The organism is Streptomyces sp. NPDC015242 (assembly GCF_043079125.1).
Lineage (GTDB): Bacteria > Actinomycetota > Actinomycetes > Streptomycetales > Streptomycetaceae > Streptomyces.
Genome location: NZ_JBIBUF010000001.1, coordinates 758,477 through 872,460 on the forward strand (window position 1 = coordinate 758,477; position 113,984 = coordinate 872,460).

Here is a 113,984-nt window from a genome sequence, read left to right on the forward strand (position 1 = left end):
GACCGAGGCCGGCCGCGCCGTCACCCTCGCCGCCCGCACCCCGCCGCCCGCCGGCGTCCAGGCCCGGCTCCAGGAACTGACCCGCAAGGCACTGCCGGTGACCTTCACCGGCGGCGCCGCCGTGACCGGCCTGTCCCTGCTGCGCGGCAGCCCCGTCCGGCGCGCCGTCAGCGGCGGGGTCGCCGTCGCCGTGGCCGCCGTGCCCGAAGGCCTTCCGCTCGTCGCGACCGTCGCGCAGATGGCGGCCGCCCGCCGCCTGTCCCGGCGCGGTGTCCTGGTCCGCACCCCGCGTACCCTGGAGGCGCTCGGCCGCGTCGACACCGTCTGCTTCGACAAGACCGGCACCCTCACCGAGAACAAGCTGCGCCTGGTCCGCGTGGCCACCGCCGACGGCACGGTCCTCGCCACGGACGCCGAACAGGCCACCCCCGTCGTCCGCCTGGCCGCACGCGCCTGTCCCCAGGAGGAGACCGGGCAGGGCCGCCGCATCGCGCACGCCACCGACGAGGCCGTCCTCGACGTCGCCCCGCCCGACGAGGACTGGACCCCGGCCGGCGAACTGCCCTTCGAGACCCGGCGCGGCTACGCCGCCGCGGTCGGCCGCGACGGCGACCCCGGCCTCGGGGACATCCTCGTCGTCAAGGGCGCGCCCGAGACGATCCTGCCCGCCTGCCGGGATCTGCCCGCGCACGCCACCGACACCGCCCACGAACTGGCCGGCAAGGGCCTGCGCGTGCTCGCCGTCGCCCGCCGCCCGTGCCGGGCCGGCGACGCCGAGGCGGAACTCGAAGAGCCCCTCGCCGACCTGGAGTTCAGCGGCCTGATCGCCCTCGCCGACGTGCCCCGCGACACCTCCCACGGCCTGCTCGTGGAGCTGCGCCGCTCGGGCATCGTGCCCGTCATGCTCACCGGCGACCACCCGGAGACGGCCCGCGCGATCGCCCTGCAACTGGGCTGGCCGGAGGAGACCGAGGTGGTCACCGGTGACGAACTGGTGGCCATGGAACGCCGTCAGCGCGTCCGGGTCCTGCATGACGCGGGCGTGATCGCCCGGGTGGCGCCCGAGCAGAAGCTGCACGTCGTCGAGGCCCTGCAGCAGGCGGGCCGGGTGGTGGCGATGGCGGGCGACGGCGCCAACGACGCCGCGGCCATCCGCGCCGCCGACGTCGGAGTGGGGGTGGAGTCCCGCGGCTCCGCCGCCGCCCGCAACGCCGCCGACCTGGTGCTCACCACCGGGGACCTGTCCGTCCTGGTCGACGCCGTCGTCGAGGGCCGGGCCCTGTGGCGCAGCGTCGCCGACGCCGTCAGCATCCTCATCGGCGGCAACGCCGGCGAGGTCGGCTTCAGCGTCCTCGGCACCCTCCTCGCCGGCGCCTCCCCCCTGTCGACCCGTCAGCTGCTACTGGTCAACCTGCTGACCGACATGTTCCCGGCCATGGCCGTCGCGGTGACCCCCAGCGACGATCCCTCGACCGCGCAGCACGCCGCGACCGGGCCGATGGGCCTGAACGTGCTCGGCGCGCCCCTGCTGCGCTCCATCCGCCGCCGCGGCATCACCACCTGCCTCGGGGCGGTCACGGCGTACCTCATCGGCCGGCTGACGCCCGGCACCGAGCGCCGGTCCACGACCATGGCCCTGTGCGGTGTGGTCGGTGCGCAGCTCGTGCAGACCCTGTCCGGGCGGCGGCACAGCCCGCTGGTGTGGGGCACCGCGCTCGGCTCGGCCGCCGTGCTCGCCGCGCTCGTCCAGACGCCCGGCGTCAGCCACTTCTTCGGCTGCACCCCGCTCGGACCCGTCGCCTGGGCCGGCGTGGCCCTCGCCATCGCCCTGTCGGCGCTGGCGCCGCGCCTGGAACGCCTCCCGGCCGTCCACGCGCTCTACGACGGCGCGGCGCGGCTCGCCCTGCGCCTGAACGACCTGCTCCGGCAGGGGCGGCAGGTGCTGCAGAGCGGCATCGCCGGTCCGGTGGCCTGACCGGTGGCGCGAAGCGGACGGGCGATGCGGCGAACACACGAGGCGGCGGCCGCCCCGGGAAGGGGCGGCCGCCGCCTCGTGCGGGGACCGGACGGCTCACACCTCGCCGCGCCAGGCCCCCGTCTCCGCACCGCGGGACTCCATGAACTCCTTGAAGCGCCGCAGATCACCGGAGACCTGCCGCTTGACGAAGCCGAGCTTGTCGCCCACGGTCTCGGCCAGACCGCTGGGGTCGAAGTCCATCTGCAGCATGACCTTGGTCGTGTCGTCCTTGATGCGGTGGAACGTCACCACACCGGCCTGCTTGGCCTCGCCGTCGACGGTGGTCCAGGCGACCCGCTCGTCCGGGATCTGCTCGGTGATCTCGGCGTCGAACTCCCGCTCCTGGCCGCCGACCTTCGTCACCCAGTGCGTCAGGGTGTCGGTGCGCTGCTCGATGCGCTCCACGCCGTCCATGAACTGCGGGAACGTCTCGAACTGCGTCCACTGGTTGTAGGCGGTGTGGACCGGCACGCGGACCTCGATGGATTCCTCTACCTGCGACAAGGCGGTACCTCCCTTTCTCGTACGAAGAGCAACCGTCGAGTACCGGATTCCGCGCCGGTCACTCCTCGTCGACAAGACGTGTCCGATCAGGTGTCCTTTCCGCCGTGTCGGGGGTACCCGGTGCGGGACAACAGACCGGGAGGTGAACGCCATGGCCCACATGGACAGCACGGCAGACGCCGCCACGCGCTCGACCAAGCCGACGGCCGGGGACGAGCCCGTGAGCGAGCTGGTGCAGCGTGCCACCACACAGCTCACCGAGCTGGTGCGGGGCGAAATGCGCCTGGCACAGGCGGAGATGACCGAGAAGGGCAAACGCTTCGGAAAGGGCGGCGGCCTCTTCGGCGGGGCCGGCGTGCTGGGCTTCGTCACCCTGCAGGCGCTGGTGGCCACGGTGATCGCCGCCCTGGCGGTACCGCTGCCGGTGTGGGCGGCGGCCCTCATCGTCACGGCCGTGCTCGCCGTCGCCACCGGTGTGACGGCACTGGCAGGCCGCAAGCAGGTCCGCCAGGCAGGTTCGCCCGCCCCCGAGCAGACCATCGACAGCGTCAAGGCCGACGTGGCCGAGATCAAGGAGAGTGCACAGCGATGACCCAGCCCCCGCACGACGAGCCGACCGCCCGCAGCCCCGAGGAGCTGCGTGAGCAGGTCGAGCGCACCCGGCACGAACTGGGCGACACCGTCCAGGAGCTGGCCGGCCGCGCCGACGTGAAGACGCGCGCCCGGGAGAAGGCCGTGGCGGTCAAGGAGCAGGCCGGGCAGAAGGCGCAGGCCTGGAGCGGGCAGGCGAAGGCCAAGGTGTCGGGCGTCGCCCACGCGGTGGAGGAGAAGCTGCCCGAGCCGGTGAAGCAGAAGGGTGCCGCCGCCGCTCAGGGCGCGAAGGAGAAGGCCGCACAGGCGGAGCAGGTCTGGCAGGACAAGGCCCCGCAGCAGGTGCGCGACCACCGTACGGCCCTGCTGGCGGGCGCCGGTGCCCTGGTCGTCGCCTTCCTGCTGATTCGCCGCCGCCGGAACGGCTGACCGGCGACGGAGCGGCCCCGGCCCCCGTCACCTGCGCGCAGGTGACGGGGGCCGCGGCATGCGGAGGGCGGGAGCTGCCGCATGCGGATCGCGCGAGCCGCCGCACGGGGAGGGCGGGAGCCGCGGCTTGCGGTGGCGGGGGCCGCGCGGCAAGGTCGGGAGGTGTGGCCACCTTGCTGATCGTCCATCACACGCCCTCGCCGCACTGCCAGGCGATGCTCGAAGCCGTCGTCTCCGGGGCGACGGACCCCGAGATCGAGGGGGTCAGGGTCGTCCGCGTGCCCGCGCTGTCCGCGACGGCCTCCGACGTCCTGGCCGCCGACGGCTACCTGCTGGGCACGCCCGCGAACCTCGGCTACATCTCCGGCGCCCTGAAGCACTTCTTCGACCAGGTCTACTACCCGTGCCTGGACGCCACGCGCGGACGCCCCTTCGGCTACTGGGTGCACGGCGGCAACGACGTCACCGGAGCGGTGCGCGCCGTCGAGTCGATCACGACGGGCCTCGGCTGGCGCCGTGCCGCCGAGGCCGTGACCGTGACCGGCGAGCCGGACAAGGCCGACACCGAGCGCTGCTGGGAGCTGGGCGCGACGGTCGCCGCCGGGCTCATGGACTGAGCGGGCCCGAGCGGCCCGTTCAGGTCTCGTCCAGCCGTCGCCGGTCCTGCTCGTCCCAGGTGCGGGTGTCGCGCGGCTGGGTGTACGGCTCCGCCTCCGGCGGATGGCCGCCGGCGATCGCGCGCTGCCGGACCGTCTCGGCGTCGAACTCCAGGCCCAGCAGGATCGCCAGATTGGTGATCCACAGCCAGATCAGGAAGACGATGACACCGGCCATCGTGCCGTAGGTCTTGTTGTAGGAGGCGAAGTTGGCCACGTAGATCGCGAAGCCGGCGGACGCGATCAGCCAGATGACCAGGGCCAGCAGACTGCCCGGGGTGATCCAGCGGAAGCCCTTCACCTTGGCGTTCGGGGTCGCCCAGTACAGGATCGCGATCATGATCGTCACCAGGACGACCAGGACGGGCCACTTCGCGATCGACCACACCGTCAGCGCGGTGTCGCCGATGCCGAGGGCGGTGCCGGCCTGCCGCGCCAGTCCGCCGGTGAAGACCACGATCAGCGCGCTGATCACGGCCAGCACCATCAGCACGACCGTCACGCCCAGCCGCACCGGCAGCAGCTTCCACACCGGCCGGCCCTCGGGCATGTCGTAGACGGCGTTGGCGGAGCGGATGAACGCCGCCACGTAACCGGAGGCCGACCAGAGCGCGAGGACGATACCGATGATCGCCATCAGCGAGCCGATGCCCGCGTTGCCCTGCAACTGCTCCACGGCCCGGGTGATGATGTCACGCGCCGAGCCGGGGGCGAGCTGCTGGATGTTGTCGATCACCTTGTCCGTGGTCGACCTGCCGGTCAGGCCCAGCAGTGACACCAGCACCAGCAGCGCCGGGAACAGGGCCAGCACCCCGTAGTAGGTCAGGGCGGCGGCGCGGTCCGTCAGCTCGTCGTCCTTGAACTCGCGCAGACTGCCCTTGAACACCGCGCCCCAGGAGGTCCGCGGCAGCTCGCGGGGCGAGTCCGGTGCCGCGCGCTCCACGCCGGGGCCCGGTCCCGGCTCCCGCGCGGTGGGGGAGGACGGCTCCCGGCGCTCCGCTCCGGGCCCCGGGCCTCGGTCCTCCTGAGGCGGGACGTCGCCCTCTTGATGCCCTTTTCGTCCGGGTATGTGCAGCTTCACCATGGGGGCCGGGTAACCCCGGACCGCGCCCTTAAGCAGCGCCGACCGGGCGATTCGCCGGACGATCCGGCCCGTCGGGACTGACGGGCGTTCCCCTTGGGACGGTGGGACGGCGACCCACCCCCTAGGTACGGCGGCCCGCCCGGCCGGTGCCGGTGCAAGGGGCCCCGGCGCCCTACGGCGGCGCGTCTTCGCCGGAACCCGGTTGAGGGAGCGCTCCCACGGCGTGCAGGATGCCGCCATGACCACGTCTTCGCTCGTCCGGCCCTACCGTCCCGAGGACCGTCCCGCCCTGGACGACATCTGCGTCCGTACCGCCCACAACGGCGAGGACAGCCGCCCCCACTACACGGACCCCGACGTCTTCCCGGCGGCCTTCGCGGCCCCCTACGTCCACCTGGAGCCGGAGCTGGCCTTCGTGCTGGACGACGGGCGGGGGCAGGCCGTCGGCTACATCCTCGGCACCGCCGACACCGCACGCTTCGCCGAGGCCTTCCGCCGCACGTGGCTGCCCCTGGTCGCCCCGCGCCACCCCGCGCCGCAGGGGCCGCCGCGCACCCCGGACGAGGTGATCGCGCACCTGCTGCACCACCCGGAGCGCATGGTGCTGCCCGAACTGGCCGCCTATCCCGCGCACCTGCACATCGACCTGCTGCCCGCCTGGCAGGGCCGCGGCCACGGACGCCGGCTGATGCGGACCTTCCTCGCCGCGCTGCAGGACAGGGGCGTACCGGCCGTGCACCTGGCCATGGCCACGGCCAACACGCGGGCCCGGGCCTTCTACGACCGCATGGGGTTCCACGAACTGCACGTTCCCGAGCCCGGGTCGGCCACCTTCCTGGGGCGCTCGACCAAGGAGCTCGACCGGCTCTGACGACCCGCGCCCCTGACCTGCGCTTCCCCGCCGGCGTGTGTGTCCGGCGGGGCCAGGGTGTTTCGCGGGCTCATGAGAGTTCCCGGAAAATTCCCGGGACGCCTGAACACACCGGTGCTCCCGTACGTATGGGGCGAGGGGATTTTCATGCCCGGCACGCCACAAGCGCAGGAGAGCACCCTTGGCACGCAATTCGCGAAGACGCCCTACCGGCAAACGACGCGCGACCTTCGCCGCGTTCGCGCTGATCCTGGGCGGAGGCGGCCTGATGGCCGCCAACGTCTACGCCTCGGCCACGGACGGCGGCTGGGACGGTGAGGCCGCCGAGACGCGGTCCGGCACGGGGGTTCCGGCCGGGGGTGCGACGATCGACTGCCCGGACGTCGGTACCGAGCTGACCTCGGTACCCGAACAGGCCAGGGCTGAGGTCGACAAGGAACTCGCCCTGCTGGACGAGCAGATCGCCCAGGCGTACCAGCGACTGACCGCTTCCGCCCAGCAGATCCAGCAGGACTCCGGCTTCGCCGAGAGCGCGATCGTGAACCCGCTGAAGGACAAGCGGGCGGCGACCCTGGAGCGCATCGCCATCGCCGTCGACCGCGTGGGCGACCGGCCCGAAGGGCTCGCCGCCCTCGCCGCCTGCACCCTGCGCGAGTCCGGCAACCAGCCGCCCGCCGAGGGCGAGGGCCAGGACGGCGGCGAGGAGCCCGGCCAGGACCAGGGCGAGGGACAGCAGAACGACCAGGAGCAGGGCCAGGGTCAGGGCGCGAACGGGGGACAGGCGGGCAACGGCCCCGTCGCCGCCGACTTCGCCGACATCAAGAACGTCCAGCCGAACGTCAGCACCCCCCGCCCGGAGGGGAACGCCTCGCGCGGCTCGTTCGCGACGAGTTGTGGTGTGAACGAGAACGGCCTGTTCAACTCGGACAACGTCATCGTCGCCCCGGGTGTGAGCAACGGAGCCCACCACTTCCACGACTACGTGGGCAACCAGGCCAACGACGCCTTCGCGAGCGACCAGGACCTCGCGAACGCCGGGACCAGCTGCGTCGACCAGGGCGACAAGTCCTCCTACTACTGGCCGGTGCTGCGCCTGCAGAACGGTACGCAGGAGCAGGACGCCCAGAAGCCGGGCGGCGGCATCGAGGGCAACGCCGGCGAGATCGTGACGCCGAAGCAGGTCACGCTGAACTTCGTGGGCAACCCGCGCGACAAGGTCACCGCCATGCCGCGGCTGCTGCGCATCATCACCGGCGACGCCAAGTCGTTCGTGAACGGCCCGGCCAACGCCAACGCCTCCTGGAGCTGCACCGGTTTCGAGGACCGGCAGCTGAAGGACAAGTACCCGCTGTGCCCGCAGGGCAGTGACGTGGTGCGCACGTTCAAGTTCCAGAGCTGCTGGGACGGCCGCAACATCGACAGCGCCAACCACCGTACGCACGTAGCGTTCGCGGACGCCGCCGGCGCCTGCCCGTCCGGCTTCCGTCCCATCCCGCAGCTCGTGCAGCGCATCGTCTACGACGTCGACGCGCCGAGCCTGGAGGACGGCGGCCGTACGACGCCCCTGTTCGCGGTGGACTCCTTCCCCGAGCAGCTGCACAAGCCGGTGACGGACCACGGCGACTTCATCAACGTCTTCGACGAGGGCCTGATGAAGGAGATGGTCGACTGCATCAACTCCGGCCGCACGTGCGGCGCCGGGGCGGGCCAGGGCGAGGAGCCGGGCCAGGGTGAGGAGCCCGGTCAGGGTGAGGAGCCGGGCCAGGGTGAGGAGCCCTCGCAGACCCCGGAAGCCCCGCAGGAGCAGCCCACGGCCACGCCGGACGCGCCGCAGGACGGCGACGGCGGCAAGGGCGAGGACGGCAAGGGCGACGGCGACGCGGGCAACGGCGACGGTGACGGCGGCAAGGGTGAGGCCGCCGAACCCCCGGCCGCCGGGAAGCCGACCGCCGCGCCGAAGCCCACCGACGGGTCCAAGGCCCCCGGCACCGCCGCACCGGAGGTACTCGCGACCTCCTCGCCCGACGGCGGCACGGGGGAGAAGAACGGAGCGGACACGGACGGGCTCGGCGAGTCCCAGGCCGTCGGCACGGCCACCAGCGCCGCCCCGACCCCGTCGGACCCGTCCCTGACCGAGCCGCAGGCGGTCGGTCAGGGCGGCCTCGCCGACACCGGCGCGCAGCTCTGGCCCGCCGCGGCCGGCGCCGTGCTGGTCCTCGCGGGCTTCGTGGTCCTGCGCCGCGTGAGACGAGGCTGATCGACCGCACCCCGGCCTGACCGGCGAACGGCGGCGGGACCCCCTGTCCGGGTCCCGCCGCCGTCGCGCGTGCGCGTGAGGCGGGCCGTGCCCGCACGATCCGGTGGCGGCACCGGCACCCTTCGGCGACCGCCGAAGCGCGCACGTCCTGGCGTGATCGCATGAACTTCATCGTTGATCGGAGCGCGGGTGGGCCGCCGCTTCAGTCCGGCCGTCCTGCGCACCCTCATCGTGTCGGTCGGCACGCTGGCCCTCGTGCACCTGGTGCTGCGCTGACCTGGACCGCTACGACGCCGGCCGGCCTGCCGCCGGCGTCGCGTCGCCCTCGGCGTCGATGTGCGGCAGCACCCGGTCCAGCCATCTCGGCGTCCACCAGGCGTGCCGCCCGAGCAGGGTCATCACGGCCGGAACCATCAGCAGGCGCACCACCGTCGCGTCGATGAGCACGCTGACGGCCAGCCCCAGCCCCAGCATCTTGACCACGATGTTGTCGCTGACGATGAACGCCGCGAACACGCTCACCATGATCAGGGCCGCGCAGGTGATGACCCGGGCGGTGATCTCCAAGGCGTGCGCCACCGAGGCCTTGGCGTCCCCCGTGCGCCGCCACGCCTCGTGGACGCGGGACAGCAGGAAGATCTCGTAGTCCATGCTGAGCCCGAAGACGATCGCGAACATCATCATCGGCACGTAACTCTCGATGGGGACCGTCCCGTTGACGCCCAGCGCGGGACCGCCCCAGCCCCACTGGAACACGGCGACGAGCACCCCGTACGAGGCGGCGATCGACAGGACGTTCAGGACGGCCGCCTTCACCGCGACGAGCACGCCCCGGAACACCGCCAGGATGATCAGGAAGGCCAGCGCCACCACCACGGCGATGATCAGGGGCAGCCGGGAGGCGACGATGTCGCGGAAGTCCACCTGGGCCGCCGTCGTGCCCGTGACGTATCCCTTGGCGTCCGTGCCCCGGACGGCGTCCGGGAGGGTGTCGTCGACCAGCCGGTCGGCCAGGTCCGTGGTCGTGGCGCTCTGCGGCGACTGCGACGAGTACACCGTCCCGACCAGGACGTCACCGTCCTGGGTGGGCGTCAGCGGGGTGACGACGGCGGCCCCTTCGACCTTGTCGAGCGTCTGCTGCGCGGTCGAGGCCAGGGACGAACGCTGGGACTGCGGTACGCCGCTCTGGTCGATGACGACGGTGAGCGGGCCGTTGGACCCGGGCCCGAACGCGTCCGTCATCAGGTCGTAGGCCCGCCGGTCGGTGAAGGACGCCGGGTCGGCGCCGTCGCCGATGTGGCCCAGCTGGATCGACAGCACCGGGATGGCGAGCACCACGACCACCGCGACGCCCGCCGACAGGAACCACACCGGCCTGCGCTCCACCCGCTGCGCGTACCGGTGCCAGGTGCCCTGCGGTGTCCCGCCCGCCCCGGCCTCCGTCTCGGCCACGGGACGGCGCACGTGGTAGCGGTCGATGCGCCGGCCGATGAGCCCGAGCAGGGCGGGGACCAGCGTGAGCGCCCCGGCGACGGCCGAGACGACGGTCACCGCGGCGGCCAGTCCGAGCAGGCCGATGAAGGAGACCCCGGAGGTCGACAGGCCGGCCAGCGCGATGATCACCGTGCAGCCGGAGACGAGGACGGCGTGACCGCTGGTGGCCGCTGCCTGCCCGGCGGCCCGTACGGGGTCCGCCCCGTCCATGAGGTTCTGCCGGTGACGGGTGATCATGAACAGGGCGTAGTCGATCCCGACGCCGAGTCCGATCATCGTGGCCAGGGTGGGCGAGACCGTCGCGAAGGTGAAGGCGGCGGCCAGCAGACCGAGGATGGCCAGACCGCCGACGACGCTGATGAGCGCGGTGAGCAAGGGGGCGCAGGCGGCGATCACACTGCCGAAGCCGACCAGCAGCACGATGACGGCCACCGCGAACCCGATCAGCTCGCTCACCCGGTCGTCGGCGGCCGGCCGGGCGAGCTCGCCGAGCGGCCCGCCGTACTCCACCTCAGCTCCCGCCGACCGCAGCGGCCGTACGGCGTCGTCCACGCCGTTCAGGTAGGCGTCGCCGAGCGTCGAGGGCTGCACGTCGAAGCGGACGGTGATGTAAGCCGTCTTCTGATCGCCGGACAGCGGCCCGACGTTCTGCTGCGACTGCCCCGGGGAGGAGCCCTGCGCGGACAGCGGGTTCTGGGCCGACAGGACGTGCGGCAGCTTCTCCAGGTCGGCGACCGCGGTGGAGACCTGTGAACTCAGCGCGGTCAGGGGCCGCGCGTCGTCGTGCAGCACGATCTGGCTGCTGTAGCCGCCGGCCTGAGGGTCGTGCTTCTCGAGCACGTCCAGGCCCTTCTGGGACTGCGCCTGGGGCAGGGAGAAGTTGTCGGAGTACTCGCCGCCGAAGGTCCGGCTGAGGACCTGCAGTGCCACCAGGGCCACCAGCCACGCCACGATGACGACCACGAAGTGGCGGGCGCACCACTCGCCGAGCCCGCGCAGCAGGCCCGGCCGCGTGCTCGTGCTGTCCTGTGCGCCACTGCGGATGTGCGGCATGGAGCGGTCTCCCGTGTCGGCTGAGGCGTCCGGTGCCGCTCATTACATGCGTGCCGGTTCACTCCGGCGCGGACTCCACGCCCCCGGGTGCGGCCGTTCGCCCGAAAGGTGGCTGCCGGGCCTGCGCCGCGGACCGCGCCGGCCGCTCCCGGTCCGCCACACCGCTCCCGGCGGGCCGCCGCAGCGCTCCGGACCCCACAGCCACCCCCAGCCCGACCAGCACGCTGCCCGCCGCCTGGGCCATGCCGTAGGAGCCCGTGCCCACCAGGGGCGCGGTACCCGCCGCCGCCACCGGGATGAGACCCGAGAACAGCGTGGCGCGCTCGGCGCCGATCCGCTGCATGCCCATGTACCAGCACACGAACCCGACCACGGTGACGACCACCGCCTGCCACAGCAGCGCTCCGGTCTCGACGGCGTCCGGACGCCGCAGCCACCCGCTTCCGTCGGCCAGGACACCGGCCGCGGCCGACTCCAGCGCCGCGAGCGCGCACACCGTCGCGGACAGCAGCCGGGGTCCGAGGGGCCGCAGCACCGGGACGGCGAGCACGGCGAACCCGACCTCGCCCGCCAGCGCGCATCCGGAGAAGGCCAGGCCCGCCCCGTCCGTGCGGCCCCAGCCCTGGACGACCCAGGCGCCGGCCGCCACGAGCAGCGCCCCGTACAGCACCGGGCGGTGCGGCGAGCGCCCGTCCAGCAGCGGTACGAGCACGGCGACGACCACCGGGGCGCAGCCCACGAACACGCCCGGCACGGCCGGTTCCGCGGTGCGCTCGGCCGCGAGCACGGCCAGGTTGAACCCGACCATGCCGACCGCCGCGAGCAGGGCGAGACGGACTCACTGACGGGGTGTCAGCGCCCTCAGCCGGGCCGGCGCGCCCCGCCCCGCGAGCGGGAAGAGCAGCACACAGGCCAGTCCGTAGCGCAGAAACTGGCCGCCCGCGTACGGATAGGCGCCGAGGACGCTGTTGGCGGTGAAGGACCCTCCGACGAGGACACAGGCGAGCGCGGCGAGCAGGGCTCCGCGCGTGGCGGTGGCGTTCATGCGGTCGACGCTAGGCAGCCGGGCGGTCCCGTAAGAGGTCCACTTCCCCGCCCGTTCGGCGGACCAATCCGCGCGGGGCACGGCCCGCCGCGGCCGCGGAACGCGCCGGCCCGGACGTCCGCCCGGTGTGCGCCGGCCGTCGCATGCGGCGCGCGGACATGCCGGTGACCCCGGGCGGGTGATCGCCTAGGGTCGGCGCAGCCGGCGGCACGGGCCGCCGGGGGACCACGTGCCGTGGAGGTGCACCGTGCGCTATCGGAAACTGGGACGCAGCGGACTGTCCGTGTCGGAGATCGGCTACGGCGCCTGGGGCATCGGCGAGTCCGCGTGGGTCGGCGCCACCGAGGACGAGTCCGTGCGCGCCCTGCACCGGGCCCTGGACCTCGGCGTGAACTTCATCGACACCGCACGGGGCTACGGGGAGAGCGAGCGCATCGTCGGCCGGGTGGTCCGGGAACGGGCCGGCGACGAGATCCTCGTGGCCACCAAGGTGCCGCCGCTGAACGGGCTGTGGCCCGCGCCGGACGGGATCGATCCGGCCGAGGCGTTCCCCGGCGAGCACATCCGCGCCAGCCTGGAGACCAGCCTGCGCGCGAGCGGGCTCGACCACTTCGACGTCGTGCAGTTCCACGTGTGGAGCGACGAGTGGACCGGCCGCGGCGACTGGCTGGAGACGGTCGAGGCCCTGAAGCGCGAGGGCAAGATCCGGCTCTTCGGCGTCTCGATCAACGACCACGAGCCGGACAACGCCCTGCGGCTGGTGCGCAGCGGCACGGTGGACACCGTCCAGGTCATCTACAACATCTTCGACCAGGCCCCCGCCGAGCGGCTGTTCCCCGCGTGCCGGGAGCACGGCGTGGGCGTCATCGTGCGCGTCGCCCTCGACGAGGGCGGGCTGACCGGACGCGTCACGGCCGGGTCGACGTTCCCCGAGGGCGACTTCCGCACCCGCTACTTCCGCGACGACCGGCCCGCCGAGGTCGAGCGACGGGCCGCGGCGATCTGCGCCGACCTCGGCATCGAGACCGAGGAACTGGCCGGGACCGCGCTCCGCTTCGTCCTCAGCGCACCCGCCGTGTCGACGGTCATCCCCGGCATGCGCAGCGTCCGCAACGTCGAGCGCAACACCGCCGTGAGCGACGGACGCCTGCTCGGCCCCGACCGCCTGGCGGTCCTCGCCCGGCACCGCTGGCAGCGCAACTTCTACGGCTGAGCGGCATCCGCCTGCGAGGCCGTGACGCGCCCTCGGGAACCAAGAGCGCGTCCCGCACGTCCACCCTTTGCCCAGCAAGGGCCGATCGGCCGGCGGACCGGCGGAGAGGGGAATCGCCATGGACGAGGCGACGTCGCAGCAGGGGACCGAGCCGGAGGCCGCAGCGCGCCGGGCCCGCTTCGGGGCGCTCCCGGAACCCGTGCGCGTGGAGGACATGGTCGAGGAGAGCCCGGCCGGCGTCCTCGACCCGGCGCGCACGGCGTACAACCAGGACGAGTGGCTCGTTCGCTACTGCCTGTGACATCCGAACGGTGACCGCCCACGCCGGACGGTCACCGGGCCGGGAGGGCTGCCCCCCCCCGGGCGACCGCGGGCCGGCCGGCCGCCGGCCCGTGCCGCACGCCCGGGCGCGGCACGACGAGGAGGCAGCGGTGACGGACGCGCGGGACGCCGCCGTCGCTCGGGGCGGCCCAGGAGAACCGGAGCCGCCTCTTACGCCCCGCTCCGCGCCCCCAGCTCCCGCAGCCACCGCACCACGTCCCCGGCGTCCTGCCTCAGGGCGGCGTCGAGGGGCGTGAGGCCGTCGTGGCCGCGCCGGTGGGCGTCGCCGCCGCGGCCGTGGAGGTACTGCGCGGTGGCCGGCTGCCCGCCGTGGCAGGCGCCCCACAAGGCGCTGGTGACGTCGGCGTGTGACGGCGGCTCGCCGGACTCGACGTACGCCCGGACCCGGTCGAGCAGTCCGAGCGTCGCGGCGTCCTGCAGCGTCGTACGGGCACCGTGCCCGACCAGCCGGCGCGCCGCCCGCCACTGGCCGAACGCGAGTGCGTCGGCGAGCGGGGTGCCCCCGGCGATCACCGCCCCGGGAGCCTCCAGGTCGGCCCCGGCGGCCACCAGCGCGTCCAGGACCGGCACGTCGTTGCTGGAGGCGGCCCAGTGCAGCGGAGTCTCCTCGTGCGCCCCGCCGAAACGGGCGTCGGGATCGGCGCCCGCCGCGACCAGCACGGCCACCACCTCGGGGCCGCGGGGCCGATGGCCGGGCCAGTCGGCCGCGATGTGCAGCAGACTGCGCGCGCCCGGGCCGTCCTCCCCCCGCTCGGTGATGCGCGCTGTGGCCAGCCCGGGATGGCCGGTGAGCAGCCGCCGGAGCCGCGGCAGGTCCCCGGTCCGGATCGCGTCCGTGACGGCGACGGCCACCGGGTCCTGCGATGTCAGCGTCTGCAAGGCCGTCCTCCCGCTCGGCGTCCAGGGTTGCCGATTCTGCCGGAAGGGGCCCCGCAGGGGGTCCGTTTCCGGCAGGAGGGGGCCGAGAGGCGTCCGCCCGGGCCGCACCGGCTCGGGGAACCGCCCGACGACATGCCCCCGGGCCCCGTGAGGCGTAGCGTCCCGGTAAGAGCGGGAGGACACGATGTCCGGGAGCAACGAGCCACCCACGGGCGCCGGGTCGCTGGACGACGCCCTCGGCGCGGCCCTGGCCGACACCGTGCGCGGGACCGGCGCCTCGACCGGCGGGCTGTACCTGATCGAGGACGCCGAGCCGGTGCTGCGCCTGGTGGCGCTGTGCGGCCTGCCCCTGGCGTTCTCGTCCCCTTGGCGGCGGCTGCCGCTCACCGCGCCGGTCCCCGTCGCCGACGCCATCCGCGACGACCGGCTGGTCCGGATCGCGAGCCAGGACGAGATGGCCCGCCGCTACCCCCGGATCGCCGCCGTCCTGCCCTACCCGTTCGCCCTGACCGCGGTCCCCGTGACCGGCCTCCGGCGCTCCTGGGGCGCCCTCGTCCTGATGTGGCCCGCCATGCGCCCCCGTCCGCTCACGCCGCGCGAGAGCGACCACATCACCTTCGTCGCCCGCCGCATGGCCCGCCTGCTCGACGACGCCACCCGGCCGCCCTTCCTCCCCGAGCAGCCGCGTGTCGTGCCCGTGGAGGCCGCATACCACCCCGTGCAGACCGGGCTGGCCGCCGCCGACTACCTCGAACGCCTCCCCGAGGGCGCCCTCGCCCTCGACCTGGAGGGCCGGATCGTCTTCGCCACGGCCACCGCGGCCCGCCTGCTCGGCCGCAGCGCCGACCGGCTGCTCGGCACCCGCCCCTGGCAGTCCCTGCCCTGGCTCGACGACCCGGTGTACGAGGACCACTACCGCACCGCGGTCGTCAGCCGCTCCCCGGTCTCCTTCAGCGCGATCCGCCCGCCGGACCTGCGGCTCACCTTCCAGCTCCACCCGGACGCCAGCGGCATCAGCGTCCGTGTCCTCCCCGGCGGGGAACCCGCCGACGGCCCGCCCGCGTCCGCCGACGCACGCCCCGCCCGGGCGGCACCGACCGGGCGCCTCTACCAGTTGGTGCACCTGGCCGCCGCGCTCACCGAGACGGTCACGGTGCGCGACCTCGTCGCCCTGATCGCCCATCAGATCCTGCCCGCCTTCGGCGCCCAGGGACTCGTGCTGTCCTCCGCGGAGGCCGGCCGGCTGAAGATCACCGGCTCCCACGGCTATCCCGCCGACGTCATCGAGCGGCTCGACGCCCTGTCCCTGGACACCGACCTCACCCCCGCGGGGCAGGTCGTCGCCAGCGGTACCCCCGCCTTCTTCGCCCACCCGGCCGAGATGACCGCCAGCTACCCCCGGGCCCCCCGCATCAGCGGCAAACAGGCCTGGGCGTTCCTCCCGCTGATCATCTCCGGCCGCCCGGTGGGCTGCTGCATCCTGTCCTACGACCGCCCGCACGCGTTCACCGCCGACGAACGCGCCGTCCTGACCTCACTGTCCGGCCTGATCGCCCAGGCCCTCGACCGCGCCCGCCTCTACGACGCCCAGCACCGCCTCGTCGACGAACTGCAGCGCGCCCTGCTGCCCCGGGCCCTGCCCCGGCTGCCCGGCCTCGACGTCGCCGCCCGCTCCATGCCCGCCGGCCACGGCATCGAGGTCGGCGGGGACTTCTTCGACGTCCTGCGGCTGAACGACACCACCGCGGCCGCCGTCGTCGGCGACGTCGAGGGCCACAGCGTCGCCGCGGCCGCCCTGATGGGCCAGGTCCGCATCGCCGTCCACGCCCACGCCACCGCCGGCGCCACGCCCGAGGAGGTCCTCGTCCGCACCAACCGGCTGCTCGCCGACCTCGACTCCGACCTGCTCGTCTCCTGCCTCTACGCCCACCTCGACCTCGCCCGCCACCAGGTCTCCTTCGCCAGCGCCGGACACGTCCCGCCGCTGCTGCGCCCCACGGGCCGCCCGGGTGGCGTCCTGGAGGTCGAACCCGGCCCGCTGCTGGGCGTCGGCACCGCCGCCCGCTACCCGGTCACCACCGCGCCCCTGCTCCCGGGCACCACCCTCGCCCTCTACACCGACGGCCTGGTCGAATTGCCCGGCACGGACGCCACGCACACCACGGCCCGCCTCGCCGCACACCTCGACGGCGCCGACGACCAGGACCTGGAACGCCTCATCGACCGGCTCGTCCGCCACACCGCCCCCTCGGGCCGGCACATCGACGACATCACCGTGCTCCTGCTGCGCACCACCCGCACGCCGGACGGTCAGCGCTGACGGGACGGGTTCTCCTGCACGCGCCGCGCCACGTCCCGCAGCTTGACGTTGTGTTCCTGGGAGAGCCGCCGGAGCACGCCGAACGCCTCGTCCTCGCCCAGCCGGTGACGCTCCATGAGGATCCCCATGGCCTCGCCTATGGCGTGCCGGGTCTCCAGGGCGTGTTCGAGCTGGTCGACGGTACGGGCGGTGGCCAGCGCCACGGCGGCGTGCGAGGCGAGCAGCCAGCCCGCGGTCTCGATGTCCTCGCCGAACGCCCCGGGGCGGCGGGAGTAGAGGTTCAGCGCGCCGAAGTCCTGCCGGTCGGTGTAGAGCAGCACCCCCGTCATGCTGCCGATGCCGAGGTCGCGGGCCGCCCGGCTGAACCGCGGCCACGACGGCTGCGGCACGGTCATGTCGGCGATGCGGAACAACCGCTCACCGTCCACGCGGCGGGCGGCGTCGAAGCACGGCCCCTCGCCCAGTTCGCCCTGCAGCCGGTCGGACTCCTCGACCATGTCCCCGAAGACGGCCAGCGTCACGGCCTTGCCCTTGGACACCGTCAGGATGCCCGCCGCGTCACAGCCCTCGACCAGCTTCACCGCGGACGCGGCGATCTTGTCCAGGGTCGCCTGCACCGAGTCCTGCGCCAGCAGGTCCCGGGCGAGCACGGCCATCTGCTCGGCGTACCGCTGCCAGTCCACCGCCCACCACCGCCTCGCTCGCCGTCCCGCCCACCGTACTCCCCGCCGCCCGTCCCGGCGGCCCGCGGGCTCCGGGGGACCGTGAGCGGGGCCCGGGTCAGCGGTACGCCGTGAGCAGCAGCGCCACGTCGTCCGGCCGCTCCCGGGCGCGCCGGGCCGTCCCCACCAGCCGGTCGGCGAGCTGCTCCACCGGGTCCGCCGGGGTGTCGGCCAGGCACCGGCGGACCCGGTCGATACCCGTCTCGATGTCGCTCCCCGGCCGCTCCACGAGCCCGTCGGTGTACAGCACGAGGACGCTGCCCGGGTCCAGGGTGAGCGCGGTGACGGGATACACCGCGTCGGGCTGCACGCCCAGCATCACGCCGCCCGCGAGATCCAGGGTCTCGGCGTGCCCGTCGGGGTGGCGCAGCAACGGCGGCGGATGGCCCGCCCGGACCGCGTAGGCCCGTCCCGTCCGCGGATCCAGCTCGATGTAGCAGCAGGTGGCGAAGGCGTCGGCCTCCAGCTCGGACAGCAGCCGGTTGGTGTGCGTGACGACCTCCTGCGGCGGGCGCTCGCTGGCCGCGAAGGCGTGCACGGCACTGCGCAACTGCCCCATCACGGCGGCCGCTCCGACGCTGTGACCCTCGACGTCCCCGATGACCAGAGCCACCCCGCGCCCCGTGGTGATCACGTCGTACCAGTCGCCGCCGATGGCCATGCCCTGCGTGCCGGGCAGGTACCGGCCCGCCGTGCGCAGCCCCTCCACCGCGGGCAGCCGGTGCGGCAGCAGGCCCTCCTGGAGACCGCGGGCGACGGCGGACTCCGCGTCGTACAGGCGCGCCCGCTCCAGGGCCTGTGCGGCGAGACCGCTCAGCGCGGTGAGGGCCGAGCGTTCGTCGGCCGTGAAGCGGTGCGGGGTGTCCCAGCCGAGGATGCAGGAGCCGACGGGATGGCCGGAGGCGATCAGCGGCAGGAACGACCAGGCGCTCATCCGGTCCAGGGTGATGCCCGGGTAGGCCTTGGAGAGGTCCTCGGGCGACTCGAAGAACAGGGGCAGCCGCGTGGTCAGCGCGTGCACGCCCGGCAGCCGCGTGTCGAGGCCGATGCCCTCGAACTGGGTGAGGAAGCCCTCCGGGTAGCCCGACTCCCACAGCAGGTACATGCGCCCCTCGCGCACGGTGTACAGGGCCAGCTCCCGCACGCCGAACGCGGGCAGCAGCTGCTCCGACACCGCCCGGCACACGTCCCGCACGGTCACCGCCTCCGTGAGCACGCTCGCCATCTGCACCACGTGGTAGAGCGCCCCCGCCCGCGCCTCGGCCACCGGTCCCGGCGGCGCCACGGCCACGCCCTGCGGTACGGCGCCCGGTCCGGACTCCTCCTCGCCGGCCGGCTCGTCACCGGGCGGCCGCACCGCCGGGTACACCCGGCCGGTCAGGCCGTGCACGTCCGGGTACAGCACGAAGCTCAGCCGGTTCCCGGCCGGATGCCGGACGAGGAAGGACACCTGCTCCTGCGACAGCATCGCCGCGCGGTAGCGGTCCTCGTACGCCGGGTCCCGGAGCCAGGTGATCACCTCCCACGGGTAACGGCCCAGCAGCTCCTCCCGGCCACAGCCCAGCAGTTCCTCGCTGCGCCGGTTGAGGTAGGTCAGCCGGCCGTCCTGGTCCAGGGAGAAGAGCGCGTCGGGCAGCCGCTCGGCGGCCTCGGCCGCGGTGAGCCCGACGGTGGCGTCGACGAGGGCGCAGACCAGGATCCGCCGGGAGTCGTCGGCTCCCCGCACCAGGTGTCCCCACAGTTCGACGGGGCGGTAGCCGATCTCGCCGGTGCCGGCGGAGTCGTCCCGCGCCCGGAAGTGCCGGGACCTCACCCGGCCGTGGGCGAGTGCGTCGCTCCGGCTCGCCCGCAGTTCGTGCAGGTCGTCCGGGCTGACCCGGGCCTCGATCTCCGCGATGGTGCCGCCGAACCCGGCGCGGCCGATGCCCAGCAGGGCCAGGGCGTCGTCGTCCGCGGCGCACCGGTCGGTGTCCAGGTCCCAGTCGAGCAGCCCGACCCGGACGGGATGGACGGCGGGCGTGGGCAGCCGCACGGTGACGGGCTCGTCGTCGTACGCGATCCCGCCCGCGGGGGACGCCGGGGCGGACCGGCCGGCGGTCAGACGTCCCAGACGGTCGGCCAGCCGCCGCCGCGCGGGCCGCAGCGCTCGGCCCACCGCCTCCGCGTCCATCGGTGCCCGGGCCGCCGAGCGCAGGACGACCAGCACGCCCACGGTCTCGTCACCGGCCCGGAGGGGCTGATAGGCGGAGCCGAACGAGTAGGGCAGTCCGGCGGTGAAGTGCGGGAAGCGCACCATGGTGGCGCGCTCGTCGGGCAGCCACAGCGTCTCGTCGCGCCGGTAGGCCTCCGCCATGGGCACGGCGCCGCCGACCGGTACCCGCCACCAGCTCTTGAGCAGCGACCTCGGCACGCCGGTGACCATCGCCAGCACGAGCGAGCGCCGGTCGGGGGAGCGCAGGTAGATCAGCCCGCCGTAGCCGTCGAGGTCCCGGACGGCCTCGACCAGCGGGGTGGTCAGCGTGTCCTCGATCCACCCCGTCTCGCCGGTGCGGCCCCGGCCGGCACCGCCGCCGTCCCGGCGCCCGGACGACCCGGGCCCGTCGGGTACGGCGGTTGCCTCATCCATCTCGCGTCCTCCCGGTACGGACGCACCGGACACCCATCACTCCCCACCAGGATGTGCCATGGTCGGCGCTCCGGCGCGGCAAGCGCAACCTTTCGGCCAAGCCGGTCGTCTCACCCGGTATCACCCGCACACACGCCTCGGGGGCGGCCATGGCAGGAATACGAATCAGCAGAGCATGCGCGACGCTCGCGCTCGCGGGCGCCGTGGTGGGCGCGGCGGCGGTCCCGGCCGGCGCCGCGCCGGAGGCGGGCCTGCGGGCCACGACGCAGGTCACGACGTGTCCGACCGGCTGGGGGAGCCTCCCCAAGACCGCCGTCGGCACCGCGCAGGCGTCGCTGGCGAACGTCAGGACCGGCCGGCACGCCTGCTTCGACCGGATGGTCGTGGACGTGCCCGGCGCGGGCACCGGGACCGGCTTCACCGTCCAGTACGTCGACCGGCTGTACCAGGACGGCTCCGGCCGGCACATCCCGGTGGCCGGCGGCGCGGTCCTGGAGGTCCGCGTGACCGCACCCGCCTACGACTCGGAGACCGGTGCCCCCACGTATCCCGGCCGGGTGGCGCGTCCGCTGCCGGGGGTCGACCTCACCGGCTACCGCACCTTCCGGGACACCCGGTTCGCCGGCAGCTTCGAGGGCGACACCCAGATCGGCCTCGGCGTCCGCGCCCGGCTGCCCTTCCGGGTGCTGCGGCTCGACGACCGCGTCATCGTGGACGTCGCCCACAGCTGGACCGCCACGCGCTGACCCACCCCGCGCCCGGCTCCCCGGAGCCGGGCGCACCCACGCACGGCCCGGCCGGTTGCCCGTGACCGGGCGCGCCCACGCACGGCGCCGGCCGGTGCCTCGTGCCTCTGCCCGCTGTGCGGGCCCTCACCCGGCGGTCGGGAAGCCCCCGCGCGCAGGGGCGCCCCGGCCCGGCCGGGCCGGGGCGCCGGGGCCTCAGCGGTCGCGGAGCCGTCCCAGTTCCTCCAGGCCGCGCGCCGCCGCGTTCGCCAGGCGCGGGCGGTTGCGCACGAAGCGCCGGGCGGCACGGGCCGGTTCCCGGCCCAGCCAGTGGACGGCGCCGCCCGGCACCGGCCGTACCACGGCTCCCTCGTAGACCCGCAGATCACGGGTCTTGAGCGAGTCCTTGTAGCGGGCGGGCCCGCTGCCCAGGTCGACGGTCCCGATCCCGTCGGCCGCCGCGGCCCGCAGCATCCGCAAGTGCAGCACCAGCCCGGGTGAGTACTTGGCGTAGGCGCGGTCGTACGCCGGGAACCACCAGGACAGCACCGTGCGCGACCGCAGCCCGAAGTGCGCGGCGACGGGCCGGTCCGCGGCGTACAGCACGGACAGCACACCGCGGCACTCCGGCTCCTCGCTCTCGCCCAGCAGCCCCACCAGCCGCGTGATCCACTCCTGCGCGAACCGGTCCCGCCGGCCCGTGCGCCGGTACTGCGCCGACTTCCACTCCATCAGCGCCCGCAGGGCCCCGGGATCCCGGGCGTCGTACACGAACCGCACCGCGCCCACCCGCCTGGCCAGCCGGCGTTCCTTGGCGAGGGTCTGTCTGAGGAAACCGGGCGAGGTCGCCCGCAGCCGCTCCGCGTACCGCTCGAAGCCCTCGCCGATGTCGACCACGGGGGAGGCGAGTTCCTCGGCGGCGTGCGCGGCGAACGCGTCCTGACCGGCTTCCAGGTTGTCGAACTCCCAGGACGACAGCCCGCAGGCCCGTAACAGCCGCCGGGCGTCGAGACGGATCCCCGGCCGCAGCACGGCCCCCTGACTGTCCGACACCCCGAGCCCGATGGCCCGGCCCCGCCCCAGACGGCCCCTCTCGTACGGGAAGTACCCGACGGGTGTGCCGTCCTCGTGCAGCACCGCCACTCTGGCTCCCGGCCTGACCCGCCCCACGGCCGCGGTGAACCGCGGGTCGAGGAAGGGGTTCGCCGGGGCTCCCGACTCCGTGCGGATCTCCCGCCACATCTTCAGGTCGTCCGGGCCCAGTTCGTCCGGCCGCAGAACGAGAACGCGCTTTCCGGGCAACTCTGCCTCCTGTGTCATCGGGCATGGGGACACGCGAAGGCCCGCACCTCACCGTGTCGGGAACACCCGGCGGTACGCGGGCCGCACGGCGCAGGCCTCGCTCGGTACCGCCGTTCTCAGCAGCGGAACGCCCGCAGTTCGACGGCGTCGGGCACCGCCGCGTCCGGCACCGGGCACCGCCCCGTGACCGCCGCGAGTCCGCTCCCGCCCCGGTCGGCCCGGGGGGCTGCGGCCGTCACGGCTGCCGCCCCGGCCGCCCCCGCGGGCCGCGGGGTGCGGGCGACGGACCGCCGGACCGAGGGGTCCTCCTCGCACGGGCACGGCTCCCCGGCCGCTTCGGCCTCATCGCCGGGCGACGCGTCCGGCCGCTCGGTGTCCGCCGCCGTGAAGGTGACGGGCACGCGTCCGTCACCGGCCGGCCCCGGCAGGATCAGGTGCAGCATCAGCAGGCAGGCCAGAAGTCCCGCTCCCACCGCCCACCGTCGCCGCGCCATCGGACCCCTGACCCGCGTAGAGGGGGAGCAGGCAGTGACCACGGCCCTCGGGGCCGGCACCGGACCACGCCCCCCGACACGGCCGGCTGCGCCTTCCAGTAGGCCGAGCCCGTCGCGCCCCGTCAACCCCCGGTGGGCCGATTCGTCCCACGCGCCGGCCGGCTCGGGAACGCGCGACGGAAAGCGCTGCCCCCGGAAGGAGGGCCGGCCGCCGGTGCTCAGCACCTCACCGGGCTTCGGCGCGCGGATGCCGGCCGGCTCGTCGAAGGCGCCGGTCAAGGGGGGCGCGCCTCAGGCGCCGGCGAGGAGGGGGACGGCGTGCCCCGGTGCGCGGGGCCGCGCTCCGGGAGCCGCGTACGCTACCGATGGCTCCGCCCCGGGGGATCTTCGCGTCTGACGTGCCCGTCGGCGGGGGAGCCATCTGGGCGGCGGTGGCCGGGCCCGGCCGTCGGCGGGCACGATGGTCACGGCCGGGCGCGGCGGGGACGACCGGTCCGCGCCGGCCTTCGAGCGGAGGAACGAGATGGGATCGGCGATGAGCGAACGGCACCACCGCCGCCAGCGATGGGCCGCCAGGGGAGCCCTGGCCGCGGCCGCCTCGGCGGCGCTGCTGCCCCTCGTCTCCGGCGGCCTGCGGGGGCTGCTGCTGCTCGTGGCCGCGCTGGCGGGCCTCGCCCTGACGGCGGCCGCCCTGTGGTGGGTGCTCTCCCGGCGCGGAGCGGTCCGCATGGCCGCCGCCACCCTGGCCCTGGTCGCGCCCGTCGCCACCATCACCCTCTTCGCCACCGCCAACCTGCTCTGGGTGGTCTTCCTGTCGCTGCTGCTGTGGTGCGCGGCGGTCTGGAGCGGCCGCTACGCGCTGCGCAGCACGGGCCTGAGGCCGGTGCGGGTCAAGGAGTACCGCACCCCGCCGCCGCGGCGCCCCTTCCTGCTGCTCAATCCGCGTTCGGGCGGCGGCAAGGTCGAGCGGTTCCAGCTGAAGGAGAAGGCCGAGGCGCTGGGCGCCCGGGTGGTCCTGCTCGACCCGGACCGGCGCCAGGACGTCACCGCCCTCGCCCGGGCGGCGGTGGCCGACGGGGCCGACCTGCTCGGTGTGGCGGGCGGCGACGGCACCCAGGCGCTGGTCGCCGCCGTCGCGGCCGAGCACGGTCTGCCGTTCCTCGTGATCGCGGCGGGCACCCGCAACCACTTCGCCATGGACCTGGGCCTGGACCGGGACGACCCGGCCGCCTGCCTCGACGCCCTCACCGACGGTGTGGAACTCCGCGTCGACCTCGGCTTCGCCGACGACCGCCCCTTCGTCAACAACGCCTCCTTCGGCGTGTACGGGGCCGTCGTCCAGAGCCCCGGCTACCGCGAGGACAAGGTGGGCGCGGCGCTGGAGCGGCTTCCCGAGCTGCTCACCCGGCAGAGCGGTCCGCGTCTGACCGCGGTCGCCGACGGCACCGCCATCGCCGACCCGCAGGCGATCCTGGTCAGCAACAACGCCTACCGCATGGACGACCCGTTCGGGTTCGGCCGTCGCGAGCGGCTCAACTCCGGGCGGCTGGGCGTCCTCGCCGTCCGCGTCGACAGCGCCGTCGAGGCCGCCGAACTCCTGCTGTCCCCGCGGCCCGAGGGGCTCACCGTGCTCACCGCCCAGCACGTCGTCGTCCAGGCCGACGAACCGCTGCTGGAGGTCGGCCTCGACGGTGAGGCGCTCACCATGGCCGCTCCCGTGCACTGCCGCATCGCCCGGCGCGCCCTGCGCGTGCGGGTGCCGCGCGACCGGCCCGGGGTCCCCGAGGCGCCCCCGCGGCTGGACTGGCGCCGGCTGCGCAAACTGGCCGCCGCGGTCGGCCGCACCGCCGCGCCCGGCCGCTCCCGCCAAGGCTGAACACCCGCACGGGCCCGCGTGCGCCGAGTCCCCCGCGCCGTCGGTGCGGGGGACTCGGCGCGTCGTCGGTACGGGGAACCGGCGCGTCGTCGGTACGGGGAACCGGCGCGTCGTCGGTACGGGGAACCGGCGCGTCGTCCGCCGGGGGCTAGGCGCCCTTCGGCCCGGCCTGCTGCACGACCTCGAAGGACCACAGGGTCGCATCGCTCGCCGCGGGCCTGGGCCGCTCGCCGCCCTCGCCGCCGCCCTGGTGGGCGGCCTTCATCGGCCCCTCCATCCAGGCCTGGAACGACTCCTCGTCACGCCAGCGCGTGTAGACGAGGTAGGTGTCGGTGCCCTCCACGGGACGGAGGAGCTCGAACCACTCGAACCCGTCGGAGTTCTCCACGGCGTGCGCGCGGGAGGCGAAGCGCTTCTCCAGCGTCTCCCGCTGCTCGGCGGGCACGGTCAGCACGTTGATCTTCACTACGCTCATGGGCCCATCTTGCCCGACGGGGCATCCGCCACGGGCGGGGCCCGCAGCACCCCATGTTTTGAACGCGTTCAAATGTCGGCTAGAGTCACGCTCACACGTCGATGGGGGAGGCCTGCGTGAAATTCGTGATGCCCGGTGGCACCGGACAGGTCGGAACGGTTCTGCGGCGCGCGCTGAGCGCGGCCGGACACGAGGTCGTGGTGCTCAGCCGGCGCCCGGCGCGCGAGGGGGAGGTGTACTGGGACGGCGCGACCCTCGGCCGCTGGGCCGAGGAGGTGGACGGCAGCGACGTCGTGGTCAACCTCGCCGGGCGGAGCGTGAACTGCCGGTACACGCCCGGCAACCTGCGCCGGATGATGGACTCGCGGGTGGACTCCACCCGGGTCGTGGGCGAGGCGATCGCGTCCGCGGCCCGGCCGCCGGGAGTCTGGCTGCAGATGAGCACCGCGACCGTCTACGCCCACCGCTTCGACGCCCCGAACGACGAGGCCACGGGCGTGATCGGCGGAGGTGAACCCGGCGCCCCCGGCTACTGGTCGTACAGCGTCGACATCGCCAAGGCCTGGGAGCGCGCCCAGGAGGCGGCCGCCACCCCGCACACCCGCAAGGTGGCCCTGCGCGCCGCCATGGTGATGAGCCCCGACCGGGGCGGCGTCTTCGATGTGCTGCTCAGGATGGCCCGCCTCGGCCTCGGCGGCCCGGTCGCCGGCGGCGCGCAGTACGTGTCCTGGATCCACGACCGGGACTTCGTCCGCGCGGTCGAGTTCCTCGTGGCCCGGGAGGACATCGCCGGACCGGTGAACCTCGCCGCGCCCGGGCCCCTGCCGCAGCGCGTCTTCATGCGGCACCTGCGCGCCGCGTGGGGCGTGCCGGTGGGCCTGCCCGCGACACGCTGGATGGCCGAGGCCGGAGCCTTCGTCCTGCGCTCGGACACCGAGCTGCTGCTGAAGAGCCGCCGCGTGGTCCCCGGCCGCCTCCTCGAAGCGGGCTTCACCTTCGGCCACCCGGACTGGCCGGCGGCCGCGGGCGACCTCGTACGGCGGCTCCGCGGCCCTGACGCGCGATGAACCCGGTCAGCTCTGCCGCTTGCCCTTGCCCTGCTCCAGGGCCTTGCCGGTCATGTCGGTGACCTGCCCGGACGGCGGCGCCTCGGCCTCGACCTCGGTGCCGAAGCCGGTGAAGTCCATCACCGTGCGCACCGTGACCTTCCCGGGCGCGGACGAGGCGGTGCTCGCGGACCGCTCCGAGGACTGCGGCGCCTTGACGGTCATGTCGAGCTGCTGCCGGCGCAGCCGGCCCTCGTCGTCCAGCCACACGTCCATCGGCAGGGTCGGGCCGACCTGCTTGCGCAGGGTGTCGCCGTTCGGCAGCTCGGCGACGTCGACGCTGACGCGGTACCGCGTGGTCCGCACGCCGCCGATCGTGGCCGTGCCCTTCTCGGTGACGTCCCGGTCGGTGATGGCCTTGGCGTACGCGGCGGACTGCGCCGGGTCGCTCATGTTCCGGTCGCCGGCGCCCTGGCGTTCGGCGACCTTCCCCAGGTCGATCCTGATCCACGGCTTGCCGCCCGGGGCCTGCCCCTTCGGCAGCTTCTGGTAGAGCACCTGGTCGATCACCCGCTGCTCGATCCGCTGCCCCTGCGCCGTGAGCGTCATGACGCTGTCGCCGTCCTCCAGGTCGACGACGCCCTGCCCCTTCGCGGTCTCCGAGCGGCCCTGGGCCGAGGTCTGCACCCGCAGGGCGACCTTCGCGGTGTCCTCCTCGGCGGTCCTGTCGTAGGCCGAGCGCACCGCCCGCGTGCCCCGCTCCTCGGCCCCGGCACTCGTCTTCGCCGAGGAGGCACCCGCCTCCTGCTTCGTGTCACCGTCACCGCAGCCGACCAGCACGGTGCCGGCCAGGACCCCGGCGACACCTAAGGCGCAGAGCTTCCCGCCGTTGCCTGTGCTGCCCATCGAACCAGCTCCTCTCAGGTGTGTGATGCGACCCAGGTGCCCGAAACGGACACGAACACACCTGTGGGGGTTGGGAGTTGGACAACAGGAGGAGTCGGCCTCCGGGTCAGTGGCGGCGGCCGCGGAGCTTGCCGAGCAGACGCTGCGCCTCGGCCCGCTTGCGGGGGTCGGCCGCCGCGCGGCGGGCCTGTTCCACGGCCCGGCGTCCCTGCGGGCTCCGGGCGAACTCCTTGATCCGGTTCAGCATTCCGGCCATGACGCACCGTCCTTCGTGATCGACGTGATGGGTGTCTGCCACTCGCCTACCCCCTCCAAGCCGTGCTCAGGCACCCGCCGCCCGGTCGGTGCGCGACCGAACGTGTTTGGCGCCGGAGTCAGAGGCAAAGCGGTGTCACATGACTGAAGAGAACAAGCGCACGAATCAGAAGGCGACCACCGTCCGGACGGCGCAGTCCAAGGCCCGTGGCACGGCCGACAAGGCGTCCGCGTCCGCCTCCCAGGCGGCCAAGGGCGCCGCGGACAAGGCCGGTGACGCCACGTCAGCCGCCAAGTCCGGCGTGGAGCGCTCCACGGAGACGGCGAAGACGGCCGCCCGGACGGCCGCCAAGGGCGTCGAGGCGAGCCGCCAGGCGGTCGTCACCGCCTCGGGGCACGTCGCCGCCACCGCGAAGACGGCCTGGACGGTCATCGCCCACCGCAAGCTCGTCGCCGCGGGCGTCGGCGCCGGTCTGACCGCCCTGAGCGCTGCGTCGTACGCCGTGGGCCGCCGCGCGGAGCGCGGTGCGCACGGCCCGCTCACCCGGCTCACCGGCGGCCGGATCTGACCACGGCCGGCACGCGCGGCGTGCCGGCCACGAGGGAGCAGGCGGCGCGGCGCATCACCGGGCGTCCCGGTGGTCCGTAGCGCCGCCCTCTCGCGTGCGCGCGGCCGGGACGGTCCCCGGCGCGCGTGGCATGGCGCACATCCCGCCCTCACCGGGGTGCCCCTCTCGCGCGCCACCGCCGTGACGGGGAAGGATGAGACCGCACACGAACGATCGACCCATGTGGAGGAGCGGGCCCATGCAGCACGAGCGAGCGGGCAGTCCGGCCGGACCCGAGGATCTCGTCGACGTCGCTCGGCTGGTGACCGCGTACTACGCGCTCCACCCCGACCTCGACGACCCGGGGCAGCGCGTGGCGTTCGGGACCTCCGGACACCGCGGATCGTCGCTGGCGAGCGCGTTCAACGACGACCACATCGCCGCGACCAGCCAGGCCATCTGCGAATACCGCGCCGAGCAGGGCACCGACGGCCCCCTGTTCCTGGGTGCCGACACCCACGCCCTGTCGGAGCCGGCGCGGGTCACGGCCCTCGAGGTGTTCGCCGCCAACGAGGTGACGGTGCTGATCGACGCCGCGGACGGCTACACGCCGACCCCGGCCGTCTCGCACGCCATCCTCACCCACAACCGCGGCCGCGCCACCGGCCTGGCGGACGGCGTCGTGGTCACCCCCTCCCACAACCCGCCCGCCGACGGCGGCTTCAAGTACAACCCGCCCAGCGGCGGTCCCGCCGCCTCGGACGCCACCTCCTGGATCCAGGACCGGGCGAACGAGATCATCCGGGGCGGCCTGAAGGACGTACGGCGCGTCTCCCACGCCCGTGCCCTCGCCGCCCCCACCACGGGCCGCTACGACTTCCTCGGCAGCTACGTCGCCGACCTGCCCTCCGTCCTCGACCTGGACGCGGTCCGCTCGGCCGGGGTGCGCATCGGAGCCGACCCGCTCGGCGGGGCCTCGGTCGCCTACTGGGGCCGCATCGCCGAGCAGCACGGCCTCGACCTCACCGTCGTCAACCCGCACACCGACCCCACGTGGCGCTTCATGACGCTGGACTGGGACGGCAAGATCCGCATGGACTGCTCGTCGCCGTACGCCATGGCGTCGCTGATCGAGCAGCGGGAGCGGTTCCAGATCGCCACCGGCAACGACGCCGACGCCGACCGGCACGGCATCGTCACCCCGGACGCGGGCCTGATGAACCCCAACCACTACCTCGCGGTCGCCATCTCCTACCTGTACGCCCACCGCGAGAACTGGCCGGCCGCCACCGGCGTCGGCAAGACGCTGGTGTCCTCCGCCATGATCGACCGGGTCGCCGCCGACCTGGGCCGTGAACTGGTCGAGGTGCCGGTCGGGTTCAAGTGGTTCGTCGACGGGCTCGCCGGCGGCACCATCGGCTTCGGCGGCGAGGAGTCGGCCGGGGCGTCCTTCCTGCGCCGCGACGGCTCCGTGTGGACCACCGACAAGGACGGCATCCTGCTGGCGCTGCTCGCCTCCGAGATCACCGCCGTCACCGGCAGGACCCCGTCCGAGCACTACGCGGGCCTGACCGCCCGCTTCGGCGAGCCGGCCTACGCGCGCATCGACGCCCCGGCGACCCGGGAGGAGAAGGCGCTGCTCGCCAAGCTCTCCCCGGCCCAGGTCAGCGCCGACACCCTGGCCGGTGACGCGGTCACCGCGGTGCTCACCGAGGCCCCCGGCAACGGCGCCCCCATCGGTGGCATCAAGGTGACGACGGACAACGCCTGGTTCGCGGCCCGCCCGTCCGGCACGGAGGACGTCTACAAGATCTACGCGGAGTCGTTCCTCGGCCCCGACCACCTCCGCCGCGTCCAGGAGGAGGCCAAGGGCGTGGTGCTGGCGGCCCTGTCCGCCTGACCGCGGACGTGCCGCGGCCCGGGCCACCGCCGGGTGACCCGGGCCGCGGGCGCCGTCAGCCGCGCAGGCTGCGGGCGGGCAGCACCACGTGCACCGCAGAGGTGAGGACGTCCTGGTCGGACGTGAAGGCGGCCAGCGTCTGCACGTCACCGGGCTCGGTGCCCTCCGGCCACGGCCGGGTGGCGAAGATCAGGTAGGCGTACCCGAGAGCGGCCACCGCCTCCAGCCAGCTCTCCGGCGGCACGAACTGCGCCCTGAGATGCTGCACGGTCAGGACCGCCGACCCGGGCACGACGAGCAGGCTCACCGGCAGACCGGGCCGCTGTGCGGCGTCGACGAGTCCCTCGCCCACGGGCAGCCCGGCGCTCCCCAGCAGCTGCTCGATGGCCTTCGCCGTGGCCTCCGGACCGTTCGCGCCGGGGCCCAGGGGGCAGGCGAGGAGGTAGGGGACGTCGACACCCTCGGGCGTGGTGCCCCGCCAGGACAGGACGACGAGGGAGCCCAGGTCGTCGGTGTGCGTGGGCTGAGTTTCGGCTGAGATCGAGGTCACCGCGGCACCGTACCGGCGTCACCCGGGGGCTCCCGGCCCGCTGTCACCCGCTTGGCCCAGTCCCGCCGGGCTCTCCACACGAACGAGGGGCCCACGCACCGGACATGTCCCCGATACAGGACACTGGAGGAAGATCCGACCCGGGAGGACCGTCACGTGATCATTTTCGGCACCAAGGGATACCTGTACCAGCTCGCGATACTGACGCTGGTGTGCGGCCGGTGCGGCAACCCCGCCGCGCACACGCTCCGCAAGCGCGTCACGAAGTTCACCCTGTTCTTCGTGCCGCTGTTCCCCGTCTCGACGAAGTACCTGACGCAGTGCACCTTCTGCGGCGCCGAACAGAAGGTGACCGAGGAGCAGGCGGAGCGGCTGCGGGCCCAGGACGCGGGTGACCCGGGCGGCCGGCCGTACGGGCAGCCGCAGCAGCAGCACCGCTTCTGAGAACGGGACCCGGCCGGGGCGTCGCCCGTCACCCGCCGGCGGGGCGGGGCGGCGCGGCCCGGCGGCGGTCGAGCCGCAGTGCCGTCCCGGTCGCCAGCGCCCCCAGGCCTTCCCACACCCCGACACCGGCGAAGACGTCCGGTGCCCTGCCGCCGATCGCAGCGGCGATGAAGACCGTGCAGGTCAGCAGCCGGAACGGCACGGTCCAGCGGAAGAAGGCCCGCCAGTCGGCCAGGGCCGCCAGCACGTAGTACACGCCCATGTTTGAGGCGGCTGCCGGTCATCCACGATGTGGCAACCGCGTCATCCCGGGTACCCGGCCGCCACGAGCCCGGACCTGTGTGTGGGCCGACGGGCCTCCCCGCAGTCGATCAGTGAATACCGGAGGCAGGTAGATGAGCACCGTCAAGGAAACCGTGGAAGTCGAGGTCCCGCTGCACACCGCCTACAACCAGTGGACGCAGTTCGAGGAGTTCCCGCACTTCATGGAGGGCGTCGAGGAGGTCAGGCAGATCGACGACCGCCACAACCACTGGACGACGAAGGTCGGCGGAGTACGGCGCGAGTTCGACACCGAGATCGTCGACCAGCTGCCCGACGAGCGCGTCACCTGGCGTACGACCAGCGGAGACGTCAACCAGAAGGGCTCCGTCCGCTTCGAGCGCGTGGATGACACCCACACGCGGGTGGAGCTCGTGATGGAGGTCGAGCCCAGCGGGATGGCCGAGAAGGCCGCGGACATGGTGGGCACCATCGACCGCCGGGTCAAGGGCGACATGAAGCGCTTCAAGCAGTACATCGAGGAGCGCGGTGCGGAGTCCGGTGCCTGGCGCGGCCGCATCCAGCCGGGCGGCGGCACCGGCCCGGCCCTCTGACCCCACGGCGCTGCCCCGCGACCCGGTCTCCGGCAGGAGGCCGGGTCTTCTTGTGCCCGTGTGCGCTTGCGGCGGAGCGTACGTGACGTTTCGGTCATCGTTATGACATGCACCTGTCCATATCGGTCTCCCGGTGGCACGCTGCCCCTGACTGTCCGCAGTGACACCCCTGCCTGACCGGGCGGCGGTTGCCGCCGCCCGGCCCCCACAGCAGAAGGAGACCGCGTGATAGGCAGACCCCGAAGCGCCCGCACGTCCGGCGGCACCCCCGTGCGCCGCACCCTCCTCGGCGCCCTCGCCGGCATCACCGCGCTGCTGGCGGCCGGCGTCACCGCCGCACCGGCGGGCGCGGCACCGGAACCCGGCGTGGCGGCCCCCGCGGCGCGCGAACGCGCCCTGGCCTTCTGGACCCCGGAACGGATGCGGGCGGCGACCCCGCTCGACGTCCTGACCGTCGACCGCTCGCAGGTCCGGGCCGCTGCCCCGCGCCAGGGCGAGGCGACCGTCGTGGCACCCAGCGCACCCGCCCTGGCCGTCGGCCCGCTGGCGTTCCCGCACGGCGGCGGCCCCTGGTCCGGCGGGGGAGCGGTGACCAGGACGGCGGGACGCGTGTTCTTCACCTACCAGGGCCGCACCGCCTCCTGCTCCGGCAACGCGGTCACCAGCGCCAACAAGAGCACCGTGCTGACCGCCGGCCACTGCGTGAAGATGCAGGGCGCCTGGCACACCAACTGGGTGTTCGTGCCCGGCTACCACGACGGACAGCGGCCCTACGGCACCTGGGCGGCGGCCAGGACCCTGTCGACGCCGCAGTGGACGGCCGGCGAGGACATCAACTACGACATCGGCGCGGCCGTCGTCGCCCCGCTGGACGGCAAACGGCTCACCGACGTCGTCGGCGGCCAGGGGCTCGCCTTCAACACCGGCTACTCCAAGGCCATGTACTCCTTCGGCTTCCCGGCCGCCGCCCCGTACGACGGCGAGAAGTTCGTCTACTGCAGCGGCACCACCTTCCGGGACTTCCTGCTCTCCTCGGACCACGGTCTGACCTGCAACATGACCGGCGGCTCCAGCGGCGGCCCGTGGTTCACCCAATTCGACGAGGCCACCGGCACGGGCCTGCAGTCCTCGGTGAACAGCTTCAAGTACAACTTCCTGCCCAACGCCATGTACGGCCCGTACTTCGGGGCGGACGCGCAGAACCTGTACCAGAGCGCCCAGGCGTCCTGATCCACCGCGGGGACGGGAACCGGGGCCCGCGCCGAGCCATGGCGAGGGCCCCGGCTCCGTGCGCGCGGCACCGGGCGTCGTTCCAATTGTGTTGCGGTGATCGCCCGCTCCACCACAATGGCCTGAATGATCGGCAACCGCACCACCTCCCGCACCGCGGACGGCAGAAGCGTCCCCGGAACCTGGCGTCACGCGTTCATCCGCAACGGCGACTACTTCCTCACCGACCTGTTCATCTACGCGGACGGACTGATCGACTGCTGGGGCCTGGTCACCCTGGAGGAGTTCGAGCGGAAGCTGCGCACCGGCTGGGTCGCCACCGAACTCCCGGACGGCGCCCGGGCCTCCGCCCACGACCTGGCCGCGTGGAAGTTCAGCGAACCCCACACCTGGCTCACTCCCGAACTGCTGCTCGCCGAGGTCCGCGACACGATCGACCAGCTCAACGGCCGGCCGGACTCGACGGGCCGCTGCCTCGCCGCCGTCGACGCGTTCCTCGCCGAACCGACCGAGGAGAACCGGGCCATCGCCCGCGCCGCCTACCACGCCATCCCGGAGACCCAGCGCCACTACGCGCTGGGCGACATGGACCGCAAGGACCGGCCGCTGCAGGTGCTGGTCACCGGGCCCGGCGGGGAACTGGAGTCCCCGCCCGGCGAAACCGTCGACCAGGAGGAGTACGACGAGGCGGTCGCCTACTTCCGGGACCGGGAGCGGTCGCGGGCCGAACGTCTCGCACGGGTCCCGGCGGACGGGCCCGCGACCCCGACGGCCCCCGCCCTCCACCTCTACGAGAGGTACCCGCTCAAGCCCTCGGACGACCCGGGCACGCAAGCCCTGCGCAACGACTACCCCGCCCCCGTCCTCGTCGGCGGCGACACCTACCCCTCGGTCGCCCACGCCTACTGGGCCCTGTCCACGTCCGACGCCACGGCCCGGGCCGCCGCGCGGGACGCGGACCGGGCGTTCGCCGCTTACCGCGCCGCGGCCGGTGCCCCCCGGCGTGAGGGGTGGGACCAGGCCAGGACCGCCGTCATGGCCGCCCTGCTGAGGGCCAAGTACACCCAGCACCCGGCCCTCGCGCGCGTGCTCCTGGACACGGGTGACGCCACCCTCGTCTACGACGATCACGACTCCGGCCACTGGGGCGACAACGGCGGCCGCGGCCGCAACTGGACCGGCCGCCTGCTCGAACTGGTCCGCTCCGAACTCCGGGCCGGACAGGCGGGGATCGGCCCGTTCGCCTAGCGCGACGGGCGCTCGCCCGGTCCGGGCGGACGGTCGCCGCCCGGACCGGCGAGGTGGCCGGGAGCAACCTTCGGGGCGCTCGACGGTCTATTCCTCAGGGGGGTGTCGACCATGGGGGCGGACCATCAGATCGCTTTCTTCCTGCGCGAGTCGACGGCGACGGCACCGGAGCGGCGTGCGGCGGCGCTGAAGGGCCTGGGGCGCAGGGGCGGTACCGAGCACGTCCCCGTGCTCGTCGAGGCGGCCGCCGATCCCGCGCCCGAGGTGCGCGCAGCCGCCGCCCGGTCCCTCGGCCGGCTCGGGATCCCGCAGGCCGGCCGGGAGGTCCTGCCGCGTCTGATGGGAGACGCGGATCCGGACGTGCGGCGCAGGGCCTGTGTCGCCGCGACCCGGCTGGCGCTCGACGGGCCGGCGGTCGTGGAGGCCTTCGCCCGGCTGCTGTCCGACCCCGACCGCCACGTGCGGATCCTCGCCCTGGAAGGACTGGCCGCCCTGGGTGTCCCGGGGGACGTCACGGCCCTCACCGCGCTGCTCGGCGATCCCGACAGCGCCGTGTGGGGGAGGGCCGGCACCCTTCTGCACGCCTGCAAGGACGACCCGGACGTGCGCGCCGAGGTGATCCGCACCGCCCGCGAGGGCAGGGGCGCCGCCCGCGCGCGCGTCCTGGAGCGGCTGCCCCGGGAGTGCGCCGAACGGCTCCTCGACGCGCTCCTCGACGGCCTGGGCGATCCGTCCCCTGAGGTGCGCATCCAGGCCGCCTGGCGCCTGTGCCACCTGGAACAACGGCAGGTGCGGGACACCTGGGCGGCGGCCCTGCGCGGGGAGCGCGACCCCCGGGTCGCCGCCGTTCTCCTCCGTTTCCCGGGCGATCGGGCCGACGAGCGCCTGGGCGGACCGGCGGTGCGGTGGCTGCACGACCCCGTCGCCGGACCGCACGCCGCACAGGTCCTGGGTGCCCTGGACACCGGCCCGGCGGCCACCCACCTGCGTACGGCCCTGACCGACGCGACGCTGCCCGCCGCCACCCGGGCCGCCTGCGCCACGGCGATCGGGGCCGGTGGCCGCTGGGACGCGGTGTGGCTCCTGCTGCCCCTCCTGGACGACCCCGACGACGACGTGCGCGCCGGGGTCCTCGGCGGGCTGGAGCTCCTCGTGGAGAACGGACTGCGGCCCTGGGAGCGCCACCCGGTGGCGTGGGCCCTCTCGGCCCACCTGGAGACCGACGCCCGGCACACCTGGCGCACCCGCGACGCGCTCTGGGGCCTGGCCCAGGCGCTCCCCGCCGTACGACGGCTGGCGGACACCGCCCCTTCGGGCGAGGTCCGGGCCGCCGCCCTGTCGCTCCTCGACGGCGACGACCCGGCCGACGCAGACACCCGGCACGATCTGCGGCGCTTCCTGCGGGGCCTGGACGACCCGCACGAACCGGTGCGCTACGAGGCCGTGAGCGGTCTGCGGCGCTGGGTGGACGCGGGCGGGGCCCTCCCACCGGGCGCCGACGCCGCGCGCGAGCGGTTGAGGGCCCTCACCGCGGACGCCTCGCCGCGCCTGCGCGAGGCCGCCACCGGGCTCCTCGCGGCCCTGGACGGCGGCCCGGACGCCGCCACGTCCGCACCGGCGTGAACGAGCCCCGGCTGCCTCCCCGCACGGGTGTGAGCCGGGGCCTCGCCGTTCCCCGGGTCGGTGTGAACGCAAGCCCCCGCCGCCCCGGCATCGGTGTGAACGGAGCGCCTCGGCCGTCCCCCGGGCCGGCGGGAACGCGAGCCTCCGCCGTCCTCGTGCCGGCGGGAACGCGAGCCTCGGCCGTTCCGGCACCGGCGGGAACGCGAGCCCCGGCCGCCCCCGCGCCGGTGTGAACCGGGCGCCCCGGTCTTCCCCCGCACCGGCGGTTTGCGTGGGCGTCCCGCCGTGGACCGCGTGTCGCCGTTCCGGCCGGTCCAGACTGGGCCCATGCGAGTGCTGATCATGACAGCGGGATCGCGCGGGGACGTGGCACCGTACACCGGGCTGGGCGCCGGGCTGGTGCGCGGCGGCCATGACGTCACGCTCGCCACGCACGCCCTCTTCGCGCCCCTGACCGCCGGTTCGGGCGTGCGCTTCCACCCGACCCCGGTCGACCCGCACGCCCTGTCGCACTCCGATCGCGGCCGCGGCCTGCACTCCAGCGGCACGGGACTCGGCAAGCTGTGGCGTGCGGCGTCGATGGCCCGGTCCGCCGCGGAGGAGATGACCGACGCCCTCGTGGAGGCGGCCCGCGGTGCCGATGTCGTCCTGGCCGCCGGCGCGGTGGCACCCCTGGGCCGGGCCATCGCCGAGGGACTGCGCCTGCCCAGCCTGGGCCTGTTCCTGCAACCCCAGCATCCGACACGGGAGTTCGGCGCGCCCATGCTGGGCGGACGCTCGCTCGGGACGGTGGGCAACCACCTGGCCGGACAGGTCGTCACCGCCGCGATCGACCGCGTCCACACCGAGGCCCTGCGCGCGCTGCGCGCCCGGCACGGCATGCGGCCGCGCAGTCCGGCCGCGCTGCGCCGGGCCCACGAGCGGGCCCACTGGCCCGTCCTGCACGGATTCAGCGCACACGTGGTGCCCCGCCCCCGGGACTGGCGGCCGGGCCTGGACCTCGCCGGGTACTGGTGGCCGTACGACACGCGCCGGCTGCCCGCCGAACTGGAGGAGTTCCTCACCGCCGGGCCCGCACCGGTGTTCGTCGGGCTGGGCAGCGCGACCGTGCCGGACCCCGGGCGGGTCAGCGCCGAGATCGTGCGGGCCCTGCGTCAGGCGGGGCTGCGCGGGGTGATCCAGCGGGGCTGGGCGAACCTCACCGCCCGGACCGACGACGTGATCACCGTCGGGGACGTCCCGCACGCGCTGCTGTTCCCGCGCGTGGCCGCCGTGGTCCACCACGCGGGTGCCGGCACCACCGCCGCCGTGCTGCGCGCCGGTGTCCCCACGGTGCCGGTGCCGGTGCAGTTCGACGGCGGCTTCTGGGCGGACCGGCTGGTCGCCCTGGGCACCGCGCCGTGCGCGCTTCCGCTGCGGCGCCTGTCCGCGGGCGCACTCGCCTCCGCCCTGCGCCGTGCCACACGCGACCCCCGCCACCGCGACCGCGCCCGTGCGCTGTCACGGCACTTGGCCGAGGAGGACGGCGTGGCACCGGTTCTGGCCGCGCTGGGCGGGACGGCCCGCTGAGCGGCACTCAGGACACCGCGCCACCCGGCGTTCGCGGCGGGCGCCCCCCGGCCCGGCCCACCGTCATGCGGAATCCCCGGATCGTGGCCGCGAGCACCGCCCTCCGGCCGTCCAGACAGGCGAGCGGACCGCCGGGCTCCGCCGTCAGACGGGCCCGCCCCAGCCGGACACGGCCCGACAGCCGCAACGGCACCGCGCACGTCCCGTGCACCGGGTGCGGCTGCAGCAGCCGGCCGCGCACGGGCAGCCGGCCGGGCAGCGGCAGCAGATCCTGCTGCGTCCCCGTCACCACCGCACCCGGGCCGGCCGGTCCGCCCCGGACGACCAGGCGGGTACGCGTCGCGCCTCCTCCGGTCGACGGCGTGGCGGGACCGAAGCCGAAGGAGCCGAGTTCCTTGGGGATGCCCCACAGCGTGCGGCCACCGGCCAGCGAGCGCGGGTCGTCCACCCAGGCCTCGACCGCGCAGGCCGCCGGACCCCGCCGGTCCCGCACCGCCAGGGCCACCAGCAGCTCCCGGTACGCCAGCGTGCCGCCGGGCCGGTAGTCCACCCAGAACGTGACCAGCACCCAAAACCGCCCGAGCCGCAGCGGGCGGACCCCCGCGGGCAGCCGCCAGCCGGGCGTCTCACGCCCCGGCACCAGCCACACCGCGGTGACCATGTCGCCGCGCAGATGCCACGGCTCCGGCGGAAAGGGCTCGGCCACGGGTGCCCTCCTTCACGTCCTGACCCCGCTCGGCCCTTCCCGGGTACCCGGTACCGGTCACCCGCAGCGGGGACGGCGGCCGGCGAGCAGGATCGCGAGCGGGGCGGCCGTGAAGACCGACGAGTAGGTGCCGACGGCGAGGCCCACGAGCAGCGCCAGGGCGAAGTCGGTGAGGGAGGACCCGCCGAGCACCGCGAGGGCGATGAGGACCAGCGCCGCGCCCATGCCCGTGTTCACCGTGCGGGGCAGGGTCTGCAGCACCGCCGGGCCCACCACGTCCGGCCAGTACCGCTCCGGGTGACGGCCGGCCAGCTCCCTCACGCGGTCGAAGAGGATCACCGAGTCGTTGACGGAGTACCCGACGACGGTGAGCAGGGCCGCCAGGAACACCCCGTCCAAGGGCTTGCCCAGCCAGGCGAACACGCCGACGAGGATCACCACGTCGTGGGCGAGGGCGACGACCGCGGCGGTGCCGAACACCCAGCGGAACCGGACCGTCAGATACAGCAGCTGGGCGCCCAGCGCGAGGGCGAGCGCGACCAGCGCGTCGCGGCGCAGTTCCGCGCCGAGGCTCGGGCCGATCAGTTCGTCACGGACCTTCTCCGCCCCGCCGGCCAGCTCCCGCACGGCTCCGGTGACGCCGGCCTCCTGGGCGTTCGTCATCGGCCCGGTCCGCACCGTCAGGTCCGAGGCGCCGGAGGACTGCACGACGGCCCGGGGGAACCCGGCGTCGGCCAGCGCGGTCCGGACCCGGTCGGCGTCGACGGGGGAGGTGGTCGCGTACGTGATGAGGCGGCCTCCGGTGAACTCCACCCCCAGGTCGGCACCGCGCACGACGGTGCCCGCGGCGGCCAGGGCCAGCACGGCGGCGCTCGCCGCCAGCCAGCGGCGCGGGCGGCGCATCAGCCGCGGTTCGCGCCGGCCGAGGTGCTCGCGGACGGCACCCGTCGTCGCGATGCCCGTGAGAGCGGGGGACCGGCGGACCCGCGGCCGGCTCGCGGCGAACTCGGCGAGCACCCGGGTGATCACCAGCGCGCTGACCATGGAGGCGAGCACGCCGATGCCCAGGGTCACCCCGAAGCCGCGCACCGGCCCGGAGGCCAGCAGGAACAGCAGCACGGCCGCGATCAGTGTGGTGATGTTGGAGTCGGCGATCGCGCTGAACGCGTCGCGGAACCCGGCGGCGAGCGCCGAGCGGGGAGTCGGGCGCCGGCGGGCCGTGTACTCCTCGCGGGCCCGTTCGAAGACCAGCACGTTGGCGTCCACGGCCATGCCGATCGCCAGGACGAAACCGGCCAGGCCCGGCAGGGTGAGGGCGGCGCCGAGCGCGGCCAGGGCGGCGTAGGAGACGAGGCCGTAGCAGGCCAGGGCGAGCACGGCGAGCAGGCCCATCAGCCGGTAGACCACGATGACGAAGAGCGCGGTCAGGGCCGTGCCGACGGCGGCCGCCCGGGCGCTCGCGGCGATGGCCTCGGCACCGAGGGTGGGGCCCACCGTGCGCTGCTCGACCGTCTCGACGGGCACGGGCAGGGCTCCGCCGTTGACCAGCAGCGCCAGTTCACGGGCCTCGGCCGGGCCGAAGGCGCCCGTGATCCGGGTGGCGCCGTCGCGGATGCCGCTGCCGCAGGCGACGGACGGGTCGACCTGCGGGGAGGAGATGACCTTGTCGTCGAGGACGATGGCGACGCGCCGTGCCGGGTCCCCCACCGGGTGGCAGGCCGCTTCGCCGGTCAGCCGGGCCCAGCTGTCGCGGCCCGGGCCCTCGAAGCCGACGGTGACGTGCCACCCCGCGCCGCCCTGGTCGTCGAAGCGCGCGGCGGCCTCCTCGACGTGCTCGCCGGTCAGGGCGGCGGGCCCGAGGCGCAGCGGGGTGCCGGACTCGTCGGGCAGCGTCCGGGACACGCCGTCGCCGTCGCCGCGCACCGGGTGGAAGGCGAGCTGCGCGGTGCGGCCCAGGACGTCGGCGGCCTCGCGCGGGTCCTGCACTCCGGGCAGCTCGGCGATGATCCGGTTCTCGCCGGAGCGGACGAGGGTGGGTTCGGCGACGCCGAGCGCGTCGACGCGGCCGCGCAGCACCTCCAGGGTGCGGTCGGTGGCCTCGGGGCCGGTCCCGGCGGCCGGGCCCGGGCGGGTCTCCAGCACGATCTGCGTACCGCCGCGCAGATCCAGGCCCAGGCGGACCGGCACGGTCACGGCGATGTACAGGGACACGGCGAGCAGGGCGAGGGCGAGCAGGGCCCTCACCCGCGTGGAACGGGTCACGAACAGCCTCCGGCGGGCGCACCCGGGCACGCGGGAGACGGCCGGGCGCTGTCAGGAAGAAGGAAAGGGAGCGTCGGGTGCCGGACGACGCGGCGGTGCCCGTTCGAGGTCGGGGGACGAGCACGGCGGTACGGAGGTGAGCGGCGTGGCCCGCGCGGGAGACGGAGCGCCGGTGAGTGCGGGAGGCGCGGCGGTCCGCCGCGCACCGACGGCCGCGGGGCAGCGGGGAGGGGAGGGCTCACCGTGCGACTCGTGGCGGGCCGCCGCCCGGACCGCGCAGGTCCCGTCCCGGTCGTCGTCCGCGCGCGGCCCGGTGCCGGGGGGACCGGCCGCCGCCACCGCGGCGGACGGCGGGCCGGCCGCCGGGCCGGGCGGGACGCCGCCGAGTGCGGTCAGCAGCGTCAGCAGGACGGCCGCCAGGACGGCGACGCCGCGGCCCGGGGAGCTGTGTCGGGAGTTGGATGCCACCGTCAGGGTTCGATCAGCCCGGCGCGGATGGCGTAGCGGGTGAGCTCGAGGCGGTCCCGCAGGCCCAGCTTCTGCAGCAGGTTGGCGCGGTGCCGCTGCACGGTCTTGACGCTGATGAACAGCAGTTCGGCGATCTCCTTGGACGAGTGGCCCTCGGCCACCAGCTTCAGCACCTCCTCCTCGCGCGGGGTGAGCACCTGGCCTGGGCTCTCCTCGCCGTGGCGGGCCCGGTCGAGGTAGTTGCGGATCAGGGCGGTGATCGCGCCCGAGTACAGGAACGGCTCGTCCCGGACGGCCGCCCGGCACGCGGCGACCAGGTCCCGGTCGGCGACGGACTTCAGCACATAGCCGCAGGCCCCGGCCTTGAGGGCCTGGAAGAAGTACTGCTCGTTGTCGTGCATGGTGAGCATCAGGATCTTCAGGCCCGGCGCGCGGACGGCCAGTTCGCGGGCGGCCTGCAAGCCGGTCAGGCGTGGCATGGCGATGTCGAGCACGGCCAGGTCGACCTCGTGCGTCCGGGCCAGCTCGACGGCCTCGGCGCCGTCACCGGCCTCGGCGACCACGTCCAGGTCCGGTTCCTGCTGGAGGATCAGCCGCACCCCGCGCCGGACCAGGGCGTGGTCGTCGGCGAGCAGGATGCGGATCGCGCCGGTCCGGGCCTCGGCGAGGGTGATCGTGTCGGGCATGGTCAGAGCTGCTTCCTGGGAACGGGCGCGGTGAGGCGGACGCTGGTGCCGGTACCCGGCGCGGGGGTGATGTCGAGGCTGCCGCCGATCAGCAGGGCCCGTTCGCGCATCCCGCGCATGCCGGCACCCTCCCGGGGGGCCTCGATGCCCCGGCCGTCGTCGGTGACGGTCAGCACCACGCGGTCGCCGGCGTGACGCAGGGCGACGGTGACGCGCCCGGCGTCCGCGTGCCGGGCGGCGTTGGTCAGCGACTCCTGGGCGACGCGGTACAGGACCAGCTCCGTCTCCGGTGCCAGGGCGGGCAGGTCGGTGTCGAAGCGGCGGGTGACCTGCATCCGGGTGTGGGTGGCGAAGTCCTCGGTGAGGGAGGTGATCGCGCTGACCAGACCCAGGTCGTCCAGCACCCCGGGGCGCAGCCTGCGCACCAGGCGGCGGACCTCGTCCAGGGACTCCCGGGTGATCTCCTGCACCTCCTGCAGTTCCGCGCGCAGCCGCTGCGGCGCATCGTCGGCGCTGCGCTTGAGGCCCAGCAGGATGGCGGTCATGCTCTGCCCGACCTCGTCGTGCAGTTCCTGCGCGATACGGCGGCGTTCGGCCTCCTGCGCCAGCAGGGCCCGGGCGCTGCTGGTGGCCCGCTCCTGCTCCAGGCGCTCCAGCATCGCGTTGAAGGTGCGGATCACCTCGGGCACCTCACCGCCCCCGGACACGGGCAGACGCTGGCCGGGGCGGAGCAGATCGACGGTGGTCATCAGCCTTCTCAGCCGGACCAGGGGCGCGAGGCCCAGACGCAGCAGGGCCGCGTTGGCGACCAGCATCACGGCGAGACCGCCGACCAGGATGACGGCCTCGGTGAGCAGGATCGGCACCGACACCGTCACCGGTGCCCACAGCAGCAGAGCCGTGGCCGCGCCGAGCACCAGGGCGTTGAGGGCGAAGATCCGCCAGAACAGGGACACCGGACCTGCGACTCCTCTTCTCCGTGCTCGGATCACCGCCACCGCGGAGCGCCGCTCGCGGCCCGTGCCGGTGGCGCCGGGTGACCGGGACCGGGATGCCTGGTGTCAGGACCGGATGCCGGGTCCGGCAGGCCGGATGCCGTGGCGTGGGTGCCCGGCACCCCGGGTGGCCTCCCGCCAGCCTGCCCCGTCGCCGCGGTCGCCGTCGATGGGGGTCAGCCCCCATTTCCCGGGGGCGCGGCGTACCCAGGCCGTACCCCTTGGGTGGCCCGTCCGGCCGGGAATGGGGCCCGCGCCCGATAGGACTCCGCGGCGGATCCGGCGAGGGTGGGGGCGACACCCCCGGCCGGCTCGCGGCCGGGCAGCCGAAAGAGGACCGATCATGACGCTCGACGTTCCCCGGGCCGAGCCCGACCCCCACGAAGCCCGGCACCGCCTGGAACACGCCCGCGCCTCCCGGCTGGCGCAGCTGCGCGCCCTCGACGACGGCGGGCAGGCTGCGGAGGACCACCTGCTGTCCGAGCAGAGGTCCGCGATGCGGCGGGTCCTCCGGGAGATCGACGAGGCCTTCGGGCGCATCGAGCAGGGCACGTACGGCACCTGCCTGGGCTGCGGCAGGCCCATCCCCGCGGAGCGGCTGGAGATCCTCCCGTACACCCGCCACTGCGTCGCCTGCCAGCGCCGCGCCCTCTGACCGCCCTCCGCTCCGAGCTCCTCCGCCCTGACCACGAAGAAGGGGTGACGTGGTGAACCAGCAGACCGCCGGCCCGGGTGCGCCGCACCTGTCGGCCGAGGACCTTGCCGCGCTGCGCGAGAGCCTGCGCGAGCAACGCCTGTTCCGCCGGGAGCAGTTGCGCCGGCTCGCCGGCCCGGCCGCCTCCCGCGCCGCGGAACGGCGCGGGCAGGGGGCGTCCGCGCACCTGGAGGTCGGCGTCAAGCTCGCCGCCTCGGCCCGCATGGTCCTTGCCGACGTCGAAGCGGCCCTGGCCCGCATGGACGCGGGGGTGTACGGCGCCTGCGGCCGGTGCGGTCGCCCTCTCGACCGGGAGCGCCTGCTGATCGTGCCGCAGGCCCGCTACTGCGCCCGGTGCCAGTGGGCCGCCGCCGGCGGCCGGTGAGGGGCGTGACGCCGCCGGCGTGGTGAGGCCCCGTCCCTGACCGGGGTCGGGGACGGGGCACGACCCCGGTCAGGGACGAGGCACGACCCGGGTCAGGGACAAGGCACGCCCCGGGTCAGGGACGAGGCACGACCGGGGTCACGGACCGGGGCGCACCGGCTTGCCCGACGCGCGGCGGCCTCTCACATGGACGGGACCGCGTGGGGGACGGCCGCGAGGCCGACAGGACCGGCGAGGCGGACCGGACCGGCGACGCCGACGGGATCGCGAGCCCGACCGGCCCGACCGGCCCGACCGGCCCGACCGGCCCGACCGGCCCGACCGGCCCGGCCAGCCCGACCGGCCCGCCGGTCTTGCCCTCGGGCGCAGCCCCTCGCACCGGGCCACCCGCCGGGCCGACAGCGGCTCATGACCCCGCCCCGGCCAGGTCCCACCCCGCCGTCCGGCCTCCCGGGGCGGTGTCCCAGGGGCGGGGACCGGTGCCGTCCGTCCAGGCCCGCAGGGCGTCCCCGTCCACGCAGACGATGCCGCACTGCCCGGCGTACTCCACCGCGGGCCCGGTGAAGTCGCTCGTGGTGACCAGCGCGGCGACGTCCGCCTCGTGGACGGTGAAGCACGTGCCGCCGAAGCGCTGCAGGTCCTGCGAGCCGACGCGGTGGGAGGCGTCGTAGCGCTTGCACTGGACGACGATCCGCCGCCCGTCGGGGGTCAGGGCCACCACGTCGGCGCCCAGGTCCCCGGCACCTCCCACGACCTCGACGGCGGAGCAGCCGTCCCGTTCGCAGAGGGCGGCGATCGCCTCCTCGAACTCCTCGGGCGTCAGCGCCCCGTAGTCGGTGACGATCTCGACCGCCGTGCGCTGCGGGGGCAGTTCGAGGGCGTCCAGTTCGCGGGCCGCCTCCCTCGCCGCCTCGTCCAGCGCTGCCGCGGCCCGGCGCGCCGCCCGGGTCACGTGCACCCGGCGCCGCACCCCGATCAGGCCCGCGACAGCCACCACGACCAGCACGAACACCCAGGCGGGCCGCCGTTCGACGGCGCCCGCGACCAGACGCGCCACGAGGCCCAGGGCGCACACGACCACGGCGAGGAAGACGAAGAACAGCGCGGTCGAGCGCAGGTCGAAACGGCGCCGCCGGTTGACCGGCGGTATGGGACGGGTAGGCGCGGTCACGGTGTGTCCCCCTCGTGGGATCGATGAAAGATCGTTTCCACCGTCTTCCCAAGATCTGGATCTTCATCGGTCCTTCACCACCTCGGGACCCGACCGGACCGCGTACGCAACCGCTTCGAAATCGCCAAAACCCGACCGGAAGGTGTCTGGACCACTCGCGCGCCTTGAACGGGCCTGACCGGTTCTGCTTGGGTGACGATCAATCAATGGGGGGCGGTCCGGACCCGGACCCGCGAGGGGTGCACCCTTCATGCAGACCAGGGGAAGGCGCATGAAGTACTTCCGTCTGCTCGTCCTGGGCAACGGCATCTCGGCGTACGGCAGTTACCTGAACATGGTGGCGCTGAACGTCTTCGTCTACGACGCCACCGGCAGCGCGCTCGCGGCCGGCCTCTTCATGGCCGTACGCCTGGCCACCAGTGTCGTCTCGGGCTGGGTCAGCGGCCGGCTCGTCTCGGTCCACGACCGCAAACGCCTGATGGTCGGCGCCGACCTGTGCCAGGCCGTGGCCCTGCTGAGCCTGCTGCTCGCCCCGGACGGCGTGCGCCCCGGGCTGCTCTACGTCCTGGCCGTGGTGACGGGCGGCTGCTCGACACTTTCCCAGGTCGCGCTGCGCAGCAGCATCCCCGAGATCGTCGGGGCCGAGCACCGGGTGCGGGCCAACGGACTGCTGGTGACCGGGCGTTCGCTTGCCATGATCGCCGGCTTCGCCTCCTCGGGCGTGGTGGTGGCCGAGCTCGGCTACTCCGCCGCGTTCGCCCTGGACGCGGCGACGTTCCTGGTCTCCGCGACCGTGCTGTTCCTGCTCCCGGTCCGCACCCGCGCGGCCGGGAACCCGGCGGGCGGCACGGCGGAGGAGACCTCCGGCGCCGCGCGCTGGACGGTCCGGATGCTGCTGGCCACGGCTCCGCTGCTGATGGCGATGATCGCCGTCCGGGCCGTCGACGGGCTGGGCTCCTCGTCCCACAACGTCGCCCTGCCGCTCTACTCCAGCAGCCTCGACCCCGACCATCCGGCCACCTTCATCAGCCAGTTCTGGGCCACCTGGGCCATCGGCAACATCGTCGCCCAGCAGGTGATCGGGCGGGTCACCCGGAAGACCGGCCGGACGCCGGGGGAGCGGGCGTTCGCGCTCGGCGCCTGCGTGATGTCGGCCGGTTTCATCGTGGTCTTCAGCGGCCTGCCGACCGTGCCCGCCGTCATCGCCGCGCTCGTCGCCGGAGCCGCCGACGGATTCACCGAGACCGTCTACGTGTCGCGGCTGCAGAGCGCCCCCGACGAGCAGCGCGGCCGGCTGTTCGGCCTCTCGGCCTCGGCCGAGAACACCGGCTTCGGCCTCGGCATGCTCGTCAGCGGCGCCCTGCTGGAGCGCTTCTCGCCGCTCGCGGTGGTGGCCGCCTTCCACGGCCTCGCCATCGTCCTGTGCGCGGGCCTGCTCGTGGCGCTCACCCTCCGCGCCAGGCGCGCATCCGCCCCGCCCGGGGACGAACCGGCCGGACGCGACCGGCCCGCGGTGAAGGAGGGACGCGGCTGATGACCACGCACCGGCCCGACCCACGCATGGCCGTCATCGGCATGGCCTTCCGGCTGCCCGGCGCCGACACGCCCGAGGACCTCTGGCACATCGTCCGGGACGGCACCGACCGCATCACCCGCTTCACCGACGAGCAACTGGCCGCCGCCGGCGTGCCGGCCGAGGAGTACGGGGCGGAGGACTTCGTCGGCGCCTCCGGGATCCTCGACGACCTCGCCGGATTCGACGCCCGCCACTTCGCGATGAGCCCGCACGAGGCCCGGATCACCGACCCGCAGCACCGCCTGTTCCTGGAGTGCGCCCAGCACGCCCTGGAGGACGCCGGGTACGCCCGGGAGCGCGACGGCAACCGGATCGGCGTCTACGCCAGCACCGGCTACCACCTGTACACCCTGCAGAGCTACCTGCTGAACAACGTGCTGCCCGGCAACCCCCCGTCCGACTGGCCCACCGCCCTGCAGACGGTCATCGGCAACTACGCCGACTTCGCCGCCACCCGGGTCGCCTACCGGCTCGGACTGACCGGCCCCGCCGTCAACATCCAGACGGGCTGCTCCAGTTCGCTGGTCGGTGTGCAGGCGGCCGCACAGGCACTGCTCATGGGCGACTGCGACATCGCCCTCGTCGGCGCCGCCGCCGTCCACGTCCCGCAGGTGGTGGGCTACCGCCACGTCAAGGGCTCGATCCTGTCCCGGACCGGCCGCCTCAGGGCGTTCGACGCGGACGCCGACGGCACCGTGGGCGGCACCGGCGTGCTGGCGGTCGTCCTCAAGCCGCTGGCCCGGGCCGTCGCCGACGGCGACACCGTGCACGGGGTAGTGCTCGGCTGGGGCATCGCCAACGACGGCGCCGGGAAACGGGCGTACGCCGCGCCGAGCGCCGACGGCCAGCGCGCCGCCGTCCGGCAGGCCCTGCGGCGCGCCGGTGTCAGCGCGGACACCATCGGCTACCTGGAGACCCACGGCACCGGCACCCTCAAGGGCGACCCGATCGAGTTCGACGGGGCGACCGCCGCCTACCGGGAAGACACCGACCGCACCCACTACTGCGCCCTCGGCTCCGTCAAAGCCAACATCGGTCACCTGGACGCCGCTTCGGGACTCGCCGGTCTGGTCAAGGCCCTGCTGGTGCTGCGGCACGGCGTGATCCCGCCGATGGCCAACTTCACCCGGCCCAACCCCCTGCTCGCCCTCGACGACAGCCCGTTCTACATCCCCGGCACCGCCCGGCCCTGGCCCGCGGGCGACGTGCCGCGCCGGGCGGGCCTCACCTCGCTCGGCGTCGGCGGCACCAACGTCCACCTGGTCCTGGAACAGGCCCCCGAGCCGCCGCCCAGGACCGCCACGGCCGCCCCGCCGGACGTGCTCCTCGTGTCCGGGAGCAGCCCGCAGGCCCTCGCCGCCAACGCCCGCGCCTTCCGCGACCGGTTACGCCGTGCTCCGGCACCGCACGCGGCCGACCTCGTCACCACCGCCGCCGTCGGCCGCGCCCACGGCCGCCACCGGCTCGCGGCCCGCGGCACCACCCCGCAGGCCCTCGCCGACGCCCTCGACGCCTGGCTCGCCGGCACCCCCCGGGCGCCCGTCGTCCCGGGCACGGCACCCGCGGAGGGCGGCCCCCCACGGGTGGCGTTCCAGTTCACCGGCCAGGGCAGCCAGTACCCCGGCATGGCCGCCGCCCTCCACGCGCGTTTCCCCGCTGTACGCGAAATACTCGATGCCTGCGAGCGGCACCACCGTGACCTGACCGGTGACTCGCTGCTCGCCGCGCTGACCGCCGGACACGCCCCGGACGGCTCCGGGGAGGACCCCCTCGCGGACACGGATGTGGCCCAGCCCGCGCTGTTCGCCCTGCAGTGCGCCCTGGTACGGCTGTGGCAGGACACCGGTGTGACACCGCACGCGGTGGCCGGGCACAGCGTCGGGGAGTACGCGGCGCTGTACGCGGCCGGGGCCCTGTCGCTGGAGGACGGACTGCGCCTGACCACCGCCCGCGGCCGGCTGATGCGGCGGCGCTGCGCACCGGGCGCGATGGTGGCCGTGCCGCTCGACCGGGCCGCCGCCCTCGCACTGGCCGCCGAAGTCCCGGGACTGGAGCCGGCCGTGAGCAACGGGGACACGGCCCAGGTGCTCGCCGGGCCGGTCGCGGCCGTCGACCGGGCCTGTGCCCTGCTGGACGAGCGCGGCACCCCGGGGCAGCGGCTGCCGGTGACCCGCGCCTTCCACACCGCCCTGATGGAGCCGATGCTGGAGGAGTTCCGCAAGGTCCTCGACGATGTGAGGTTCCGCCCCGTCGCCCTCCCCTTCGTCAGCGCCCTGGACGGGGCGACCCGCCCGCCCGGCTGGACCCCCGGCACGGACCACCTGCTGCGGCACACCCGCGAACCCGTGCGCTACGACCTGGCGTTGGGTGCCCTGGGCGCCCAACGGCCCGACCTTCTGCTGGAGATCGGGCCGCACACCACCCTCAGCGGCCTGGCCCGCCGCGCACTGCCCGGCGTTGTGGCGGTGCCCTCCCTGCGGCGCGGCACGCCGCTCGGCACCCTGTGGGGCGCTGCCGCGGCACTGCACTGCGCGGGCGCGGACCTCGGCTGGGAGACGCTCCTGGCCGGCAGCGGAGGCCGGCGTGTCCCCCTGCCCGGCTACCGATTCCAGCACCAGGACCACTGGACCGGGCCGGAGCCGACGGCCCTCGGCACGGAAACAGCGGCAACAGCGGCAACAGCGGCGAGAGCACCGAGAGCAGCGAGAGAACCGAGAAGGGGAACCGACGTGGTTCAGCAAGAGGCAGCGGTCGCACGGATTCTGCACAGCATCGTCGAGGCGACCGCCCGGCACCTCGGCGGGGATCCGTCCGCGATCGACAGCGACGCGGACTTCTTCGACCTGGGCGCCGACTCGCTGCAGATGATCAGCGTGCTGCGCGAACTGGAGCAGCTGCACCAGGTAAAGGTGACGATGCGTCAGCTGTTCGAGGAGACGGGGACCCCGCGCAGGCTCGCGGAGTTCATCGCCGCGCGCACGCCGGACGCCGGGCAGGCACCTGCGCGGGTATCCGCGGAATGGTCCGCGCCGACACCGTCGGATGCCGTCCCCGATGCCGCGGCGGACGCCACCGCCCCTGGCGTCGCCGATGCCCGGCCCGCCGCACCCGCACCCGAACAGGCCCCGCCTGCCGCCCCGCCTGTCGTCCCGTCGGCCGCGCCCGCCGCCCCCTCGGCCCCCGACTACGCCACCCGGCAGGAGCTGGAGGATCTGGCGCAGAAACTCCAGCAGATGTCCCAGATCCAGCTGCAGATGATGTCCCAGCTCTCCCAGTTGCTCGCACTCCAGACCGCCGCCGCGACGGCCCAGCTCAACGGCGTCAACGGCGCCACCGGCCGCAACGGCACGGTGGCCAAGTGAGCAGCGAGCCGAACGGCGTGTCCGCCGCACTGGACCGGGACCTGGCCGCGATGACCGAACTCTCGCGGCACATCACCGCACAGATGGGCGCGGCCACCGTCCCCACGGCCACCGTCCCCACGGCCTCCGTCCCCACGGCCTCCGTCCCCACGGCCACCGTCCCGACGGCCGACGCTCCCGCCCCGGAGGCGCCGCGCGTGCACGGGCCCCGTGTCTCGGTCACGAGGACTTCCGGCATGGTGCGGGACGCCTCACCGCACGCGCAGCAGGAGCACCTCTCCGACCTCGTCCGCCGCTACACCGCCAAGACACCGACCTCCAAGCGGATCGCCCAGCGCTACCGCCGCGTCCTGGCCGACAGCCGTGCCGTCGTCGGCTTCCGCAGCGCCACGAAGGAGATGCTCTACCCGATCGCGGGCCGCCGGGCGAGCGGGGCGCGTCTGGAGGACGTCGACGGCAACGAGTACGTCGACATCACGATGGGCTTCGGCGTCCTCCTGTTCGGCCACGAGCCGGACTTCGTCACCGAGGCCGTCCGCGAGCACCTCTCCCGCGGCATCCAGCTCGGCCCGCGCAACGTCGAGACCGGCGAGGCGGCGGAACTCCTCGCCGAGCTCACCGGACTGGAACGCGTGGCCTTCGCCAACTCCGGCACGGAGGCGAACTCGGCCGCCATCCGCCTGGCCCGCGCCGCCACCGGCCGCGACAAGATCGTCACCTTCCTCGGCGCGTACCACGGCCACGCCGACAACGTCCTGGGCCGTGCCTCGGGGAGCGGCACCGAGCAGCTCACCGTCCCCGTCTCCCGGGGCATCCCGCGGGCCGCCGTCTCCGACCTGCTGGTCCTGGACTACGGCAGCGACGCCGCGCTGGAGACGATCGCCCGGCACGCCGGCGACATCGCGGCGGTCGTCGTGGAGCCGGTGCAGAGCAGGCACCCGTCGCTGCAGCCGGTGGAGTTCGTGCGCAGACTGCGCGACCTCACCCGCCGTCACGGCATCGTCCTGCTCTTCGACGAGATGCTGACCGGCTTCCGCCCCGCCCCGCGCGGCGCGCAGGAGCTCTACGGCGTCACACCCGACCTGGCCACCTACGGCAAACTCCTCGGCGGCGGCTTCCCCATCGGCGCGATCGCGGGCCGCGCCGACATCATGGACGGTGTCGACGGCGGCCACTGGTCCTACGGCGACGACAGCTACCCGCCCGCCGACACGACCTTCTTCGGCGGGACGTACATCCAGCACCCGGTGTCCATGGTCGCGGCCCGTGCCGTCCTGGCCCACCTCAAGGAGCACAGCCCCCGCCTCCAGGAGCGGCTCAACGCGCGCACCGCCGAACTGGCCGCGACGCTCAACGGCTTCTTCGAGGCCGAGGAGTACCCGCTGCGGATGAGCCACTTCGGCTCCCAGTTCCGCTTCGAGCACCGCGCCGACATGGAGCTGCTGTACCACCACCTGATGCTGCGCGGCGTGCACGTCTGGGAGTGGCGCAACTTCTTCCTGTCCACCGCCCACTCCGACGGCGACATCGAGTTCGTGGCGGACGCCGTACGGGAGTCGCTGCGCGAGCTGCGGTCGGCGGGGTTCTTCCCGGGAGGGCGGATCGTCCCGCCGAGGTCAGGCCCGCACACTCTCGCGCCGCCCCCCGGGCCGGCGGCACCGGACACGGCCGCATCCGGGCGGAATCCCGCGCTGCCCGCCGAGCGGCCCGCCACACAGCCGGACCCGGACCCGGACCGGGACACGATCGCGCCGCCGACGCGGCCCTCGGCGCCCTCGCGGCCGCTTCAGGCCACCGCCCCGGCACCGCCCTCCGAGGCGGCACCCGCCTCCGTGGTCTCCATGGCGTGGAACGCGGCGGCCGCGCGGACCGGCTCCCGCCCGGCACCCGCGAGCCGGCCCGCCACGAGCACCCCCGACTTCAGCGTCTACTTCTTCGGCGACTACCCGCAGGACACCCCGGCGCCCTCCGGCGGCCGGTACGAACTCCTCATGGAGATCGCCCGGTTCGCCGACCGGCACGGCTTCCACGCGCTGTGGATGCCCGAACGTCACTTCCACTCCTTCGGCGGCCTCTTCCCCAACCCGGCGGTGCTCGCCGCCGCGCTGTCCCGGGAGACCGAGCGGATCCGCCTCAACGCCGGTTCCGTCGTCCTGCCGCTCCACGACCCGATCCGGGTCGCCGAGGAGTGGTCGATGGTCGACAACCTCTCCGGCGGACGCGTCGGCATCGGCGTCGCGAGCGGCTGGAGCGCCAACGACTTCGTCTTCTTCCCCGACCGGTTCGGCCGGCACAAGGAGCTGATGTACGAACAGCTCGCGCAGGTACGGCAGTTCTGGCGAGGCGACCCCCTGCGCCGGACCGGCGGTGACGGCGAGACCGAGGTACGGCTCTTCCCGCGGCCGGTGCAGGACGCCCCGCCCCTGCACACCGCGGTCGTCGGCAACCCCGCCTCCTTCGAACTCGCCGCCCGCCACGACCTGGGCGTCGTCACCAACCTGATGACCCAGAGCGTCGAGCAGCTGGCCGACAACATCGCCCGCTACCGGCGCACCCGTGCCCGGCACGGCCTGGACCCGGACGCCGGGCGGGTCGCCGTCCTGCTGCACACCTACCTCGCCGACGACCACGACACCGCGCGCACGGAGGCGTACGAGCCGCTGTCCCGGTACATGCGGGCGTCCCTGTCCGTGTTCAGCGGCGTCACGAACAGCCTGGGGCACAGCATCGACCTGGCCGCCCTGAGCGAGGACGACCTGGAGGCCGTCTTCCACCGCGCCTACGGCCGCTACTGCGACCAGCGAGCCCTGATCGGCACGGCGGACAGCGTCCGCCCGGTGGTGGACGCGGTGACGGGCGCGGGTGCCGACGAGATCGTCGCCCTCGTGGACTTCGGCGTGGCAGCGGACCGGCTGCGCACGGGGCTGCCGTACCTCGACAGGCTGCGCCGCGACTGCACCCGGCGGGACACGCCCGGCCCGCCGCCGCGAACCCCCGCCCCCGCGCGTTCTGCTCCCGCGGCCGAATCCGCTCCGGTCGGTTCCGCTCCGGTCGACTCCGGTCTCGCCCGTTCCGGTCCTGTCCGTTCCGGTCTCGTCCGTTCCGGTCCTGTCCGTTCCGCCCCTGTCGAGGCTCCCTTGTCGCCCGGCCAGGAGCGCATCTGGTTCCTCGAACGCCTGCTGCCCGGGCGCACCGCCTACAACGAGGTCAAGGCGATCCGCCTGGACGGCCCCCTCGACGTGCCCGCCCTGCGCGCGGCCCTGCGCGGGCTCGTCGCCCGGCACGAGGGCCTGCGCACGGTCTTCGAGGAGAGGGACGGCGCGCCCCGGCAGGTCGTACGGGCCGTCGCGGAGCCCGACTTCGAGGTCGTGGACGCCACCCACGCGCCGGAGGCCACCCTGCGGGACGTCCTGTCGGCCGAGAGCGACCGGCGCTTCGACCTGGCGAACGGTCCCCTGTTCGTCACCCGGCTCGTCAGGACGGGCGAGCGCGCGCACGTCCTCGTCCTGTCCCTGCACCACATCGTGGTCGACGCCGCCTCCGCCACCGTCCTCGCCCGCGACCTGTCGGCCCTCTACCGGGCAGAACGCGACGGCGCGCCCGCCGGGCTCCCGGCCCTCACCCGGAGCTACGCCGACCACGCCAGGGAACGGGCCGAGGCCGCGCACGGCCCGCAGAGCGAGGCGGACCTGGCGTACTGGCGCCGCACCCTCGGCGGCGAGCTGCCCGCCCTCGCCCTGCCCACCGACCGGCCGCGTCCCGCCGTCATGACCTCCCACGGCCGGGCCGTCTTCCACACCCTCGACCCGGAACTCTCCCGGCGGCTGCGCGCGTTGAGCCGGGAGCGGCGCAGCACCCTGTTCATGACCCTGCTCGCCGGATACGCGGCGATGCTGCACCGGGTCACCGGCCAGACGGACATCGTCGTCGGCACGCCGTTCTCGGACCGGCCCGAGTGGGCCGAGGACGTGCTGGGATTCTTCGTCAACACCCTGGCCCTGCGCCTGGACCTGTCCGGTGACCCGGCGTTCGGCACCCTGCTCGACCGGGTCCGCACGGCCGCCCTGGACGCCTACGACCACGCGGACGTGCCGTTCGAGAGGGTGGTGCGCGAACTCGCCCCGGACCGTGCGGTCGACCGGACTCCGGTGTTCCAGGCGTTCGCCGAGTTCCAGCGCGCCGAACCGTTCCGCTTCGATTTGCCCGGCATCGAGGCCACGCCCCTGGACGCCGGGCCCGACAAGTCCCTGACGGACCTCACGGTCTACTTCACCGACCAGCCGCACGGCATCCGCTGCCATCTGGAGTACAACACCGACCTGTTCGACCGGCACACCGTCGACCGGTTCTTCACGACGTTCCGTGACCTCCTCGCGGCGGCGGCCGACACCCCCGGGACGCCGTTGTCGCGGCTCGCGCCGGACACCGTGGAGCAGGCGGCCGAGGGCGGACCCGTACCGCCGTCCTGGGGGCGCGGCCCGGTCCGCCCGCCCGCCGGCACCACTGTCCACGAGCTCGTCGCCCGGCGGGCCGCCGCCCGGCCGGACAGTATCGCGGTCGTCGCCGGCGACCGCCGGCTCACCTACCGCGAGCTGGACGAACGGGCCGAACGCCTGGCCGCCGCCCTGCGTGAGGAGCACACCCCGGGCGGCGAGCGGACGGTGGCGCTGTGGCTGCCGCGCTCGGCCGACCTCGTGATCGCCATGCTCGCCGCGCTGAAGGCGGGCCACGCCTATGTGCCGCTCGACCCGTCCCTCGGCCGTGCCCGCGCCGAGCAGGTCGTCGCCGAGTGCGGAGCCCGGGTCGTGGTGTCGACGCGGGAGGCTGCCGCCGCCCTCACGCTGCCGGGGGGCGTGACCGTACTGCCGCCCGGCGCGACGGCCCGGCACACCCCCGGCGCCGGCGCGCCCGCGACCGGCCCGGGCTCCGCGTGCTGCGTCCTGTACACCTCGGGCAGCACCGGTACGCCCAAGGGTGTCGTGGTGTCGCACCGCGGGGTCGTCGACCTGTGCGCGTGGCAGCACCGGCGCTTCGCCCTCACACCGGCCGACCGCAGTGCCGCCGTGTGCAGCCAGAGCTTCGACGCCTCCCTGCTGGAGATCTGGCCGGCCCTGACGGCGGGCGCTTCGGTCGCCGTGGCGGGCGACGACCTGCGCAAGGACCCCCTGGCCCTGGCCCGCTGGTACGCCGAGCGGGGTGTCACCTTCTCCATCCTCCCCACCGCCCTCGGCGAGCAGGTCCTGCGCCTGCCCCCGGCCGACCAGCCGCCGCTGCGTCACCTGCTGCTCGGCGGCGACGTGCTGCGCACCCGGCCGAGGCCCGAGGCGCCGTACGAGACGGTGAACGTCTACGGGCCCACCGAGACCACCGTGCTGTGCACCACCGAGACGGTCGCCCCGCAGGGCCCGGACGCCGCCGGGCCGATCCCGATCGGCCGCCCCGTCGACAACGTGACGCTGAGCGTGCTCGACCCGTCGGGCCGCCCCGTGCCGGTCGGAGCGGTGGGGGAGTTGTACGTCGGCGGCCCCGGGGTCGCCCTCGGCTACCTGCACCGCCCCGGGCTGACCGCCGAGCGGTTCGTCCCGGACCCGGACGGCGGTCCGGACGCCCGCAGGTACCGTACCGGCGATCTGGTCCGCTGGACCGCGGACGGGACGCTGGAGTTCCGCGGCCGGGCCGACGACCAGGTGAAGATCCGGGGCTTCCGGGTCGAGCCGGAGGAGGTCTCCCGCGTCCTCAACTCCCTCGACGCCGTACGCGAGGCGGCCGTGCTGGCGCGCCGCAACGGCCACGGCGAGGCCTACCTGGCGGCCTACGTCGTACCCGCCGGCCCGGCGAGCGCCGATCCGTCCGCTTCGGGCGGCGCCGGTTGGTCCGAGGCGGCGGGTGCCTCGGCCGACGACCGGCAGGCCCGCGCCGACCGGCTGACCGGGGAACTGGCGGCCCGGCTGCCGGAGTACCTGGTCCCGCGCGCCTGGCGGATCCTGCCCGCCCTGCCGGTGACCGGCAACGGCAAGCTGGACCGTGCCGCGCTGCCGCCGCCCGACCTCGTCTCGACGGCCCCGGCCCGGCAGCGGGGCCCTGCCGGTGAGCCGCCGGACGGTGAGCGGACCGACGTCGAACGGCGCCTGCGCGCGCTCTGGGCGGCCGAGTTCGGCATCGACGCCGACGCCCTCACCGCCGACACCTCGTTCTTCGACCTGGGAGGGCACTCGATCACCGCGATGCGCCTGGTCAACCAGGTACGGGAGGAGTTCGGCACCGAGTACCCGATGCTGAGCTTCTACCGGGAGCCCACCCTGCGGGCCATGACGGCCCACCTGACCCAGCCGTCCGCCGAAGCGCCCGACGCGGCGTCCGGCACGGCGTCCGGGGACGCTTCCGGCACGACGTCAGGCGATGCGTCCGGCACAACGTCAGGCGATGCGTCCCTCACGGCGTCCGACACGGCGTCAGGCGACGCGTCCGGCACAGCATCCGGCGATGCGCCCGCCGAGGCACCCGCCCCCGGCGACGGCCTCCCCGGCACGGTGGAGCGCCGGGCCCCCGCCACGCTCCAGCAGGCGCGCTTCGCCACGGTGCACGCCGACCACCGGCTGCCGCAGGTCTTCAACGTCGCCCTGCGCCTCACCCTCACCGGCACCCTCGACGTGCCGGCCCTGCGCGCCGCCCTGACCCGGCTGGCCGAGCGGCACGAGGGGCTGCGCACCCGCCTGGTGCCGTCCGGGGACGGCTGGGAGCAGCACGTCCTGCGCCCGGGGCCCGTCGACCTCCCGGTGGAGGACCTCAGCGCGCTGCCGGCCGACGAGCGGCGGGCCGCCCTCGACCGGGTGAGCGCGGACGTCACCGAGACACCCGTCGATCCGACCCGCGGGACGCCGATGGTCCTGCGCCTGCTGCGCACCGGCCACGACACCTGGGTCCTGCTCCTCGTCCTGCACCACTCCGCCTGCGACGGCTGGTCCGTCAGCCTGCTGCTGAGGGAACTCGCCGTCCTGTACGGCTCCGCGCGGCAGGGCGTACCCGACACCCTGCCCGAGGTGGAGTGCCAGCCGGTGGGGTACGCCCAGTGGCAGCGGGAGCAGGCCGACGAGGCGGCCGGGCAGCGCAAGACCGAGTTCTGGCTGCGCGCACTGGACGGCGTGCCGTTCACCGTCGCCCTTCCGCTGGACCGGCCCAGGCCCGACACCCTGAGCGGCCGGGGCGGGGCCGTGCCCTTCACCGTGCCGGCCGAGGTGCGGTCGGCCGTCGAGCGACTGGCGCGGGAGCGCGGCACGACACCGTTCGTGGTCACCGCGGCGGCTCTGGGCCGGCTGCTCGCGCGCACGTCGGGCCAGGACTCCGTCGTGTTCAACATCTCCTACGCGAACCGCGAGCGCCGCGCGTTCGAATCCCTGCTGGCCTGCACGATCACCGGGTTCGCGCTGCCCGTGCGGGACGGGGACGCCGGTCCGTTCACCGCGCTGACGGACCGCATCGCCCGGACGGCCGTGGAGTGCATGGACCACGCCCTGCCGGTGCGCCGGATCGCCCCCGCCCTGCGGGAGCACACGGGGGCCGAGGTGCCCGACCGGCTGGACGTCGGATTCGCGTACCAGAGCTCCCTGGACGCGGAGGTCGAACTGCCCGGTCTGACCACGGCGGTGGAGGACCTCGCCCCCGCCGCCGCCCGGACGGAGCTCACCTTCGGACTCGTGCCCGCCGGGGACGAACTCCGGGGCTTCGTGGAGTACTCGTCCGATCTGTGGGACCGCGCCACGATCGAGGGCTGGACCCGCGACTACGTCCGGCTGCTGCGCGAAGAGACCGCCCGGGCGCTCGGGGACTGACCCCCCAGCGCCCACCGCCGGGAGGCGTGCCGGCACCGGCACGCCTCCCGGGCAGGTCACGCCGTCCACCTCATTGACAGGTCCGGACCAAACCGGCCACATTGAGAGCGCTCTCACACACTCCTGGAACGCCCCACTCGTCGAATGGAGACAGAGCGTGCCACGAACATTCGGACACCGGGTCAGAGCCCTGGGTCTCGCCCTGGCCGCGGCCCTCACCGGCTCCCTGCTCGCGGCCGGGACCGGTGCACCGGCCCACGCGGCGGTCCCCGCGACCATCCCCTTCAAGATCACCAACAGTTCGGCCCGCGGCGAGCAGGTGTACATCTACAACCTCGGCACGGACCTGGCGACCGGACGCCAGGGCTGGGCCGACGCGAACGGCACCTTCCACCCCTGGCCGGCGGGCGGCAATCCCCCCACGCCCGCGCCCGACGCCTCGATCCCCGGCCCGGCGGCAGGACAGTCGACCACCATCCGCCTCCCCAAGTTCTCCGGCCGCGTGTACTTCTCCTACGGCCAGAAACTGGTCTTCAAGCTGACCACCGGCGGCCTCGTCCAGCCCGCCGTGCAGAACCCGTCCGACCCCAACCGCAACATCCTGTTCAACTGGTCGGAGTACACGCTCAACGACTCCGGACTGTGGATCAACAGCACCCAGGTCGACATGTTCTCGGTGCCCTACGCGGTCGGCGTGCAGCGGTCCGACGGCACCACCGCGACCACCGGCCGGCTCAAGCCCGGTGGCTACAACGGCTTCTTCAACGCCCTGCGCGGACAGCCCGGAGGCTGGGCCAACCTGATCCAGACCCGCTCCGACGGCACGGTCCTGCGCGCCCTGTCGCCGCTGTACGGCCTGGAGACCGGCGCGCTGCCCGCCAACGTGATGGACGACTACATCAACCGGGTCTGGCAGAAGTACGCCACCTCGACCCTGACCGTCACGCCGTTCGCCGACCAGCCCGGCACCAAGTACTACGGCCGCGTCTCCGGCGGGGTCATGCACTTCACCAACAGCGCCGGCGCCGTCGTCACCAGCTTCCAGAAGCCCGACGCGTCGTCCGTCTTCGGCTGCCACCGGCTGCTCGACGCGCCGAACGACCAGGTGCGCGGCCCCATCTCCCGCACGCTGTGCGCCGGTTTCAACCGCTCCACGCTCCTGACCAACCCCAACCAGCCGGACACCAGCGCGGGCGCCTTCTACCAGGACAACGTCACCAACCACTACGCCCGCAAGATCCACGCCCAGATGGCCGACGGCAAGGCGTACGCCTTCGCCTTCGACGACGTGGGGCACCACGAGTCCCTCGTCCACGACGGCAACCCGCGCCAGGCGTACCTCACCCTCGACCCGCTGAACTGACGCGCGGGGCGGACCGCCCCGACGTCACCGCCCCCGCGACCCCGGAAGACCGGGCCGCGGGGGCACCCGGAGACGCGTACGGGGGACCGGACCGCGAACTCGTCGGACGTCCGAGGTCGGACGGGAAGGCTGACGGGGCAACCGGACAGGGACCAGCCGTACGACGAGGGAGCCTCCACGCCATGGGTACTGCCGTCCACGTCCCCCAGACCCGGGACATGATCGGGGAGGAACTCTCCGGAGACGAGGCCTTCACCGCGCTGCGCCACTACGGGGGCCTGCGCCTGCTGACCGACTCCTTCGCCCGCTTCCGCTACGCCGACGGCTTCACCAACGCGCGGGCCCTCGCCTTCCAGGTGGTGCTCGGGCTCGTCCCCTGCACCGTGGCGCTGGTCGGACTCGCCACCTCCGTGCACACCGAGGGGGTGGGCCGGGTCGTCGAACTCACCCTCGGCCGCATCGTGCCGGGCGCCAGCGCGGAGATCGTCCAGGACGCCTTGGACGGGACGCGGCGCACCGCGCACGGCGACGTGTGGGGCACCCTCGCGCTGTGGCTCGGCCTCGGCTTCGCCCTGCTGAACCTCGCCTCGGCGATGGGCCAGATCGAGCGCGGCGCCAACCGCATCTACGGCATCGAGCGCGACCGGCCCTTCCCCCGCAAGTACGGGCGGGCCATCCTCCTCGCGCTCGCCGCGGGCCTGCCCCTGGGGCTCGGATTCGTCGTGCTCGTGGCAGGCGAGGCCGTGGGCGACGCGGTGGCGGACACCGCCGGCTGGGAGGACGGCGGCCTGCCCTGGTGGGACGTGCTCGACATCCCCGTGGGGCTCGCGCTCGCCTGGATCGCCTCCGCCGTGATCTTCCGCTGGTCACCCCGCCGCGTCCAGCCCGGCTACACCTGGCTGGCCTTCGGCTCGGCCGTGCACCTGCTGCTGTGGGTGTCGGCCACCGGGCTGCTCGCGCTCTACGTCGAGGAGAGCGGGGCCTTCGGCGCCGTGTACGGCCCGCTGACCGCCTTCATCGCCCTGCTGCTGTGGGCCAACCTGACGGCCGTCGCCCTCTTCCTCGGCATCGCCTTCGCCGCCCAGCTCGAAGCGGCCCGCGCCGGCATCACCTCCGCTGTCCGGCCGGACCCGGGACCGGGCAGGTGAGGTGACGGACGGGGGCCGCCCGCCCGGCCCCCGGCCGTCAGCGGCCCGCCGCCGCGGTCACCGTCGCGGGATCCACCCCGGTCAGCTCGACGATGCGGTGCGGGGGCACGCCCGCGGCCAGCGCCCGCCCGATCAGCCCGTCCCGGCCGTCGGCGTAGTCACGGTAGGTCAGCAGTTCCTCCTCGATCCCGGCGAGCGACTCGGGCGCCATGCCGTGCCGTACCCGCGTCAGTTCCTCGTCGCTCAGCGGCACCGGCAGCCGCTCCGCCCCCTCGGGCACGGCCCCCCTCTCCTCCGGCGGCAGCAGGCGCAGCTGCGGAGAGGTCGGCACGGCGCCGTGGGCGTCCAGCCAGGCGCGCACCGCCGGCGTCTCCATGCAGGCGAGGTCACCGACGGCTGTGGGGGCCACCCCGAGCGGCACGGACGGGTCGTCCAGCAGGAACAGGTAGGCTTCATCGGTCATCCTCGGCTCCTTCCAGCGGGATCTGGTCGACGTCCCTTTACCCCGCGGCGTCCGGATTACCGCCCGTGTCACACGGCGGCCACCGTGACCCCGATGGCGATGAACAGCCAGCCCGTACCCAGCTCCCAGCGGTGGCGGATCCGCGGCCTGGCCAGCAGTGCGCGCAGCCGCGCGGCGACACCGACGAGGGCGAACCAGTACGCGACACCGACGAGGACGTCCAGGGTGCCCAGCAGGAAGATCTGGCGCGCGACGGAACCGTCGCCGTCGACGAACTGCGGGAGGACGCTCAGGAAGAACAACGCGGCCTTGGGGTTGAGCACGTTGGTGAGGAACCCTTGGGTGAAGGCCTCCCGCAGGCGTCCCCGCCCGGAAGGGCCGTCCGCAGCCGCCGGAGCGGACGCCGGCCCGGGCTGTGACGGCCCCGGGGCGCGGGTGCGTTCCCGGGCGGCCCGGCGGGCCGCCAGCACGGCCCGCACGCCGAGGAGGACGAGGTAGGCCGCGCCCAGCAGCCGGATCCCGTCGAACACCAGCGGCGAGCGCGTGGCGACCACCGACAGCCCGGCGGCGGCCGCCAGCATGTGCACGCACAGGCCCGTCTGGGCGCCCAGGGCCGCGGCTCTCCCTTTCGCGGCGTCCTCGGCCGCCGATCTGACCACCACGAGGAAGTCGGGCCCCGGCACCACATAGGCCACCACCACCACACCGAGGAAACCGACCAGGTCGACCGTCATCCGTAGCCCTCCGCTCGCCGCCCGTGACGTGACGGGCCGGCCGAGTACCCGCGTTCGCGCGGGGCAGCGGGGCGCCACGCCGTCCGTGCGCCGCCGCAGGGCGGCAGGCGGCACCGGCACGGACCTGCCGGTCCCGGCCGCCGCGCGCCTTGTACGGTCGGCGCATGACGGACACCAGGCGTTTCGAGGGGTACGGGGTACTGGTCACCGGTGGGGCCCGCGGGATCGGCGCCGCCACCGCGCGGCGGCTGGCTCAGGAGGGAGCGCGGGTCCTGCTGGCCGACCAGGACCCGCGGGCGGCGGAACGGACCGCGGCGACCCTGCGCGAGGACGGGCTGCACGCCGAGGGGATCGCGTGCGACGTGGCCGACCGGCCGTCGGTGGAGGCCGCCGTCACCCACGCCGCCGACGCCTTCGGATCGCTCGACGTGCTGGTCAACTGCGCCGCCCACTGCTCGCCCGACGCGCCCCTCTTCGAGGACGAACCGGACGAGTCGTGGGCCCGCGACCTGGACGTCACACTGACCGGCGCGTACCGCTGCTGCCGCGCCGCCCTGCCGCACCTGGCCGCCTCCGGACGCGGCGCGATCGTCTCCATCGGCTCGGTCAACGGTCTGCAGGACTTCGGCAACCACGCCTACAGCGCCGCCAAGGCCGGTCTCGGTTCCCTCACCCGCACCCTCGCGGGCCACGCCGCGGCGCGCGGGGTCCGCGTCAACCTGGTCGTGCCGGGCACCGTGCGGACCAGCGCCTGGGAGGGCCGTGACGACGACCTCGAAGCGGTGCGCGGGCTGTACCCGCTCGGCCGGGTCGGCGAGCCGGAGGACGTCGCGGCGGCCGTCGCGTTCCTCGCCTCGTCCGACGCCTCCTGGATCACCGGCGCCACCCTGGTCGTCGACGGCGGCCTCACCGCCGTCAGCACGGGCTTCCACCAGGCGCTGCGGCCTGGGCGATGAGTCCCGGCGGCGGATCGGGTCACCCCTGGTAGGACACGCATCGTCGCCGACATCTCGGTCTCCCTCGACGGTTTCGTCACCGGCCCCGGCCCCGGGCAACGGGCTGGGCACCGGTGGCGAGGCCCTGCACACCTGGGCGTTCTCCGACGACCCCGACGACCGGCGGGTCCTGCGTGAGGCCACGGCCCGCTCGGGCGCCGTCGTCCTCGGCAGGCGCTCCCCGGCTACGGCCGCCGGGGCGGGTCGCGCAGGATGTCCGTGGTGATGTCCGCCAGCGGCCTGCCGGTGCGGAAGGCCTCGGCGCGCATCAGGGCCAGCGCGTCCTCCGCGCTGATCCCCCGCCGCGCCACCAGGGCGCCGACGGCCCGCGCGGTGTCGAACCAGTGGGCGCGTACGACGTCCCGTGGCTCCCAGTCCGGCGCCCGCGAGCCGGTCAGGAGCATCTCCCGGGTCGTCATGAGCGCCGCCGTCACCGCGTCGGCCACCTGGGACGCCTCCTCCAGCGCCTCCTCGCCGAGTGCGTGGGGCCGCAGGGCCAGCAGGTCGACCGTGCCGAGGACGTAGTCGCCGAAGAAGAGGGGCAGGGCGTACACCGACGTGACCCGGGGCAGCTTCTCGCGCAGGGTCGCCCCGAAGAGAGGCCACGGTGTCAGTTCGTGGCGCAGGTCGTGTACCGCCACCGGCTCGCCGGTGCGCGCGGCGCTGATGCAGGGCCCCTCCAGCAGCGTGAACTGGATGTCCTCCAGCGTGAGGGCGTCGTCGTCCGACGCGGCGAGCAACTGCCGCGAGGGGGTGTCGGTGAGCAGCGCGAGGGTGGCCCCGTCCACGCAGAGCCCGTCGCGCACGGCCTCGCACACCCGTCGTGGTACGTCTGCGGCGGGCGCGTCCGCCGAGGCTTCGGCGACCATCCGTGCCGCCTTGGCTGCGGCCGTCATCCGGCCTCCCGGTACGCCGGCACCCGCTCGTGCTCGTCAAGGACCATGGGAGCGAAGTACCCGTGCCGCTGGGGGCGATGCCGCCGGACGCGGCTCACGGCGCCGGGGCGGACGTGCCGCCGCCCGCGCGGGTGCCGCCCGGGACCACCAGACCGGACTCGTACGCGAGCACCACGAGCTGGGCCCGGTCCCGGGCGCGGAGCTTGGTCATGGCCCGGTTGACATGGGTCTTGGCCGTCAGCGGGCTGATCACCATGCGGCTCGCGATCTCGTCGTTCGACAGGCCCTGTGCGACCAGCGCGACGGCCTCGCGTTCCCGGCCGGTCAGCTCCTCCAGCGCTGTGCCGGAGGCGGCCGGCAGCGGCTGGGCGAGGTACCGGCTGATCAGCTTGCGGGTGATCGCCGGTGCCAGCAGGGCGTCACCGCGCGCCGCGACCCGCACGGCGTGCAGGAAGTCCTCCGGCAGGACGTCCTTGACGAGGAACCCGGCGGCACCGGCGCGCAGCGCGTCCAGGACGTACTCGTCCAGGCCGTAGTTGGTCAGGATGACGACGTGCACCCGCGACAGGGCCGGGTCGGCCGCGACGCGCCGGGTCACCTCGATGCCGTCGACGAGCGGCATCCGGATGTCGACGAGGGCGACGTCGGGCAGGTGCCTCCGCGCGAGCTCCAGGCCCTCCTGCCCGTCGCCCGCCTCGGCCACCACCTCGATGTCGTCCTCCAGGTCGAGCAGCGCCCGGAAACCACTGCGCAGGAGCGGCTGGTCGTCCACCAGCAGGACCCGGATCACGGCGCCTGCTCCACGGGGAGTTCGGCCCGGACCGTGAACCCGCCCCCGTCGCGCGGCCCGGCGCGCAGCCGGCCGCCGAGGGCGGTGACGCGCTCGCGCATGCCGAGCAGTCCGAGACCGGGCGCCGGGGGAGCGCCCGGCCGGGCTCCGCCGTCGTCGTCGACGCGGACGGCGAGGGCGTCCGCGCGGCAGTCGATCCGCACCGACGCCGTGCGGGCGCCGGCGTGCCGGGCCACGTTGGTGAGCGACTCCTGGACGACCCGGTAGACGGTCCGGTCGACGGCGGCCGGTACGTCCTGCCGTGGGCCCTCGATCGCCAGCGTCACCTCCAGCCCGAGGGCACGGGCCCGGGCCACGAGCTCCGGCACGTCGTCGAGGCCGCGCGGCGGGCTGGTGTCGTCGTCGCGCAGGGCCTCCAGCGTCGCCCGCAGCTCGCGGGCCGCCTCGCGCCCGGCCTCCTGGATCGCCAGCAGCGCCGGCGGTACCTCCTCGCCGCGTCTGCGCGCCACGTGGACGGCGACCTCCGCCTGCACCTTGACGACGGAGATCTGATGGGTGAGCGAGTCGTGCAACTCCCGCGCGATACGCAGCCTTTCCTCGTCCGCGCGGCGGCGCGCGGTCTCCTCCCGGGTGCGTTCGGCCTCGTCGGCCCGCCGCTCGGCCTGCCGCAGCGCCTCACCCGCGGCGCCCGCCGCGACCAGCCAGGCGATCTCCAGGGCACCCCGGGCACGGGCGAACGCCTCGCCCGTGTCGTGCAGGCCCGAGGCCAGGGCGGCGACCGGCAGCAGGGCCAGCACGGCCACGCTCGCCGTCACCGTCACGGCCCGGTGTCCCGCCCGGACGGCCGCGTACACGGCGAACAGGAAGGCGACGGCGGGCACGTCGAAGCCGGCCGCCTGGTACCCCACCGCGCACAGTCCGGTGACGGCCAGCACGGGAACCGGGGCCCGGCGGCGTGCGGCCAGCACCAGCCCTCCGGCCGCGAGCAGGGCGTACCCGAGCGGCTCGGCGCCGGTCGCGCCACCCTGCCCGGACGACGCCCCGGTCACCAGCAGCGCCGCCGTCACACCGGCGGCGATGCCCCGGTCCGCGATGCCGTCCCGTATCCGGGTCCCCCCTGCTCCCATGCGCGCACCCTAACCGGCCGTCGCCGCGGGCGAGTCCGTCTCGCGGCCGAGCGGCGGATACCGCCGGCGCGGTACGGGCCGCGCCCCTGCCACGCCCGCGGCAGCTGGATGCCGCGGGCGTGGCAGCCCGAAGTGTCCGCGTCCGCCGGACGACCGCGCACGGGCCCGCCGGACACGCTCGACGACGTACGCACTCCGTCGAAGAAGGAGCACCGTGATGTCTCTCCGTCCCCTGGCCACCGTCCTGGCGGCCGTGCTGCTCGCAGGCGTCGGGCTCGCCGGTCCGGCCGTCGCGGACACCCCGGTCCAGCCCGTCGCCGCCGGGGCGTACGGCTTCGGCCCCGGGCGGCTCGGGGCGAGCGTGGGCGCGCTGCTCGGGCTGGCCGGGGTGGGCCTCGCCTGGCGCGCCCTCGCCCGCCCCGGCGGCCGCCTCGGCACGGGCACCGGACCCCTGGGCGCCCGGCTGGCCCTGGGAGCCGGGCTGATCGGCACGGCCCTCGGCGGGCTGGTCGCGGCGACCGCCGACGGCGGTCTCGGTACCGGCAACGGGCGGGGCGGGGCCTATGTGGCCCTGCTGACCGGTCTGGCCGCCGTCGCACTCGGCGCCCTGGCCCTGGCCCGTTCCCGCCGCACCGGCTGAGCACCCGACCACGTGCAACCCGCGGGTTGCACCGCGATCCGGGGCGTGCAACTCGGGGTTGCGGAAGGCGGAGCACGAACGAAGGGATCCCCCATGAGCGAGGACCGGATCGAACGCGACACCCTCATCGCGGCGCCACTGGAGCGGGTCTGGCCACTGGTGACCCAACCCGGTTTCCGGGTGGCCGACAAGGCGAGCCTGCCCGGCACCGTGGCGCGGGAGGGGGAGTCGATGGTGGTGAAGAACTCCGCACACGGCGACTTCCCGATCCGGGTGGAGAAGGTCGAGCCGCCGACGTATCTCGCCTATCGCTGGACCAGCGCCTTCCCGCGCGAGGAACTGCGCGAGGACAACAGCACCCTCGTGGAGTTCACGCTGACCCAGGAGGGCGACGGGACGCGGCTGCGTGTGGCCGAGAGCGGCTTCCAGGCCCTGGCCGGGTCCGACGAACTGCGCCGGCAGAACCTGAAGGACCACACCCAGGGCCGGCCCCTGGAGCTCGACGCGCTCAAGTCGCGCGCCGAGCGGCCCGCCGCGTGACGGAGGAGTCCCCCGGCGCCGCCGAGGTCGTCGACAGTGTCATCGGCGCGCTGGCCGACCCGACGCGACGTCAGCTGCTCGACCTGCTCGCCGAGCGGGGCGAGGCCACCGCCACGACGCTCGCCGCGCACCTTCCCGTCTCGCGGCAGGCGGTGGTCGAGCACCTCGCCGTCCTGGACGCCGCCGGGCTGGTCACCGGCGGCCGGGTCGGCCGTGAGGTGCGGTACGCGGTGCGGCCCGCGGCACTGGACGTCACGGCCCGGTGGATGGCCTCGCTGGCGAGCGAGTGGGTCCGGCTCCTGGCGCGCATCAAGCCCCTCGCCGAAACCGCGGAGCAGGAAGCGGATCCGTCCGCGGATCCCGACTGACGCCTCATCGACGGCCTCGCCGAGGACCACGTGCCCCGGCACACACGGCAGCTCCTGGACCTGCGCGTGACCGCCGCGCGGGGCGCCGTCGGCCGACCGGGCGCAGGAGCGCATCCCCGCCCGGGTCCGACGTGTGCACGCCACGGCCGTCGAGGTCATAGGCTTCGAGGCGCCGTCTCCGGGCAGCGGGCCGAGCCCTGGCGGCGGCCACACGTCGCCGAGGAGAGGGAGACGCCGAGCATGCACACGTCCCCGGGGCCTGCCGTCCGGATCGGCGCCCTCGCACCGCTGAGCAGGCCCGGCTGGGTCGAGGCGGGCCGGCATCTGCTGGCCGGGCTCGAACTGGCGGCAGCCGACGTCGACGCGGCCGGCGGCATCGGCGGACGGCCACTCGAACTGCTGGTCCGGGACACCGCCGCCGATCCGCGACGGGCCACGGCGGCCGTGGCGGACCTGGCGCGCGCGGGCGTGGCCGCCGTCGTGGGGGAGTACCACAGCGTCGTCGCTCGCGCCGCCGCCACCGAGGCGGACGCGCAGGGCCTGCCGTTCCTCTGCTCGTCGGCGGTGCTCGACGCCCTCACCGAGAAGCCGACCGAATGGGTCGCGCGCCTGCCCCCGCCGCAGTCGTACGGCTGGCGGGCCTACGCGGACTTCCTCCTGGGGGCCGGACACCGCCGGGTCGCCGTGGCCACCGGACCCGGCGCGTACTGGGCGGCGGGGACCCGGATCCTCCGGGACCACCTCTCCCCGCACGGCGGCAGCGTGCTCGAACTCGACGCCGGCGCGCTCACCCCCGCGGCCCTCCGCGCGGCGCTCGCCGACGGCCCTGCCACCGCCCTCCTGCTGCTCACCGGCTTCCCGGAACCGGCGGTGCCGATCGTCAGGGCGGTCCGCGAGGACCGGCGACTGGCCGGGGTCCTGCTCGGTGCTCCGGCCGGGCAGCCGGAGTTCGCCGCCTGGGCGACGCTGCTGGGCGGCGCCGGGGCCGCGATCCCGTTCCTGCGCTACCTGCCCGAACACCCCACCCCGCTCGGCGCCCGCGTCGAGGCGGCCCTGCGCGAACGGCTGCCCGAGGCGCCCTCCTTCGTCGCCCACGAGGGCTACGACACGGTCACCGTCCTCGCCGGCCTGCTGCGTTCCCACGGCCCGGACCGCGCGCGTATCGCGGCCGCCTGGCCCGACGTCGCCGTGGACGGCACCCGTGGGCGGATCACCTTCTCCCGCGTCCCCGGCACCGGCGTGTGGCAGTGGGCCCGGCCGCCGGTGCAGGTGGTGGACCGGGATCCGGCACGTCCCGACCGCTTCCGGGTCCTCCACACGGCCTGAGGGGCACCCGCAGCGCTTGCCGGGGCCCCCGCACTGCCCGTGGGCCTCCGCGCGGGGAGACCGCTAGGCCCGCGGGTCCGTGATCTCCCGCAGCAGGACCAGCGCCTCGCGCAGCTGCTTCATGCGCCGCTTCCCGAGGTGCTCCTCCCACTCCCTCTCCACCTCCGCGACCACCGCGTCGGCGACCTCCTTGGCCGCCAGGGCCTTCCGTGCGCCGCAGACCAGACGGGCCCGCTTGTCGGTCGGGTCGGGCACCCGGGTGACGTAGCCCGCCTTCTCCAGCTGGTCGACGAGGAAACCCGCGGTCTGCTTGGTGACCTGGGCCTGCTCGGCGAGTTCGGTGAGGCGCGTGCCGTGCGGGCCGATGCGCTGCAGGACCCGGGCCTGGGCGGGCGTGAAGTCGTCGAACCCGGCCTCGGCGAGTGCCGCGAAGACCCGGTTCTCCAGGGCGCGGTAGGGCAGGAACAGCAGCACCCCGGTGTTCGGCTCGCTCTGCGCCGCCCCCGCCGGCCCGCCTGCCACGCCCTCGTCGGTCATGTCGCGCCTCCCTTGACATTGGTCAGAGTGTCTGACTACTTTGGTCAGAGAATCTTACCACTTGAGTGGGTGATCACCGTGGGCGCAGTGCTGGACACCGACGAGGTGTGGCGGCTCGTCGACCTGGAGCGGTCGAGCCTGGCCGACCTGCTGGAGAGCCTGAGCCCCGAGGAGTGGGACGCGCCCACGCGGTGCGGCGACTGGCGGGTGCGGGACGTGGCCGCGCATCTGACCATCGCTGCCCGCTACTCCCGCGGCCGGGTCGTACGGGAGATGGTCCGCGCGCGCGGCGACTGGAACCGGATGATCCACGACTCGGCGGTGCGCGAGGCGGCGCGGCCCGTCGCCGGGATCGCCGCCGACCTCCGCTCGATCGTCGGCTCCCGCCGCCTGGCCCCCACCACCTCGCCCCACGAGCCGCTCCTCGACCTCCTCGTCCACGGCCAGGACATCGCCCTCGCCGTCGGCCGGACTCGCGACATGCCCCGGGTCGCGGCCCGCGACGCCGCCGAGCGCGTGTGGACCATGCGCGTCCCGCCCCGTCCGTGGCCCCTTCCGAAGGTGCGGCTCGCCGCCACCGACATCGACTGGACGCGCGGGTCGGGCCCCGAGGTCCGGGGCCCGATCGGAGCCCTGCTCCTGCTGCTCACCGGCCGCCCGGAAGCGGCCCGGGAGTGGGCCGAGCGCACCGGGGAGCCGTGGACGGGGATCGCTGCTCCCCGGTGACCGGAGCGGCCCTGCGCGAGGGACGGGACCCCGCGCGGGGCCACCGCCGGGGGTGCGCGCGGCGGCGCCCGGCGGTGGCCCCGCGCGCCCGAACCAGTGGTCCACCCACCCCGACGGCGTAACGAGGACTCCCCACGCGAGGCGGCGCGACCTCGCCCCGCCGCAGACTCCTGGAGGAAGCGGCCGGCAGCCGACGGCCTCCGCCACCGGAATCACCGGCCTGGGAGTGAGCATGCTCCGTACCACCCCGCCGCGCGTCAGCGTGATCATTCCCGCGTACGACTCCATGCCGGAGCTGACCCGGTGCGTCACCTCGGCCATGGAGCAGACCCTGGGCCCGGAGCTGGTCGAGATCATCGCCGTCGACGACGGCTCGACCGACGGCACCGGTGAGGAGCTGGACCGGCTCGCCCGCACCTGGCCCGGCCTGCGCGTGGTCCACCGGCCCAACAGCGGATGCGCCGGGGTCCCGCGCAACACCGGCCTCGACCTGGCCACCGGCGACTACGTGTTCTTCCTCGACTCCGACGACTACCTGGGTCCCGACGCCCTGCGCCGCATGGTCGAGACGGCGGACGAGAACCACACCGACGTCGTCCTCGGCAGGATGGTGTCCGTCGGCGGACGTGCCGTACCGACGGCCGTCTTCTCGCACAACCAGCCCCGGACCGACGTCTTCTCCTCCCTCGCTTACCGCACCCTGGGCTGCTGGAAGCTGTTCCGGCGGTCACTGATCGAACGGCTGGGCCTGCGCTTCCCGCCCTACCGCAACTGCGAGGACAAGCCGTTCACGGCCGCGGCCTACCTCAACGCCGACGGCATCTCCGTCGTCGCCGACTACGACTGCTACTACTCGCGCGACCGCGGCAACGGCAACAACCTCACCCGCACCGCCGCCGCCCTCGCACACCGCATGGACGGCACCCGGCTATGCTTCGAGACCGTCGCCCGTTACGTGGAGCCCGGCCCCCGCCGGGACCGGATCATGCGCCGTCATGTGGAATGGGAACTGTGCGGTCCGCTGCGCGCCCTGCTGCCCCGGGAGGACGAGCGGGAGGCACGGGAGCGCTTCTACCCGCAGTTCCGGGAGTGGGCCCTGCGCTACGCGACCGACGGTGTGTGCCGGCGGATCGCCCCGCAGGACCGGCTGATCGTCCACCTCCTGCGCGCGGACCGGTACGAGGACCTCATGACCGTGATCCGCGACGCCGAGCGGGACGAGGCGCGCGGCCACGTCGTCGACAAGGGACGCGTCTACTGGCGCCACCCCTGGTTCCGGGACCCGGCGAAGGCCGTCCCGGACGCCTGCTTCGACGTCACCGACCGGCTGCCGGTCCACCACGACCTGACCGAGGCGGCCTGGACGGGCGACGGCGGCCCGCTCCGCCTGTCCGGCCACGCCCGCATCGACTCCCTCGGTCCGCTGGAGCCCGCCACCCGCCTGATCCTGCGTCCACGCGGCCGTGCGCATCCCGGCCTCCGCCTGCCCGTGAGCGTCGGCACCGTCCCGCACCGGCCCGGCACGCCCGCGGCCGGGAACCCGGACCCTTCGGCCTGCTTCACCGCCGTCCTCGACCTCGGCACCGCCGACTCGGGCGCGCCGCTCGGCGAGGGAGTCTGGGACGTGCATCTGGAGGTCCGCGCCGACGGGGTCGCCAGGACCGTCAGGGTCCGGCGGACCCGCGCGGACGGGGACGGCGGCCGGACGGCCCCGCCGCCGCGCGAGCTGCCTCCCGCCACCCGGCCCGGACCCGGGCCGGTCACCGTACGGCCCTTCTTCACGCCGCGCGGCGACCTCTCCGTGGAGGTCCGGCCCGCCGCACCGCCCTGCCGCGTCACCGAGGTCGCCTGGGACCCGGCCGCCCCCGGCACGCTCGTCGTCGGCGGGCACCTGACCGCCGAGGCCACCGGCCACACCGGGACCATGACCCTGCGAGCGGAGGACGGCACCGGCCTGGTGCGGGAGTCGCCCTTGCGGTACGCACGGGCCGACGGCCGCACCGGCTTCACCGCCCGGCTCCCCGTCAGAGGACTGCCCCCGGGACACTGGACGCTGACGCTCCGGACGGGCGGCGGGCCCGGCGCGGACGGACCGGGCCGGCGGATCCCCGTCCCGCCCGCGGGCACGCTCACCGGCACCCGCTGGTTCCGCGCCTCCCGGCTCGGCCGCCCCTACTACGCCAAGCCCCTCGCGAAGGGTGCGGAAGGCGCTCTGGTGCTGCGCGTGGCCCCCGTCGGGCTGGCGGCCGGCCTGCGCCGGCGCCTCCTCGGCTTCCTGAAGTGACGCCCCCGGCCCCCGGGTTCGGCGCCGGGGGCCGCCGTCAATTGACGGATTCGCCGCGCCCACCGCTGGGCAGTGAGCCCCGTGAATGTCATGAGCACGACTGCCCTTCCCCCACGAGGAGGTCGATCATGCACGTACGCACGCTGACCGGCGGCCTGGCCGCCGCCTGTCTGGTCACCCTGTCCCTGACGGGCGGCCCGGCCGCCGCCGCTTCCGCCGGCCCGGCCGACGCGCCCCTCGCCGCCCGGGTCCTCACCTACGACGCCGCCGGCGCAGCGGAGTTCAGGTCCGCCGTCGACCGGGGCGCGGCGATCTGGAACGCGAGTGTCGACTCCGTCGAACTGCGGCCCGTCGCCGCCGGGCAACGCGCCAACATCCGGGTCCTGGCGGACAACGGCTGGCCGCGCGCCCTGCCCACCACCCTGGGCAACGGCACGGTCTACATCGGGCGCCAAGCCGTCAGCCAGGGGTACGACACGATCCGGATCTCGTCCCACGAACTCGGTCACATCCTGGGCCTGCCCGACCGCAAGCCCGGACCGTGTTCCAGCCTGATGTCCGGCTCCAGCGCGGGCACCGCGTGCACGAACCCGTACCCGAACACGGCGGAGAAGGCGGAGGTGGAGGGCAACTTCGGCGGCGCCCTCGCCGAGCGGACCCCGGCGGTCCGAGCCGGGCTCGTCGTGGACTGACGCCTGCCGCCCGGCACCCCGGGCGGCACCGCGCGGCTCAGGCCGGGCAGCCGGAGCCGTCGACCACGAAGTAGCCGGGCGCGGTCTGCCGGAGGGTGCTGCGGGTGAACGTGTTCCACAGCCCCATCGCCTGCCCGGAACCCTTGGCGTACGCGGTGCCGCCGCTCTGGTACGCGCGCCCGGCGACCGTGTGGTCGTAGTTGCTGGCCGTGTGGCAGGTGGGCGTGAACCCGGTGGTGGTCGCGGACACCACCGGGGAGACCCCGCCCGCCGCACCCGCCGTGTCCACGGCAGCCACGCTGTAGCGGTACGTCGTACCCGTGGCCAGGCCGGTGTCGGTGTAGGAGGCCGACGTCGTGGTGCCCACCCGCGCGCCGTCGCGGAGGACCAGGTACGAGGCCGCGCCGTCGACCGCCCGCCAGGTCAGGGAGACGGCGGAGTCCGTGGTCCCGGTGACCGCCAGGCCCGTGGGCGCGGGCAGGGCCCCGGTGCCCGCGCCGCCGTCGAGTCCCCAGAAACGGGCGATGCGGAGGCTGGAGCAGACGGTGTCGAGGTAGTAGGTGCCGGAGCTCCCGCACTGCTCGGTGCCGCTGCCCGGGTCGACCGCCAGCCCGTGCCCCATTCCGGAGAGCGAGTACACCTCGACGGCGGGACGGCCGGCGGCGTCCTCGTACACGCTGCGCGTGGTGCCCCCGCCGAGGCTCTCGGTGCGCGAGGGCACCTGGCCGAGGCCCCACACGTTCGTCCACTGGTCACGCAGCTCGCCGGCGTTGGCGGGCACGACGGTGGTGTCGGCGGTGCCCTGCCAGATCGAGACGCGCGGCCAGGCGGCCGTACCGGCGGGAGCGGCGGACCGTACCAGGTCCCCCCACTGCGCGGGGCTCTTGTCGGGCGGGCTGTACATGCAGGTGTACGCCGCCGAGACGCTGCTCGCGCAGCGCGCGGGCAGCCCCGAGGCGATGGCGCCGCCCGCGAACACGTCGGGGTAGGCGGCCAGCATGTTCGCGGTCATGGCACCGCCCGCGGACAGGCCGGTGATGTGGACCCGCCGGGAGTCGCCGCCGTACAACGACAGGGCCTTGTCAACCATCTGACGGAGCGACAGCGCCTCGCCCCGACCACGCGCGCTGTCGCCCGGCTCGAACCAGTTGAAGCAGGAGTTGGCGTTGTTGGCGCCGCTCGTCTGCGGGAAGACCAGCGCGAAGCGGTACGCGTCGGCGACCCTCGGCCAGCCGGAGTGCGCGAAGTAGTCCTGGGCGCTCTGCGTGCAGCCGTGCAGGGCCAGGACGACCGGAGCGCCCGCCGGCAGCCCGTCGGGCACGTAGGTGTACATCGACAGGTTGCCGGGGTTGGTGCCGAAGCCCGTCACCTGGGTGAGGCCCGCGGCGGACGCCGGGGGAGCCACGGCGACCAGGCCCCCGGTCAGGGCCAGCGCCCCGGCGGTGACGACGAGCCGGTGGCGCAGGCCGCCGAGGGCGCGGCGGACTCTGCTGAAGCGGAACGCGGTGTGCGACTGTCCCATGACGACTGCCTGCCTCCTGGTGGGGGGAACGCTGCGCGTCACCGGTCCGCGGGGAGGAAGCCCCGTGCGGCCGGCGTGCCGTGCATCATCGGGGCGCGTCCGCCGGCGTCGACATGGGCCGGGCATCCATGCGTGGCGGGGACCTGTGTGGAGGCGAGCCATGGCCCGGCCGGTGCCCGGTCGTGTAGGGGCAGGGGAGCAGGGTGGGCGCCCTCTCCTGCCCCGCACCAGGCGGTCCTGGCGCCGGAACCCATGCCGGCGCGGCCGAAGGTGGTCGCCGGGCCCATAGGTCGTGCCGGGCCGCCGCCGTAGCCTCCGCGCGTCCCAGTCCGCAGACCGCGACCGCGGAGGCACCCGTATGCGTCTTTCCATCCGCCCCCCGTCCCGCTCCCGGCGGCGCAGGTGGCCGGCGGCCGCCCTGGCGCTGGCCGCCCTCACCCTCACGCCCGCGCCCGCCACCGCGGCACCCGAGGGCTGCGCGCACCCCACGCGGGCGCGCGTCCCGGGAGCCGAACACCAGCGGGCCGCCTGCCTGGCGGACCTGACCACGGCCGGCACGGTCGCCTCGGGCCACACCGACCCGGCCGACTGGGCCGGTCTGACACCCAAGGACCTGGCTGTCCCCGGCGCGGTCCCCGGCCACCAGATCGACGGCTACTTCCCCGACACCTCCACCACCAACACCAACCACGACTGGCGGCACGACGCCCAGTTCGTCATCCGCCTGCCCGACCGGTGGAACGGCGGCCTGGTGGTCACGGGCACCCCCGGCAACCGCGAGCAGTACGCCAACGACCGGGCCATCGCCGACTGGGTGCTCTCCCGCGGCTACGCCTACGCCGCCACCGACAAGGGCAACACCGGCCTCGCCTTCCATCGGGACGGGAAACGGCCCGGCGACGCGATCGCCGAGTGGAACCACCGGCTCACCCAGCTGACCCGGGCCGCCCGCGCCACGGTCGCCCGGCACTACCACCGCCCGCCGGCCCGCACGCTGGTCACCGGTATCTCCAACGGCGGGTACCTGGTGCGCTGGCAACTGGAGAACCACCCCGAGCTCTACGACGGGGGAGTGGACTGGGAGGGCACCCTGTGGCGCTCCGACGGCCCCACCCTCCTGCACTTCCTGCCCCAGGCGCTCCGTCACTACCCCGTGTACGCCGCGGGGGGAGAGCACTCCGGCGCCGCCCGGCGGGCCCTGCACGCCGCCGGCTTCCCGGCCGGGTCCGAGTTCCTCTGGCCCTACCACCACCAGGTCTACTGGGACCTGACCCAGCGCGTGTACCGCGAGGAACTGGACCCCGGGTTCGACGGGCCGGCCGAGGCGGGCACGCCGTTCTGCGCACCGGGCACACCGGCCTGCGACGCCGACTACGACTACGCGTCCCGGCCCGAGGCCGCCCGGGCCGTGGCGGGCATCGCCCTGACGGGACGGATCGGCAAGCCGCTGATCACCCTGCACGGCACCCTGGACGTCCTCCTGCCGATCGGAAAGGACTCCGACGTCTACGCCCGGATGGTGCGCGAGGCGGGACGCGGCCCCCTGCACCGCTACTACCGCATCGAGGGCGGCACCCACACCGACGCCCTGGCCGACGTCCACCCGGACCGCCTGCGCCCGCTCACGCCGTGCCACCGGACGGCCTTCACGGCACTGGAGGACTGGCTCGCCCCGGGACACCGCCCACCGGCCTCCCGCACGGTCGCCCGCCCCGCCGCGACCGGCCCGGCGACCCTGGCGAACAGCTGCTCCCTGACGTGAGTCAGAAGGCGACCGGCTTCCCGGAGCGCTCGGTCTCGTCCTGCACCAGCAGCGAGAGCAGGGACGCCACCGGGAGGCCGGCCTCGGCCGGGTGCCGCAGCACCTTGCCGGGCTCGACGCGATAGGTGTTCGTGCGCCCTTCCCGCCTGTGGGACAGGTACCCGTCCTGCTCGAGGTCGGCGATGATCCGCGACACGGCGCGCTCGGTGAGCCGGCAGCGCGCGGCGATGTCCCGGATGCGGATGTTCGGGTTGTCGGCGATGGCCGCCAGTACGCGCGCGTGGCTGGTGACGAACGTCCATCCGGTGTGTGATTCGGGCACTGCAACCATGCTCGGCATTCTAAGGACAGGGCGTTGCCGGAACGCAGATACATGACATACTTTTCCGGCAACAGATGACGTGCTCCCGAGCAGGAGAGCCGAAGGGAGGAGCCCGACGTGCCCTGGAACGAAACCGCCGCACCGGCACGCACGAGCAGCAGGGGGACGTCCCTTCCGCAGCAGGCCACCGGGCACACCTCGTGCGGGACCCCGGTGCAGCAGTACGGGCAGCCGGGCGCCTGGGTCGTCGTCGCCCGCGGCGCCTACGACATGGACTCGATCGCGCCCCTGGCCGAGGCGCTGGAGACCGCGGCCCGGAACCGTCCGAAGGTGGTCCTGGACGCCTCCGGCGTGACCTTTGCGGACTCGACGTTCCTGAACCTGCTGATCCGGACCCACCGGGCGGCCCCCCTGCGCGTGGTCGCGCCCTCGGACCAGGTACGGCGGCTCTGCGAGATCACCGGGGTCGACGGCCTCCTGGAGCTGCGCGACACCGTCGAGGACGCCGTCGCCTCCTAGGGCCGGCCCCGGCCGGTCACCGGCCCGCCTCCGGCGCCCGGCCGGCAGCGGCCCGGCCGCTCGCCGTGGACGGGGGAGCGGCCCCCCGTCCGGGACCGTTACCGTGGAGGACGTGCTGGACCTCCGCCGTGCGCCGGATCCGAGGCCGATGACGTTCTCCGGGGCGATCACGGCCCCTTCCGGAGCGCTCCGATGACGCGCGGGACCGGCGACGGCCGGGACCCCGGGCCCCACGACCGGCTGCCCTCCACCCTGCTGGAGGACAGCACCGAGGACCTGTACGAGAACGCCCCCTGCGGATTCCTGTCCACCCTGCTCGACGGGACGATCGTCAAGGTCAACGCCACCCTGCTGGACTGGCTCGGCCACCGGCGCGCGGACCTGGTGGGCCGCAGGACCTTCTCCGACCTCCTCACCGCCGGCGGGCGGCTGTACCACGAGACGCACTTCGCGCCGCTGCTGCGCATGCAGGGCGAGATCAGCGGCATCGCCCTGGAGCTGAGGACGGCCGACGGCGGCCGGCTGCCGGTCCTGGTGACCTCGACCGTCAAGACGGACGGCGACGGAGAGCCCCTGCTGATCCGCACCACCGTCTTCGACGCCCGCGACCGCCGCTCCTACGAGGAGGAGCTGCTGCGCGCCCGCCAGGAGTCGGAGCGCGAGCGCGAACGGCTCAGGCAGCTCGCCACCACCCTCCAGGCCACACTCCTGCCGCCGGCCCTGGAGAACGTACCCGGCCTGGACGTGGCCGCCTACTACCACATCGCCTCGGCCGACGAGGTCGGCGGCGACTTCTACGACCTCTTCCCCCTCGCCGCCGGCACCTGGGGCCTCTTCCTGGGCGACGTGTGCGGCAAGGGCGCCACGGCCGCGGCCGTCACCTCCCTCGCCCGCTACACGCTGCGCGCCGCGGCCGTGTACGACCCCGACCCGGCCGCCGTCCTCGGCAACCTCAACACCGTCCTCAACCACGAGTACTCCGGCGCCGACGACCCCCGCTTCTGCACGGTCCTCTTCGGGCTGCTCACCCCCGACGGCGACGCGGGCGGCTTCCACATCACACTGGCCAGCGGCGGCCACCCGCCCGCTCTGCTGCTGCGCGCCGACGGCACCGCCGACCACCTGCCCACGCCCGGCGGCCAGCTCATCGGCGTCCTGCCCGACGCCGCCGTCGCCACCACCAGCTTCCGCCTCGCGCCCGGTGACACCCTGCTGCTGTACACCGACGGCCTCACCGAAGCGCACACCGCGGCGAGCGGCGGGGACCGCTACGGCGACGACGCCCTCCTCGGCTTCGTCCGGTCACTGGCCCCCACCACCGCGCGGCGCACCGTCGCCGCGGTGCGCGACCTCCTCGCCGCGCTCGGCTCCGGCGTGGACGACGACGCGGCCGTGCTCGCCGTCCACGCCCCCCTGCCCGGCCGCCCCGCCACCGGTACGTGAGCACGTCACGCACGGGGCGGCCGGGCACCTACGCGCCGTTGCCGCGCGCAGCCGGGAACTGCCACCAGGCGCCCGTCGCGTCGCGCAGGGTGTTGGTGCCGCAGTGCACCTCACCCATCCCGAGGTGGTACGTGTACCAGTCGTCGATGTACGACACCTTCATGCCGACCCGCTGGTAGGCGGCGGTGACGGCCTCGGTGAAGACGTCCTTGCCGCCGATGACCGGACCCCACTGGCGCGGGGCGAGGTAGCGGTCGCGCGCCAGGAGCACGCCGTTGACCGCCCCGGGCACGTACGCGCTGGTCGTCACCGCCTCCGCGGCCGCCGCCCGCCCGGCGGGCCGGTTCTCGGCGAGCCACTTCTGCTGGCCGAAGTCCCCGAGGCTGTCGACGACGCCGGAGCCGGCGCCCATGCGCGTCAGCCGCGGCACGGGAACCTCCTGCCCCTCGGCGGTGAAGGCCTCCGAGTCGCGGGTGTACAGGGCGGGCACCCGCACGATCTCCGCGTCGGTGACGCCCGTCTCCCGCCGGATGACCTCCAGGTTGGCCGCGATGCGCCGCGCCGCCATCTCGTTGTCGGACACCAGGTGCCGGGAGGCGAGCGCCTGGTCGATGGTCTCCTTGGGCGCCGGGCTGTCACTGCGGCCGGGGACGGAGAACATCTTCGTCTTGCCGTGCCCGTCGCGCTGGGCGTCCCGCAGCAGCCGCAGCCCCGCCTGCGGGTCGGCGACGCCGATGCGCCATCCGCGCGGGGTGTCCGCGGGCAGGAACTGCACGAACTCGTCGACGTGGCCCACGCCCAGCCAGGAGGTGTCCAGCAGCAGCGGGTCCTGCATGCCCTGCGACGCCAGCAGCGTGCGCATCACCTTCGACGGGCGCGCCCCGCTGTCCTTGCGCTCGCCCATGATGATCCGCCCGGCCGGGAACGAGCGGCCGCCGTGCGTGTAGGGCGGGATGGTCTCCAGGTTCCCCATGGAGTTGAGCGACCAGTCGTCGGGCTCGGCCCGGTCGGTCACCTGCACCACCCCGATGTCCCGGCCGCGTACCTTCTCGAACAGCTCACGCCCGGCGTCCCGCTCCGGCTGTGCGGAACGCAGCATCACGCGCAGCACGTGCCGCCCGCCGCCCGGCCCGGTCATGCTGACGTAGGCCGGCTCCACGAAGTCCTGCGCCCAGGGGTCGGCGTACTTCGTGAACTTGACGAGCGGCGCGGTGACCCCGGCCCGCTCGACCTCCTTGGCGAGTTCGGCGACGAACTTCTGTTGAAGACGGCTGTACGGGCCCTGCCCCTGGACCTCGCTCACCATGACCTGCCGGGTGTCCTGCAAATGATGGTGGGTCAGCAGCGGCGCCACGCGCAGGGTCACGGCGTCGGAGGTGGACCTCCCGCCGGACGTCACCGTCAGCCGGACCACCGCACGGCCGTCCCACTTCGCTCTGTCCCGGACGACGTCGGTGGCCTCGACACCGAACTCCGCACCGGCACGCAACTCGGCCGCGGTCAGCCGGGTCTGCGCCGTCACCGGCACCCATTGCCCGGCACGCTTGAGGAACAGATGCGCGTGGTCGCCTCCCGTGGTGAGCTTCAGCGTGCCCTTGGCGTCCGCGGGCAGGCCCGGCAGGGGCACGGAACGGACCCGGGCGAGGTCGGCGGCGTCCGCGGCGCCGTTGACCTTCGTGTCGGAACCGTCGTGGCACGCGGCCAGTTTCGCGTCGGACAGCGGGCTGCCGCCGGGCCCGGTGACCGGGCAGCGCTTGCTGTCGTCGTCGATGTTGGGCAGATAGACGGCTCCCCGCTGTACGGTCCAGCCGTCCTCGCCGTTCTGGTCGCTGCCGCCGGTGACGTCGACCCGCCCGTCGCGGTTCACATCCGCCCGTAGGTCGGCGCGCGGTCCCGCCCCGGCGGCGGACGCGGGGCCGGCCGGACCGGCCAGCACGGATCCGGCGGCGGCGACGGCCAGCACCACCGACCCGGCCGGGTACAGGCGCGGACGTATACGTGTACGTGAACGCACAGCAGGTTCCTCTCGGTTGCGGGCTTCCGCCCAGCAAGAGGAGGGACGGTGGCTGTGCGTTCACTGGGGGACGCGAGTTGCTGTTCGCGACCGCGGTGAGCCCCGCCGGGGCGCGGTCAGGCGCCCGGTGTCGCCTGCCGGCCGACGGCGATGCCCAGCAGGTCCGCCACGGCCGTGAGGGCCGTGCCGAGGGGGAGCGACACGCGGGTGACGGCGTGCCGGTCGCCCCGGGTCGGGTCCCGGTTGACGATCAGTACCGGCGTACCGGCCCCGGCCGCCTGACGGACGAAGCGGAGCCCGGACATCACCGTCAGCGAAGAGCCCAGGACCAGCAGCGAGGACGCCGCGCGGACCAGTTCGCGGCAGTGCTCGACGCGTTGCGGCGGAACGGACTCGCCGAAGAACACCACGTCCGGTTTGAGGATGCCGCCGCAGACCGCGCAGGGCACCACGCGGAAACCGGCGACCTGCTCGTCGGTGAGGTCGGCGTCGCCGTCCGGGTTGAGACCGGCGGCCACCGGCTCGAATCCCGGATTGGCCTCCTCCAGCCGCCGGGCCAGCTCGCGGCGCGGGCTGCGGTCCCCGCAGGAGAGGCAGACCACCCGGTCCAGGGCCCCGTGGAGTTCCACGACGTCCTCGCTGCCCGCGGCCTGGTGCAGGCCGTCCACGTTCTGCGTGATGACGCCCGAGAGCAGGCCGTGCCGCCCGAACGCCGCCACGGCCCGGTGCCCGGCGTTGGGGCGGGCCCGGCCGAAGGTGCGCCAGCCGAGGTGGCTGCGCGCCCAGTACCGGCGCCGGGCCCGCGCATCCGCGAGGAAGTCCTGGTAGGTCATCGGCGTGTGCCGGCTCAGGCTCCCGCCCTCGCCCCGGTAGTCGGGGATGCCCGACTCCGTGGAGATGCCCGCGCCGCTGAGCACCAGCACGCCTCCGGCGCCCAGCGCGCCGGCGACCGGCTCCAGGTCCGTGGTGGCCGGCGGCAGATCCTCGGCCGGGGTCCAGCTCAGGGTGGGGCGCATGCGCATGCCGTCAGGGTACGGAACGGCGGCGGCCGACGGGGGCGCACCGGATGACTGACCGCCGCTGGGCTGGCTGCCGCCGGTTGGGTCGCTGCCGGGCCGGGTCGCCGCCGGGCCGGGCCGGTGAACGGGAGCCGTCCGGCACATCCGCGTCGCCGGGCCGGGGTCCGGACGAACGGGGGCCGTCCGGCCGCCCCTCCCGGTGGGCCGGCCTGCGGACTGCCGCCGGGATCACGGTCCGCCCCGCAGGGAAGACGCGGCCGTGTCCCCGCGAATATCAGCCGCCCGGTGCTGAAACCCTGGGAACGGGACAGACGGTCGGACAGCGGCGCGTGCCCGTCCCGCGCCGCCCGAGCGAGGGACGAGGTGGAAGATGCGTGCGGTGACGGTCCGGCCCGGCACCAAGGACTCCGTGGAGGTGCGGGAGCTGCCCGACCCGGCCCCGGCCGCGGGCGAGCTGCTGGTGGACGGCCTGGTGATGGGGGTGTGCGGCACGGACAAGGAGATCGCGCGGGGCGAGTACGGCTCGGCCCCGCCCGGCCGTGAGCGGCTGGTCCTGGGACACGAGTCCCTCGGACGCGTACGGCAGGCGCCGGAGGGCAGCGGCTTCTCGGCCGGAGACCTCGTCGCCGGGGTGGTGCGCCGCCCGGACCCCGAACCGTGCGGGGCGTGCGCCCGGGGCGAGTTCGACATGTGCCGCAACGGCCGCTACACCGAGCGCGGCATCAAGGAACTCGACGGCTACGGCGCCGAGACGTGGTGCGTGGAGGCCGGCTACGCCGTGAAGCTGGCGCCGCACCTGGACCGCGCCGGAGTCCTCATGGAACCGGCCAGCGTGGTGGCCAAGGCGTGGGAACAGATCGAGCGGGTCGGCGGCCGCTCGTGGTTCGAGCCGGAGCGCGTCCTGGTGACCGGCGCCGGGCCCATCGGCCTGCTGGCCGCCCTCCTGGGCACGCAGCGCCGGCTGGACGTCCACGTAGTCGATCGGGTCGGCGAGGGACCCAAGCCCGGCCTGGTGCGGGACCTGGGCGCGACGTACCACGCGCGGGACGTCGAGCGGGTCGTCACCGCCGTGCGCCCGGACGTCGTCATCGAGGCGACCGGGGCGAACGAGCCCGTCCTGGCCTCGCTCACCGGCACCGCGCCCTACGGCGTGGTGTGCCTGACCGGGGTGTCGTCCGCCGGGCGCGCGACGACCGTGGACGCGGGCGCCCTCAACCGGGACATCGTGCTGCAGAACGACGCGGTGGTGGGCTCGGTCAACGCCAACCTGCGGCACTACCGGCAGGCCGCCGACGCCCTGGCCGCGGCGGACCTGACGTGGCTCGAACGCCTGATCACCCGCCGGGTTCCGCTGGACCGCGCGGCCGAGGCGTTCACGCCGGAGGAGGACGACGTCAAGGTGGTCATCGAGCTCTAGCCGGTGACGACGAGATCCCGAAGGGAAGGTTCCGGATGTCTCACGACTCCGCTCCGCTGGTCGTGGTGATGGGTGTATCGGGTTCGGGCAAGACCACGGTGGGCCGCCTGCTCGCGGATCGCCTGGGGGTCCCCTACGCCGAGGGGGACGACTTCCACCCCGAGGCCAACGTGGCGAAGATGCGGGCCGGTCGTCCCCTGGACGACGCGGACCGGCGCCCCTGGCTCGAGGAGATCGCGGGGTGGCTGGCAGGTCACGCGCAGCGCGGGGGCGTGGTGGCCTGCTCGGCGCTGAAACGCCGCTACCGCGACCGGCTGGCCTCCGCCGCGCCGCGCGTCTTCTTCCTGCACCTGGACGGCACGCCCGAGCTGATCGCCGCGCGGATCTCCGCCAGGCGGGGCCACTTCATGCCGCCCGAACTGCTCCGCACCCAGTTCGCCGACCTGGAGCCCCTGGGGCAGGACGAAGCGGGCGCGGTCGTCTCCGTCGACGGCCCGCCGGAGGAGACCGCGGCCCGCGCCCACGCCGCCGTCACCTCTCCCCCCACGCCCGGCCGGACCGACGGGACCCCATGAGGAAGCCGGGGCCGGGTACCCGGCGACCCGTGCCGCAGCGGCCTCCGCTCCTGTACGTCAGCCACGACCGCGTCGGCGCGGCCGTGGTGCGCAGTGCGGGGACCCGGGCAACGGACCGGCGGGGCACGGCGATCGTGCTCGTGCCGGGCCTGGGGGCGCCGGGATACCTGTTGCGGACGCTCGCGCACTGCGCCCGGTCGGGACCGGCACGGCTGCTGGACGTGCCGGGTTTCCGCGATCCCGGCGGACCGGCCTGCCCCGAGACGCTCGACGCGCTGGCGGACACGGTGGCACGGTGGCTGGCCGTCGTCCCGCAGGGGCCCGTGGTGCTCGCGGGGCACTCCACCGGCGCCCAGGTGGCGCTGCACGCCGCCGTGCGCGCCCCCGGGCGGGTCCGGTCCCTCGTGCTGCTCTCCCCGACCTTCCCGCCCCACCTGCGGCGGATGCGTCCGCTGCTCGGAGCGCTCGCCCGCACCGCGGTCCACGAGGCGCCGGACGCCGTGCCGGCCGTGCTGCCCTCCTACCTCGCGGCCGGTCCGCGGCGGTTGCTGACCTGCGTCCGGTCGGCGCAGCGGGACGCACCCGAGGACGCCCTGCCCTCCGTCGCCTGCCCGGTCACCGTCGTGGCGGGGGAGAAGGACGCCCTGTGCCCGCCGGACTGGGCCGGCCATCTGGCCCGCCGGGCGGGCGGCCGCGCGTTGCGGGTGCCCGGCGCGCACGCGTTCCCCCATCCCCACCCCGCGGTGACGGCGGACGTTCTGACGCGGGCTCGGGCGGACCCGCCGTGACACCTTCCGCACGGACCCGCCGTGACACCTCCCGCACGGACCCGCCGTGACACCTCCCGCACGGACCCGGAACACCCGTGCCGGCGCGCCTGGCCGACCGCCGGCGCGCCGGTCCGGGACCCCCGTCGGGGAAGCGGTCCGGGCCGACGTCCGCAGGTGACCCGCGTCGTGACGGGCCGTCCTCATCCGGCCGGCAGCCCTCGTGCGGCGTTGCGGTAGTCGCTCGGCCGCATGCCGCGCAGCCGCTTGAACGCCACGCTCAGCGCGAAGGCGTTGGCGTATCCCACCCTCCTCGCGATCGTGCCCACGGTGTGGTCGGTGCTGCGCAGCAGGTCCGCGGCGAGGGCGATCCGCCAGCCCGTGAGGTAGGCCATCGGCGGCTCTCCGGCCAGCGCCGTGAACCGCCGGGCGAGGGCGGCCCGTGACACCCCCACCCCGGCGGCCAGTTCCGCGACCGTCCACGGGTGGGCGGGCGCGTCGTGCAGGAGCCGCAGCGCGGGACCCACGACCGGGTCGTCCAGCGCGTGGCACCAGGCCGGGGCCCCGGACCGCGGATCGTCGAACCAGGTGCGCAGCGCGGAGACCAGCATCAGATCCAGCAGCCGGTCCAGGACCAGTTGCTGCCCCGGCCGCTCCCGGGCGATCTCCTCGGCCACCGCCTCCGCCGACGGGCAGAGGCCGCCCGCGGCCGGCACCACCAGTACGGCGGGCAGGACCCGCAGCAGCCGTTCGCTGAGCTCCCCCCGCCGCTCGAAGGCCCCGCTGAGCAGTACGGGTGCTCCATCGGCCGGGATTCCGCAGGCCCGGGCGGGACCGGGACCCTGAGCGAAGCCCTCGGCCGACGGGCAGTAGTCGGCGCTGGTGACCACCACCGAGGGGGTGTGCGCGGGGTCGTCGGCGACCGTGTAGGGCGCGTCACCCCGGACGACCGCGATGTCACCGGCCTCGACGGGCACCGGCTCGTGCTCGTCGGGGACGATCCAGGCACGGCCGCGCACCATCATGGCCAGCGTCAGCGGAGCCCCGGTGGCGATGCGCAGAGCCCACGGCGGCCGCATAGTCGTCCGCCGGAAGACGGCACCGCGCGCCCGACCCCGGCCAGTACCTGTGACACGGCATCCATGCCCTCACTGTAGACGCGCGGACATCGACCGGAGCTCGTGAGGCATGGAGCGTCTCGCATCCGGCCGCTTGACTGGGGGCATGTCTGAACAACCCATTCTGGTGACAGGGGCGACCGGCAAGTCCGGCCGCCGTGTGGCCGGCCGGCTGCGGGCGGCGGGACTGCCGGTCCGCGCGGCCTCCCGGAACGGCGAGCACGCCTTCGACTGGACGGACCGCGGCACCTGGGACGCCGCCCTGGACGGCGTGCGGGCCGTGTACATCGTCCAGCTGGACGGTACGAAGCTCGTCCGCCCGTTCGTCGAGCGGGCCGTGCGGCACGGGGTGCGCCGGATCGTGCTGGCCTCGGGACGCGGGATCGACGATCCGCACTACGCGAAGGACAGCGGCGGTGTCCTGGAGGGCCTCGTGGACAGTGAGGCCGCGGTGCGCGAGAGCGGCCTGGAGTGGACGATCACCAGGCCGGGCTGGTTCGCGCAGAACTTCAGCGAGGGCTTCTTCGCCGACGCCGTGCGCGCGGGCGAGCTGCGGCTGCCCGCGGGCGACGGGGCCGCCAGCTTCGTCGACGCCGAGGACATCGCCGCCGTGGTGACCGCCGCGCTCACCGACGCCCGGCACGCGGGCGAGATCTACGAGTTGTCGGGCCCGCGCGCGGTGACGGTGGCCGAGGCGGCCGCCACGATCTCCCGGGCCACCGGCCGCGACATCCGCTACGTACCGCTCTCCGTCGAGGAGTACGTCGCGGAACTGGTGGAGCAGGGACTGCCGCTCGCGGAGGCCCGGGCCTTCGCGGACGTCGTCGAGCCCCTGCGCGAGGGCAGGGACGCGTACGTCTCGGACGGGGTGCAGCGCGCCCTCGGAAGGCCGCCGCGGACGTTCGCCCGGTTCGCCGAGGCCACCGCGGCGGCGGGCGGTTGGCCGTCCTGACCGCTCTCGCGCGCGTCACACCCGCCGGAGCGTGATGCCGCTGCTCTCGAGCGCGGCCGTCTCGTCCGCGGGGGCGGTGGTGTCGGTGACGAGGACGTGCACCAGGGACGCTGGGCCGACGTGGGCCTGCGCCGTACGGCCGAGTTTGCTGCCGTCGGCGGCGGCCACGATGCGGCGGGCCGAGGCGATGGCCGCCTGCTTCACCGACGCCTCGTCGAGGTCGTAGGCGGTCAGGCCGTCCCCCGCGGTCAGGCCGCAGCACCCCAGGACGGCGGTGTCGAACCGCAGCGCGGCCAGTGAGGCGAGGGTCAGGGGGCCGGTGAGGGCTCCCTCGCCGGGGCGGGGCCGGCCTCCGGGGACCAGGAGGCGGGTCGGCTCGGGAGCGTCGGCGAGGAGCGCGACGGCCTGGAGGGACAGGGGCATCACGGTGACCTGCCGTCCGTGCAGCAGGCGTGCGACCTCCAGGCAGGTCGTACCGCTGTCGAGCAGGACGGTCTCGCCGTCCCTGACGAGTGAGGCCACCTCGGCGGCGATCCGGCGCTTGGCCTCGACCGCCTCGTGGGCGCGCAGCGCGAAGGGCGGCTCGTCGCCCCGCAGCAGGAGGGTGCGCGCGCCGCCGCGGAACCGCTCCAGGACGCCGTGCGCGGCCAGGTGGTCCAGATCGCGGCGGATGGTCATCTCCGAGGCGCCGGTCAGGCCGGCGAGCTCGCCGACGGTGGCCGTCCCCGCCTCCTGGACGGCCTGGGCGATCAGCCGGTGACGTTCCGCGGTGTTCATACGGTGATTGAACACCACTCCCATCGAACAATCGACGTGTTCGATAAGCGCCGTTTCGAACAGGTGGTTTGTTCGTTATGGTGGCGTCATGGAAAGAGCGCTGCGCGCGGCTCGCGTCGTCACCTTCGTCTATTTCGTCCTCAACGGCACCCTGCTGGGCATGTGGGTGGTCCAGATCCCGGCCGTCGAGGAACGCGTCGGCATCAGCCACGCGGCCCTGGGCGGCTTCCTGGTTCTGCTGGGAGCCGGGGCCTTCGCCGGCATGCAGGCCGGCGGACGGCTCTCCGACCGGCTCGGCACCCGCACCGTCGTCCCGCTGGCCGGAGTGCTGTGCAGTGCGACCCTGGTCCTGCCCGTGCTCGCCCGTGAGCCGTGGGCCCTCGGCGCGGCCCTGGTGCTGTTCGGGTTCGGCAACGGCACCCTCGACGTCAGCATGAACGCCCACGCCGTACAGGTGGAGAAGGCTTACGGGCGGCCCGTCATGTCGGCCTTCCACGCCACGTTCTCCGTGGGCGGTGTCCTCGCCGCGCTCGCCGGTGCCGGAGCCATCGGCGCCGGCTGGGATCCGGCTCTGGCGCTGGGCGCCGCCGCGGGTCTCGGAGTCGCCGTGGCCCTGGTGGCGGCACGCGGTCTCCTGCCGGGCGGGCCGGCCGCCGCGCCGGCCGGCGCCGGGAGCGCACCCGGGGCGGGCGAGCGCGCCGTCCCGGCACGGATCTGGCTCCTGGCCGTCCTGGCCCTGCTGGTCATGCTGTGCGAGGGGGCCGCGAACGACTGGAGCGTGCTGCATCTGGAGTCCGTGCTGGGCGCGCCGGAGAGCACCGCCGCCTTCGCCTACGGCACGTACGCGGCCACGATGACCGCCGGCCGGCTCCTGGCGGACCGGATGTCCGCGCGCTTCGGACCCGTCGCCGTGCTGCGGTACGGGGCGGCCCTGGCCGCCGCCGGCATCACGGTGGTGGCCCTGTCGCCCTGGGTCTGGGCGGCGCTGGCCGGCTGGGCGCTGTTCGGGCTGGGCCTGTCCGGCTGCATCCCGCAGCTGTTCAGCGCGGCCGGGCACGCCGACCCCTCGGCCGCGGGCACCAACGTCTCCCGGGTCGCCGGACTCGGCTACGTCGGCATGCTCGCGGGCCCCGCCGTCATCGGCTGGATGACCCAGGTCATGGCCCTGAACCACACCTTCCTGCTGCTCACCCTGTGCTGCGCCACCGCCGCCGCGGGGGCCGGCATCCTGCGTCCCGCTCCCGAGCGGCCCCGCACGGCCGACCTGGCCTCCTGACCGCCTGCGCGGCGCGACCTGACCCGCGCCGCGCAGGCCCGTCCGAGATGCGGCGGAGGGCCGTTGAGGGCGGCCCGCACGGTGGCGCGGACGGCGGCGAAGCGACGCGGACCGGCGGCAGAAAACAGCGAAGGCAAGGAGAGAGATCTCCTTGCCTGTCTCAAGTTATAGCGCACCGGGGGGCTTGCGGCAAGGCCCGGGGCACGGCGCAGAATCGTCGACCGTAACCACGACCTGCGGAAACGGGGCATCACATGCGCGAGTTGCTGTCGCATCGGACCACGGCCGGCCCGGAGGCGCACGCATGAGCGAGCGGTACGTGCTGGACCTCGCCGAGCTCGACGCGACGCAGACCGCGGTCGCGGGTGGCAAGGGTGCGCACCTCGGCGACCTGTCGCGGATCGAGGGCGTCCGCGTGCCGGGCGGCTTCTGCGTCACGACCGGCGCCTTCCGGCACACCATGGCGCACGTGCCCTCGCTCGACGAGCAGCTCGACCTGCTGTCGCGCGTGGACCCGGACGACCGGGAGGCGCTCCGCACGCTCAGCGCGCGGATCCGCCGCACCGTCGAGGAGGCCGCCGTCCCGGCCGAGGTCACGGCGTCGATCACCCGCGCGCTCGCGGGGCTCGGTGCGGACGTCCCCTGCGCCGTCCGCTCCAGCGCCACGGCCGAGGACCTGCCGACGGCCTCGTTCGCCGGCCAGCAGGACACCTACCTCAACGTCGTGGGGACGACGGAGATCCTGCGGCACGTCAGCCGGTGCTGGGCCTCTCTGTTCACGGAGCGGGCCGTGACCTACCGCCGGCGCAACGGCGTCGACGACCGCGCGGTCCGGATGGCCGTGGTCGTGCAGCGGATGGTCTTCCCGCAGGCGTCCGGCGTCCTCTTCACGGCCGACCCCGTCACGGGCGACCGGAAGGCCGCCACCGTGGACGCCGGTTTCGGCCTCGGCGAGGCCCTGGTCTCGGGTCTGGTGAACCCGGACGTCTTCACGGTGCGCGACGGCGAGGTCGTCGCCCGGACGATCTCCGCGAAGCGACGCGCCGTGCACGCGACGCCGGGCGGCGGCACGCGGCAGGTGGAGGTCGATCCGCGGCGCCAGGAGCAGCCGGCGCTGACGGACGAGCAGGCCTTGCGGCTGGTGCGGCTCGGGAGGCGCATCGAGGCGCACTTCGGCCGTCCGCAGGACATCGAGTGGTGTCTGGTCGACGACGGCTTCCGGATCGTGCAGAGCCGGCCGATCACCACGCTGTTCCCCGTCCCCGAGGCCGATGACGAGGAGAACCACGTCTACGTCTCCGTCGGCCACCAGCAGATGATGACCGACCCCATGAAACCCCTGGGCCTGTCCATGTGGCGGCTGACGGCCATGGCACCGATGCAGGAGGCCGGGGGCAGGCTGTTCGTCGACGTCACCCGGCGCCTGGCGTCACCCGCGCACCGCGCCGGGCTCCTGGACGTCATGGGCCGGGGCGACCCGCTGGTCAGGGACGCGCTGGAAACCCTCCTGGAACGGGGCGACTTCGTTCCGACGCTCCCGGACCCCGCCCCCGGCGGACCCCAGGCCCCCCGCGGGCCCGTGGCGGGCGGCGACCCCGAACCGCTCGAGACCGACCCCGCCGTCGTCACCGAACTGATCGAGCGCAGCCAGAAATCCCTCGCCGCGCTGCGGCGCGACATCCGGACGAAGAACGGACCGGCCCTGTTCGACTTCCTGCGGGAAGCCTTCGAGGAACACAAGCGCGTGCTCGGGGACCCGCTCAGCATCCGGGTGATCATGGCCGGCATGGAGGCCACGTGGTGGCTCAACGACAAGCTCGGGGAGTGGCTCGGGGAGAAGAACGCGGCCGACACGCTCACCCTGTCCGCCCCCGGCAACATCACGTCCGAGATGGGTCTCGACCTGCTCGACGTCGCCGACGTCATCCGGCCCCACCCACAGGTCGTGGCCTTCCTGCGGGAGGCCGAGGACGACGACTTCCTGGACGCCCTGGCGAAACTCCCCGGCGGCGGTGAAGCGCGCGCCGCCATCGAGGCCTATCTCGACCGCTACGGCATGCGCTGCGCGGGCGAGATCGACATCACCAGGCCGCGCTGGAGCGAACGTCCCAGCACGCTCCTGCCGGCCATCCTCGACAACGTCAGGAACTTCGCACCGGGCGCCGCCCGGCGGCGCTTCGAGCAAGGACGCCAGGAGGCGCGGAAGAAGGAGCAGGACGTGCTGGCACGCCTGCGGGCCCTGCCGGACGGTGAGCGCAAGGCCGAGGAGACCAAACGGATGATCGACCGCGTCCGCACCTTCATCGGATACCGGGAGTACCCCAAGTACGGCATCGTCAGCCGCTACTTCGTCTACAAGCAGGCCCTGCTGGAGGAGGCCGAGCGGCTCGTGCGCGCCGGTGTGCTCGCCGAGCGGGAGGACGTCCACTACCTCACCTTCGAGGAGTTCCACGACGCGGTGCGCTCCCGGAGGGTGGACGCCGGGCTCGTCCGGCAGCGCAAGGAGGCGTTCCGGTCCTACCAGGCTCTCACTCCGCCCCGGGTGCTGACCTCGGACGGTGAGGCCCTCAACGGGGCGTACCGGCGCGACGACGTGCCGGCCGACGCCCTGGTCGGCCTGGCCGTGTCCGCGGGCACCGTGGAAGGGCGGGCCCGTGTCGTCCTCGACCTGGCGCGGGCCGACCTGGAGGCGGGCGACATCCTCGTCACGGCCTGCACGGACCCCAGCTGGTCGCCGCTGTTCGTGGGCATCGCCGGCCTGGTGACCGAGGTGGGCGGCCTCATGACGCACGGCGCTGTCATCGCCCGTGAGTACGGCCTCCCGGCCGTCGTCGGCGTGGGCGGGGCCACCCGCCGGATCCGCGACGGGCAGCGCATCCGCGTCCACGGCGGCGACGGGTACGTCGAGCTCCTGCCGTGACCGGCCGGCCGGTGCGGGGTGCGCCTGGTCCCTGAGGGCCGCCCCCGTGCCGGGCGGGCGCCTCAGCCGCCCCCCGCCGGGCCGGGCCGGCGGGTCATCAGGCACCGTATGCACTGCGGCGGAGTGTGTCCCGCACCGCCGTCCGCCAGAACCGGAAGGAAGCCGCACCATGCGCGTCATCCAGGGCCACGGCCCGGGGGAGGGGTCCCGATGAGCGAAGCCGACGAGCCCGTCCTCTTCCACACCACCGGACGCGCCGCCCGCATCACCCTCAACCGGCCGCGGGCCATCAACGCCCTCACCCACACCATGGTGCGCCGCATCGACGAGGCGCTCGGAGCGTGGGAGCACGACCCCGCCGTGGAGACCGTCGTCCTCACCGGCGCGGGCGAGCGGGGCCTGTGCGCGGGCGGCGACATCCGCGCCATCCACGACGACGCCCGCGACGGCGACGGTTCGGCCTCCCGGGCCTTCTGGCGCGACGAGTACCGCCTCAACGCCCGGATCGCGCACTACCCCAAGCCGTACCTCGCGGTGATGGACGGCATCGTGATGGGTGGCGGCGTCGGTGTCTCGGCGCACGGCGGCGTCCGCGTCGTCACCGAGCGGTCCCGGGTCGCCATGCCGGAGACCGGCATCGGGTTCGCGCCGGACGTGGGCGGTACGTACCTGCTCGCCAGGGCCCCCGGTGAGCTGGGCACCCATCTCGCCCTGACCGGCGCGCAGGCCGGTGCCGCCGACGCGCTGCTGTGCGGGCTCGCCGACCATTACGTGCCGTCCGCCTCGCTGGGAGACCTCCTCGACTCGCTGGCCGAACTGCCCGTGGCGCAGGCCCTGGCAGCCGTCGTGCGGACACCGCCGCCCGGGGTCCTCGCCGGGCAGCGGGACTGGATTGACGCCTGCTACGCAGCGGACACCGTCGAGGAGATCCTGCGCCGGCTGCTCGCGCACGGCGACCCCGCCGCCAAGGAGGCCGCCGAGACCCTCATGGCCAGGTCGCCGACCGCCCTCAAGGTCACCCTCGCGTCCCTGCGCCGGGCCCGGACGCTGGGCTCGCTGGAGCGGGTCCTGGACCAGGAGTACCGCGTGTCCAGCGCCGCCCTCGCCACCCCCGACCTGGTCGAGGGGATCCGCGCCCAGGTGGTCGACAAGGACCGCAGGCCACGCTGGTCGCCGGGGACCCTCGCCGAGGTCACGGACGCCGACGTCGAGCGCTTCTTCGCCCCTCTCGGCGCACGCGAACTCGGTCTCGCGGGCCCCGTCGGCCCGGCCGCGGAGGACGCCCGCTGAGCCCGGCGCGTGCCGCTCCCACCCGTGGTCCCGGGCCGGCCGCCCGGTGCTGGTCGCGCGAGCGCCGGGCGGCCGGAACAGCCGTGCTCCGCACGGTCACAGCATGAGCAGCAGCCGTGTGTGCGGAACGAGCTTGCGGTTGACGCTGGTGCTCTGCACGAAGATGGTGAAGTGGTCGTTGTGGTCCGGCTTGACGCGCACCTCCCTGTTCGGCAGGCCCAGCAGGGTACGGGCCGCCGGTCCCGTGTACACGCGGTCCGTCTTCTTCTCCAGTACCGCGATCTGCTTCTGCGCCTGGATCTTCTCGGACTTGCTCAACTGGTAGAACGCCGCACCGGTGCGGTAGGTGTGCCCGCACTCGACGACCCACTCCCGTATCCCCGCGTCACGGGCCACCGGGATCAGCTGGTACCGCGTCGGGTCGACCGGGGTGAGACCGGCGGCCTTGATCGTGTTCTCGTTGACGGCGTCCGCGCCGGTGGAGAACACCGAACGCGATCCCCGGATGCCCTGGGTGCGGCCCACCATGAAGTTCTCGGTGGCCTGCCGGATGACCTGCCCGGCCTCCTCCAGGCCCTGGGTGCTGGTGGCGTCCCAGATGGCGATGTTGTCCTTCGGGAAGCCGCACTGCATGGCCTCGCGCTTGCCCATCTGGTCGGGCACCAGGACGGCCAGCGTCCAGTTGTCCTGCTGACTTTCCATCATCTCGGCCACCGCGCGGACCAGTTCCCGCGGGTCCCGCGTGGGGGAGTCCGCGCACCGGTGGCTCGCGTTCTCCTGACCGTCGGTCAGGACGAAGGTCAGGAAGCTGTGGTCGCCGTACAGCTGGGCCGTCCGGGCCAGTTCCCGCTGCGACTTCAGCGCGGCCGCCAGCAGGGCCGTCATCCCGCCCGGCCGGTACAGCTGCTTCAGCGACGGCATGCGCAGCACGTCCTTGTCGTAGATGACGCACTCCACCTTGTCGGCGAAGACGTACACCGTGACGCGGGTCTCCTGGTCCAGCTCCCTCGAACGGCGGGCGAGATAAGCGATCTGCTGGTCGGCGACCTCGACCACCTTGCCGCTCAGGTGAGACATGGACGAGCTGGCGTCCAGCACAAGAGCGACGTGGTTGATGTAGTTCTGGCTTCCGGTTGTCACGGCTCCCCCTCGTTCCGGCTCGATGGTCCAACCCTCTCACCCACCACTGACAATCGATCTTGGACCGACGCGGGACCGGGCAGTCCGGATCACTGTGATGGAAGGGAGACGTTTGTTCGCGCGGATTGTGTGCACCCGATGAACTAACACAGCCTTTACACGACGAAGCGGAGACGCATCATGGGCATCATTGCTTGGATCATCATCGGGCTGCTCGCCGGCGCTATCGCCAAGGCTCTGATGCCGGGCAAGGACCCCGGCGGCATCATCGTCACCATGCTCATCGGCATCGTCGGCGGTCTGCTCGGCGGCTGGCTCGGCAAGGTCATCTTCGGCGTCGACTCCGTCGACGGGTTCTTCGAACTGTCCACCTGGATCGCCGCGATCGTCGGTTCCATGATCCTGCTCGCCCTCTACCGCGTCGTCACCGGCAACCGGCGTACACACCGTCACGCCTGACCGGTCGCGGACACCGGCCGGTACACGCCGGCACCACACCTGGGCGGCTCCCCTCCTGTGCGGCAGGAGCGGGAGCCGCCCAGGTGTGTGGGCCAGGGACGGAAGACGTCCCGGGGACACGGCCGCCGGCGCTACGCTGCCCGCCATGCAGAGGACCCGCCTCGACACCGCCCGGATCCGGGCCGCTCGCCGGGTGATCGACCCCGTCTTCCTCGACACCCCGCTGTACCGCTGCGAGGCTCTGGAGCCCGACCTGGGGTGCGAGGTGAGCATCAAGCTCGAAACGGCGAACCCGGTCCGCAGTTTCAAGGCCCGCGGCACCGAGCTCGTCGCCGCGAAGCTCGCCGCGACCGGCGCCTCGGCCGTGGTGTGCGCCAGCGCGGGCAATCTCGGGCAGGCGCTGGCCTGGTCCGCCCGCGGCCGGGGCATCGACGTCACGGTCGTGGCCTCCCGCTCCGCCACCGCGGCCAAGCTAGACCGCATCCGCGCCCTGGGCGCCCGGCTCGAACTGGTCGACGGCGACCACGAGTCGGCGCGTGAACGCGCCGCGGCCCTCGCGCGCCGCGACGGTATCCGGCTGCTGGAGGACAGCCTGGACCTCGAGACCTGCGAGGGCGCGGCCACCATCGGCCTGGAACTGGCCGCGGCGGCAAGGCCGTTCGACGCCGTCCTGATCGCCCTCGGCGGCGGCGCCCTGGCCACCGGCGTGGGCCACGTGCTGAAGGAGGCGGCGCCCGGCGTCGAGGTGATCTGCGTCCAGCCGCTCCGCGCCCCGGCGATGACGCTCTCGTGGCGCGCGCGGCGCGTCGTGACCACCGACTCGGCCGACACCATCGCCGACGGCGTCGCCGGCCGGTGTCCCCTCCCGGCCGTCCTGGGCGACCTGCTGCTGGTCGCCGACGACGCCGTCCTCGTGGAGGAGGCGTCGATCGTCGCGGGCATGCGCCTGCTCCTGGACCGTGCGGGACTCGTCGCCGAGCCGTCGGCCGCGCTCGGGGTCGCGGCGATCCTGGAAGACCGCGACCGCTTCGCCGGGCGGCACGTCGTCACCCTCCTGTGCGGCGGCAACGTCGACGCGCGGGCGTATCGCCGCTGGGTCGGCGCGGCGCCCGGCCGCATCCGGTGAGCGTCCCGGCGGGACCGTGCCCCCGCCGCGACGACGGCGGGGGCACGCGGGGTCGGTTCAGGGTGTGTAGACGGTGGGGCGGGGCGCGGTCGGCATGGCGTCACCGAGGAAGAAGCCCGGGTGCGGGGGCTGGTTGTAGGCGGTGTTCTGCCAGGCCAGGGCCGTGCGGTACTGGGTGTCGTGAAGCAGCGTGGTGATGCGGGTGTCGGTCCGGTGCGGCGTGCTGTAGATGCGCAGGGCCGTGTTGGCGCCGGTGCGCCAGACGACCTCCTCGCGCCAGTCCCCGAGGAGGTCGCCGGACAGGACCGGTGTGGCCTTCGTGCCGTTGTTGGAGGTGACCCCGGTGCCGGTCAGCAGACGGGTGTCGCCCGACGTGCCGTACTTGTCGACCCGGGTGCCGTCGAGGAGTTCGCGGACCGGGTCACCGTCCCACCAGCAGAGGAAGTTGACGCTGGAGGGCTCCCGGCCGAGGGCGGCGCCGGTGGCCGAGCGCAGGGTGGTGTCGGCGGCGGACCAGGCCTCGGCGCCCGCGCTGCCGGCGTGAATGTCCGCGGCGACACCCCGGCCGTTGTCGGAGCCCGACGCCGTCTGCCACAGGATCCGGCCGGTGCGGGCGTCCGCCATCCAGGAGCCGGGCTTGGCGGCGTCCTCGGAGACCTTGAAGTACTCCAGCCCCGCGCGGGAGGGGTCGAGGTCGCCGACGTGGCCGGCGTCGCCGTGCCCGAGCCGGGTGGTCCACAGCCCGCTGCCGTTGTCGTCCACGGTCATCGCGCCGTAGACGATCTCGTCCCTGCCGTCGGCGTCGACGTCGGCGACGGACAGGCTGTGGTTGCCCTGGCCGTCGTAGCCCCTGCCGCTGTTGGTGGAGGAGGTGGTGTCGAAGGTCCAGCGGCGGGTGAAGGAACCGTTGCGCCAGTCCCAGGCGGCGATCACCGTCCGGGTGTAGTAGCCCCGCGCCATGATCAGGGAGGGGCGTGAGCCGTCGAGGTAGGCCGTGCCCGCCAGGAAGCGGTCGACGCGGTTGCCGTAGGAGTCGCCCCAGGAGGAGACCGTCCCCCGGCCCGGCACGTAGTCGACGCTCTGCATCGCCCTGCCCGTCCGGCCGTTGAACATGGTCAGGTACTCGGGACCGGACAGCACGTAGCCACTGGCGTTGCGGTGGTCGGCCGAGGAACTGCCGATGACCGCGCCGGTGCCGTCCCTGGTGCCGTCGGCGGTCTTCATGGCGACCTCGGCCATGCCGTCACCGTCGTAGTCGTACACCTGGAACTGCGTGTAGTGGGCGCCGGAGCGGATGTTGCGGCCGAGGTCGATGCGCCACAGCCGGGTTCCGTCGAGTGTGATGCCGTCGACGATCGTGTTGCCGGTGTGGCCGGACTGGGAGTTGTCCTTGGCGTTGGTGGGCTGCCACTTCAGGACGAGGTCGAGGGCACCGTCGCCGTCGAGGTCGCCGGCCGAGGCGTCGTTGGCCTCGTAGGTGTACGCCACCCCGTCGGGGGTGGTGCCCCCGGCGGGCGGGGATATGGGGACGTCCTTGTAGCCGGTGCGGAACTGGAGCGCGCGTTCCGACGCCGCCTGTTCCGTGCCGCCGGCCACGGCGCGGACCGTGTAGTCGGCCGAGTCGGGGGCGCCCGCGTCGAAGTAGTTCGTCGAGGCGGTGAGGGGCGCGGAGTTGAGTCTGGTGCCGCCGCGGTAGACGTTGAAGGAGACGTCGTCGGGGTCGGTGCCCAGCCAGCGCCAGGACACCAGGTTGCCGTTGCCGGTGTGGACGCTGGTCAGGCCCCGGTCCAGCCTCTCGACCTGGCGGGCGGTCGCCGCCTGCGCGGTCTCGGGCAGGGCGACGAGGGCGGAGGCGGCCAGGCCGGCGGCGGCGGCACCGGCGAGCAGCCGGCCGCCCGGCCGGCGGGGGGACCGCCACGGGGGTGGCGTGGTGCGACGACGCCGGTCTGGGATGGTCACGGTGGCCTCCGGGGCGTGGGGGCGTGGGGGGACGTGGGGGTGTGGGAACGCTCCCACGGGGCGGAGCGTAGGAACGGGCTGATGGTTCGTCAAGGATTCTGTCCACAAAGCTGTTCGGCTGTGTTCGGATCGGTCACGGCCCCTGCCTCACGCCAGCAGCATGCGCGTCCAGACCACGGCCAGCAGCACACAGGCGAGCGTGAACAGGCCCTGCGTCACGGCCGTGAACGGCATCCGCAGGCGGGCGTGCACGACCGCGCCGGTCGCCGCCAGGGCAGGAAGTCCCCAGACGACGAGCCAGGTCACGACCGGGACGTCGCGCGCGGACGCGGTGGGCGGGGAGTGCGGCGACGGTGCTCTGCCCATGCCGACCATGACGAACAGCAGCACGTCGACGACGACGATGACGGCGTCCGCGACCAGGAGCAGCAGGGCGACCGAGATGTCGACCAGCCGGGAGGGACGTTCGCGGACGCGCGCGGGCGGCGGGGTGTCCTCGCTGCCCGTGGTCGGTGCGGCCATGCCCCGACTCCAGCACGGAATGGCGTGCTCCGGCCCCCTCAGGGCGTCATTCACCGCGTGTCACGGACCTCAGGGGGCGGCTTTCAGCCCACGTCACGCACCGTCATCCTGCCGGTCAGGGCCATGCCGACGTCGACGACGCCCTCGACGGAACGCACCAGGCGGGCGACGATCGGTACCAGGGACGTGTCCCCGATCCGCCCGGTGAGGGTCACGACGCCGTCGGTCACCTCCACCCCGAGCACTTCCGGCTGGGCGGGGAAGAGGGGACTGAGAATCTCCGTGCGGACCTCGTCGGCGATCTCGGCGTCGTCCCGCAGGAAGACCTTGAGCAGATCGGACCGGCTCACCACCCCTTCGAGGAGGCCCTCGTCGCCGACGACGGGCAGCCGCTTGACCCTGCGCTGGGCCATGATGCGGGCCGCCTGTGCCAGCGTGGCGTCGGCATGGACGGTGACGGCCGGGGTGCTCATCAGGTCCGCGGCGGTCAGGCCTCCGGCCCTGGCGAGGTCGGACAGACGGCTCTTGTGCGTCAACCGGTCGGGATCGCTGTCCCGGAACTCCTCCTTGAGCAGCAGATCGGCCTCCGAGACGACGCCGATGACCCGGCCCTCGCCCGCCAGCACGGGAAGGGCGCTGACCTTCCACTGCTGCATGATCCTGACGATGTCCTTGAAGGACGCGTCACGGCCCACCGCCACGACGGTGTGGGTCATGACGTCGCTGACGATGTGCGGACTGGTGCGCACGATGTCCTCCTCGCAGGCCGGACGCGGTGTTCGCCGTGGTCGTCCTTCGCGTACCGAGGCGGGCCCGGAGCGCCCCCTGATGTCAGCCTGTTCCTCTGGGGCACGCGGCCACCACGGGCCGGCCGGGCATCCTCATGGGGTCCTTCGGCCCATGAGGTCCGGCCGGACGCACCCCCGGGACGTGTGCCTCCAGGGGCGCAGTGCCTCCGTGAGGCCGGCCGCCTGCTCCCGGGCGAGTTCGCCGTGGACGCTGCCGTGGCCGGACAGGCAGTGAACGTTGCGCGGCGGGGGGTTCCAGGCGTGCAGGACGCGCAGGTCGGTGTCCCGCCGTGCCGCCTCTTCGAACGCCAAGGCGATGAGCGCGTCGTCGGGGCTGCGGGTGTCCAGGCCGAGCAGCACCGGGCGGAACCGTCCCGTCGCGGACGGGACTCCGGCCGGGGCCGAGGTGTGCTCCTCGGCCGCCCGGACCGCACCAGGACGACCGGTACCTCCCCGCGGGCGATGACGGCCTGGCCGACGGAGGCGACGAGGAACCCTCCGATCCCGCTCAGTCCGCGGGAGCCGAGGACCAGCAGGTCGGCGTCCCGCGCCAGGTCCGCCAGGATGTCACCCGGCAGCCCGGTCAGCCGGACCGCCGCCACGTCCAGCGCGAGGTGTTCCGCCCGCAGATCCTCGGCGGCCCCGCGCGGGATCCGCTCACTCCGGTGACGCAGGGTCTGCGCCGCAGAGCCGTGCGACCAGGCTGCGGCGCAGCAGGTTCGGCGCGCACATCGGCCCCGTCACGCACGCGGTGCTGCACCACGTGGTCGCCCCCGTGGCCGTGGTGGCCCCCGCCTGAGGCCCGTGCCGCCGCGCTGCGACGGCCTCGCCGGCCTCAGTGACGGCACGGCCGGCCGGTACGGCGACACCGTCGCGACCCGCCGGTCGGCGTCCGCCGAGTGGTCACCGCCGGCGGATCAGAGGGACGCTGGAGAAAGGCCCGGCGGTTCATGGGCCCGGCGGCGGTCACCGCGCGACGCGGGCCGCGGCCGGACGGGTGCGCAGTGGATGGGAGAGGACCCATGAAGGTCGGAGTGCTGACCGGCGGCGGCGACTGCCCGGGCCTGAACGCCGTGATCCGCAGTGCCGTGCGCAAGGGCGTACAGGAGTACTCCTTCGAGTTCGTCGGCGTGCGGGACGGCTGGCTCGGCCTCCTCAAGAACGACGTCGTCCCGCTCGACATCTCCAGCGTGCGGGGCATTCTGCCCCGGGGCGGGACCATCCTCGGGTCGTCCCGCACGAACCCGTTCAAGCACGAGAACGGGCTGGAGCGGGTCCGGGAGACCCTCGCCGCGCACGAGCTGGACGCGCTCGTCGTGATCGGCGGCGAGGACACGCTGGGCGCGGCCACGGAGCTGAGCCGGCAGGGGATCAACCTGGTCGGCGTGCCCAAGACCATCGACAACGACGTCTCGGGCACCGACTACACCTTCGGCTTCGACACCGCCGTCGGGATCGCGACGGAGGCCATCGACCGCCTCCACACCACCGCCGAGTCGCACATGCGCGCCCTCGTCGTGGAGGTGATGGGACGGCACTCCGGCTGGATCGCCCTGCACGCCGGGATCGCCGGGGGCGCCAACGTCGTTCTCGTTCCGGAGCGGCCGTTCGACATCGACGAGGTCTGCGAGCAGGTGAAGCGCCGGTTCGAGATCAACTACGCGCCGATCGTCGTCGTGGCCGAAGGGGCCGTCCCCAAGGAGGGGCAGCTGGTGGTCAAGGACCAGTCGCTGGACGAGTTCGGGCACGTACGGCTGTCCGGCATCGGGGAGTGGCTGGCCCAGGAGATCTCGGCCCGCACCGAGAAGGACGCCCGCACCACGGTCCTGGGCCACATCCAGCGCGGCGGCACCCCGAGCGCCTTCGACCGCTGGCTGGCGACCCGCTTCGGGCTGCACGCCATCGACGCCGTCGCGCAAGGGGACTTCGGCTGCATGGTCGCCCTCCGGGGCACGGAGATCGTCCGCGTGCCCCTCGCGGCGGCCACGGCCGAGAACAAGGTGGTGGCGCCGTCGCTCTACGACGAGTTCGAGGTGTTCTACGGCTGAAGAGTCACGCGCCGTACGGTACGACCGCCACGGGACAGCGGGCATGGTGCAGCACGGCGTGGGTGACCGGGCCGAGGCGGCCCTCGGCCGTCCGCGTCTCGGTACGGCGCCCGACGACGAGCAGGTCCGCGTCGCGGGAGGCGTTCAGCAGCGCCTCCGCGGGATGGAGCAGCCGGAGATCGGTCGCGACCGCCACCCGGGGATACTTCTCCCGCCACGGACGCAGCGCGTCGGCAAGACGCAGCTCCTCCTGGTCCTCCCAGGTGGCACGGTCCTCCTCGGTCACCACGAGGGTCCGCGGGGAGACGGACTCGGCGGGCAGGGCCCAGGCCTGCACTACGCGCAGGTGCGCCGCTCGGGTCTCGGCGGCGGAGAACGCGAAGCCGGCCGCCTCACCGGCCGGACGGTGAGCGTCGAACCCCAGCACGGCCCGGGTGGTGCCGCGGGCCGTGGACGCTCCCTCGGCGAAGGCGCCGGGGCGGTCCGGGACGAGTACGACGGGGCACACGGCGGCCGCCGCGGCACGCAGGGCGACCGAGCCGACGGCCAGTCCCGCGAAGCCGCCCGCCCCTCGGGCGCCCACGACCAGGAGTTCGGCGTCGCCGGCCGCGCGGAGGAGGGCACCGGCCGGGGCCTCGCCCGCCTGCTCGCCCCGCACGTCGAGCTCCGGGTGGCGCCGCGTCAGGTCCTCGACCGCCCGCCGGACGAGCTGGAGGCCCACCTCGTGGAGCCGCTCCAGGGCCGGACCCGGAACGGAGACTCCCGGAAGCCGCGGTGAGGCGTGCAGCAGCCGCAGCGGAACGCCGCGCAGCGCGGCCTCCCGTGCGGCCCACTCCGCCGCGGCTGTCGCGCTCGCGGATCCGTCGATGCCCGCCAGTACCGGAAGACGCATCCTGGCCCCTTCGTCCGGCCCGCACACGTGTGGGCGCGTGTGCTCCTCCCCTCCACTGTTCCACGGCGCGACCGCCCGGGCGCGCGAGCCGGAAGGGCTGTTCCGTTCCCTCAGGACCCGGCGGTGCCGCACGGCTCCGTGCCACCACGGGGTGGGGCAGACGTCAGCCCCGCAGGGCGGCCAGGGTGGCGTCCAGATCGCTCGTCCCGGGCCGGTTGTACGGCAGCCGGGCGAGCAGGCGGGCCATGGCGCAGGTGTCGGTGAGAGCGGAGAAGACCAGACCGCAGGCGACGCCCGCGGAGAGCCGACGCGCCCCGGGGCGCAGCCGTCCGGCGACGAGGCCCGCCAGGACGAGGGAACCGGCGGTCAGCCGGACCTGGCGTTCCATCGGCCAGGGGGCGCGCGTGCCGGCGGGCCGGTGGACCTCGTGTCCGAGCCGCGTCCAGGCGTCGGTCCCGCCGGTCAGCGTGGTCGCCGGGACACCGGCCTCGGCCAGCCGCCGGCAGGCCTCGGCGGAACGGGCCCCCGAGGCGCACACGACCAGCAGGTCGCCCCGTTCGGCGGCCGCCCTGAGGACGGGCAGGGCCCTGTCGAGGTGGTCGAGCGGGATGTTGTGGGCGTCGGGCAGATGGCCCGCCGCGTACTCGCCGGGAGTGCGGACGTCGATGACGGTCAGCTCGTGGAGGCGGGCGCCGGCCTGGGCGGCGGTCAGGGCGTCGTGGGGCACGGGAAATTCCTTCGCTCTCTGCTGTCACCCCTCCGGTACGATACCCCTGGGGGTATTCGAAGGAGTGTGGGTCGTGGAACTGGCGATGGCGGCTGAGGAACTGAAGACGGTGGTCAACAGACTGCGGCGGGCGCAGGGCCAGATCGCAGGCGTGATCAGGATGATCGAGGAGGGGCGTGACTGCGAGGACGTGGTCACCCAGCTCGCTGCGGCGTCACGGGCGCTGGACAGGGCGGGCTTCGCGATCATCGCCACCGGCCTGCAGCAGTGCCTGACCGATGAGGACCTGGCGGCCCCGGAGGACCGTGAGCAGATGCGGGCACGGCTGGAGAAGCTCTTCCTCTCGCTGGCCTGAGGTCACGGTGCCGGTCCAGGCCGGCCCCGTCCGCCCCGGTCATGTCGGCATGTCGGCACTTCGGCACGTCGGCGAGCATGAGCGCGGCCACGGCCAGCAGGACGACGGATCCCGGGCCGGTCGGCCGGCCGGTGCGCGGAGGCGTGCTGGGCGCGGGCCAGCCGCTCGGTCGGCCGCGGTTCGACCAGGTCGGGCCGCCCGACGCTGCCGATCAGCAGCGAGCCCGCCGGTGAAGGCCGCCACGGGCCGGCCGTCCTCCTCCAGCACGTAGGACGTGTGATGCGGCGTGTGACCCGGGGTGGCCATGGCCCGCAGCAGCAGCCCTTCGTCCACCGCGATCGCGTCGCCGTCGGCGACGGGGGAGTGCGGGAAGGACACCGAGGCACCGGCGGGAACCAGATACCGGGCGCCGGTCGTGCGGGCCGGAGCCAGGCCGCCGCTGACGTAGTCGTTGTGCAGGTGGGTCTCGGCCACGTGGGCGATGCGCACGCCGCGGCGGGCGGCTGCCGCGATGACCCGGTCGATGTCGCGAGGGGGATCCACCACGACCGCGGCGTCCGGCCCGCCGGCCAGGTAGCTGCGGTTGCCCAGGCCCTCGCACTCCAGGGTGCCGACGAAGAACACGGCTGCGACTCCTCTCGGGGCGGTGTACCCCGGGGGGTATCTGTTCTCACCGGGACAGAAAGACCCAGGGGGGTATGTGTGTGAGGCGCGTCGCCGCTGTACGGCTGAGTCCCGGCACCCTCGGTCCCGCACGGGACCCCCGGACCAGGAGAGGGCCCGACCGGCCCTGTCGGGCAGCCGGTGAGCGCGTGAGGCTGGGGCACGTGCGGCCGGTCCGCGCTCCCGACCGACACCCCGACCCGGAGGGACCCCATGTCCGTCGACACTCAGCAGACGTCCACCGAGCCGACCGAAGAGGAACTCGAGCGGCTGGACGCCCACTGGCGCGCCGCGAACTACCTGGCCGTCGGCCAGATCTACCTGCTCGCCAACCCGCTGCTGAGCGAACCGCTGCGGCCCGAGCACATCAAGCCCCGGCTGCTGGGGCACTGGGGCACCTCGCCCGGGCTGAACCTCGTGCACACGCACCTCAACCGGGTCATCGCACGGCGCGGTCTGGACGCCCTGTGCGTCTGGGGGCCCGGCCACGGCGGGCCGTCGGTCCTGGCCAACTCCTGGCTGGAGGGCAGCTACAGCGAGAAGTACCCGGACGTGCCGCGGGACGCGGTGGGCATGGCGCGTCTGTTCCGGCAGTTCTCCTTCCCCGGCGGCGTGCCCAGTCACGTCGCCCCGGAGGTGCCCGGCTCGATCCACGAGGGCGGTGAACTCGGCTACTCCCTCGCCCACGCCTACGGCGCCGCCCTGGACAACCCGGACCTGCTGGTGGCCTGTGTGATCGGCGACGGCGAGGCCGAGACGGGCCCGCTCGCCGCGTCCTGGCACGCCAACAAGTTCCTCGACCCGGTGCACGACGGTGCCGTCCTGCCGATCCTGCATCTGAACGGCTACAAGATCGCCAACCCGACGGTGCTGTCCCGGCTGCCCGAGGCCGAACTCGACGCCCTGTTGCGGGGGTACGGCCATGAGCCGATCCACGTCTCCGGCGATGACCCCGCGCAGGTGCACCGGCTCATGGCACAGGCGATGGACACCGCGCTGGACCGTATCGCCGCCTTCCAGCGCGCCGCCCGCGAGGAGGGCGCGGCCGAACGTCCCCGCTGGCCGGTGATCGTGCTGCGCACGCCGAAGGGCTGGACGGGCCCGGCCGAGGTCGACGGGCAACCGGTCGAGAACACCTGGCGTGCCCATCAGGTGCCGTTGTCCGGGGTCCGGGACAACCCCGACCATCTGCGGCAACTGGAGGAGTGGCTGCGCTCCTACCGCCCCGAGGAACTGTTCGACGAGCATGGCGCCCCTCGTCCCGACGTGCTGGCCTGCGTCCCGGACGGCACGCGCCGTCTCGGCGCGACCCCGCACGCCAACGGCGGGCTCCTGCTGCGCGACCTGCCGGTCCCCTCCCTGGACGACTTCGCCGTGCCCGTGGACAAGCCGGGCACCACCCTCCACGAGCCCACCCGGGTCCTCGGCGACCTCCTGGCGCGGATCATGCGGGACACCGCCGGTCGCCGGGACTTCCGCCTGGTCGGCCCCGACGAGACCGCCTCCAACCGGCTCCAGGCCGTGTTCGACGCCAGCGGCAAGGCCTGGCAGGCCGGAACACTGGACGTCGACGAGCATCTGGACCCGCACGGCCGGGTGATGGAGATCCTCTCCGAACACCTCTGCCAGGGCTGGCTGGAGGGCTACCTCCTCACCGGCCGGCACGGGCTGTTCTCCTGCTACGAGGCGTTCGTGCACATCGTCGACTCGATGGTCAACCAGCACATCAAGTGGCTGCGCGTCACCCGGCGCCTGCCCTGGCGCGCGCCCATCGCCTCGCTGAACTACCTGCTGACCTCGCACGTGTGGCGCCAGGACCACAACGGCTTCTCCCACCAGGACCCCGGCTTCGTCGACCACGTCCTCAACAAGAGTCCCGAGGTCGTGCGGGTCTACCTGCCGCCGGACGCCAACACCCTGCTGTCGGTCGCGGACCACGCCCTGCGCAGCCGGGACTACGTCAACGTGATCGTGGCCGGCAAGCAGCCCTGCTTCGACTGGCTCACCATGGAACAGGCCAAGGTCCACTGCGCCCGCGGTGCCGGTGTGTGGGACTGGGCGGGCACCGAGGACGGTACCCGCGAGCCGGACGTCGTCCTGGCCTGCGCCGGTGACGTCCCCACCCAGGAGGTCCTCGCGGCGGCCCAGTTGCTCCGCCGCCACCTGCCGGAACTGGCGGTGCGCGTGGTCAACGTCGTCGACCTCGCCCGGCTGCTGCCCCAGGAGGAGCACCCGCACGGCATGCCGGACGCGCAGTACGACGCACTGTTCACCACCGACAAGCCGGTGATCTTCGCGTACCACGGCTACCCCTGGCTGATCCACCGGCTCGCCTACCGCCGCACCGGCCACCGGAACCTGCACGTCCGCGGCTACAAGGAGATCGGCACCACGACGACTCCGTTCGACATGGTGGTGAGCAACGACCTGGACCGCTACCGCCTGGTCATGGACGTCATCGACCGCGTCCCGGGCCTCGCGGTGCGTGCGGCCGCCGTGCGCCAGCGCATGGAGGACACCCGCCTGCGTCACCACGCCTGGATCCGCGAGCACGGCACCGACCTGCCCGAAGTCGCCGACTGGGCCTGGGACGGCTGAGCGGGGCGCTGCGGGCCCCCCGTCACCTGCCGTGATCTCCTGTTCTTCCCCCGCGTGCCCCGTTACGGTGGCACCAGCGGGACGTGCGGCCCGCGGCAGAGGTGACGGACCAGGAGGACTGGGCGTGGAAAGCTCCGCGGAAGCGCGGGAGACCCGGGAGGCGCGGGTGCGGCTTCCGCAGCTGCGCCTGGACGAGCTGCTGGAGGAACTGCAGGCCCGCCTCGACGCGGCCCGGGGCACCCGCGACCGGGTGCACAGCCTGCTGGAGGCGGTGCTGTCGGTCGGCCGTGAGCTCGACCTGGAACAGGCGCTGTACAGCATCGTGCAGGCCGCGGCGGTCCTGGTCGACGCCCAGTACGCGGCGCTCGGAGTCATCGGGCCCGACGGCAAGCGGCTGTCGGACTTCCTCACCGTCGGTCTCACCGAGGAGCAGATCGCCCGGATCGGCAACTACCCGGAAGGCCACGGCATCCTGGGTGAGCTGATCCGGCACCCCGAGCCCCTACGGCTGGTCAAGCTCTCCGAGCACACCGCCTCGTACGGTTTCCCGCCCAACCATCCGCCGATGCACACTTTCCTCGGCGTCCCGATCCGCGTGCGCGACCAGGTCTTCGGCAACTTGTACCTGACCGAGAAGCGGGGCGGCGCGCAGTTCGACGAGGACGACGAGTCGGTGCTGTCCACCCTCGCCGTCGCGGCCGGTGTCGCGATCGACAACGCCCGCCTGTACGAGGAGTCCCGGCGGCGGGAGCGCTGGCTGCAGGCCAGCGCGGAGATCACCCACGCCATCATGTCCGGCAGTGAGCGCGACGGCGTCCTCCGGCTGATCGCCGAGCGGGCCATGGAGATCACCGGTGCCACCCTCGCGGTGGTGGCCGTGCCCATGGAAGGCACCACCTCGCTCACGGTGGAACTGGCCATCGGGGAGGACGCGGAGCTCCACCGCGGACTGGTGCTGCCGGTCGGGGACGGCCTCATCGGGCAGGCGTTCTCCGAGGCCGCCACCGTCACCAGCTCCGACGTCTCCCAGGACGAGCGGGTCTCCCCGGGCCCGGCCCGCTTCACCGGGCTCGGCCCGGCCGTGGCCGCTCCCATCGGCAGCGGCGACGGGATGCGCGGAGTCGTGCTGCTGGTGCGCCAGGCGGGCCAGACCGTGTTCTTCGAGCGGGAGACGGAACCGCTCAAGGCCTTCGCCGCCCAGGCCGCCGTCGCGATGGAGCTCGCGGAGCGCCGTCAGGCGGCGGAGCAGATCGCCCTCCTGGAAGACCGGGACCGTATCGCCCGCGACCTGCACGACCTGGCGATCCAGCGGCTGTTCGCGACCGGCATGACGTTGCAGAGCGCGGGCCGTTTCATCGAGCACCCCGAGGCCTCCGAGCGGGTGGTGCGGGCGGTCGACGACCTGGACGAGACCATCAAGATCATCCGGTCGACGATCTTCGGTCTGCGCTCGCGCGAGAGCGCCGCCGGCACCGGTCTGCGCGCCCGCGCGGTGCGCGCCGTCGGAGAGGCCGCGCCCGTGCTCGGCTTCGCGCCCGGCCTGCGCATGGAGGGGCTGCTGGACACCCAGGTGCCGAAGGACACGGCCGACCACTTGATGGCGGTCCTGTCGGAGGCCCTGACCAACGTCGCCCGGCACGCACGGGCCGGCCGTGTCGAGGTCGTGCTGGCGACGGACGGCCGCGAGGTGCGGCTGGAAGTCTCCGACAACGGCGTGGGCATCCCCGCCGAAGGACGCCGCAGCGGCCTGGGCAACATGGCGGAACGCGCCCGGCAGTTGGGCGGTGAGCTGCAGTGGACCTGCCCGGAGAGCGGCGGCACGACGCTGGTGTGGCGCGTCCCGCTCGGTGATCGCTGACGACCGCTTCCGCATGGGCGGGCTCGCGCGGCGACGCCCGGGACCGTCGTCCCGCGGGCCGGGACCAGTGGCCTCTGCTCCGGCGCCTCGGGGGAGTGAAGACTCGGCGCATCCCCTGAAGGAGGTCCTCATGCCCCGCACCGTCACCGCCGGAGTGGACGGCTCCCCGGAGAGTCTGGCCGCTGCCGAGTGGGCCGCCCGTGAAGCACTGCTGCGTGACCTGCCCCTGCGTCTGGTGTACGCCTGGGAGTGGCAGCCCCCGGCCTACGTGCCGACGGCGGGGCTGCCTGTGCCGGTGCCGCCGACCGAGCAGCAGCGCGTGGCCGCCCGGCGCCTGCTGGACGAGACGCGGGAGCGCCTCGCCCGCCGTCATCCCGGGCTGGGGATCGACGCCGACGAGATTCCCGGGCAGCCCGCCGCTGCCCTGCTGAAGGCCGCCGAGGAGGCCGAGTTGCTCGTGCTCGGATCGCGGGGCCTGAGCAGGCTCGCCGGGTATCTGGTCGGGTCCGTCGCGCTGTCCGTCCTGGCCTGGAGTGCCCGCCCGGTGGTCCTGGTGCGGGCCGGCGAGCACCGGGAGGGCGCGCTTGCGGCCGACGCGTCCGCGGCTGACGCGTCCGTGACCGACCGGCCCGCTGCTGATGCGCCCGTGGCCGGCGCGCCCGTTGCCGACGATCACGGGTCCGACGGGCCCATGGCCGACGCGTCCGCGGCCGACCGGCCCGCGGCTGACGCGCCTGTTGCCGACGATCACGGGTCGGACGGGCCCATGGCCGACGCGTCCGCGGCCGGCTCCAGCGGCTCCGGCGATGTCGTGCTCGGGCTCGATCTGTACAAGGCCGCCGACCCCGTGATCGAGTTCGCGTTCGACGCCGCGTCCCGGCGGGCGGCGGACCTGCGGGTGGTGCACGGCTGGACGCTGCCGCCCTACCACTACGGCGGCGCGCTCATGCCCGAGCTGAGCGCGCGGACGGCCGCCCAGGTCCGGCACGAACTGACCGCCGTGCTGCGGCCGTGGCAGGAGAAGTTCCCCGCGGTCCGGGTGCAGGCGCAGGCCACGGTCGGGGGCGCGGGTGCCCATCTGGTCGACGCTTCGCGGGGTGCGGCCCTGGTGGTCGTGGGCCGGCGGATCCGCCGGGGAGCCGTCGGCGCCCACATCGGTCCGGTCACCCAGGCGCTGCTGCACCACGCCGCCGCCCCCGTCGCGGTGATCTCGCACGACTGACCGGACCGGCGGCGGCCGACTCCGTTCGGCCGCTGCCGGACGACACCGGGCGAGGTCGACCGCGCGCCCCCGGCCGGGTGATCAGGACCGGCCGTCGAGGTGCCGTCCGAACCAATCCCGGCTCAGCGTCGTGACGAGTTCAGTGGTCCCCGCTGCCATGACGGACCGCGACACGCCCGGCAGTTCGGCCGTCTCGTGCCGGCCGCGCATCCAGCCGGCCGCGAGCCGGTTGCGTCCGAGCAGCCGCGTCTCGCCCTCACCGACGACGAGCAGTACGGGGGCCCTGACCCGGTCCAGCGCCGAAGGACTGGCCAGCTCCGGGCGGCCGTCGAGGGACACGATCGCGCGGATCCCTGGATCCGCCGCCGCGGCCTCGATCGCGGCGGCGGATGCCGGGCCGTCCCCCGCGCATCCCACGGGGAGCCCCGTCCGTGCGCCCAGCCAGTGGCAGGCCGCTCCAAGACGGCGGGCCAGCAGGGGCACGTCGAAGAGGAGGTGACGGTCGCCGGTCTCCTCTGCTGTGAGGAGGTCGAGCAGCAGGGTGCCCAGTCCGCCGTCGTGCAGTGCGGTGGCGACCGTCCGTGCGCCGTTCCCCATCGTGACCGCCACGACGCCCCGGGGCCTCTCCGGCAGTGTCAGCCGGGCGGTGAGACGTACGGGTGCCGCGGGCACGACCACACTCTCCCCGGGCCACGCGGCCGGGCCGGGCGGGCCGAGCGGGCCGAGCGGATCGGTCACCGGTGGGGTGCGCGGGGGCGGGCCGCCCGGCCGTACCGGATCGGCCCACGCGTCGTCGCGCCGCAGTGGGCCGTACACATCCCCCGTCAGGTCCCCGGAACGCATCCCCTCCACCTCCTCCGGCCGGCGACCGGGCGGCGCTGCGGTCGCATGTCCTCCCGCTTCCATTGCAGCGCGCCCGGCGACCGAGGGACAGGCCCGGGCGGCCCGCGAGCCGGGCCGCCCGGGCCCTTGCGGTCAGCGGCCGGCGTCCGGCCGCTCCTCCTGCCCGGGCCCGGCCGGACCGCCGCGCCACGGCGGTGGCGCGGCCGACCTGCGGTTCGCCTCCGCCCGGTGCGCGAGGCGTTCCACCTGCGCCCGCAGCCGGTCCTGCAGGCGGTCCGCGACCTCGTGGGCGCCGTTCCCGCGGGCGTGGACGACCACGAGGTCGCGGCCCACGTGGAGTTCGGCGGCGGCCGACCACGGCTGTTCGACATGATGGGCCGCGGCCTTCGTGATCCGCACCTCGCCGTCGGCGCCCGGCAGGCCCTGCCGGGCGAGGACCGCCGCGACCTTGCCGCGGACGTACCCGAGGTCCTCCTCGGTGACCTGCCCCGTGGCCCGTACCCTCACGGCGCCGGGGGTCCGTTCGGTACCGCTGTCCCTGACGGTCATGTGGTGCCCTCCTTGTGATCGTTTCCGCGGCTCCAGCCTGCTCCGCCGGCCCTCCCCGGCCCCAGGGCCACCCGGCCCCGTGCCGTGGACCGCTCGTCCTTACCGACGCCGTCGCCGCAGAGGGGGCCATGGCCGCCCCCCACCTGGCGCGCCGGTTCGCGCAGGGGCCGCCCGGGCCAATGCAGTTGCCTTTGAACCGGGGAGATCGTTGCCCCGCGTGTGACGGGGTGGGGCGCGGGCCAGCGGGTGCGGATCGGGATTCTGACGAAGGTGTTCACCGCTGAGCTGGTGGACGCGGCGATAGCCAAGCACGACCGGGCCGAGCGGCGGCGCCGTCTCCTGTCGGCGAGGCTGGTCGTGTACTTCGTTCTGGCCCTGTGCCTGTTCGCCCGGGAGTCGTACGAGGAGGTGCTGCGGGTGCTGACCAGCGGCATCCCGGGCAGTCGGACCCTCGCGCGGGTGAACCGGTCGTCGTTATGCCGGGCCCGCGTCCGCCTCGGCGAAAACGTGCTGGAGACCGTGTTCCGACAGGTGGCCGGCCCGCTCGCCACCCCGGCCACGCCCGGCGCATGGTGGCGAGGGCTGCGGCTCCTCGCCCTGGACGGTACCCAGTTCGATCTCCCGGATTCGACGAGCAACGGCGACACCTTCGACGGCCCCTCAACCACCGGCGGCGTCCCCTTCGGATCCCCCAGGTCAGGGCGGTGGTGCTGGCCGAGATCGTCCGACCACCTCGGAACCGCCCGGGAAGAGCTTCCGGACGGCTCGTACCTGTCGATGGCGCGACCGGGCAAGGAGGTCCGGCTCCGAGCCGCGAAGGAAGGCCGGAAGCTGCCCCGGCACGTGATCTACCGGGTCATCACCTTCGCGAAGGACGACAAGGTCGCCCACCTGGGCACGACGCTGCTGAACCCCGAGCAGTACCCGGCCGACGAGCTGGTCGCGCTCTACCGGGAACGCTGGGAGATCGAGCCCGCCTTCGACGAGATCAAGAACCACCTCGGCCCCGGCGGGCCGATCAGGTCACGGACCCCGGAAGGCGTCCGACAGGAACTGTGGGCCTACTGCGCCGTCCACCAGGCGATCCGCCAGGTTGCCCACACAGCCGCGCTCGCCCGTCCGACAGTGGATGCCGACCGTGTCTCCCACCTGAAGTGCGTCCGCATCATCCGCCGCAGCATCCTGTCCCAACTCGGATCGACCGCCACCAAGCTCACCCACTCCTTCACCGAGGCCGGGCGGGAGGCACGTGCACGCCTCCGCCCGGCCCGGCGCAACAGCGACTGTCCACGCGCGATCAAGAAACCGAACCGTTGGCCCGTGCTGAGAACCCGAGCCAGACGCGGCACGGTCCAGCCCGGCCGCTGGGCCCACAACCCGACCTCGAAGCCGAAGAGCACCCGCCGGGCCGGAAGGCCAGCACTCAGCGCATAGCGTTTCTCGTGAATCTCGGGTTGGGAGCGCTATGAGCTGGGACATTCTTCTGCTGCCGCTACCTGCGGACGTCACGTCGATCGACGACCTTCCCGCCGATCACGAGCCGCCTCCCATCGGAAGCCGGTCCAGCGTCCACAAGGCCCTCAGGTCAGCAGTGGGCGAGGTCGACCTGACCGATCCCGCATGGGGCGAGTTGCTCGGTCCGACCTGGGTGATCGAACTCGGCATCGGCGAGCACGACCCCGTCGAGTCGGTCATGCTCCATATCCGGGGCGGGGAGGAGGACGTGCTGCCCGTGATCTTCCGCATCTCCAGAGCCCTCGGCTGCCGCCTCTTCGACTGCTCGACCGGTGAGCTGCTCGCAGACGATGCCCAGGCCAGCTGGAACGCCTTCCAGTCCTTCCGGGACAGGACGATCGCGTCTGGCTCGTTGGGCGAGCCCTAAGGCAACTGCATTGGCCGCCCGGGCCCCCGGCCCGGGCCGTTCGGCCCTGTCGTGGCGAGGCGGACCCTGACACCGTGGAACGGAGTCGGACGCGGCGAACACGCGGGTGACCTCCGGGAGGAGGCGCCCGCGGCCCGCCTCCCCGAGCCGTCCGCCACGCGGACGGCGGGGGAACGCAGGCGGTCGCCTCGGCCGGCCTCCCGAGGGGGGAGAGGGGGCCATGCGCCTCCTGCGCCGGGTCCGCCGGCCCGGACGGAAGGACGGCTCCGCCCGCCGCCCGCCTTCCGTCCGGACGGCGAGCCCGGCGCGTTCTGTGCACCGCGGCCGTGGTCAGCGCGGCTCGCTCATCGGGATGCCGGCCTCGCCTGTGGCTCGGCGCGCCGGGATCCGCGCATCGCGCATCGCACGTCGCGCATCGCGCGTCCGTGCTTCCGGCGGACGTCCCCCCCCCGGGCGGCTCGCGGACCGTGGAGCGGGACCCTTCGGGCCCCGGACCGTGGAGCGGGACCCTTCGGGCCCCGGACCGTGGAGCGGGACCCTCCGGGCCCCGGCGAGGGCCGGGTGGCCCTCGCCCCGCGGCCGTCGACCGGCCGAGGCTCGAGGTACGGGACCCGAGCCGCACCCGCGCTCACCCGGACGAGTGGGGAGCCGTCATGCACCACCGCGACATCGACGCCGCCGTGCTGGAGCAGCTGCTGACCGCGGCGGTCGCCGCGCCGTCGATCCACAACACCCAGCCCTGGCGCTTCGGCGTGGACCCGGCCACCCGGTCCGTCGAGGTGCGGGCCGACCGCGAGCGCGCCCTGCCCCTGGCCGATCCGCACCGCCGCGCGCTGCACCTGTCCGTCGGCGCAGCAGTGTTCAACCTGCGGGTCGCCGTCGCCCACCTGGGCTGGGAACCCGCGGTGCGGCTGCTGCCCGACCCGTACGCCACCGACCTGCTGGCCACCGTCCAGGTGACCGCGCCGTGCGGGGAACCACCGGACTACCGGCGGCTGTACCCGGCGATCGAGCGGCGGCACACCAGCCGGATGCCGTTCACCGGACGCCCGGTGCCCGAGCCGGTCCTGACGGAGATGGCCGCAGCCGCCCGGGCCGAGGGCGCGCGGCTGCACGTGCCGGACTACACGGAAACCCGGCGCCTGCTGCGTCTGACCGCCTCCGCCGAGGCCCGCAGCACCGCCAGCGCGGCCCGCAGCGCCGAGACCCGCGGCTGGGTCACCGCTCCCGGACCAGCTTCCTACGGCATCCCGGTCACGGCGCTGGGCCCGCGGGACTCCGCCGGCCGCATGCCGATGCGGGACTTCACCGGCCCGTGGCCCACACCGGCCCGGCCCGCCGTGCGGTTCGAACGCCACGCCCAGGTGGCGCTGTTGTGGACCCCCTACGACGCGCCGGAGGACTGGCTGCGGGCCGGACAGGCGCTGGAGCGGGTGCTGCTCACCGCCACCGCGCACGGCGTGCGCACCTCGATGCTGCACCAGGCGATGGAATGGCCGGATCTGCGGGCAGCGGCCCGGCTCGCGCAGCACCGGTGCTGTCCCCAGCTGCTGATCCGGTACGGCTACGGTCCGGAAGGGCCGCGCACCCCGCGTGCGGTCGGCTGACCGGCCGGGGCGGACGGACGGCTCCGCCGCGGACACCGCGTCCGGGACCGCCGGCCCGCGCCCAGGGCCGTACGGCCCTGGGCCGTGACACCTCGTCAGGACAGGCTGGGGGCGGTGGACAAGCCCGGCACAGGAGGTGCGCACCATGGACCGTCATGTCGTCGCCGCGGTCGACGGATCCCGGCAGAGTCTGGCCGCCGCGCAATGGGCGGCGGGGGAAGCCCTGCGCCGAGGTGTTCCGCTGCGGCTCGTCCACGCGTGGACGTGGGATCCACGCCCCGCCGCCACCGTGCCGATGGGCACCAGCCGGCGCGCCTGGGCCGAGGAGACGCTGCGGAGCGCGGCCGGTGGCGTCCGCGCCGCGCACCACGGGCTGGACGTCACCGAGCTCCTGGTGAAGACCGACGCGGTGGTGGACGCGCTCGTTGCGGCGGCGGCCGGCGCGGAGGTGGCGGTGCTCGGTTCCCGAGGGCTCGGCCCACTCGCCGGATTCGTGCTCGGCTCGGTCTCCCAGCGGGTGGTCGCCAGGTCACCGCGTCCCGTGGTGCTCGTACGCGCCGGCGTGACGCGGTCCGGCGAGCACCTGCCCGCCGGGGACGGGATAGCGCCCGAGGAGATCCCCGGCACGCCCTACCGCGACGTCGTCCTGGGACTGGACACCCGTCGGCCCTGCGACGAACTCCTCGCGTTCGCCTTCGACTGCGCACGCCGGCGTCCGGGAGCCAGGCTGCACGTCGTCCACGCCTACGGCGCCGCGCTCCGGGACCTCGCCGGCGGCCCGGCGGACACGCTGCCCGCACCGGCGGGCGTGCTCGCGGAGCAGGAGCGCGCCCTCGTCGCCGCCGTGCGCCCGTGGTGCGGCAAGTACCCCGAGGTGCCGGTCGTCGAGACCGTGGCCGAGGGCCGGGCCGCCGCCGAGCTGGTGCGCGCGTCGGCGGGCGCGTCCCTGGTGGTCGTGGGCCGCCGCGACCACGGCACCCACCGCCCGGGCCCTCACGTCGGGCCGGTCACGCACGCCGTGCTGCACCACGTCGCCTGCCCGGTGGCGGTCGTCCCGCACGAGTGACGCGGCCTTCGGTGAACGCGCCGCGGCGGAGGGACACGAAAGCGGCACGGCACGC

General features: G+C 74.4%; 96 protein-coding genes and 5 pseudogenes (1 of these 101 cut by a window edge). 58 read left to right on the forward strand and 43 right to left on the reverse strand.

What is annotated here, in order from left to right; translation table 11 throughout:
* Window positions 1–1,975: the 3' portion of a cation-translocating P-type ATPase gene (locus tag ACF07N_RS03455; protein ID WP_392107751.1), read on the forward strand. The gene continues 2,357 nt to the left of window position 1, outside the view; only the last 1,975 of its 4,332 coding nucleotides appear in the window; its start codon lies beyond the left edge, outside the window; it ends in the stop codon at window positions 1,973–1,975.
* Window positions 1,976–2,071: 96 nt separating this feature from the next.
* On the opposite strand, the gene ACF07N_RS03460 is transcribed toward ACF07N_RS03455, so the two are convergent.
* Entirely contained in the window at window positions 2,072–2,521 is a 450-nt protein-coding gene (locus ACF07N_RS03460; RefSeq protein WP_383335454.1) for an SRPBCC family protein, read from the reverse strand.
* A 160-nt stretch (window positions 2,522–2,681) separates the two neighbouring features.
* Between ACF07N_RS03460 and ACF07N_RS03465 the strand changes: the two genes are divergently transcribed.
* The 3 genes from ACF07N_RS03465 to ACF07N_RS03475 all read left to right on the forward strand — a co-directional run bounded on the left by ACF07N_RS03465 (window position 2,682) and on the right by ACF07N_RS03475 (window position 4,158).
* Window positions 2,682–3,113, forward strand: coding sequence for a phage holin family protein (locus ACF07N_RS03465; RefSeq protein ID WP_383335455.1), 432 nt, complete (start codon window positions 2,682–2,684; stop codon window positions 3,111–3,113).
* Window positions 3,110–3,541 (forward strand): DUF3618 domain-containing protein, encoded by a 432-nt coding sequence (locus ACF07N_RS03470; protein WP_392107754.1) that lies wholly within the window; start codon window positions 3,110–3,112, stop codon window positions 3,539–3,541. The genes ACF07N_RS03465 and ACF07N_RS03470 overlap by 4 nt, the downstream gene beginning before the upstream one ends.
* A gap of 164 nt (window positions 3,542–3,705) precedes the next feature.
* On the forward strand, window positions 3,706–4,158 hold the full coding sequence (locus ACF07N_RS03475) for a flavodoxin family protein (protein ID WP_392107757.1): 453 nt from the start codon (window positions 3,706–3,708) through the stop codon (window positions 4,156–4,158).
* A 19-nt stretch (window positions 4,159–4,177) separates the two neighbouring features.
* Here the strand turns inward: ACF07N_RS03475 and ACF07N_RS03480 are convergent, their stop codons facing one another.
* A complete protein-coding gene (locus ACF07N_RS03480; RefSeq protein ID WP_392108772.1) occupies window positions 4,178–5,278 on the reverse strand; it encodes a YihY/virulence factor BrkB family protein in 1,101 nt (366 codons plus the stop codon).
* Between the two features lie 241 nt (window positions 5,279–5,519).
* Between ACF07N_RS03480 and ACF07N_RS03485 the strand changes: the two genes are divergently transcribed.
* Both ACF07N_RS03485 and ACF07N_RS03490 read left to right on the forward strand, forming a co-directional pair.
* A complete protein-coding gene (locus ACF07N_RS03485) occupies window positions 5,520–6,152 on the forward strand; it encodes a GNAT family N-acetyltransferase (RefSeq protein WP_392107760.1) in 633 nt (210 codons plus the stop codon).
* A gap of 268 nt (window positions 6,153–6,420) precedes the next feature.
* Window positions 6,421–8,409: a DUF1996 domain-containing protein gene (locus ACF07N_RS03490; protein WP_392108775.1), complete on the forward strand. Its 1,989-nt coding sequence runs from the start codon at window positions 6,421–6,423 to the stop codon at window positions 8,407–8,409.
* A gap of 285 nt (window positions 8,410–8,694) precedes the next feature.
* Here the strand turns inward: ACF07N_RS03490 and ACF07N_RS03495 are convergent, their stop codons facing one another.
* The 3 genes from ACF07N_RS03495 to ACF07N_RS03505 are packed head-to-tail and all read right to left on the reverse strand — an operon-like array spanning window position 8,695 to window position 12,001.
* On the reverse strand, window positions 8,695–10,956 hold the full coding sequence (locus ACF07N_RS03495) for an MMPL family transporter (RefSeq protein WP_392107763.1): 2,262 nt from the start codon (window positions 10,954–10,956) through the stop codon (window positions 8,695–8,697).
* 58 nt (window positions 10,957–11,014) lie between these two features.
* Entirely contained in the window at window positions 11,015–11,764 is a 750-nt protein-coding gene (locus tag ACF07N_RS03500; RefSeq protein WP_392107766.1) for an EamA family transporter, read from the reverse strand.
* A gap of 30 nt (window positions 11,765–11,794) precedes the next feature.
* Window positions 11,795–12,001, reverse strand: coding sequence for a hypothetical protein (locus tag ACF07N_RS03505; protein WP_392107768.1), 207 nt, complete (start codon window positions 11,999–12,001; stop codon window positions 11,795–11,797).
* Window positions 12,002–12,248: 247 nt separating this feature from the next.
* Between ACF07N_RS03505 and ACF07N_RS03510 the strand changes: the two genes are divergently transcribed.
* Together ACF07N_RS03510 and ACF07N_RS03515 are read left to right on the forward strand one after the other, a co-directional pair.
* Entirely contained in the window at window positions 12,249–13,214 is a 966-nt protein-coding gene (locus ACF07N_RS03510) for an aldo/keto reductase (RefSeq protein WP_392107771.1), read from the forward strand.
* Window positions 13,215–13,332: 118 nt separating this feature from the next.
* Window positions 13,333–13,515: a hypothetical protein gene (locus tag ACF07N_RS03515; protein ID WP_392107774.1), complete on the forward strand. Its 183-nt coding sequence runs from the start codon at window positions 13,333–13,335 to the stop codon at window positions 13,513–13,515.
* A gap of 191 nt (window positions 13,516–13,706) precedes the next feature.
* Here the strand turns inward: ACF07N_RS03515 and ACF07N_RS03520 are convergent, their stop codons facing one another.
* Window positions 13,707–14,435 (reverse strand): ankyrin repeat domain-containing protein, encoded by a 729-nt coding sequence (locus ACF07N_RS03520; protein WP_392107776.1) that lies wholly within the window; start codon window positions 14,433–14,435, stop codon window positions 13,707–13,709.
* 184 nt (window positions 14,436–14,619) lie between these two features.
* Between ACF07N_RS03520 and ACF07N_RS03525 the strand changes: the two genes are divergently transcribed.
* Entirely contained in the window at window positions 14,620–16,755 is a 2,136-nt protein-coding gene (locus ACF07N_RS03525; protein WP_392107779.1) for a SpoIIE family protein phosphatase, read from the forward strand.
* On the opposite strand, the gene ACF07N_RS03530 is transcribed toward ACF07N_RS03525, so the two are convergent.
* Both ACF07N_RS03530 and ACF07N_RS03535 read right to left on the reverse strand, forming a co-directional pair.
* Window positions 16,746–17,438, reverse strand: coding sequence for a GAF and ANTAR domain-containing protein (locus ACF07N_RS03530; protein WP_383335465.1), 693 nt, complete (start codon window positions 17,436–17,438; stop codon window positions 16,746–16,748). The genes ACF07N_RS03525 and ACF07N_RS03530 overlap by 10 nt on opposite strands.
* Window positions 17,439–17,535: 97 nt before the next feature.
* On the reverse strand, window positions 17,536–20,103 hold the full coding sequence (locus ACF07N_RS03535; protein WP_392107782.1) for a SpoIIE family protein phosphatase: 2,568 nt from the start codon (window positions 20,101–20,103) through the stop codon (window positions 17,536–17,538).
* A 149-nt stretch (window positions 20,104–20,252) separates the two neighbouring features.
* Between ACF07N_RS03535 and ACF07N_RS03540 the strand changes: the two genes are divergently transcribed.
* Window positions 20,253–20,849 carry a hypothetical protein gene (locus ACF07N_RS03540; protein ID WP_392107785.1) on the forward strand — a complete coding sequence of 199 codons (597 nt, stop codon included), beginning with the start codon at window positions 20,253–20,255 and terminating at the stop codon, window positions 20,847–20,849.
* A 195-nt stretch (window positions 20,850–21,044) separates the two neighbouring features.
* Here the strand turns inward: ACF07N_RS03540 and ACF07N_RS03545 are convergent, their stop codons facing one another.
* Together ACF07N_RS03545 and ACF07N_RS03550 are read right to left on the reverse strand one after the other, a co-directional pair.
* On the reverse strand, window positions 21,045–22,148 hold the full coding sequence (locus ACF07N_RS03545) for a GNAT family N-acetyltransferase (RefSeq protein WP_392107788.1): 1,104 nt from the start codon (window positions 22,146–22,148) through the stop codon (window positions 21,045–21,047).
* A gap of 98 nt (window positions 22,149–22,246) precedes the next feature.
* Entirely contained in the window at window positions 22,247–22,603 is a 357-nt protein-coding gene (locus ACF07N_RS03550; protein ID WP_392107791.1) for a hypothetical protein, read from the reverse strand.
* Between the two features lie 544 nt (window positions 22,604–23,147).
* On the opposite strand from ACF07N_RS03550, the gene ACF07N_RS03555 reads away from it, so the two are divergent.
* Window positions 23,148–24,500 (forward strand): diacylglycerol/lipid kinase family protein, encoded by a 1,353-nt coding sequence (locus ACF07N_RS03555; protein WP_383335470.1) that lies wholly within the window; start codon window positions 23,148–23,150, stop codon window positions 24,498–24,500.
* 148 nt (window positions 24,501–24,648) lie between these two features.
* Here ACF07N_RS03555 and ACF07N_RS03560 read toward each other — a convergent pair whose 3' ends face one another.
* The gene (locus tag ACF07N_RS03560; RefSeq protein WP_383335471.1) at window positions 24,649–24,975 is read right to left on the reverse strand and encodes an antibiotic biosynthesis monooxygenase family protein; all 327 of its coding nucleotides are present in this window, start codon (window positions 24,973–24,975) and stop codon (window positions 24,649–24,651) included.
* A gap of 116 nt (window positions 24,976–25,091) precedes the next feature.
* Here ACF07N_RS03560 and ACF07N_RS03565 point away from each other — a divergent pair, with 116 nt between their 5' ends.
* The gene (locus tag ACF07N_RS03565; RefSeq protein ID WP_392107795.1) at window positions 25,092–26,042 is read left to right on the forward strand and encodes an epimerase; all 951 of its coding nucleotides are present in this window, start codon (window positions 25,092–25,094) and stop codon (window positions 26,040–26,042) included.
* 6 nt (window positions 26,043–26,048) lie between these two features.
* On the opposite strand, the gene ACF07N_RS03570 is transcribed toward ACF07N_RS03565, so the two are convergent.
* Window positions 26,049–26,927 (reverse strand): hypothetical protein, encoded by an 879-nt coding sequence (locus ACF07N_RS03570; protein WP_392107797.1) that lies wholly within the window; start codon window positions 26,925–26,927, stop codon window positions 26,049–26,051.
* Window positions 26,928–27,033: 106 nt separating this feature from the next.
* Entirely contained in the window at window positions 27,034–27,183 is a 150-nt protein-coding gene (locus tag ACF07N_RS03575; RefSeq protein ID WP_383335474.1) for a hypothetical protein, read from the reverse strand.
* Window positions 27,184–27,322: 139 nt separating this feature from the next.
* Between ACF07N_RS03575 and ACF07N_RS03580 the strand changes: the two genes are divergently transcribed.
* Both ACF07N_RS03580 and pgm read left to right on the forward strand, forming a co-directional pair.
* Window positions 27,323–27,751, forward strand: a complete 429-nt coding sequence (locus tag ACF07N_RS03580) for a hypothetical protein (RefSeq protein ID WP_383335475.1) — start codon at window positions 27,323–27,325, stop codon at window positions 27,749–27,751.
* Between the two features lie 238 nt (window positions 27,752–27,989).
* Entirely contained in the window at window positions 27,990–29,630 is a 1,641-nt protein-coding gene (gene pgm, locus ACF07N_RS03585; RefSeq protein ID WP_392107801.1) for a phosphoglucomutase (alpha-D-glucose-1,6-bisphosphate-dependent), read from the forward strand.
* Window positions 29,631–29,685: 55 nt separating this feature from the next.
* Here pgm and ACF07N_RS03590 read toward each other — a convergent pair whose 3' ends face one another.
* On the reverse strand, window positions 29,686–30,180 hold the full coding sequence (locus ACF07N_RS03590) for a DUF5949 family protein (RefSeq protein WP_383335477.1): 495 nt from the start codon (window positions 30,178–30,180) through the stop codon (window positions 29,686–29,688).
* A 156-nt stretch (window positions 30,181–30,336) separates the two neighbouring features.
* On the opposite strand from ACF07N_RS03590, the gene ACF07N_RS03595 reads away from it, so the two are divergent.
* Window positions 30,337–30,624 carry a zinc-ribbon domain-containing protein gene (locus tag ACF07N_RS03595; RefSeq protein WP_392107804.1) on the forward strand — a complete coding sequence of 96 codons (288 nt, stop codon included), beginning with the start codon at window positions 30,337–30,339 and terminating at the stop codon, window positions 30,622–30,624.
* Between the two features lie 28 nt (window positions 30,625–30,652).
* Here ACF07N_RS03595 and ACF07N_RS03600 read toward each other — a convergent pair.
* A pseudogene (locus ACF07N_RS03600) lies at window positions 30,653–30,898 on the reverse strand (hypothetical protein); the annotation flags it as partial.
* A gap of 121 nt (window positions 30,899–31,019) precedes the next feature.
* Between ACF07N_RS03600 and ACF07N_RS03605 the strand changes: the two are divergent.
* From ACF07N_RS03605 to ACF07N_RS03625, 5 genes are all read left to right on the forward strand, one after another.
* On the forward strand, window positions 31,020–31,499 hold the full coding sequence (locus tag ACF07N_RS03605) for an SRPBCC family protein (RefSeq protein WP_383343678.1): 480 nt from the start codon (window positions 31,020–31,022) through the stop codon (window positions 31,497–31,499).
* A gap of 225 nt (window positions 31,500–31,724) precedes the next feature.
* Complete coding sequence (locus tag ACF07N_RS03610) at window positions 31,725–32,729, forward strand: trypsin-like serine peptidase (RefSeq protein ID WP_392107807.1); 1,005 nt, start codon at window positions 31,725–31,727, stop codon at window positions 32,727–32,729.
* A gap of 126 nt (window positions 32,730–32,855) precedes the next feature.
* Window positions 32,856–33,977, forward strand: a complete 1,122-nt coding sequence (locus tag ACF07N_RS03615) for an NADAR family protein (RefSeq protein ID WP_392107810.1) — start codon at window positions 32,856–32,858, stop codon at window positions 33,975–33,977.
* 111 nt (window positions 33,978–34,088) lie between these two features.
* Window positions 34,089–35,600 (forward strand): HEAT repeat domain-containing protein, encoded by a 1,512-nt coding sequence (locus ACF07N_RS03620; protein ID WP_392107813.1) that lies wholly within the window; start codon window positions 34,089–34,091, stop codon window positions 35,598–35,600.
* Window positions 35,601–35,927: 327 nt separating this feature from the next.
* Window positions 35,928–37,169 carry a glycosyltransferase gene (locus ACF07N_RS03625; RefSeq protein WP_392107816.1) on the forward strand — a complete coding sequence of 414 codons (1,242 nt, stop codon included), beginning with the start codon at window positions 35,928–35,930 and terminating at the stop codon, window positions 37,167–37,169.
* Between the two features lie 7 nt (window positions 37,170–37,176).
* Here the strand turns inward: ACF07N_RS03625 and ACF07N_RS03630 are convergent, their stop codons facing one another.
* From ACF07N_RS03630 to ACF07N_RS03645, 4 genes are all read right to left on the reverse strand, one after another.
* Window positions 37,177–37,875, reverse strand: a complete 699-nt coding sequence (locus tag ACF07N_RS03630; RefSeq protein ID WP_392107818.1) for an acetoacetate decarboxylase family protein — start codon at window positions 37,873–37,875, stop codon at window positions 37,177–37,179.
* A gap of 57 nt (window positions 37,876–37,932) precedes the next feature.
* Entirely contained in the window at window positions 37,933–40,137 is a 2,205-nt protein-coding gene (gene secD, locus ACF07N_RS03635; protein WP_392107821.1) for a protein translocase subunit SecD, read from the reverse strand.
* Window positions 40,138–40,607: 470 nt separating this feature from the next.
* Window positions 40,608–41,291: a response regulator gene (locus tag ACF07N_RS03640; protein ID WP_392107824.1), complete on the reverse strand. Its 684-nt coding sequence runs from the start codon at window positions 41,289–41,291 to the stop codon at window positions 40,608–40,610.
* 2 nt (window positions 41,292–41,293) lie between these two features.
* Window positions 41,294–42,247 carry a HAMP domain-containing sensor histidine kinase gene (locus ACF07N_RS03645; protein WP_383335489.1) on the reverse strand — a complete coding sequence of 318 codons (954 nt, stop codon included), beginning with the start codon at window positions 42,245–42,247 and terminating at the stop codon, window positions 41,294–41,296.
* Window positions 42,248–42,629: 382 nt separating this feature from the next.
* On the opposite strand from ACF07N_RS03645, the gene ACF07N_RS03650 reads away from it, so the two are divergent.
* Together ACF07N_RS03650 and ACF07N_RS03655 are read left to right on the forward strand one after the other, a co-directional pair.
* Window positions 42,630–42,941 (forward strand): TraR/DksA C4-type zinc finger protein, encoded by a 312-nt coding sequence (locus ACF07N_RS03650; RefSeq protein WP_383343699.1) that lies wholly within the window; start codon window positions 42,630–42,632, stop codon window positions 42,939–42,941.
* Window positions 42,942–42,990: 49 nt separating this feature from the next.
* Window positions 42,991–43,365: a TraR/DksA family transcriptional regulator gene (locus ACF07N_RS03655; RefSeq protein WP_383343703.1), complete on the forward strand. Its 375-nt coding sequence runs from the start codon at window positions 42,991–42,993 to the stop codon at window positions 43,363–43,365.
* 406 nt (window positions 43,366–43,771) lie between these two features.
* On the opposite strand, the gene ACF07N_RS03660 is transcribed toward ACF07N_RS03655, so the two are convergent.
* Window positions 43,772–44,536, reverse strand: coding sequence for a restriction endonuclease (locus ACF07N_RS03660; RefSeq protein WP_392107828.1), 765 nt, complete (start codon window positions 44,534–44,536; stop codon window positions 43,772–43,774).
* A gap of 271 nt (window positions 44,537–44,807) precedes the next feature.
* Here ACF07N_RS03660 and ACF07N_RS03665 point away from each other — a divergent pair, with 271 nt between their 5' ends.
* The 5 genes from ACF07N_RS03665 to ACF07N_RS03685 all read left to right on the forward strand — a co-directional run bounded on the left by ACF07N_RS03665 (window position 44,808) and on the right by ACF07N_RS03685 (window position 59,814).
* Complete coding sequence (locus ACF07N_RS03665) at window positions 44,808–46,070, forward strand: MFS transporter (protein ID WP_392107831.1); 1,263 nt, start codon at window positions 44,808–44,810, stop codon at window positions 46,068–46,070.
* A complete protein-coding gene (locus ACF07N_RS03670) occupies window positions 46,070–49,474 on the forward strand; it encodes a type I polyketide synthase (RefSeq protein ID WP_392107834.1) in 3,405 nt (1,134 codons plus the stop codon). Before ACF07N_RS03665 ends, ACF07N_RS03670 begins: the two co-directional genes overlap by 1 nt.
* Window positions 49,471–57,303, forward strand: a complete 7,833-nt coding sequence (locus ACF07N_RS03675) for a MupA/Atu3671 family FMN-dependent luciferase-like monooxygenase (RefSeq protein ID WP_392107837.1) — start codon at window positions 49,471–49,473, stop codon at window positions 57,301–57,303. Before ACF07N_RS03670 ends, ACF07N_RS03675 begins: the two co-directional genes overlap by 4 nt.
* A gap of 157 nt (window positions 57,304–57,460) precedes the next feature.
* Entirely contained in the window at window positions 57,461–58,666 is a 1,206-nt protein-coding gene (locus ACF07N_RS03680) for a glycoside hydrolase family 64 protein (RefSeq protein ID WP_392107840.1), read from the forward strand.
* Window positions 58,667–58,848: 182 nt separating this feature from the next.
* A complete protein-coding gene (locus ACF07N_RS03685) occupies window positions 58,849–59,814 on the forward strand; it encodes a YihY/virulence factor BrkB family protein (protein ID WP_392107843.1) in 966 nt (321 codons plus the stop codon).
* Window positions 59,815–59,851: 37 nt separating this feature from the next.
* Here the strand turns inward: ACF07N_RS03685 and ACF07N_RS03690 are convergent, their stop codons facing one another.
* Window positions 59,852–60,277 (reverse strand): DUF6003 family protein, encoded by a 426-nt coding sequence (locus tag ACF07N_RS03690; RefSeq protein WP_392107846.1) that lies wholly within the window; start codon window positions 60,275–60,277, stop codon window positions 59,852–59,854.
* Between the two features lie 68 nt (window positions 60,278–60,345).
* On the reverse strand, window positions 60,346–61,011 hold the full coding sequence (locus ACF07N_RS03695; RefSeq protein ID WP_383335497.1) for a LysE family translocator: 666 nt from the start codon (window positions 61,009–61,011) through the stop codon (window positions 60,346–60,348).
* A 164-nt stretch (window positions 61,012–61,175) separates the two neighbouring features.
* Between ACF07N_RS03695 and ACF07N_RS03700 the strand changes: the two genes are divergently transcribed.
* Window positions 61,176–61,967, forward strand: coding sequence for an SDR family NAD(P)-dependent oxidoreductase (locus ACF07N_RS03700; RefSeq protein WP_392107849.1), 792 nt, complete (start codon window positions 61,176–61,178; stop codon window positions 61,965–61,967).
* 39 nt (window positions 61,968–62,006) lie between these two features.
* Window positions 62,007–62,184, forward strand: a pseudogene (locus ACF07N_RS03705) (dihydrofolate reductase); the annotation flags it as partial.
* Between the two features lie 7 nt (window positions 62,185–62,191).
* On the opposite strand, the gene ACF07N_RS03710 reads toward ACF07N_RS03705, so the two are convergent.
* From ACF07N_RS03710 to ACF07N_RS03720, 3 genes are all read right to left on the reverse strand, one after another.
* Window positions 62,192–62,902, reverse strand: coding sequence for a GAF and ANTAR domain-containing protein (locus tag ACF07N_RS03710; RefSeq protein ID WP_392107852.1), 711 nt, complete (start codon window positions 62,900–62,902; stop codon window positions 62,192–62,194).
* Between the two features lie 94 nt (window positions 62,903–62,996).
* Window positions 62,997–63,692 (reverse strand): response regulator, encoded by a 696-nt coding sequence (locus tag ACF07N_RS03715; protein ID WP_392107855.1) that lies wholly within the window; start codon window positions 63,690–63,692, stop codon window positions 62,997–62,999.
* Window positions 63,689–64,819 carry a sensor histidine kinase gene (locus ACF07N_RS03720; RefSeq protein WP_392107858.1) on the reverse strand — a complete coding sequence of 377 codons (1,131 nt, stop codon included), beginning with the start codon at window positions 64,817–64,819 and terminating at the stop codon, window positions 63,689–63,691. Before ACF07N_RS03720 ends, ACF07N_RS03715 begins: the two co-directional genes overlap by 4 nt.
* A 217-nt stretch (window positions 64,820–65,036) precedes the next feature.
* On the opposite strand from ACF07N_RS03720, the gene ACF07N_RS03725 reads away from it, so the two are divergent.
* The 4 genes from ACF07N_RS03725 to ACF07N_RS03740 all read left to right on the forward strand — a co-directional run bounded on the left by ACF07N_RS03725 (window position 65,037) and on the right by ACF07N_RS03740 (window position 67,693).
* Complete coding sequence (locus ACF07N_RS03725) at window positions 65,037–65,459, forward strand: DUF6223 family protein (protein WP_392107861.1); 423 nt, start codon at window positions 65,037–65,039, stop codon at window positions 65,457–65,459.
* A gap of 93 nt (window positions 65,460–65,552) precedes the next feature.
* On the forward strand, window positions 65,553–65,999 hold the full coding sequence (locus ACF07N_RS03730) for an SRPBCC domain-containing protein (RefSeq protein ID WP_392107864.1): 447 nt from the start codon (window positions 65,553–65,555) through the stop codon (window positions 65,997–65,999).
* Complete coding sequence (locus ACF07N_RS03735; protein ID WP_392107867.1) at window positions 65,996–66,367, forward strand: ArsR/SmtB family transcription factor; 372 nt, start codon at window positions 65,996–65,998, stop codon at window positions 66,365–66,367. The genes ACF07N_RS03730 and ACF07N_RS03735 overlap by 4 nt, the downstream gene beginning before the upstream one ends.
* 240 nt (window positions 66,368–66,607) lie before the next feature.
* Complete coding sequence (locus ACF07N_RS03740; RefSeq protein ID WP_392107870.1) at window positions 66,608–67,693, forward strand: ABC transporter substrate-binding protein; 1,086 nt, start codon at window positions 66,608–66,610, stop codon at window positions 67,691–67,693.
* 63 nt (window positions 67,694–67,756) lie between these two features.
* On the opposite strand, the gene ACF07N_RS03745 is transcribed toward ACF07N_RS03740, so the two are convergent.
* On the reverse strand, window positions 67,757–68,230 hold the full coding sequence (locus ACF07N_RS03745) for a MarR family winged helix-turn-helix transcriptional regulator (RefSeq protein ID WP_392107873.1): 474 nt from the start codon (window positions 68,228–68,230) through the stop codon (window positions 67,757–67,759).
* A gap of 69 nt (window positions 68,231–68,299) precedes the next feature.
* On the opposite strand from ACF07N_RS03745, the gene ACF07N_RS03750 reads away from it, so the two are divergent.
* The 3 genes from ACF07N_RS03750 to ACF07N_RS03760 all read left to right on the forward strand — a co-directional run bounded on the left by ACF07N_RS03750 (window position 68,300) and on the right by ACF07N_RS03760 (window position 71,932).
* On the forward strand, window positions 68,300–68,956 hold the full coding sequence (locus tag ACF07N_RS03750; protein WP_392107876.1) for a maleylpyruvate isomerase family mycothiol-dependent enzyme: 657 nt from the start codon (window positions 68,300–68,302) through the stop codon (window positions 68,954–68,956).
* A 232-nt stretch (window positions 68,957–69,188) separates the two neighbouring features.
* Window positions 69,189–71,240: a glycosyltransferase gene (locus tag ACF07N_RS03755; protein ID WP_392107879.1), complete on the forward strand. Its 2,052-nt coding sequence runs from the start codon at window positions 69,189–69,191 to the stop codon at window positions 71,238–71,240.
* Window positions 71,241–71,368: 128 nt separating this feature from the next.
* Window positions 71,369–71,932 carry a snapalysin family zinc-dependent metalloprotease gene (locus tag ACF07N_RS03760; RefSeq protein ID WP_392107882.1) on the forward strand — a complete coding sequence of 188 codons (564 nt, stop codon included), beginning with the start codon at window positions 71,369–71,371 and terminating at the stop codon, window positions 71,930–71,932.
* A 37-nt stretch (window positions 71,933–71,969) separates the two neighbouring features.
* Here the strand turns inward: ACF07N_RS03760 and ACF07N_RS03765 are convergent, their stop codons facing one another.
* A complete protein-coding gene (locus tag ACF07N_RS03765) occupies window positions 71,970–73,454 on the reverse strand; it encodes a PHB depolymerase family esterase (RefSeq protein ID WP_392107885.1) in 1,485 nt (494 codons plus the stop codon).
* A gap of 358 nt (window positions 73,455–73,812) precedes the next feature.
* Between ACF07N_RS03765 and ACF07N_RS03770 the strand changes: the two genes are divergently transcribed.
* Entirely contained in the window at window positions 73,813–75,216 is a 1,404-nt protein-coding gene (locus tag ACF07N_RS03770) for a tannase/feruloyl esterase family alpha/beta hydrolase (RefSeq protein ID WP_392107888.1), read from the forward strand.
* 1 nt (window position 75,217) lies between these two features.
* Here ACF07N_RS03770 and ACF07N_RS03775 read toward each other — a convergent pair whose 3' ends face one another.
* Window positions 75,218–75,547 (reverse strand): helix-turn-helix transcriptional regulator, encoded by a 330-nt coding sequence (locus ACF07N_RS03775; protein ID WP_392107891.1) that lies wholly within the window; start codon window positions 75,545–75,547, stop codon window positions 75,218–75,220.
* A gap of 108 nt (window positions 75,548–75,655) precedes the next feature.
* Here ACF07N_RS03775 and ACF07N_RS03780 point away from each other — a divergent pair, with 108 nt between their 5' ends.
* A complete protein-coding gene (locus ACF07N_RS03780) occupies window positions 75,656–76,057 on the forward strand; it encodes an STAS domain-containing protein (RefSeq protein ID WP_392107894.1) in 402 nt (133 codons plus the stop codon).
* A 192-nt stretch (window positions 76,058–76,249) separates the two neighbouring features.
* Complete coding sequence (locus tag ACF07N_RS03785; RefSeq protein ID WP_392107897.1) at window positions 76,250–77,500, forward strand: SpoIIE family protein phosphatase; 1,251 nt, start codon at window positions 76,250–76,252, stop codon at window positions 77,498–77,500.
* Between the two features lie 28 nt (window positions 77,501–77,528).
* Here the strand turns inward: ACF07N_RS03785 and ACF07N_RS03790 are convergent, their stop codons facing one another.
* On the reverse strand, window positions 77,529–79,514 hold the full coding sequence (locus ACF07N_RS03790; RefSeq protein WP_392107900.1) for a protein-arginine deiminase domain-containing protein: 1,986 nt from the start codon (window positions 79,512–79,514) through the stop codon (window positions 77,529–77,531).
* 116 nt (window positions 79,515–79,630) lie between these two features.
* Entirely contained in the window at window positions 79,631–80,536 is a 906-nt protein-coding gene (locus ACF07N_RS03795; RefSeq protein ID WP_392107903.1) for an NAD-dependent protein deacetylase, read from the reverse strand.
* 367 nt (window positions 80,537–80,903) lie between these two features.
* Between ACF07N_RS03795 and ACF07N_RS03800 the strand changes: the two genes are divergently transcribed.
* The 3 genes from ACF07N_RS03800 to ACF07N_RS03810 are packed head-to-tail and all read left to right on the forward strand — an operon-like array spanning window position 80,904 to window position 83,313.
* Entirely contained in the window at window positions 80,904–81,950 is a 1,047-nt protein-coding gene (locus ACF07N_RS03800) for a glucose 1-dehydrogenase (RefSeq protein ID WP_383335517.1), read from the forward strand.
* Window positions 81,951–81,985: 35 nt separating this feature from the next.
* The gene (locus ACF07N_RS03805) at window positions 81,986–82,525 is read left to right on the forward strand and encodes a gluconokinase (RefSeq protein ID WP_392107907.1); all 540 of its coding nucleotides are present in this window, start codon (window positions 81,986–81,988) and stop codon (window positions 82,523–82,525) included.
* 29 nt (window positions 82,526–82,554) lie between these two features.
* Entirely contained in the window at window positions 82,555–83,313 is a 759-nt protein-coding gene (locus ACF07N_RS03810; RefSeq protein ID WP_392107910.1) for an alpha/beta fold hydrolase, read from the forward strand.
* Between the two features lie 182 nt (window positions 83,314–83,495).
* Here ACF07N_RS03810 and ACF07N_RS03815 read toward each other — a convergent pair whose 3' ends face one another.
* Window positions 83,496–84,371 carry an AraC family transcriptional regulator gene (locus tag ACF07N_RS03815; protein WP_392107913.1) on the reverse strand — a complete coding sequence of 292 codons (876 nt, stop codon included), beginning with the start codon at window positions 84,369–84,371 and terminating at the stop codon, window positions 83,496–83,498.
* A gap of 145 nt (window positions 84,372–84,516) precedes the next feature.
* Between ACF07N_RS03815 and ACF07N_RS03820 the strand changes: the two genes are divergently transcribed.
* Window positions 84,517–85,362: an NAD(P)H-binding protein gene (locus ACF07N_RS03820; RefSeq protein ID WP_392107916.1), complete on the forward strand. Its 846-nt coding sequence runs from the start codon at window positions 84,517–84,519 to the stop codon at window positions 85,360–85,362.
* 15 nt (window positions 85,363–85,377) lie between these two features.
* Here ACF07N_RS03820 and ACF07N_RS03825 read toward each other — a convergent pair whose 3' ends face one another.
* Window positions 85,378–86,139, reverse strand: a complete 762-nt coding sequence (locus ACF07N_RS03825) for a DeoR/GlpR family DNA-binding transcription regulator (RefSeq protein ID WP_383584009.1) — start codon at window positions 86,137–86,139, stop codon at window positions 85,378–85,380.
* Between the two features lie 88 nt (window positions 86,140–86,227).
* Here ACF07N_RS03825 and ACF07N_RS03830 point away from each other — a divergent pair, with 88 nt between their 5' ends.
* The 3 genes from ACF07N_RS03830 to ACF07N_RS03840 all read left to right on the forward strand — a co-directional run bounded on the left by ACF07N_RS03830 (window position 86,228) and on the right by ACF07N_RS03840 (window position 91,625).
* The gene (locus ACF07N_RS03830) at window positions 86,228–87,415 is read left to right on the forward strand and encodes an MFS transporter (RefSeq protein WP_392107919.1); all 1,188 of its coding nucleotides are present in this window, start codon (window positions 86,228–86,230) and stop codon (window positions 87,413–87,415) included.
* A gap of 304 nt (window positions 87,416–87,719) precedes the next feature.
* On the forward strand, window positions 87,720–90,335 hold the full coding sequence (gene rph / locus ACF07N_RS03835; RefSeq protein WP_392107922.1) for a rifamycin-inactivating phosphotransferase: 2,616 nt from the start codon (window positions 87,720–87,722) through the stop codon (window positions 90,333–90,335).
* A gap of 210 nt (window positions 90,336–90,545) precedes the next feature.
* On the forward strand, window positions 90,546–91,625 hold the full coding sequence (locus ACF07N_RS03840) for an enoyl-CoA hydratase/isomerase family protein (protein ID WP_392107925.1): 1,080 nt from the start codon (window positions 90,546–90,548) through the stop codon (window positions 91,623–91,625).
* A gap of 96 nt (window positions 91,626–91,721) precedes the next feature.
* Here ACF07N_RS03840 and ACF07N_RS03845 read toward each other — a convergent pair whose 3' ends face one another.
* Complete coding sequence (locus tag ACF07N_RS03845) at window positions 91,722–92,702, reverse strand: VWA domain-containing protein (RefSeq protein ID WP_392108778.1); 981 nt, start codon at window positions 92,700–92,702, stop codon at window positions 91,722–91,724.
* A 243-nt stretch (window positions 92,703–92,945) separates the two neighbouring features.
* Between ACF07N_RS03845 and ACF07N_RS03850 the strand changes: the two genes are divergently transcribed.
* Both ACF07N_RS03850 and ACF07N_RS03855 read left to right on the forward strand, forming a co-directional pair.
* On the forward strand, window positions 92,946–93,224 hold the full coding sequence (locus tag ACF07N_RS03850) for a GlsB/YeaQ/YmgE family stress response membrane protein (protein WP_383335526.1): 279 nt from the start codon (window positions 92,946–92,948) through the stop codon (window positions 93,222–93,224).
* 145 nt (window positions 93,225–93,369) lie between these two features.
* Window positions 93,370–94,350: a threonine/serine dehydratase gene (locus tag ACF07N_RS03855; protein ID WP_392107928.1), complete on the forward strand. Its 981-nt coding sequence runs from the start codon at window positions 93,370–93,372 to the stop codon at window positions 94,348–94,350.
* Between the two features lie 57 nt (window positions 94,351–94,407).
* Here the strand turns inward: ACF07N_RS03855 and ACF07N_RS03860 are convergent, their stop codons facing one another.
* From ACF07N_RS03860 to ACF07N_RS03880, 5 genes and pseudogenes are all read right to left on the reverse strand, one after another.
* Entirely contained in the window at window positions 94,408–96,309 is a 1,902-nt protein-coding gene (locus ACF07N_RS03860) for a rhamnogalacturonan lyase (RefSeq protein ID WP_392107931.1), read from the reverse strand.
* Window positions 96,310–96,456: 147 nt separating this feature from the next.
* Window positions 96,457–96,831 (reverse strand): hypothetical protein, encoded by a 375-nt coding sequence (locus tag ACF07N_RS03865; protein ID WP_392107934.1) that lies wholly within the window; start codon window positions 96,829–96,831, stop codon window positions 96,457–96,459.
* 83 nt (window positions 96,832–96,914) lie between these two features.
* Window positions 96,915–97,547, reverse strand: a complete 633-nt coding sequence (locus ACF07N_RS03870; RefSeq protein WP_392108781.1) for a CBS domain-containing protein — start codon at window positions 97,545–97,547, stop codon at window positions 96,915–96,917.
* A gap of 165 nt (window positions 97,548–97,712) precedes the next feature.
* A complete protein-coding gene (locus ACF07N_RS03875; RefSeq protein WP_392108811.1) occupies window positions 97,713–97,979 on the reverse strand; it encodes a hypothetical protein in 267 nt (88 codons plus the stop codon).
* 128 nt (window positions 97,980–98,107) lie between these two features.
* A pseudogene (locus tag ACF07N_RS03880) lies at window positions 98,108–98,221 on the reverse strand (universal stress protein); the annotation flags it as partial.
* Window positions 98,222–98,319: 98 nt separating this feature from the next.
* On the opposite strand from ACF07N_RS03880, the pseudogene ACF07N_RS03885 reads away from it, so the two are divergent.
* Window positions 98,320–98,418: pseudogene (locus ACF07N_RS03885) on the forward strand (universal stress protein); the annotation flags it as partial.
* Between the two features lie 223 nt (window positions 98,419–98,641).
* A complete protein-coding gene (locus ACF07N_RS03890; RefSeq protein ID WP_392107937.1) occupies window positions 98,642–99,667 on the forward strand; it encodes a 6-phosphofructokinase in 1,026 nt (341 codons plus the stop codon).
* A gap of 4 nt (window positions 99,668–99,671) precedes the next feature.
* Here ACF07N_RS03890 and ACF07N_RS03895 read toward each other — a convergent pair whose 3' ends face one another.
* Both ACF07N_RS03895 and ACF07N_RS03900 read right to left on the reverse strand, forming a co-directional pair.
* Complete coding sequence (locus tag ACF07N_RS03895) at window positions 99,672–100,559, reverse strand: universal stress protein (protein WP_392107940.1); 888 nt, start codon at window positions 100,557–100,559, stop codon at window positions 99,672–99,674.
* Between the two features lie 163 nt (window positions 100,560–100,722).
* Window positions 100,723–101,286 (reverse strand): rhodanese-like domain-containing protein, encoded by a 564-nt coding sequence (locus ACF07N_RS03900; RefSeq protein ID WP_392107943.1) that lies wholly within the window; start codon window positions 101,284–101,286, stop codon window positions 100,723–100,725.
* A 73-nt stretch (window positions 101,287–101,359) separates the two neighbouring features.
* Between ACF07N_RS03900 and ACF07N_RS03905 the strand changes: the two genes are divergently transcribed.
* The gene (locus ACF07N_RS03905) at window positions 101,360–101,641 is read left to right on the forward strand and encodes a metal-sensitive transcriptional regulator (RefSeq protein ID WP_383335547.1); all 282 of its coding nucleotides are present in this window, start codon (window positions 101,360–101,362) and stop codon (window positions 101,639–101,641) included.
* Between the two features lie 119 nt (window positions 101,642–101,760).
* Here the strand turns inward: ACF07N_RS03905 and ACF07N_RS03910 are convergent.
* Window positions 101,761–102,265 (reverse strand): annotated as a pseudogene (locus tag ACF07N_RS03910) (MBL fold metallo-hydrolase); the annotation flags it as partial.
* Between the two features lie 252 nt (window positions 102,266–102,517).
* Here ACF07N_RS03910 and ACF07N_RS03915 point away from each other — a divergent pair.
* The 3 genes from ACF07N_RS03915 (at window position 102,518) to ACF07N_RS03925 (ending at window position 107,982) form a co-directional block, all read left to right on the forward strand.
* Window positions 102,518–104,902, forward strand: coding sequence for a phosphoketolase (locus tag ACF07N_RS03915; protein ID WP_392107946.1), 2,385 nt, complete (start codon window positions 102,518–102,520; stop codon window positions 104,900–104,902).
* A 124-nt stretch (window positions 104,903–105,026) separates the two neighbouring features.
* Window positions 105,027–106,760: a GAF domain-containing protein gene (locus tag ACF07N_RS03920; RefSeq protein WP_392107948.1), complete on the forward strand. Its 1,734-nt coding sequence runs from the start codon at window positions 105,027–105,029 to the stop codon at window positions 106,758–106,760.
* Window positions 106,761–106,890: 130 nt separating this feature from the next.
* Window positions 106,891–107,982: a universal stress protein gene (locus tag ACF07N_RS03925; RefSeq protein ID WP_392107951.1), complete on the forward strand. Its 1,092-nt coding sequence runs from the start codon at window positions 106,891–106,893 to the stop codon at window positions 107,980–107,982.
* 81 nt (window positions 107,983–108,063) lie between these two features.
* On the opposite strand, the gene ACF07N_RS03930 is transcribed toward ACF07N_RS03925, so the two are convergent.
* Both ACF07N_RS03930 and ACF07N_RS03935 read right to left on the reverse strand, forming a co-directional pair.
* Complete coding sequence (locus tag ACF07N_RS03930; RefSeq protein ID WP_392107954.1) at window positions 108,064–108,825, reverse strand: alpha/beta hydrolase; 762 nt, start codon at window positions 108,823–108,825, stop codon at window positions 108,064–108,066.
* Window positions 108,826–108,957: 132 nt separating this feature from the next.
* Window positions 108,958–109,374 (reverse strand): hypothetical protein, encoded by a 417-nt coding sequence (locus ACF07N_RS03935; RefSeq protein ID WP_392107957.1) that lies wholly within the window; start codon window positions 109,372–109,374, stop codon window positions 108,958–108,960.
* A gap of 246 nt (window positions 109,375–109,620) precedes the next feature.
* Here ACF07N_RS03935 and ACF07N_RS03940 point away from each other — a divergent pair, with 246 nt between their 5' ends.
* The 4 genes from ACF07N_RS03940 to ACF07N_RS03955 all read left to right on the forward strand — a co-directional run bounded on the left by ACF07N_RS03940 (window position 109,621) and on the right by ACF07N_RS03955 (window position 113,929).
* Complete coding sequence (locus ACF07N_RS03940; RefSeq protein WP_392108784.1) at window positions 109,621–110,808, forward strand: transposase domain-containing protein; 1,188 nt, start codon at window positions 109,621–109,623, stop codon at window positions 110,806–110,808.
* Window positions 110,809–110,839: 31 nt separating this feature from the next.
* Entirely contained in the window at window positions 110,840–111,256 is a 417-nt protein-coding gene (locus ACF07N_RS03945; protein ID WP_392107959.1) for a hypothetical protein, read from the forward strand.
* A 653-nt stretch (window positions 111,257–111,909) separates the two neighbouring features.
* Complete coding sequence (locus ACF07N_RS03950) at window positions 111,910–112,863, forward strand: Acg family FMN-binding oxidoreductase (protein ID WP_392107962.1); 954 nt, start codon at window positions 111,910–111,912, stop codon at window positions 112,861–112,863.
* A gap of 145 nt (window positions 112,864–113,008) precedes the next feature.
* Complete coding sequence (locus tag ACF07N_RS03955) at window positions 113,009–113,929, forward strand: universal stress protein (RefSeq protein WP_392107965.1); 921 nt, start codon at window positions 113,009–113,011, stop codon at window positions 113,927–113,929.
* Window positions 113,930–113,984: the final 55 nt, after the last annotated feature.

Excerpts from the sequence above, each read along its gene's own strand:
- ACF07N_RS03545 (WP_392107788.1), bottom strand. The coding sequence starts at position 22,148 with ATGACACAGGAGGCAGAGTTGCCCGGAAAGCGCGTTCTCGTTCTGCGG.
- ACF07N_RS03945 (WP_392107959.1), top strand. The coding sequence starts at position 110,840 with ATGAGCTGGGACATTCTTCTGCTGCCGCTACCTGCGGACGTCACGTCG.
- ACF07N_RS03625 (WP_392107816.1), top strand. The coding sequence starts at position 35,928 with ATGCGAGTGCTGATCATGACAGCGGGATCGCGCGGGGACGTGGCACCG.
- ACF07N_RS03795 (WP_392107903.1), bottom strand. The coding sequence starts at position 80,536 with ATGCGCATGCGCCCCACCCTGAGCTGGACCCCGGCCGAGGATCTGCCG.
- ACF07N_RS03505 (WP_392107768.1), bottom strand. The coding sequence starts at position 12,001 with ATGAACGCCACCGCCACGCGCGGAGCCCTGCTCGCCGCGCTCGCCTGT.
- ACF07N_RS03800 (WP_383335517.1), top strand. The coding sequence starts at position 80,904 with ATGCGTGCGGTGACGGTCCGGCCCGGCACCAAGGACTCCGTGGAGGTG.
- ACF07N_RS03495 (WP_392107763.1), bottom strand. The coding sequence starts at position 10,956 with ATGCCGCACATCCGCAGTGGCGCACAGGACAGCACGAGCACGCGGCCG.
- ACF07N_RS03845 (WP_392108778.1), bottom strand. The coding sequence starts at position 92,702 with ATGTCTCACCTGAGCGGCAAGGTGGTCGAGGTCGCCGACCAGCAGATC.
- ACF07N_RS03730 (WP_392107864.1), top strand. The coding sequence starts at position 65,553 with ATGAGCGAGGACCGGATCGAACGCGACACCCTCATCGCGGCGCCACTG.
- ACF07N_RS03670 (WP_392107834.1), top strand. The coding sequence starts at position 46,070 with ATGACCACGCACCGGCCCGACCCACGCATGGCCGTCATCGGCATGGCC.
- ACF07N_RS03720 (WP_392107858.1), bottom strand. The coding sequence starts at position 64,819 with ATGGGAGCAGGGGGGACCCGGATACGGGACGGCATCGCGGACCGGGGC.
- ACF07N_RS03515 (WP_392107774.1), top strand. The coding sequence starts at position 13,333 with ATGGACGAGGCGACGTCGCAGCAGGGGACCGAGCCGGAGGCCGCAGCG.
- ACF07N_RS03615 (WP_392107810.1), top strand. The coding sequence starts at position 32,856 with ATGATCGGCAACCGCACCACCTCCCGCACCGCGGACGGCAGAAGCGTC.
- ACF07N_RS03725 (WP_392107861.1), top strand. The coding sequence starts at position 65,037 with ATGTCTCTCCGTCCCCTGGCCACCGTCCTGGCGGCCGTGCTGCTCGCA.
- ACF07N_RS03765 (WP_392107885.1), bottom strand. The coding sequence starts at position 73,454 with ATGGGACAGTCGCACACCGCGTTCCGCTTCAGCAGAGTCCGCCGCGCC.
- ACF07N_RS03575 (WP_383335474.1), bottom strand. The coding sequence starts at position 27,183 with ATGGCCGGAATGCTGAACCGGATCAAGGAGTTCGCCCGGAGCCCGCAG.
- ACF07N_RS03535 (WP_392107782.1), bottom strand. The coding sequence starts at position 20,103 with ATGGATGAGGCAACCGCCGTACCCGACGGGCCCGGGTCGTCCGGGCGC.
- ACF07N_RS03855 (WP_392107928.1), top strand. The coding sequence starts at position 93,370 with ATGCAGAGGACCCGCCTCGACACCGCCCGGATCCGGGCCGCTCGCCGG.
- ACF07N_RS03695 (WP_383335497.1), bottom strand. The coding sequence starts at position 61,011 with ATGACGGTCGACCTGGTCGGTTTCCTCGGTGTGGTGGTGGTGGCCTAT.
- ACF07N_RS03935 (WP_392107957.1), bottom strand. The coding sequence starts at position 109,374 with ATGACCGTCAGGGACAGCGGTACCGAACGGACCCCCGGCGCCGTGAGG.
- ACF07N_RS03685 (WP_392107843.1), top strand. The coding sequence starts at position 58,849 with ATGGGTACTGCCGTCCACGTCCCCCAGACCCGGGACATGATCGGGGAG.
- ACF07N_RS03815 (WP_392107913.1), bottom strand. The coding sequence starts at position 84,371 with ATGCGGCCGCCGTGGGCTCTGCGCATCGCCACCGGGGCTCCGCTGACG.
- ACF07N_RS03490 (WP_392108775.1), top strand. The coding sequence starts at position 6,421 with ATGGCCGCCAACGTCTACGCCTCGGCCACGGACGGCGGCTGGGACGGT.
- ACF07N_RS03865 (WP_392107934.1), bottom strand. The coding sequence starts at position 96,831 with ATGGCCGCACCGACCACGGGCAGCGAGGACACCCCGCCGCCCGCGCGC.
- ACF07N_RS03760 (WP_392107882.1), top strand. The coding sequence starts at position 71,369 with ATGCACGTACGCACGCTGACCGGCGGCCTGGCCGCCGCCTGTCTGGTC.
- ACF07N_RS03540 (WP_392107785.1), top strand. The coding sequence starts at position 20,253 with ATGGCAGGAATACGAATCAGCAGAGCATGCGCGACGCTCGCGCTCGCG.
- ACF07N_RS03555 (WP_383335470.1), top strand. The coding sequence starts at position 23,148 with ATGGGATCGGCGATGAGCGAACGGCACCACCGCCGCCAGCGATGGGCC.
- ACF07N_RS03955 (WP_392107965.1), top strand. The coding sequence starts at position 113,009 with ATGGACCGTCATGTCGTCGCCGCGGTCGACGGATCCCGGCAGAGTCTG.
- ACF07N_RS03850 (WP_383335526.1), top strand. The coding sequence starts at position 92,946 with ATGGGCATCATTGCTTGGATCATCATCGGGCTGCTCGCCGGCGCTATC.
- ACF07N_RS03820 (WP_392107916.1), top strand. The coding sequence starts at position 84,517 with ATGTCTGAACAACCCATTCTGGTGACAGGGGCGACCGGCAAGTCCGGC.
- ACF07N_RS03640 (WP_392107824.1), bottom strand. The coding sequence starts at position 41,291 with ATGCCCGACACGATCACCCTCGCCGAGGCCCGGACCGGCGCGATCCGC.
- ACF07N_RS03755 (WP_392107879.1), top strand. The coding sequence starts at position 69,189 with ATGCTCCGTACCACCCCGCCGCGCGTCAGCGTGATCATTCCCGCGTAC.
- ACF07N_RS03890 (WP_392107937.1), top strand. The coding sequence starts at position 98,642 with ATGAAGGTCGGAGTGCTGACCGGCGGCGGCGACTGCCCGGGCCTGAAC.
- ACF07N_RS03525 (WP_392107779.1), top strand. The coding sequence starts at position 14,620 with ATGTCCGGGAGCAACGAGCCACCCACGGGCGCCGGGTCGCTGGACGAC.
- ACF07N_RS03825 (WP_383584009.1), bottom strand. The coding sequence starts at position 86,139 with ATGAACACCGCGGAACGTCACCGGCTGATCGCCCAGGCCGTCCAGGAG.
- ACF07N_RS03840 (WP_392107925.1), top strand. The coding sequence starts at position 90,546 with ATGAGCGAAGCCGACGAGCCCGTCCTCTTCCACACCACCGGACGCGCC.
- ACF07N_RS03605 (WP_383343678.1), top strand. The coding sequence starts at position 31,020 with ATGAGCACCGTCAAGGAAACCGTGGAAGTCGAGGTCCCGCTGCACACC.
- ACF07N_RS03500 (WP_392107766.1), bottom strand. The coding sequence starts at position 11,764 with ATGGTCGGGTTCAACCTGGCCGTGCTCGCGGCCGAGCGCACCGCGGAA.
- ACF07N_RS03580 (WP_383335475.1), top strand. The coding sequence starts at position 27,323 with ATGACTGAAGAGAACAAGCGCACGAATCAGAAGGCGACCACCGTCCGG.
- ACF07N_RS03915 (WP_392107946.1), top strand. The coding sequence starts at position 102,518 with ATGTCCGTCGACACTCAGCAGACGTCCACCGAGCCGACCGAAGAGGAA.
- rph (WP_392107922.1), top strand. The coding sequence starts at position 87,720 with ATGAGCGAGCGGTACGTGCTGGACCTCGCCGAGCTCGACGCGACGCAG.
- ACF07N_RS03925 (WP_392107951.1), top strand. The coding sequence starts at position 106,891 with ATGCCCCGCACCGTCACCGCCGGAGTGGACGGCTCCCCGGAGAGTCTG.
- ACF07N_RS03560 (WP_383335471.1), bottom strand. The coding sequence starts at position 24,975 with ATGAGCGTAGTGAAGATCAACGTGCTGACCGTGCCCGCCGAGCAGCGG.
- ACF07N_RS03830 (WP_392107919.1), top strand. The coding sequence starts at position 86,228 with ATGGAAAGAGCGCTGCGCGCGGCTCGCGTCGTCACCTTCGTCTATTTC.
- ACF07N_RS03620 (WP_392107813.1), top strand. The coding sequence starts at position 34,089 with ATGGGGGCGGACCATCAGATCGCTTTCTTCCTGCGCGAGTCGACGGCG.
- ACF07N_RS03690 (WP_392107846.1), bottom strand. The coding sequence starts at position 60,277 with ATGACCGATGAAGCCTACCTGTTCCTGCTGGACGACCCGTCCGTGCCG.
- pgm (WP_392107801.1), top strand. The coding sequence starts at position 27,990 with ATGCAGCACGAGCGAGCGGGCAGTCCGGCCGGACCCGAGGATCTCGTC.
- ACF07N_RS03870 (WP_392108781.1), bottom strand. The coding sequence starts at position 97,547 with ATGACCCACACCGTCGTGGCGGTGGGCCGTGACGCGTCCTTCAAGGAC.
- ACF07N_RS03665 (WP_392107831.1), top strand. The coding sequence starts at position 44,808 with ATGAAGTACTTCCGTCTGCTCGTCCTGGGCAACGGCATCTCGGCGTAC.
- ACF07N_RS03570 (WP_392107797.1), bottom strand. The coding sequence starts at position 26,927 with ATGGGCAGCACAGGCAACGGCGGGAAGCTCTGCGCCTTAGGTGTCGCC.
- ACF07N_RS03775 (WP_392107891.1), bottom strand. The coding sequence starts at position 75,547 with ATGGTTGCAGTGCCCGAATCACACACCGGATGGACGTTCGTCACCAGC.
- ACF07N_RS03745 (WP_392107873.1), bottom strand. The coding sequence starts at position 68,230 with ATGACCGACGAGGGCGTGGCAGGCGGGCCGGCGGGGGCGGCGCAGAGC.
- ACF07N_RS03785 (WP_392107897.1), top strand. The coding sequence starts at position 76,250 with ATGACGCGCGGGACCGGCGACGGCCGGGACCCCGGGCCCCACGACCGG.
- ACF07N_RS03700 (WP_392107849.1), top strand. The coding sequence starts at position 61,176 with ATGACGGACACCAGGCGTTTCGAGGGGTACGGGGTACTGGTCACCGGT.
- ACF07N_RS03895 (WP_392107940.1), bottom strand. The coding sequence starts at position 100,559 with ATGCGTCTTCCGGTACTGGCGGGCATCGACGGATCCGCGAGCGCGACA.
- ACF07N_RS03805 (WP_392107907.1), top strand. The coding sequence starts at position 81,986 with ATGTCTCACGACTCCGCTCCGCTGGTCGTGGTGATGGGTGTATCGGGT.
- ACF07N_RS03465 (WP_383335455.1), top strand. The coding sequence starts at position 2,682 with ATGGACAGCACGGCAGACGCCGCCACGCGCTCGACCAAGCCGACGGCC.
- ACF07N_RS03650 (WP_383343699.1), top strand. The coding sequence starts at position 42,630 with ATGACGCTCGACGTTCCCCGGGCCGAGCCCGACCCCCACGAAGCCCGG.
- ACF07N_RS03950 (WP_392107962.1), top strand. The coding sequence starts at position 111,910 with ATGCACCACCGCGACATCGACGCCGCCGTGCTGGAGCAGCTGCTGACC.
- ACF07N_RS03930 (WP_392107954.1), bottom strand. The coding sequence starts at position 108,825 with ATGCGTTCCGGGGACCTGACGGGGGATGTGTACGGCCCACTGCGGCGC.
- ACF07N_RS03770 (WP_392107888.1), top strand. The coding sequence starts at position 73,813 with ATGCGTCTTTCCATCCGCCCCCCGTCCCGCTCCCGGCGGCGCAGGTGG.
- ACF07N_RS03740 (WP_392107870.1), top strand. The coding sequence starts at position 66,608 with ATGCACACGTCCCCGGGGCCTGCCGTCCGGATCGGCGCCCTCGCACCG.
- ACF07N_RS03470 (WP_392107754.1), top strand. The coding sequence starts at position 3,110 with ATGACCCAGCCCCCGCACGACGAGCCGACCGCCCGCAGCCCCGAGGAG.
- ACF07N_RS03485 (WP_392107760.1), top strand. The coding sequence starts at position 5,520 with ATGACCACGTCTTCGCTCGTCCGGCCCTACCGTCCCGAGGACCGTCCC.
- ACF07N_RS03710 (WP_392107852.1), bottom strand. The coding sequence starts at position 62,902 with ATGACGGCCGCAGCCAAGGCGGCACGGATGGTCGCCGAAGCCTCGGCG.